The organism is Microbacterium sp. F01 (assembly GCF_056156365.1).
This window is the reverse complement of sequence record NZ_CM149592.1, coordinates 2,910,255-3,023,005: the sequence shown is the minus strand read 5'-3', so window position 1 is coordinate 3,023,005 and position 112,751 is coordinate 2,910,255. Positions and strand designations below refer to the sequence as shown.

Sequence of the window (112,751 nt, the reverse complement as noted above, 5' to 3'; positions counted from 1 at the left end):
CAGGAAGTCGCTGTAGTAGACGTTGAGGTCGTTGACTTCGATGCTCTTGGACATGATTCCTGTCAGTTCTTTCGGGTGAGGATGCTCAGCGGCCGAGCTTCGGCGAGAAGACCTTCGCGACGATGCGCGCGATCAGGTTGAGGAGCATCACGAGGACGATGAGGACGAACGCGGCGGCCCACGCGCGGTCGATGTAGGCCTGCGCGGGGATGCCCTGGTTCATGTACTGCGAGTACGCGAACACCGGGAGCGTCATCATGCGGCCCTCGAAGAGGTTGTAGTTCATCGAGGTCGCCACGCCCGCGGTGAGCAGCAGCGGCGCGGTCTCGCCGATGACGCGCGAGATCGAGAGCATGACGCCCGTGGTGATGCCGGCGACGGAGGTCGGCAGCACCACCTTCGAGATCGTGCGCCATTTCGGGACGCCGAGCGCATACGACGCCTCGCGCAGCTCGTTCGGGACGAGACGCAGCATCTCCTCGGTCGAGCGGACGACGACGGGGATCATCAGCACCGAAAGGGCGATGGAGCCCATGATGCCCATACGGATGCCCGGTCCGAAGATCAAGGCGAAGACCGCGTACGCGAACAGACCGGCGACGATCGACGGGATGCCGGTCATGACGTCGACCAGGAACGTGATGCCGCGGCTGAGCCGGCCGCCACGCCCGTACTCGACGAGATAGATGGCGGTGAAGATGCCGATCGGGATCGAGATGACGGCCGCCGCGAGCGTGATCAGCACCGTGCCGACGATCGCGTGCAGCGCGCCGCCGCCCTCGCCGACCACGTTGCGCATCGACGAGGTGAAGAACTCGGCCGACAAGCCGGCGATGCCGTTGACGACGACGGTGATCGCCACCGACACGAGCGGGACCATCGCGACGAGGAACGCGATCGTCACGACACCGGTCACGAGGCGGTCGACGCCCTTGCGGCGACCCTCGACGAGCGACGAGGTGACCGTGATGAGCACCAGGTACAGCAAGCCGGCCACGACGGCCCAGCCGGCCAGGTTGAAGCCGTCGCCGGATCCCATCGCGACGATCGCGAACAGCATGCCGCTGGCCACGAGGCTGCCGATGAGGATGCCCCAGGGCGCCCACACGGGCAGGCGGCCGCTGGTCAGGCGGGGGGTGTCGCGCTCCGGCGCGGTCGCCAGGGGAGGCTGAGGAGGAGCGGTCGTCACGGTCATGTCAGTTCGCTCCCGAGAATTCCTTGCGCCGGCTGACGATCCATCGGGCGATGGCGTTGACGACGAAGGTGACGATGAAGAGGATGAGGCCCGTCGCGATGAGGACGTTGACATTGAGGCCGTAGGCCTCGGGGAAGGTGAGGGCGATGTTGGCGGGGATCGTGCCCGGGTTCTCCGAAGTGAAGAGCTGGAAGGTGACGACGTTGGCCACCGAGAGCACCATGGCGACCGCCATCGTCTCGCCGAGCGCGCGGCCGAGGCCCAGCATGGAGGCCGACACGATGCCGCTGCGGCCGAAGGGGAAGACCGCCATGCGGACCATCTCCCAGCGCGTCGCGCCGAGGGCGAGAGCCGCCTCCTCGTGGAGGACGGGCGTCTGCAGGAAGATCTCGCGGCAGATCGCCGTGATGATCGGAACCACCATGACGGCGAGGACGATCGCCGCGGTGAAGATCGTGCGGCCGGTGCTCGAGACCGTGCCGCTGAAGAGCGGGAACCAGCCCATATTGGCGTTGAGCCAGGCGTACACCGGCTGTACGGCGGGGGCGAGCACGAGGATGCCCCAGAGGCCGAACACGACCGAAGGCACCGCGGCCAGCAGGTCGACGACGTAGCCGAGGCTCTGCGCGAGGCGGCGCGGTGCGTAGTGCGAGATGAAGAGGGCGACCGACACCGCGAGCGGCACGGCCATCAGGAGCGCCAGGAACGACGCCCACACGGTGCCGAACGCGAGCGGCCAGACGTACTCCCAGAAGCTCCCCGAGAGGATGCTGGCGGTCTCGCTGGTCGCGGTGAGGCCGGGGATCGACTGGATGATGAGGAAGATCGCGACGGCGGCGAGCGTGACGAGGATCATCACGCCGGCGCCGAGCGCGGTTCCCGAGAACCAGCGGTCGCCTGGCCGCTGCTTGACCTTGCCCGTCGCGGGGGCGGTCGTCGTGGTCATGGTGTCCTTCTGGATTCGGGTCTCTCAGGGTGATACCCGGCCCGGTCGCGAACGACCGGGCCGGGCACCGGGGTCTTACTCGACGACGATCAGGTCGATCGCGGCGTTGACCTGCTCGCGCAGCGTGTCAGAGATCGGCGCGTTGCCGGCGGCCGCAGCAGCCGTGTCCTGGCCCTCGGCGCTGGCCACGTACTGGAGGTAGCCCTTGACGATCGGCGCGACGGCCGCGTCGGCGTACTCCTGGCACGCGATCATGTAGCTGACGAGGACGATCGGGTACACGCCCTCGGCCTCCGAGGTGCGGTGCAGTTCGATCGCGAGGTCGCCCTCGCCGCGGCCCTCCTCGAACGGCGACTCGTCGACGATCGCGGCAGCGGCCTCCGGCGAGTACTCCACGAACTCCTCGCCCACCTGGATGGCGGCGGTCGACAGGCCCTCCTCGGCGGCGCGCGACGCGTCGGCGTAGCCGACGGTGCCGTTGCCACCCGCGACGGCCGAGACGACACCCGAGGTGCCCTGCGCGGCCTCACCGCTGGAGAGCGGCCACACGCCGTCGGGCTCGTACGACCAGACGTCACCGGCGGCCTGGAAGAGGTAGTCGGTGAAGTTCTCGGTGGTGCCCGAGTCGTCGGCGCGGTGCACCGGCGTCACGGCCAGGTCGGGGAGCGTCGCGTCGGGGTTGAGCGCGGCGATCGCCGGGTCGTTCCAGTTCGTGATGGTGCCGGCGAACAGGCCCGCGGCGGTGGCGGCGTCGAGGTTGAGCGAGTCCACGCCCTCGACGTTGAAGATGATCGCGATCGGCGAGATGTAGGTCGGGAGCTCGATGATGCCCGAGCCGTCGACGCACGCGTCGAACGGGCCGGCCTCGATCTCCTCGATCTTGAACGCACGGTCGGAGCCCGCGAACGGGAAGGCGCCCGCCTGGAAGGACTCGCGGCCCGCGCCCGAGCCGGACGGGTCGTAGTTGATCGTGACGTCGGGGTTGGCCGTCTGGAAGCCGGCGGTCCAGGCCTGAACCGCGACCTCCTGCGACGACGCGCCGCCGCCCGAGATCTCGCCGGAGAGGTCCGACGCGGCCGTGGTCTCGTCGGTCGTGCCGCCGGGGGTCTCGTTCGAGGCGCAGCCGGCGAGAGCGAGAGCCGCGACTGCGGCGACAGCGCCCACCTGGGCGATGCGAGAGATCTTCACTGTGTGAATCCTTCACGTGTCAGGGAAACAGGCCGAAACGGCCTTCGGGTCGAACCCGGTGCGGGGTTCGCTCTGAAACGTAGGCTCGGACTCTTAAGAGACTGCGCTGTGCGGGTGAACGGAAGGTGAACGGGATGCCGACATCCATGCATCGGCATTGACACGCGGACCCGCGCCACCCCCGGAAATCCGCGTCACGCACCGCCGGCCGTTCACTTCGGCCCGCTAAAGTGCCTGCCATGAGCAAGACCACCAAAGCACAGCGCAAGGCGCTCGGCGCGATCGAAGACGCGGAGTCGGCGGCGAAGAAGGCCCGCCGCGTTGCGAAGACCCTTCCCGGCAAGAGCGCGAAGAAGCTGCGCGAGGTCGCGGCCGAGACCGTCGACGACGTGGACGTGTCGAAGAAGGCCATCCGCAAGAACCCGGGCAAGGTCACGAAGAAGGCGCACCGAGCCGAAGAGCGCGTGCGAAAGGCCACCCGCGCCGCCGTCGCGAAGGCAGAGAAGAAGGCACGTCTGCGCGCACAGGCCGAGCGCGCCGCCGCCGAGGCCGCGAAGGCCGCGGCGGAGGCCCAGGCGCGTGCCGCCGAGGCCAAGGCGCTGAAGAAGGCGGCCGCCAAGGCCGAGCGCGCCGCCGCCAAGGCTGAGCAGGAGGCACTCGAGGCCGATCGCGTGCTCGAGGCCGAGCTCACCTCTGGGAAGGCGGAGAAGGATGCTGCCGCCACCGTCGTCGACGAGGCTCCGGCAGCTGAGGCACCCGTCGCAGAAGAGACTGCGGCCGTGGAGGAGGCGCCGGCCGGAGAAGAGGCGCCGGCCGCAGAAGAAGCCCCCGCCCCGGCGGCGCCGAAGACCCGCCCACCGCGGACCACGACGCCCACCCGCGCGCCGCGTGCGAAGAAGCCCGCGAGCAAGCCGACGGCTGCTGCCGCAGCATCCGTCTCCTCCGATCTGAACACGCTGACCGTGACGCAGCTGCGCGAGCGCGCACGCGCCGGTGGCCGAACCGGCTACTCGCGGCTCACCAAGGCCGAGCTGATCACCCTGCTGTCCTGACGTGATCTCGATCGATTCGCCGCCGGCCGTGCCGGCACCGCTGGATCGCATCGACGCGGCACCGGAGCCGCGCACGCTGCTCGACATCCTCCGCGCCACCGTGCAGCGGACGCCCGAGGCATCGGCGCTCGACGACGGTTCGGGAGCGCTCAGCTACCGCGAGCTCATGGCTCGTGTGTCACGCACCGCCGCCCTGCTGCACGAGGCGGGAGTTCGCCGCGGCGACCGCGTCGGGGTGCGGATGCCCTCGGGCTCGAAGGAGCTCTACATCTCGATCCTCGGGATCATCGCCGCAGGTGCGGCGTACGTCCCGGTCGACGCCGACGACTCCGACGAGCGGGCGCGGCTCGTGTTCGGGGAGGCGCACGTCCACGGCGTGATCGGCGAGGGCGGCGCGTACGTCCCCGCGGCGGCCGCGGACGGGCAGGAGCCCGCCGCGCTGTTCGGCGGCGCGGCGCCGCATCCGAGCACGCACGCGATCGTCACGGTGCCGCCGCCCACGGTCGACGACGACGCCTGGATCATCTTCACGTCGGGCTCGACGGGCGTGCCCAAGGGAGTGGCTGTCTCGCATCGCTCCGCCGCCGCGTTCGTCGACGCCGAAGCGCGCCTCTTCCTGCAGGGCGCACCGCTCGGCCCGGGCGACCGCGTCCTGGCAGGTCTCTCCGTCGCGTTCGACGCCTCCTGCGAGGAGATGTGGCTCGCGTGGCGGCACGGGGCGTGCCTCGTGCCGGCGCCGCGCTCGCTGGTGCGCTCGGGTGAGGACCTGGCGCCGTGGCTCATCCGCCAGGCCATCACCGTCGTCTCGACCGTGCCGACGCTCGCCGCCATGTGGCCGGCCGACGCGATCGAGAACGTGCGCCTGCTCATCTTCGGCGGCGAAGCCTGCCCGCCCGAGCTCGTCGCGCGACTCGTCGCCGACGGTCGCGAGGTCTGGAACACGTACGGCCCGACCGAGGCCACCGTCGTCGCCTGCGCGGCGCTCCTCGACGGCGAAGGGCCGGTGCGCATCGGCCTCCCGCTCGACGGCTGGGTGCTGGCCGTCGTCGACGGCGACGACCGGCAGGTCGAGCCCGGCGGTCTGGGCGAACTCATCATCGGCGGTGTGGGCCTCGCCCGCTATCTCGATCCGGTCAAGGACCTGGAGAAGTACGCCCCGATGCCGACCCTCGGCTGGGAGCGCGCCTACCGCTCCGGCGACCTCGTGCGCTACGAGCCGGAGGGACTCCTCTTCCAGGGGCGCGCCGACGACCAGGTGAAGGTCGGCGGCCGCCGCATCGAGCTCGGCGAGGTCGAGAACGCGCTGCAGGAGCTTCCCGGGGTGACCGCCGCGAGCGCCGCCGTGCGCACGAGCGACGCCGGCGTACCCGTCCTCGTGGGGTATCTCGTGGTCGACGGCGAACTCGACCGCGCCGCCGCCCGCGCGCACCTGGCCGAGCGCCTCGCCGCCGGCGTGATGCCGCTGCTCGCGGTCGTGCCCGACCTCCCGGTGCGCACCTCCGGCAAGGTCGACCGCGCCGCGCTGCCGTGGCCGCTGCCCGACCTCGACATCCCGCGGGCGGATCTGAGCCCCGACGAGGCATGGCTCGCCGACCAGTGGCAGGCGGTGCTCGGACTTGCGGTGCCGGACCGCAAGGCCGACTTCTTCGACCTCGGCGGCGGCTCGCTCGCCGCGGCGCAGCTCGTCTCGCGCATCCGCGCGCGCGTCCCCGACTTCTCGGTCGCCGACATCTACGACGTGCCACGCCTCGGGGCGATGGCGAAGGCGCTGCAGCCGTTCCTCTCTCGCGAAGAGGTGGGGGACTTCCGGATGCCGGAGCCCACGCCCCGCACCACGCAGTGGGTGCAGTCGCTTCTGGGCGCACCGCTGTTCATCCTCTCGGGCGTCCGGTGGCTTCTCTATCTCCTGACCGCAGGGGCGATCCTGCAGCTGTTCCCCGGCTTCGAGGCGCTGCCCTCGGCGCCGTGGTGGCTGCTCATCGTCGGCCTGGTGCTCTTCGCGACGCCGTTCGGCCGCATGGCGATCGCCGCGGCATCCGCTCGACTGCTCCTCGCGGGACTGCGTCCCGGCGACTACCCGCGCGGCGGGTCGGTGCACCTCAGGCTCTGGCTCGCCGAGCAGATCTCCGACCAGGTCGACGCGGTGGGTCTCGCCGGCGCACCGTGGGTGTCGTACTACGCGCGCGCCCTCGGCGCCCGCATCGGCACGGATGTCGACATGCACACGCTCCCGCCGATCACCGGGATGCTGAAGGTCGGCGATCGCGCGTCGATCGAGCCGGAGGTCGACCTGAGTGGCTACTGGATCGACGGCGACCTCGTGCGCATCGGCGAGGTGCGCATCGGCGCCGACGCCACCGTCGGCACGCGCAGCACCCTCGCGCCCGGCACGCGGATCGGCCAGCGCGCCGAGATCGCGCCGGGATCCGCCGTCTTCGGCCGTGTGCGGGCGAACCAGTCGTGGGCGGGCTCGCCCGCCGTGCGCGTGGGCGGCACGACCGAGGGGTGGCCCACCGAGCGCCCGCACGCCGCGCGCCGGTGGCTGTGGGCGTACGCCGCCTCGGCCGTGGCCCTGGGACTCCTCCCGATCGTGAGCTTCGCGGCAGGAGGAGTGCTGCTCGCGATCGGCATGCGCGGCGCCCCCGACCTCGCGAGCGCCCTCGGCGCGGCGCTCGTCTGGCTCGTGCCCGCGGTGCTCGTGACCGGCCTCGTCTACGCCGGCGCCGTCGTGCTGGGCGTCCGCCTCGCCGCCATCGGGCTCCACGAGGGCACCCACGCCGTGCGCAGTCGCATCGGGTGGCAGGCGTGGTCCACCGAGCGCCTGCTCGACTCGGCCCGCACCGTCCTGTTCCCGCTCTACTCGAGCCTGTTCACCCCGGTCTGGCTGCGACTGCTCGGAGCGAGAGTCGGACACGATGTCGAGGCATCCACCGTCCTTCTCATCCCCGCGATGACGCGCATCGAAGACGGCGCGTTCCTCGCGGACGACACGATGGTCGCGTCCTACGAAATGCGGGGCGGATGGCTGCGGCTCGGCGAGGTGCGCATCGGCAAGCGCGCATTCCTCGGCAACTCCGGCATGGCGTCGCCCGGGCACACCGTGCCGAAGGACGGCCTCGTGGCGGTGCTCTCGGCCGCGCCCGTCAAGGCGAAGGCGGGCTCGTCGTGGCTCGGCTCGCCGGCCACGCGCCTGCGGCGGCAGCCGAACGAGAGCGATGCGAGCCGCACTTACAACCCGCCGACGTCGCTGCGCGTCGCACGGTCGTTGTGGGAGATCTGCCGGTTCATCCCCGTCGTCGTCACATGCGGCGTCGGCCTGCTCGTCCTGTTCGCGCTCGCCGCGCTCGTCGACACGGTGGGGCCGTGGTTCACGCTCCTGCTGTCGGGCTTCGTGCTGCTCGCCGCCGGCGCGCTCGCCGCCGGCATCTCGACAGTCGCGAAGTGGCTGTTCGTCGGCGCGATCCGCGCGGGGGAGCAGCCGCTGTGGTCGAGCTTCGTGTGGCGCACCGAGGTGTCCGACACCTTCACCGAGATGCTGGCGGCGCCCTGGTTCGCGCGGGCGGCCGCCGGTACGCCGGCGCTCGCGGTGTGGCTCAGGAGCCTGGGTGCCCGCATCGGCCGTGGCGTGTGGTGCGAGAGCTATTGGCTGCCCGAGCCGGATCTTGTGACGCTCGGTGAGGCATCCACGGTGAACCGGGGGTGCGTCGTGCAGACGCACCTGTTCCATGATCGAATCATGAGCATGGACACCGTCGAACTCGAACCCGGTGCGACGCTCGGACCGCACAGCGTGATCCTTCCGGCCGCGTCGATCGGCGCCCACGCGACCGTCGGCCCCGCCTCTCTGGTGATGCGCGGTGAGAGCGTGCCTGTGGGCTCCCGCTGGAGCGGCAACCCGATCGGACCGTGGCGCGCAGTCAAGGTGCGCGCGTACCAGTCGACGTCGTGATCGGGCCCGATCCGTACACGCCGCGCAGCGGCGACGCCTCTTTCGACGTCGTCTCGTACGACCTCGATCTGCGCTACCGCGTCCACACGAACCGGCTCGAGGGCACCGCACTCGTCAACGCGGTCGCGACCCAGCGGACCCGCTCGGTGCGGCTCGATCTGGTCGGCCTGCGTGCGTCGCGGGTGCGGGTGGACGGCGACGCACGGACGAAGTTCGCACAGGATGCTGCGGGCCTGCGCGTCACGCCGCCGCAGGCGCTGGAGGTGGGCGAGGAGTTCTCCATCGAGGTGCGCTACGCGGGGGCGCCCCGGCCACGGCGCTCCCGGTGGGGAACGATCGGGTGGGAGGAGCTGGAGGACGGCGTGCTGGTGGCCTCGCAGCCGGTCGGCGCGCCGACGTGGTTCCCCTGCAACGACCGCCCCGACGACCGGGCCAGGTTCCGCATCGCGATCACGACCGATCCCGAGTACACGGTCGCCGCGACCGGCGTGCCCCATCCGCCCGTCCGCATCGGCGGGCTCACGCGCTGGGAGTTCGTGTCGGAGGTGCCGACGGCGACGTATCTCGCCGCCGTCCACATCGGCCCCTACCGCGAGAGCGCCATCGGACCGGTGCGGCTGATGGCTCCCGCGCCACTCGTGACCGCGGCCCGGCGGTGGTTCGCCGACGTGCCGCGCATCCTTGACTGCTTCGAGGAGGCGTTCGGGCCATACCCGCAGGAGGGGTGCACGGTCGTCGTCACCCCGGATCCCCTCGAGATCCCCCTCGAGGCGCAGGGGCTCGTGGTGTTCGGCGCGAACCATTTCGACCCAGAGGTCGCGCGCCTGGTGCCGCACGAGATCGCTCACCAGTGGTTCGGCAACAGCGTCGGTGTCGAGCGGTGGCGCGATATCTGGCTGAACGAGGGCTTCGCCTGCTACGCCGAATGGCTGTGGTCGGAGGCCTCCGGCGGGGCCGACATCGCGACACTCGCCGACGAGCACCACGCGCGCCTCCGGGCGCTGCCGCAGGACCTCGTCATCTCGGACCCGGGCCCCGCGCTCATGTTCGACGACCGGGTCTACAAGCGCGGTGCTCTCACGCTCGAGGCGCTGCGCCGCACGGTCGGCGCGGACGTGTTCGCTGACCTGCTCCACACGTGGGTGCGTGAGCATCGGCACGCGCTGGCGACCACGGAGGCCTTCCGCGACTGCGTCGCGCGGGTCGCGGGCGCGGCGGCGGCGGACCTGCTCGGCGACTGGCTCGACACCGCGGCGCTCCCGCCGCTGCCGGACCGGCTCCCGGCGCCCGCGATCAGGCGCTGGCTCAGGCTCCCGGGCTCTCGCGACTGAGCGCCGCGACGCTCACGAGGACGCCGGGCGGGCCGGGCACGTCCCACCCGGTGTAGACGTCGCCGTCGGGAACGGCCGCCGTCCATCCATCCGCCGCCGGCACGACGTTAACCGTCGAGGGCTCGACGCGCAGGCCCCGGCCGTCGGCCTTGAGCGCCGCCTCGACGCGCACCCAGTCCCTGACGGTGGCTTCGCCGTCGCCGAGCAGCCCCGTCATGCCGGCCGCGTCGCGGCGCGCGTCGCGTTCGGGCTCGGCGTCGATGCCGAGGGCGGCAGCGTCCCGGGTCGCCGCCACGGCCGCGATCGCGTACCCTCCCGCGTAAGTGACGCTCGCGACGAACGGGGCGCGGGAGACCGACACCGGGCCGTGCGGTCCGCCGCAGCGGGGACACGGATTGCTCAGCTCGGCGCCGGCGGGCAGCATCCCCGACAGCAGTCTCCAGGCATGCTCTCGCCGGGGTGAGCCGGGCGGCACCTCGGCCCACGCGATGTCGACGATCGACGCGGCAGGCGCCATCACACCTTCGGCTCGTGGGTCTCGATCGTGACGATGCCCGATCCCGGGTTCTCGACCGACAGGTGCACCACCGAGAACGCGGCGGGCTCCAACGCCGAGGCGCTGCCGAGATATGAGCCCCGCAGCGTGCCGGTCGCCAGGGCGAGCTCGCTCAGGATGTCGGGGAGAACGGGCCCGTGGCTGCACAGTACGGCGGGCTTGCGTGAACGCACCCGCTCGCCGATCACCGTGCGCGCATCGGACTTGCCGTCCTCCCACGCATCCTGGCTGATGAGCTTGGTCGTGTCGATCTCGCGGTCGATCGCGGCCGACAGCGGCGCGACGGTCTTGACGCACCGGGCGGCCGGACTCGACACGATCCGCCGGACGCCGAAGGCGAGGAGGGGTCCGACGATGGAGGCAGCCTGCCGGCGGCCACGCGCGGCGAGCGGGCGCGCAGCATCCTTCCCCTCCCATTCCTCACGGGCGACAGCCTTGGCGTGCCGCAGCGCGACGATGGGGAACGTCCGCAGCACGCCCTCGTCGACCAGCCGCAGGAAGTTCTCCATGATCTCGGTGTCGACGGGGTAGCTGAGCCGCTTCAGCGCCTTCTTGGGCGACACCCATTCGATCGCCGCGATCTCTTTGTTCGGCACGAACGCAGAACCGCGGATGGCAGCATCCGTCGCCTCGGCAGCCCAGTAATGGACGATCTTGATGCGCTTGCTCGGAAGGTGGTAGCGCGACACCCCGACGGGCACGCCGAGCGCGACGCGGATGCCGGTCTCTTCGTGGATCTCGCGCACCGCCGTCTCGGCGAGCATCTCGCCAGGGTCGACCTTGCCCTTGGGAAGCGTGACGTCGCGGTACTTCGTGCGGTGGATCAGGAGCACGCGCAGCTTGTCGTCGACGACACGCCAGACGACGCCCCCGGCCGCGTAGACGGCCGTCTCGGTCATCGCACCGCCCGCGCCCGTCGGCGGCGCTGCACATTGACCATCGTGCGGTCCTGCAGATCGAGGAGCGGCTTGCTTCCCTCGTCCGCGTTGTGCCTCACCCATTCCCCGTCGGGGCCGAGGTGCCACGAGCTCGTCGAGTCGCTCATCGACAGCGTGAAGAGGTCGTTGATCTCCTTGACGTGCGCCGGCGTGGACACACGGACGAGCGCCTCGACGCGGCGGTCGAGGTTGCGGTGCATCATGTCGGCGCTGCCGATGTACACGATGGGATCGCCGTCGTTGTGGAAGACGAAGATGCGCGAGTGCTCGAGGTAGCGGCCCAGGATCGAGCGCACCGTGATGTTCTCGCTCATTCCCTCGACGCCCGGCTTCAGCGAGCAGATGCCGCGGACGCAGACCTCCACCTTCACGCCGGCCTGGCTGGCCCGGTAGAGCGAGTCGATGATCTGCTCGTCGACCATCGAGTTGACCTTGATGCGGATGCTGGCGGGCTTACCGGCCAGCGCATTGCGGCGCTCCTTGTCGATGAGCCGGAGGAGGCCCTTGCGCAGGTGCAGCGGCGCGACGAGGAGGCGCTTGAACTTCTTCTCGATCGCGTAGCCGCTCAACTCGTTGAACAGACGGGTGAGGTCGCGGCCCACCTGATCGTCGGCGGTGAAGAGGCCGAAGTCCTCGTAGATGCGACTCGTCTTGGGGTTGTAGTTGCCCGTGCCGACGTGGCTGTAGCTGCGCAGCACCCCGTTCTCCTCGCGGATGACGAGGGCGAGCTTGCAGTGTGTCTTGAGGCCCACCAGGCCGTAGACGACATGGACGCCGGCCTTCTCGAGCTTGCGCGCCCACACGATGTTGTTCGCCTCGTCGAAGCGCGCCTTGATCTCGACCAGGGCGAGCACCTGCTTGCCGGCCTCGGCGGCGTCGATCAGCGCCTCGACGATGGGGCTGTCGCCCGACGTGCGGTACAGCGTCTGCTTGATGGCGAGCACGTGCGGATCCTTCGCCGCCTGCTCGAGGAACGCCTGCACGCTCGTCGCGAACGACTCGTAGGGGTGGTGCACGAGCACGTCGCCCTTGCGGATCGAGGCGAAGACGTCGGGCCGCTCGTTGTTGTCGCCCGGTTGGAAGGCCAGCGCGGTCGTGGGCAGGTGCGGCTTGTAGCGCAGGTCGGGCCGGTCGACGCGCAGGTCGAAGAGGCCGCGCAGGTCGAGCGGGCCGGGGAGGCGGTAGACCTCCTGCTGGGTGATGTCGAGCTCCTTGATGAGGAGGTCGAGCGTCACGTCGTCCATGTCGTCGGTGATCTCGAGGCGGATCGGCGGGCCGAAGCGGCGCCGCAGCAGCTCGGCCTCGAGCGCCTGGATGAGGTTCTCGGTCTCGTCCTCCTCGATCACGACGTCCTCGTTGCGGGTGAGGCGGAAGGCGTGGTGGTCGAGCACCTCCATGCCCGGGAAGAGGTCGTCGAGGTGGTTGGAGATGAGGTCTTCGAGCGGCAGGTAGCGCACCGCACCGTCGACGGGCGACAGCTCGACGAAGCGCGGGAGCATCGGCGGAACCTTGAGACGCGCGAACTCCTGGCGCCCGGTGCGTGCACTGCGAATGCGGATCGCCAGGTTGAGCGAGAGGCCCGAGATGTACGGGAACGGGTGGGCCGGGTCGACCGCGAGCGGCATGAGCACCGGGAAGACCTGCGCCTGGAAGTAGTCGTACAGCGCCTCGCGCTCGGCCCCGTCGAGCGAATCGTACGAGACGACCTGGATGCCGGCGTCGGCCATCGCGGGCTTCACGAGCGAGGTCCACGCCTCGGCGTGACGCAGCTGCAGCTTGTGCGCCTCGGCCGAGATGTCGGCGAGCACGTCGGCGGGGGAGCGGCCCACGTTCGTCGGAAGGGCGAGGCCCGTGACGATGCGCCGCTTGAGGCCGGCGACGCGCACCATGAAGAACTCGTCGAGGTTGCTCGCGAAGATCGCGAGGAAGTTGGCCCGTTCGAGGGTGGGGAGGTTCGGATCCTCGGCGAGCTCCAGCACGCGCTGATTGAAGGCGAGCCAGCTCAGCTCGCGATCCAGGTAGCGGTGGTCGGGAAGCTGCGAGTCGAAGACCTCCGAAAGGTCGAAGTCGTCGTCGTCCGCATCGCCCAGGCCGGCGTCGAGCACCTCGGGTTCGATCATCCCTTCATCATTGCAGGGTGACGTGACGAGAGTGTGAACGAAGTGTCGCGCAGATGAACGGGCGGAGTGCGCCCGACGGACCGCGCCGATCAGGCGTCGGTGCGCTCGCGGGAGGCGGGCTCGGGCTCGTCCTCGTAGACGTTGAAGCGGTAGCCGACGTTGCGCACCGTGCCGATGAGCTGCTCCATGTCGCCGAGCTTCGCGCGCAAGCGCCGCACGTGCACGTCGACCGTTCGGGTGCCGCCGAAGTAGTCGTACCCCCACACCTCGCTCAGCAGCTGCTCGCGGGTGAAGACGCGCGACGGGTGCGTCGCGAAGAAGTGGAGGAGCTGGAACTCCTTGTAGGTGAGGTCGAGCGGACGCCCATGCACCTTGGCCGAGTACGACGACTCGTCGATCGTGATGCCCGAGGTCTGGATGCGCGTCGAGACCTGCTCGGCCGACTGGCGGCCGACGGCGAGGCGGATGCGGGCGTCCACCTCGGCGGGACCGGCGGTGAAGAGGATGACGTCGTCGACGCCCCAGTCCGGTGACACGGCGGTCAGACCGCCCTCGGTCACGATGAGCAGCAGGGGGGCGTCGAGGCCTGTGGTGTTGAGGATCTTGCACAGCGACTTCGCGCCGACGAGGTCGACGCGGGCGTCGACGAAGATGATGTCGGCGCTGGGGGCGTTGACGAGCTGAGCGGGCTCGGCGGGGATCAGGCGCACGCGGTGGCTCAGCAGTTCGAGCGAGGGCAGCACGGGGCCGCCTCCGTGTGTGGAACTGAGAACCAGGAGCTGTGCCAATGGATCGCCTTCCCGGCGCAGGGGGGTGCGCCGCGAACCCCAGTGTAGGGCGTGGGGAGGGGGCGATCGGCGCGCATGTCCTCCGCCGACACGCGGACCGCTTGCATCGCGCCGGGTGCGGCGCGCGGGTCCATGCGCGATGATGGGACGCGTGGCCGTGCCTGAACTCGCCCCTCGCCGCACCATCGGCGGCATCGTCGCCGTCTGGGTGCTCGCGGCGCTGATCGCGATCGTCGTCGGAGTGTTCGCGACGCCGGAGTGGCGCGCCGCATGGCTGGGCGTCGGATTGGGCGGATGCCTCATCGCGGGGTTCGCGATCCAGCTCTGGTCGGGTCGGTCCCAGGGATTCACCGAGCGCGTGGCGGCGAGTGTCCTGGGCGCTGCGGTCGTGATGGGCGTCATCAGCCTGGGGTTCGGTCTGGCCGCTCTCGTTCCCGGCTAGACTCCCTCGTATGGATACCGTCGCGCTCGAACTGTTCTTCGTGGGCCTGCTCGGTCTGGCGTCTCTGGCGATCGTCTTCGTCTCCGCCGTCGTCGTCAAGAACCTCTACCGCGGCCAGCGCTGACGGGCCCGGTCGTGCTCGACATCCCGACCGGCCTTCCCGCGGAGCTCGTCCCGCTGTCGTGGCTCATCGGAGTGTGGGAGGGCACCGGAGTCATCGACTACGGCGACCACACCTACACGGGCGAATTCACGCACCGCGTCAGCTTCAGTCATGACGGCGGTGACTACCTGAACTACTCGGCCGACGCCTGGCTGCACGACACCGAGGATCCCGAGAAGCGCACCCGTCTGGTGGCCGAGCTCGGCTACTGGCGCCTCGCGCTCACGGCCACCGACGCCGATGCGGGCCCGGGCCTGCTTCCCGCGCTCGCCGCTCCGGTCGCCCGCACGGCCGACGACATCGAACAGCTGCGCAACGCCGACGGCGGCTTCGACCTCGAGGCGGCCCTCGTGCACGCCGACGGCGTCAGCGAGCTGTACCTCGGCCAGATCAAGGGCCCCCGCATCGACATCGCGACGGACGCCGTCGTGCGCCCTGCCGGTGCGAAGTCGTACGCGGCGGCGACGCGCATGTACGGGCTCGTCGACAACCACCTGCTGTGGGCATGGGACATCGCCGCCCTCGGCTTCGAGCTCGGCGCGCACGCGTCCGCCCGCCTCGCCCGAGCGGAATGAACGGAAGTGCAGTGATGGCAATCCCGTTCGCCGCAGTCCCTGGTGCCGTCGTCGACGACACCGGACTGCTGCACGTCGGCAACCCCCTCGTCGAGCAGCGGCGGCTCGCCGCGGGCGCAGCTCTCGCGCCTCGCGCCGACCGCGCCGTCATCGCGGTCCCGGGCGAGGACCGCCTGACCTGGCTCGACTCGCTCTCGTCGCAGGCGCTGACGCGTCTTGCCGCCGGCGTCGGCACCGAGTTCCTGATCCTCGACCCGCAAGGACACGTCGAGCACGCGGCATCCGTCCTCGATGACGGTGAGACCACCTGGCTCATCGCCGACCGCGCCGACGTCGAGGGGCTGTACGACTGGCTGCGCAAGATGCGGTTCCGCCTGCGTGTCGACCCGCGCATCGCCGACGACGAGTACGCGGTGATCGGCGGAACCGCCGCGGCGCTCGAGCGCATCTCGCCCGCGACGCCCGCCGGGGTGCCCCTGGTGTGGCGTGACCCGTGGCCGTCGGTCACGCCCGGCGGTCACGCCTACGCGCCGGTCTACCCGCACCCGGGTGCGGATCGCGACTGGGCCGAGGCGATCGTCACGCGCGACGAGGAACAGCGGATCGCGGATGCTGCGGCCCGGGGCGAGCTCGAACTCGCCGGTCTCGTGGCGGCCGACGCGCTGCGCGTCGCCGCCTGGCGTCCGCGATGGACCACGGACGTCGACGAGCGCGCGCTGCCGCACGAGCTGGACTGGCTGCGCACCGCGGTGCACCTCGACAAGGGCTGCTACCGCGGGCAGGAGACGATCGCCAAGGTCCACAACCTCGGGCACCCGCCGCGGCGCCTCGTCGCGCTCCAGCTGGACGGTTCCGGCAGCGTGCTCCCCGAACACGGTGCGGCCGTGCGCCTCGGCGACACCGAGGTCGGCATCGTGACCTCGGCGGCGCTGCATCACGAAGAAGGCCCGATCGCCCTGGCGGTCGTCCGTCGCACGACGCCGGTCGAGGCGGCGCTCACGGTCGACACCGCCGACGGCCCCGTTGCGGCGGCGCAGGAGGTCGTCGTGCCGCCGGATGCCGGCGCCACGGCGAACGTGCCGCGCATCACGCGCCTGTCGCGCCGCACGGCGGCCCAGTAGAGGACCCGGCGGTGAGCGGCGACGGCGACTCCGCCGCGATCACCCAAGTGGTGCCCACGGGCTGGCGCGCCCGGCTGGATCTGCGCCCGCAGTTCTCGCGCGTGCGCGGTTCGGCGCTCGCGATCGTGCAGATCACGGTCGCGGCGGCCGCCGCGTGGGCGTTCGCGCACTACGTCATCGGACACCAGGCGCCACTGCTGGCGGCCACCGTGACGATCACGAGCCTCGGTCTCGTGCGCGACGCGCGCCCGCGGCGCGTGCTCGAGACGGTCGTCGGGATGCTGGTCGGCATCCTCGTCGCCGAGGGCTTCGTGGTGGTCGTCGGCCCGGGATGGTGGCAGTTGGCGCTCGCCCTCGGCGTGACGCTGCTGGTCGCCCGCTTCCTCTCCCCGTACCCGCCGTTCGCGATCATGGCGGGCGTCCAGGCGTGCATCGTGATGTCGCTGCCGGCGACCGAGCCGTTCTCCCGGCTGATCGACGGCGCAGTGGGCGGCGTCGCAGCCCTGGCGGTGACCGCACTGATCCCGCGCAATCCCCGCCGGGAGGAGGCACGCGACGGCCACGCCGTGTTCGCGGCGGCGGACGCCGCGGCGCGCACGATCGTGCAGGCGCTGCGCCGGGGCGATGCGCTGCGGGCCGCCCGGGGCCTTGAGAAGGCGCGCGCGATCGCGCCGCGTATCGACGAGTGGCGCGCCTCTCTGGACTCCGGCCTCGCCGTCGCCGGGTTCTCGCCGTGGCTACGACCCCAGCGCGCCGAGCTGCGCCGCCACCACGCGGTGCTGCAGGCGATGGATTTCGCCACCCGGAATCTCCGCGTGGTCGCTCGTCGCGCGGTCTACCTGTGCGACGACGGCCAGCGCCGTCCGGTTCCGGCCGAGGTGCTGGCCGAGCTCATGCGCGCAGCCGAACTGGTGGGCGAGAGCCTCGACGACATCTCGCTGCAGCCCGCCGCCCGCGAAGCGGTGCGCGCGGTCGCCGTTCGCCTGGATCCGGCGCAGATCCTTCCCGACGGTTCGCAGAGCGAGCAGAACCTCATCATCGCGATGCGGCCGTTCGCGGTCGACCTCCTGACCGCAACCGGCATGCCTTCGGCCGAAGCGCGTGCCGTGCTTCCTCGCGTGTGACGAACCCAGCGGGCCGACTCAGCTCGGAGCCACAGCATCCCACGGGACGGTGACCTCGCCGAGGCGCCACCGCGACCGTTCGAGGATCGGCCAGCCCGCGTCGGCCAGCGCCGACAGCGCCGTGCGCCACCGGTGCACCGGACCGAACGGCGACACGCTCGCCGCCCGCTCCCACTCCGCATCGAGGGCCGCCAGGAACGCATGCACGCGCTCCCCGGGGACGTTGCGATGGATGAGGGCCTTCGGGAGCCGCTCCGCGGCGATGGACGGATGCTGCAGTCCCGCCAGCCGCAGCGACACCGTGAGGGTGCGCGGCGCGGCGTCGGGGCCGATCGCCGCCCACGTCGCGATGCGGCCGATCTCGTCGCACGTGCCCTCGACGAGAAGTCCGTCCGGTGCGAGGCGCGCGCACATCGTCGTCCACGCCGCCGTCACCTCCGACTCGTCGTACTGCCGCAGCACGTTGAACGCCCGGACGACCGCGGGCCGGCGCGCGCCCGGGACGGGCACTTCGAACCCGCCGCGCGCGAACGACACGCGGGCGTCGGATGCGAACGACGTGCCGCCGGCGCGCACCTGCTCGAGCTGAGCGCGCGCCCGCGCGACGCGGGCGGGATCGATCTCGAGGCCCAGCACCTCGACGTCCGGCCGCGCGCGGACCAGGCGCGCGTACAGCTCCAGCGCCGTCACGCCGCTCGCGCCGTAGCCGAGGTCGACCACGAGCGGGTCCGCCGCGCGGCGGAGCGCGGGATGCCGCGTGATCCAGCGATCCACGCGCCGCAGCCGGTTGGTGCCGGTGGTGCCGCGCGTGATCTGCCCGACCGGTCCCCGCGCCATGCCTCCATGATGCCAGCCGCGCCTGTCACAGCATCCGGGCGCGACACCCGGCGCGGATATCATGGGGCGCATGACCGCGCCCTACACGCTGATCCTCCTCCGACACGGCCAGAGCGAGTGGAACAAGACCAACCAGTTCACGGGCTGGGTCGACGTCCGCCTCACCGACCAGGGCAAGGCCGAAGCCCAGCGCGGCGGCGAGCTGCTCGCCGAGTCCGGCATCCTCCCCGACGTGCTGCACACCTCGGTGCTCAGCCGCGCCATCCAGACCGCCGACATCGCGCTCGACGCGGCGGACCGCCTCTGGATCCCCGTCAAGCGCTCGTGGCGCCTGAACGAGCGCCACTACGGCGCCCTGCAGGGCAAGGACAAGGCGCAGACGCTCGCAGAATTCGGCGACGAGCAGTTCATGCTGTGGCGCCGTTCGTTCGACGTGCCGCCGCCCCCGCTTCCCGCCGACGACCAGTACAGCCAGGTCGGCGACCCGCGCTACGCGGGCATCGACGGCGAGGTTCCCGACACCGAGTCGCTCAAGATCGTCATCGACCGCATGCTGCCGTACTGGCACAGCGACATCGTCCCCGACCTGAAGGCCGGCAAGACGGTGCTCGTGACGGCGCACGGCAACTCGCTGCGCGGTCTCGTGAAGCACCTCGACGGCATCAGCGACGCCGACATCTCCGAGCTCAACATCCCCACGGGCATCCCGCTGGTGTACCGCCTCGACGAGAACCTCGAGCCCCTCGGCCCCGGCGAATACCTCGACCCCGAGGCCGCCGCTGCCGGCGCCGCCGCGGTCGCGAACCAGGGCAAGGCCTGATCCCACAGACGACGGAAGAGCGGATGCCTCCCCACGAGGCATCCGCTCTTCCTTTTCTTCGCCTTCGCAGCGGCAGCTCCCCAGCTGCGGGCCGCGTGACGGGCTTACAGAGCCGGGGCTACGACGTCGATCGTGTCGGTGCTGGACGTCCAGTCTCCGGTGGAGAGGTAGGCGACCTTCTTGGCGACCGACACCGCGTGGTCGCCGAAGCGCTCGTGGTAGCGGCTGGCGAGCGTGGCATCGACGGTGGCGGACGGATCGCCCTGCCAGCTGTCGCTGAGCACCTTCTCGAACACCGAGACGTGCAGCTCGTCGAGCTTGTCGTCGGCGTTGCGGATCTCGTCGATGAGGTCGCCGTCCTGCGTGCGCAGCAGCTCGGTGAGCTGGCGGGAAGCCTCGACGTCGAGCTCGCCCATCTTGAGGAAGGTGGACTTGAGCCCCTTGGGGATGGCCCGCTCGGGGAAGCGCATGCGGGTGAGCTGGGCGATGTGCTCTGCGATGTCGCCCATGCGCTCGAGGGACGCGCTCATGCGCAGCGCGCTGACGACGATGCGCAGGTCGCGCGCGACCGGCTGCTGACGGGCGAGGATCTCGATGGCGAGCTCGTCGAGCTCGACGGCCTTCTCGTCGATGACAGCGTCGGCCTCGATGACCTCCTCCGCCAGCGCCACGTCGCTCGTGCCGAACGCGCGCGTCGCCTTGTCGATGGCGATCGTGACGAGCTCGGAGATCTCGACGAGACGCCCCTGCACGTCCTCGAGGGACTGGTGGAAGACTTCGCGCATTCCGACGCACCTTTCATGGTTTGCGGGAGCTTGCGCCCGCGCCCCGCCGATTGTCGCCAGCGAAGGTTAACAGATGGTGCTCCCGTGGTGAACAGTACCCGGCATGGGTGCCCCCGTCGCCGTCGTCGTCCGTTTTCACGATGGGGGTGCCCCTACGCTTGAGGCATGGACACGACGCAGCTCGCGCTGCTCGCCCTCCTCGCGGGGATCATCATCGGCGGTTCGATCTCCGCCGTCGTCGTCGCGTCGATGCGGGCGCGCGACCGTGCGCACGCGGAGATGTCCGTCGAGATCCCCGACGGCGTGCGCGGCGTTCTCCACGGTATGGACGACCCCGCGGTCGTGGTCGACGCATCGTTCACGGTGCTGGCGGCATCCTCGGCGGCGGGCGCCTTCGAGCTGGTCGAGGGCGGCACCCTGCCCACCGACGAGCTGCGCACGCTCGCGCGCCGCGTGCGCACCAGCGACGCGGAGGTCACGGAGTCGAGCGCGACCGAGACGATGCGGCTGCGCCGCGGAGCGCCGCCGGCCGAGCCCCGCCTCGTGGCCGTGCGCGCTTCGCGCATCTCGCCCCGGCTCACCCTGCTCGTGCTGCGCGACGTCTCCGAGCGCGAGCGCGTCGAGGAGATGCGGCGCGACTTCGTGGCGAACACGAGCCACGAGCTCAAGACGCCCGTCGGCGCGGTGAGCCTGCTCGCAGAGGCGATCGAGTCGGCGGCCGACGATCCACCGCAGGTGCGGATCTTCGCGACGCGGCTGCAGGCCGAGGCCAACCGGCTCGCGCTGCTGACCTCGCGCATCATGAACCTGTCGCGGCTGCAGGCCGCCGACGAGCTCCCGCAGCAGGACGTCTCCATCGACGAGGTGGTGGCGTCGGCCCTCGATGCCCACGCGATCCAGGCGGACTCCGCCGGCGTCGAGGTGATGCGCGGCGGCGCACGCGGTCTCTACGTGCACGGCGACGCGCAGGTGCTGAGTGAAGCGGTCGGCAACCTCATCGCGAACGCCATCGCGTACTCGCCGCGAGGCTCGAGCGTCGGCGTCGGCATCAAGGCGGTCGACCGCATCGTCGAGATCGCCGTGACCGACCGCGGAATCGGCATCGCCGAGGGGGAGCAGGACCGGGTCTTCGAGCGCTTCTACCGGTCCGACCCGGCACGAGCCCGCCGCACCGGCGGCAGCGGCCTGGGCCTGTCGATCGTGAAGCACGCGGTGCAGCGGCACGGTGGCGAGGTTCGCCTGTGGTCGCGGCCCGGCCGCGGATCGACCTTCACGATCCGCCTGCCGCAGATCGACGCACCCGCCCTCGAACCGGCCCCCAAGCGCGGGCGCAAGAAGAAGCGGCCCGCAGCGGTCGATGGCGCAGCTGTCGAGGCGGCTGCCGTCCCGCTGGAGTCGCCCGCCGGGCCGGTGAAGGCACCCGTCGCCCCGGTCAAGGCGCGCGCCGCCTCCGTCACGGCGCCTGCGGGCCCGGCGAAGGCGTCCGCAGCTCCGGCCAAGCCGCCGGCCGCTCCGGCGAAGCGTCCCACCGCTCCGGCCCCTCCTGCCGCGCCCGACGCCGCCCCCGCGCCGAAGCGTGCTCCCGCGGCATCCGCTCGCCCGGCGAAGGCCGCCGCAGCAGCCAAGACTTCCGCCGGCCCCGCCGGTGGCACGAACCCCGCATCCGTCGCGAATGGAGACCCCGCATGACCCGCGTCCTGATCGTCGAGGACGAGCCAGACCTCGCCGACCCGCTCGCCTATCTCCTTCGCCGCGAGGGCTACGAAGTCGAGATCGCCGAGGACGGCCCGACCGCCCTGACCGCCTTCCGCGAGCGCGGCGCTGACATCGTGCTGCTCGACCTGATGCTGCCCGGGATGCCGGGCACCGAGGTGTGCCGCCAGATCCGGATCAACTCCGCAGTGCCGATCATCATGCTCACCGCGAAGGACTCCGAGGTCGACATCGTGGTGGGCCTCGAGCTCGGCGCTGACGACTACGTCACCAAGCCGTACTCCGCCCGCGAGCTGCTCGCGCGCATGCGGGCGGTGCTGCGCCGGTTCTCGCAGATCGACGCCGACCTCGAGGATCGCGTGCTGGAGGGGGGACGGGTCGTACTCGACATCGACCGTCACACTGTCGCGGTCGAGGGCGGCGAGATCAACATGCCGCTCAAGGAATTCGAGCTGCTCGAGGTGCTCATGCGCAACGCCGGCCGCGTGCTGACGCGCGGTCAGCTCATCGACCGGGTGTGGGGGAGCGACTACTTCGGCGATACGAAGACGCTCGACGTCCACATCAAGCGCATCCGCTCCCGCATCGAGAAGAACCCGGGCTCGCCCGAGATGCTGGTGACCGTGCGCGGACTCGGGTATCGCTTCGAAGGCTGACGCATCGCAGACACCAAAGAGGGCGCCCCTTCGCGGAGCGCCCTCTTTCGCGGCTGTGCGAGCCTGCTCAGGGAGCGAGCGGCGCGAGGTAGTCCAGAGTGCCGTCCAGCACGGGCACGGAGGCCAGTGCGCCCTCGGAGTCACCGGATTGGAAGAACGTGGTGACGTCGGTGCCGGGGAGGGCGTCGAGGTCCTCGACGAGCAGAGGCTCGTCCTCGTCGGAGCCGAGGCTCACGGTCGTGTTCGCGGGCACCCGTACGGTCAGCGTGGGGCCGCTCTCGCCGAACTCGATGCTCAGGGTGTGCGAGTCCTCGGTCTGGTTGATGAGGGCGGCGACGAAGTTGCCCTCGGAGCCGTCTTCGTTCGCAACGATCTGGGCGTTGCGCACCTCGATGGGGCCGGCCTCGTGGACGTTGGTCCCCTCGGCGGCCGAATAAGGGATCGTGGTCGCCTGCGGCGAGATCATGCTGCACCCGGTCGTCGTGAGGACGAGTGCGCCCCCGATGGCCAGCGACGCGATGAGGCGGCGATTCACGGATCCTCCATAAGACGGATGACGGTTCTCCAGCATTCTAGGGGCTCGCGATGGACCGCGCGGAGCACCGCCTCGGCCGGAGGGCGGAGAACCTTAGCGTATTTCGCCTGTGGTATCCTGGAGGTTGCCGAAAGGACATAACTCCATGCTTTTTGAGGTTGGCGAGACGGTCGTCTACCCCCACCACGGGGCGGCTACGATCATCGAGGTCAAAGACCGGATCATCAAGGGCGAGACGAAGAAGTACCTGAAGCTCAACGTCACGCAGGGTGATCTCATCATCGAAGTCCCCGCAGAGAACGTCGACCTGGTCGGCGTCCGAGACGTCATCGGCAAGGAGGGCCTCGACAAGGTCTTCGAGGTGCTGCGTGCTCCCTTCACGGAGGAGCCGACCAACTGGTCGCGCCGCTACAAGGCGAACCTCGAGAAGCTCGCCTCCGGTGACGTCATCAAGGTCAGCGAGGTCGTGCGCGACCTCTGGCGCCGCGATCAGGACCGCGGCCTGTCGGCCGGAGAGAAGCGCATGCTCGCCAAGGCGAAGCAGATTCTGATCTCCGAGCTCGCCCTGGCTGAGAAGACAGACGAGGAGAAGGCGAGCGTCCTTCTCGACGAGGTCCTCGCGAGCTGAGACTCCTGGAACGGCGCCCTGCGGGGCGCCGTTCTGCTGCCTGCGCCCGGTCCCGCACGGGCGGCCGTGCGCGGCGCCGCCCGGCGATCGCGATAGCGTGAACGGGTGAGCATCACTCCCGTGCCGCGCGTCGGCGTCATCGTCGTGGCCGCCGGATCCGGCACCCGCCTGGGGGCCGGAGAACCGAAGGCGTTCGTCGGCATCGACGGGAGCAGCATCCTGCGTCACGCCCTCGAGGGCGTGTTCGCCGCCCCCCTCGCGCAGGTCGTGATCGTCGCCCCCGCCGGGCGCGAGGGCGACGCTCTGAGCGAGGCGCTGGCCACCGCGGGGGAGCGTCGCGACCTGGTGTCGGTGGTCGCGGGCGGTGACACCCGGCAGGCCTCTGTGGCCGCCGGTCTCGCGGCCCTGTGGGCTGATGTCGAGGTCGTGCTGGTCCACGACGCGGCACGCGCCCTCACCCCCGCCGAGGTCTTCGAGCGCGTCATCGCGGCGATCGACGGCGGCGCGGCAGGGGCGATCCCCGTGCTCCCGGTCATCGACACCATCAAGCGCGTGGCGGGCGACGAGATCGTCGCCGCGGTCGACCGCGCCGAGCTCGCCGCCGCGCAGACGCCGCAGGGCTTCCGGCGGGACGTGCTCGATGCGGCATATGCCGCCGCCGCCGAAGACTTCACCGACGACGCCGCCCTGGTCGCGGAGGCCGGGCATGCGGTCGCGGCCGTGCCGGGGCATCCGCTCGCCTTCAAGATCACCACCGCCGCAGACCTCGACCGGGCCCGCCACCTGATCGCCGAGCCCGCGCCGCACACCGCCGCTCACCTCGGCCGCGGGCCGGTGCTCCCGCGCGTCGGCGTCGGCACCGACGTCCACGCATTCGGCCGCGAGGGCACGCTGTGGCTCGCGGGACTCGAGTGGCCCGGCGAGGCGCCGCTGTCGGGACACTCCGACGGGGACGCCGTCGCCCACGCGATCGTCGACGCGCTGCTCGCCGCTGCCGGTCTCGGCGACATCGGCACGCACTTCGGCACCGATCACCCCGAGTACGCCGGCGCGCACGCCGACGTATTCCTCACACGCACGGTCGCGCTCCTCGGAGAAGCGGGCTGGCGCGTCGGCAACGTGTCCGTGCAGGTGCAGGCGAACCGCCCGCGGTTCTCCTCACGCCGCGCCGAGGCCGAGCGTGCGCTGTCGACAGCACTCGGCGGTGCGCCGGTATCGGTGTCGGCGACGACGACGGACGGCCTCGGGTTCACCGGGCAGGGCGAAGGGGTCTCAGCCTTCGCGGTCGCGCTCGTCGTGCCTGCCTGACGTCGGACGGCCCGCGCAACCTCAGAGCGTGCGCGTCATGAAGACGGAGAACGGGTCGAGCGCGTAATCCCCGAAGGGGCCGCAGTACACGAAACCCTCGCTCTCGTAGAGGCGCTGGGCGGGGACGAAGTCCGCCGTGGTTCCGGTCTCGAGCCACAGACTCGACATGCCCCGTCGCCGGGCGTGCTCGACGATGTGGCGCAGCAGCGCGCGGCCGACGCCGGCGCCGCGGAACCGGTCGTCCGCGCGCATCGACTTGATCTCGCCCCGGTCGGCGTCGAGTGCCTTCAGTGCGCCCACGCCCGCCAGTTCGCCGTCGATCCACGCCGTCCAGACCGAGAGGGACGGATGCCGCAGCGCATCGATGTCGAGGGCATGCACGCTCTCCGGGGGAGACGTGTCGTGCATCCCCGCGAGATGGAGGGCGATGAGGCGCCGGGTGGCGTCGCCGGTCAGGTCGTCGGTGCGGATCTCGATGGTGCGCTGCATGTCGCGCCCAGTGTGCCACGCGCCGGTTTCGACCGTGTTTCCCGCCGCCGGCGGGTGCTTCACGCCTCGACGGCGTAGGGAACGGGGTCGCGCGGGGCGCGAGACCCCCACGCGAGGAGGGCGAGCCCCGCGGCGAGCACGACGAGTCCGACGATCGCCAGCGTCGACAGCCGCTCACCGAGCACGACGATGCCGAGCACGCTCGCCGTCAGCGGTTCGCCGAGGGTGAGGGTCGCGGCGGTGGCCGCGGTGAGCCCGCTGAGTCCCCAGGTGAACAGCACGTACGCGATCGAGATGGTCGCAAGTCCCAGCCAGAGCGCCATCACCACTCCCGAGGTCGTGCCGAGCCAGGCCACGTCGACGAAGGGGAGCGCGAAGGCGCAGATGACCGCGGAGCTCGCACCCATGGCGCCGACGACGGTGAAGGGATCCCAGCCGTCGTCGAGCAGGCGCCGCTGCGCGTTGGCGATCACCGCGAACGAGGCTCCCGCGCCGATGGAGCCGAGCAGCCCCACGGGATCCGTTCCGCCGCTCGCGCCCGCCTCGCCACCGAAGCCGAGCAGCACGACGCCGATCGTCGCGAGGGCGGTCGCACCCATCCACGTGAGTGTCGGCATTCGTCTCGTCAACGCCCATTCCAGAAGACCCGCGAGGATCGGCGCGGAGCCGAGGGCGACGACAGTCCCGACCGCGACGCCATTGCGTTCCGTGCCGAGGAAGAACAGGGGCTGGTACAGCGCGAGGCACGCGCCCGTGAGGACCATGAGCAGGACAGGACGCAGGCCCCACCGCGGGTGGGCCGTGCCTGTCGGGCGGCGCCGGGCATGGCGGGCGGCGAGCGAGAAAGCGATGATCGCAAGTCCCGTGCCGCCGATCACCATGCGCATCACGCCGATCGACAGGGGAGTGGTGCCGTCGGGGCCGAGCGCCTGCGAGGTGCCTGTCGTGCCGAACAGCAGCGCGGCGGCGAGGACGGCGAGCACATGCACCACCTGTTTATATCCGATTCGGCGCCCTCCGCCGGCATGCTCCACAGGCTCACACACTCAGGGTCGGTGCGGTGCCCGCCGGTAGGCTGGTGCGGTGACGGTTCAGCTGTACGACACCAAGGCGCAGACCCTGCGCGATTTCGTGCCCCTCGACCCCGGAAACGTCACCATCTACGTGTGCGGTCCGACGGTGCAGTCGGGTCCTCACATCGGTCACCTGCGCGGTGCGCTGAGCTTCGACATCCTGCGCCGCTGGCTCACCCATCGGTACGGCCGCGTCACGTTCGTGCGCAACGTCACCGACATCGACGACAAGGTGCTCGTGAACGCCACCGACGGCGAGCCCTGGTGGGCGCTCGCGTACCGCATGGAGCTCGAGTTCACCCGCGCGTACACCGCGATCGGCATCCTCCCTCCGACGTACGAGCCGCGCGCGACGGCGTCGATCCCGCAGATGCAGGAGCTCATCCAGCGGCTCGTCGAGGCGGGCCACGCCTACGCCGCGGGCCAGGACACGGATGCTGCGGGCGACGTGTACTTCGACGTCCGGTCGTGGTCCGACTACGGGTCGCTCACGAACCAGTCGATCGACGCGATGGAGCCGGCAGCCGACGCCGATCCGCGCGGCAAGCGCGACCCCCGCGACTTCGCGCTCTGGAAGGGCGCGAAGGCCGACGAGCCGGCTTCGGCGAGCTGGGCTTCGCCGTGGGGCGCCGGGCGCCCGGGCTGGCACATCGAGTGCTCGGCGATGGCGCGCCGCTACCTCGGTGCCGAGTTCGACATCCACGGCGGGGGGCTCGACCTGCGCTTCCCCCACCACGAGAACGAGCTGGCGCAGTCCACGGCGGCCGGCGACGGCTTCGCGCGGTACTGGGTGCACAACGGCCTCGTGACCGTCGGCGCGCAGAAGATGTCGAAGTCGCTCTTCAACTTCGTCCTCGCAGACGACCTGCTGCGCGAGCGCGACCCCCTCGTCGTGCGCTACGCGCTCGCCGCTGCTCACTACAGGTCGAGCCTCGACATCACCGCGTCGACGTTCGACGAGGCCGAGGCGGCGCTCGAACGCATCCGCACCTTCCTCGAGCGCGCGATCCGTACGCTCCGCACGACGGAGGACGTGCGAGTGGATGCTGCGGTCCCGGCCGCGTTCGCCGCAGCACTGGACGACGACCTCGGCGTGCCCCAGGCGCTCGCCGTGCTGCACGAGACCGTGCGTGACGGCAACTCCGCACTCGACGCCGGCGACCGCGACGCGGCGCTCCGGGCGTTCGCCGACGTCGCCGTGATGGCGGGCGTGCTCGGCATCGACCCCCTCGACCCGCACTGGCGGTCGACGGACGCCTCGGCCGAGGCATCCGCTCTCGATGCACTGGTCAAGACGATGATCGCCCAGCGCGCCGATGCGCGCGCGGCGAAGGACTGGGCGGCCGCCGACCGCATCCGCGACGCGATCGCGGCGGCCGGCATCGCCCTCGAAGACGGTCCCGACGGGACGCACTGGAGTGTCGCCGACACTCCTCGCCCGGCGGAGAGCAACGGACGGGCTGCGGCCCGCATGAAGGAGAACTGATGGCAAAGCCAGGGCGCCCCGGCGCCAGCAAGGGCGGCAAGGGTCCCACCAAGGGCTCGGGCGGCAAGAACAAGCGGTCCCTCGAGGGTCGCGGGCCGACGCCGAAGGCCGAGGACCGCGCGTGGCACCCGGCCGGCAAGCGCAAGGCCGCGGCTGAGCGGTACGCCGCCGCCGGCGGCAAGGGCAAACCGGGGCAGCCGGCTCCGCGCGCGTCGCGCCCCGCGAAGAAGGACGACGACACCGAGACGGTCACCGGCCGCAACTCGGTTCTCGAGGCGCTGCGCGCCAAGATCCCCGCGACCGCGTTCTACATCGCGCAGCGCGTCGAGATGGACGACCGCGTCAAGGAGATGCTGGCCATCGCCACGCACCGCGACATCCCCGTGCTCGAGGTGACGCGTCCCGAGCTCGACCGCATGGCCGGCTTCGACGGCGTGCACCAGGGCGTCGCACTCAAGGTGCCGCCGTACGAGTACGGCCACCCGCAGGACCTGCTCGAGCAGGTCATCGATTCGGGGCAGACCCCGCTGTTCGTCGCGCTCGACGGCATCACCGATCCGCGCAACCTGGGCGCGATCCTCCGGTCCACCGCCGCCTTCGGCGGACAGGCGGTCATCGTGCCGCAGCGCCGCTCCGCCAGCGTCAACTCGGCCGCGTGGAAGACGAGTGCGGGCGCGGCCGCGCGCGTGCCGGTGGCCCTCGCCTCGAACCTCACCGCGATGCTCAAGGACTTCAAGAAGCAGGGCGTGTTCGTGCTCGGCCTCGACGGCGGCGGAGACGTCTCGCTTCCGGAGCTGGAGCTCGCCGACCGTCCCGTCGTGATCGTGGTGGGCTCCGAAGGCAAGGGCCTCTCGCGCCTGGTGACCGAGACCTGCGACCAGATCGTGTCGATCCCGATCTCGTCGGCCACCGAGTCGCTCAACGCCGGGATCGCGGCATCCGTCGCCCTGTACCAGGTCTCGACGATCCGGGGCGCCCGTCCCGCCTGAGTCCGTTCCCTTCTGCAGAGCCGGCGCACGCCGGCGACACCCTACGTCGAAAGGCAGCACATGGCACGCATCGCCGTCATCGGAGGCTCGGGATACGCCGGCCGTCACGTCGTCGCCGAGGCGGTGAGCCGGGGGCACAGCGTCCTGTCGATCGCGCGCCGCATCCCCGCCGAGCGCCACACCGGGGCGATGTACATCGAGGGGTCGCTCACCGATGTCCCCGATCTGCTCGCGCAGATCGAGGGCGTCGACGTCGTCGTCTCGGCGGTCGCTCCGCGCGGCGAGATGCAGGGCCTCGTGCGTCCGAACATCGCCGCGCTCGCGAACCTTCTTCCCGACGGTGTTCGCCTCGGCGTGATCGGCGGAGCCGGCGGCAGTCTCGTGACGGAGGGCGGCGAGCGGGTCGTCGACCTGCCCTCCTTCTCCGAGGACTACAAGGCGGAGGCGCTCGAGGCGATCGGCATCCTGGCTGACCTCAAGGCGGGGCCGGAGTCGGTGGACTGGTTCTACGTGCACCCCGCGGGCGGCTTCGGCGCCTACAACCCGGGGGAACGCACCGGCGAGTACCGGACCGGTGGCGATGTCATCGTCACCGACGCCGAGGGGGAGTCGTACATCTCGGGCGAGGACCTCGCCGTGGCGATCGTCGACGAGATCGAGAACCCGCAGCACCCCCGCAAGCGGTTCACCGTCGGGTACTGACACCGGCCGGGTCAGACCAGGTCGCGCCAGTCGATGTCGTCCTCGTCGTCGTCGATCACGGGGTTCGGTGACGTGATGACGGACAGCGACACGGTCTCGGTGGGCGGGCCCATCAGCGTCGCTTCGTCGCGGCGGTGTCGGAGCACGTTGTCGATGTAGCTCGTCAGCGACTCGGCGAGGGGCACCGATTTGCCCTTGGCCTGCGACAGGTACCAGCGGTGCTCGAGCAGCTGGTGGAACACCTCGGCGGGCTCGAGCTTCGAGCGCAGGTCCCAGGGGATCGCCTTGACGACCGGCTCGAAGACACGGGTCAGCCACTCGTGCGCGACCATCTCCTCGTCGTCGCCGAGGCGGGAGATGCGCGCGCGGAACTCGTCGAGGTCGTTGAGCAGGCGCCGCGCCTGGTTCTCCTCCACGTCGAGTCCCGTGAGCCGCAGCAGGCGCCGCTGGTGGTGGCCGGAGTCGACGACCTTCGGCTGGATCGACACCCGGGTGCCGTCGGCCGTCGTCTGGATCGACATCTCGCCGATGTCGAATCCGAGGCTGTTGAGCCGCTGCACGCGTTCGGTGAGGCGGTACGCCTCATCGGCGCGGAAGGTCTCCTCGTCGGTGAGCGCCGCCCACAGCGAGTGATACGCCGACACGATGCCGTCCGCGATCGCGATCGCGTCGACGCCGCCCTCGAGGCGCCCGCCGGCTTCGAGATCCATGATCTCGCCGGCGATGTTGGTGCGGGCGACGTCGAGGTCGTGGGCACGCTGACCCGGCGTCAGGCCGCTCTCGTGCAGCTCTCCAGTCTCGGCGTCGACGAGGTAGGCGGCGAAGGCGCCCGCATCGCGGCGGAACAGCGTATTCGACAGCGAGACGTCGCCCCAGAAGAAGCCCACGTTGTGCAGGCGCACCAGCAGCAGCGCGAGCGCATCCACGAGCCGGGTGGCCGTGTCCGGGCGCAGCACCTGCGTGAACAGGGCGCGGTAGGGGAGTGAGAACTTCAGGTGCGCGGTCACCAGAGCCGCGGGAAGCGCCTCGCCCGCAGCATCCGTCCTCCCGGCGATCACGGCGACGCGCTCGACGCACGGCACATCCAGGCGGGCGAGGTTGCCGAGCATGTCGTACTCGCGCTGCGCCATGGCCTGCGTGGTCTCCTTGATGGCGACCACGCGGCCCGAGAGGTTGGCGAACCGTACCAGGTGGCGCGAGATGCCCTTCGGCAGGAAGACGATGTGGCTCGACGGCCACTCGCCCAGCGGCGTCGACCACGGGAGCGTCAGCAGTCCCGGATCGACGCTCGAGGCGGTGATGCTCAGGGCGTCAGGCACATACCCTCCTGGAAAACGAGCGACGGCGCGGGGGGAGAGTCTCCCACCCGCGCCGTCGCGAACGAATCAGCGGTTACGCCGCGGCGATCGCCTTGTCGGTGAGGCGCTCGCCCGACTCGACGTCGAAGACGTGCACGTGACCGGGGACCGGCGCGAGGGTGACGGTGTCGCCGGCCATCGGGTGGCGGCGGCCATCGACGCGGGCGACGATGTCGGTGCGCTTTCCGGCGACCTCGGTGTGACCGTAGAGGTAGCCGTCGGCGCCGAGCTCCTCGACGAGGTCGACCTTGACCGAGAGGCCCTTGCCGTCCTCGGGGGCGACCACGATGTCCTCGGGGCGGACGCCGACCGTGACCTCGCTGCCGTGCGCCTTGCCGAGCGTCTCGGCCTCGATGCCGACGACCTTGTCGCCGAACTGGATGCCTCCCTCGGCCAGGTGGGCCGGGAACAGGTTCATGGCGGGCGAGCCGATGAAGCCGGCGACGAACACGTTGTTCGGCTTCTCGTACAGGTCGCGCGGGGTGCCGACCTGCTGGAGGAGGCCGTCCTTGAGGACCGCGATGCGGTCGCCCATGGTGAGGGCCTCGGTCTGGTCGTGCGTGACGTAGACCGTGGTGACGCCGAGGCGGCGCTGCAGCGACGCGATCTGCGTACGGGTCTGGACGCGGAGCTTCGCGTCGAGGTTCGACAGCGGCTCGTCCATGAGGAAGACCTGAGGCTGGCGGACGATCGCGCGGCCCATCGCGACGCGCTGACGCTGACCACCCGAGAGGGCCTTCGGCTTGCGGGTGAGGTACTGCTCGAGGTCGAGGAGCTTGGCGGCCTCGAGGACGCGCGCGGCGCGCTCCTCCTTGCCGACGCCGGCGATCTTGAGCGCGAAGCCCATGTTCTCGGCGACCGTCATGTGCGGGTACAGCGCGTAGTTCTGGAAGACCATCGCGATGTCGCGGTCCTTCGGGGGGACGTCGGTGACGTCGCGGTCGCCGATCAGGATGCGGCCCGAGTTGACCTCTTCGAGGCCGGCCAGCATGCGCAGCGACGTGGACTTTCCGCAACCCGACGGGCCGACGAGAACGAGGAACTCCCCGTCACCGACCTCGAGGTTGAGCTTGTCCACAGCGGGGCGAGTGCCCCCGGGGTACAGACGAGTTGCGTTGTCAAACGTGACGGACGCCATGTTCTCTTCTCCTTCACCGGCAGGTACGTGCCGGACGATCCGTAGTGATGGAATGAGCGGGGGCTTTACCCGCACGCCCGCCATCGGGCGCAAGGAACAGTATGACACGGCGCGCGCGGAGCTTGCGTCTGGGCATTTCCCAGGGTGGCTGACTAGCATCGTGGACGGCCGCTTTCCCGCCTGGCCCCGCCGGATGACCGGCCCACTTTCCGCCCCGAGAGGTTCCATGTCGAGCGACGAGTCACAGAACGCCGCGCCCAGCGAGCGCCGCGATGCGGTGCGTGAGAAGGCGCAGCAGGTGAAGGCGCGCCAGTCCCGCGCGCGCCTGATCCGACGGACGTCGCTCGTCGCCGTCGCGGTCGCGTTCGTGGCGGTCATCGCCGTCGTGGTCACCTGGACCGTCTCGTCGAGCGCGTCGAAGCCGACGATGAGCCCCGCAAAGGGCGTCGACGGCGGATTCGTCGTCACCGACGTGACCGGTGCCGGCGTTCCCGACGACTCCGCTGCCGGCGGCCTCGTCGAGGGCGAGGCGAGCACGACTCCCGAGACCGAGCCGACACCCACCGCCACGCCGACGGAGGCGCCGGCGGTCGACATCCGCGTGTACGTGGACTACCTCTCCACGGGCTCGCGCGAGTTCCAGCTCGCGAACATGAAGCAGCTGTCGGAGTGGGTCGACAACGGCGCCGCGACGCTCACCTACTACCCGGTCGCCATGCTGACCGCGAAGTCGAACGGCACGAAGTACTCGCTGCGCGCCGCAGGCGCCGCCGCCTGCGTGGCCCAGAACGCGCCGGACTACTTCTTCGCGTTCAACGATGCCCTGCTGCGCCAGCAGCCGGAGGTCGACTCCGACGGCCTGAGCGACGCCGAGCTCGCGACGCTCGCGCAGGCGACCGGTCTCGATGGCCCCAAGGTCGTGCGCGCGTGCATCGAGGACCAGTCCTACGCATCGTGGGCGAAGACGGCGACCGAGCAGGCGCTGAAGGAGCTTCCCGGCACGGACGGCGTGGCCCTCACCGGCACCCCGATGGTGCTGGTCAACGGCACGCAGTACGTCGGCAAGCTCGACGATCCCAAGGAATTCGCGCAGTTCGTGCTGACCGTGGCGAGCGACGCGTATTTCAAGGGGACGCCGACGCCGACCCCGACGCCCACGGCGACCCCCTGACAGGTGCCTCGCCCGAGCGCCGCTAGACTGGGCGCTCTGCCGACTTGGCGCAATTGGTAGCGCACCGTACTTGTAATACGGGGGTTACGGGTTCAAGTCCCGTAGTCGGCTCCAGCTTCCCGGGACTCTCTGCGGGGACCGCACCGGTGGGGCCCCTCTCCAGCCCCATGGGCAGGAGAGGATGGATCGGGTGACCGCACGCCGCCTGCCCGTCTGGATCGGCCTCGGCGGCGCCGCGCTCATCGGCGTCCTCACCGCCGTGCAGGCGCGGATCAACGGCCAGCTCGGCGTCCGGATCGGCGACGGGTTCGCCGCCGCGGTGATCTCGTTCGGCTCGGGACTCATCGTGCTCGTCCTGCTGTCGGCGGCGATCCCGCAGGGCCGGCGGGGATTCGGCGCGCTGGTCACGGGGCTCAAGACGCGCAGCATCCCCCTCTGGATGCTGTGCGGCGGAGTCGCCGGTGCGCTCTCGGTCGCCACGCAGTCGCTCGCTGTCGGCATCATCGGCGTGGCGCTGTTCACGGTGGGCGTCGTCGCCGGCCAGACGGTGAGCGGCCTGCTGCTGGACCGCGCCGGGATCGGCCCGGCAGGCGTCGTCGCGGTGACTCCCGCGCGCCTCGTCGGCGGAGCGCTCGCGGTGCTGGCCGCGGGCGTGTCGCTCGCGGGCGGCGTGCACGCCCCGCCGGTGCTGCTCGTGCTCCCGTTCCTCGTCGGCGCCGGGATCGCGTGGCAGTCCGCGGTCAACGGCCGGCTGCGCCAGCGCGTCGGCACGCCGTTGACGGCGACGCTCGTGAACTTCATCGGCGGCACGGCGGTGCTCGGCGTCGCCGAGCTCATCCACACCGCGGTGACGGGCCCGCCGACCTCCTTCCCGTCCGACCCGTGGCTGTACCTCGGCGGCGTGATCGGTGTGACGTACATCTTCCTCGCGGCGGCGCTCGTGCCCTACACGGGAGTGCTGCTGCTCGGTCTCGGCACCGTCGTCGGCCAGGTCGTCACCTCGGTGCTGATCGACGCCATCTGGCCGACCGAGGCGGCGCCGACGCTCGGCGCCTCCCTCCTCATGTCGACGCTCGCGATCCTGTCGGTGGTCGTGGCGGCCGTGCCGTGGAGAAGGATGCCGCGCCGCGGCCACTGACGACAGACCCGCCGCCTGCGCACCCCGCGTCGCACCGCGGGGTGGCATGCTGAGACCGTGCCGAAGGGGTCGCCGCCGCACCGCCACGTTCCGTCGCGCGCCGAAGAGGGCGCGCGACGCCCCGATCGCGCCGGGACGACGGGGCCGGCGCTGCGCCCTGCCGACCTCGCCGGCATCGACCGCCTGCTCGCGCCCACCGACCGGCTCCTCGCCGACGGCTACCCGGGCGATGACGGCACCCGGCAGCCCGTGCACACGGTCTACGTGCCCGCGGACCGGTACGCCCCGGCGCTCCCGCGCGAATGGGGCGCCGCCGCGCTCGCCGCGGTCGCCGCCCACGGTGGCATGGACGCCGTCGCGCGAGACCTCGGCGTGCCCGAGGAGTTCGCCGACGACGTCGCGGCCGTCGTCACGGCGAAGCTCGCGTCGGAGCCGATCGAAGACCTCCGCCTCGACCTCGAGGACGGCTACGGCGATCGCGGCGATCAGGCCGAGGACGCGGACGTCCGCCGCGCAGCGGAGCAGTTGGTCGAGGCCGTCGCCGGCGGCGAGGCGCCTCCCTTCTTCGGGATCCGCATCAAGGGATTGGAGCGGGTGACGCGGGGGCGCAGCATCCGTTCTCTCGATCTCTTCCTCGCGACGCTGCTCGGGGCAGGCGACCTGCCCGACGGCCTCGTGCTCACGCTGCCGAAGGTGACCACGGCCCTGCAGGTCGAGGCGATGGCGCGGCTGTGCGATCGCCTCGAGCAGCACCACGGGCTCGCCGCGGGCCGGCTGCGGTTCGAGGTGCAGGTCGAGACGCCGCAGATCGTGCTCGGCGCCGACGGGACCTCCCCGCTGCCCCGGGCGATCCACGCCGCGGAGGGTCGGGTGAGCGGCCTGCACTACGGCACGTACGACTACAGCGCCGCGCTCGGCATCGCCCCGGGGCACCAGTCGCTGGACCACCCGGCGGCCGACCATGCCAAGAACGTGATGCAGGTCGCGGCGGCGCACACCGGCGTGCGGCTGTCGGACGGCTCGACGAACATCCTGCCGGTGGGCGACGCGGACGCCGTGCGCGCGGCCTGGCGCCTCAGCGCGAGGCTCACGCGTCGCTCGCTGGAGCGCGGCTTCTTCCAGGGGTGGGATCTGCACCCCGCGCAGCTCGTCCCGCGCTTCGTCGCCAACGTCCGGTTCTACCGCGAGGGGTTCGCGCCGGCTGCCGCGCGGCTGCGCGCCTATGTCGGTCGCGTCCCGGGCGGGGTCCTCGACGAGCCCGCGACCGCCCGCGCGCTCGCGGCGTTCCTGACCCGCGGGGTCGCCTGCGGGGCGATCACCGAGCACGAGCTGACGGAGGCCGCGGGCCTCGACCTCCCGGGGCTCGCCGCGCTCGCGCATCCGACGCCCACCACCACCGAGGAACACGCATGAGCTACGACACGCCGCGGGGTGGACTGCCGCCGCAGACCGCTCTCCTCACCGACCGGGCCGTCGTGAAGCAGGCGTACACGTTCATCCCGAAGGGCGTGCTGCGCGACATCGTCACGAGCAGCCTGCCCGGCTTCACGAACACGCGGTCCTGGATCCTCGCGCGTCCGATCGCGGGGTCGGCGACGACGTTCGCGCAGCTGATCGTCGAGATGGCGCCCGGCGGCGGAGCCGTGACCCCCGAGCCCGAGAGCGGCGTCGAGGGAGTGGTCTTCGTCACGGCCGGCGCGCTCACGCTCACGCTCGACGCGCAGCGGCACGTGCTCGAGCCGGGCGGGTACGCGTTCCTCGCGCCGGGTGCGGACTGGTCGCTCGGCAACGAGGGGGGCGAGCCGACGAGCTTCCACTGGATCCGCAAGGCCTACGAGCGGGTCGACGGCGTGCCTGTGCCGGCGTCGTTCGTCACGCGGGATCAGGACGTCGAACCGCGCGCCATGCCCGACACCGACGGCGCGTGGGCGACGACCCGCTTCGTCGATCCCGACGACCTCTCGCACGACATGCACGTCAACATCGTGACGTTCCAGCCCGGCGGGTCGATCCCGTTCGCCGAGACCCACGTCATGGAGCACGGCCTCTACGTGCTGCAGGGCAAGGCGGTGTACCGGCTCAACGACGACTGGGTCGAATGCGAGGCCGGCGATTACATGCTGCTCAGAGCGTTCTGCCCGCAGGCCTGCTACGCCGGCGGCCCCGAGCCGTTCCGCTACCTGCTGTACAAGGACGTCAACCGCCAGATCCGGCTCACCTGACACCGCGAGGGGGAGGGGCTTCATGAGCGAACGGATGCTGCGGCACGACCTCGTGCTGCGCGGCCGGCGCGTGCTCACCGAGCGCGGCTTCCGGCCGTGCGAGGTCGGGGTCGCGGGCGGGGTCGTCGCCGCGATCGAACCGCTCGGCGCGGAGCTCCCGGGCCGCGAAGTCGTCATGCTCGAGGACGACGAGACGCTCCTGCCCGGCCTCGTCGACACGCACGTGCACGTCGACGAGCCGGGGCGCACCGAGTGGGAGGGGTTCGCCTCGGCCACGAAGGCGGCGGCGGCGGGAGGCGTCACGACGATCATCGACATGCCGCTCAACAGCATCCCCCCGACGGTGTCGGTGAAGGCGCTCGAGGTCAAGCGGCGGGCGGCACGAGACCAGGTGTTCGTCGACGTCGGGTTCTGGGGCGGCGCGGTCCCCGGCAACACGCGGGATCTCCGGCCGCTGCACGACGCCGGCGTGTTCGGCTTCAAGTGCTTCCTGCTGCCTTCGGGCGTCGACGAGTTCCCTCCGCTCGACGGGGGCGAGATGGAGCGCGACATGGCCGAGCTCGCCGGATTCGGCGGGCTGCTCATCGTGCACGCGGAGGACGCCGCGACGATCGAGCACGCGCCGCCTGCCGTCGGCGTCCGCTACGACAGGTTCCTCGCCTCCCGTCCGCACGCGGCCGAGGACGCCGCGATCGCCGAGGTCGTCGACTGCGCCCGTCGCACCGGAGCCCGCGCGCACATCCTGCACCTGTCGTCGTCCGACGCGCTGCCGCTGATCGCGGCCGCGAAGGCCGAGGGGGTGCGCCTCAGCGTCGAGACGTGCCCGCACTATCTGACGCTGACCGCGGAAGACGTCCCCGACGGCGGGACCGCGTTCAAGTGCTGTCCGCCGATCCGCGAGGCGGCGAACCGGGATCGGCTGTGGGAAGGGCTCCTCGACGGCACGATCGACTGCGTCGTCAGCGACCATTCGCCCGCCACCCTCGACCTGAAAGACCTCGACCACGGTGACTTCGGTGTCGCGTGGGGCGGCGTCGCCTCATTGCAGCTCGGGCTGCCGGTGGTGTGGTCCGAGGCGCGACGAAGAGGCATCTCCCTGGAGAAGGTGGTGGAATGGATGTCGGCGCGTCCGGCGGCCCTGGCGGGCCTCGCCCGCAAGGGCAGGATCGCGCTCGGCTTCGACGCCGACCTGTCGGTGTTCGCACCCGACGACGGGTTCGTCGTCGACGTCGCCCGTCTGCACCACAAGAACCCCGTCTCGCCGTACGACGGCCGCGCCCTGTCGGGCGTCGTGCGCGAGACCTTCCTGCGGGGCGAACGGGTCGACTTCGCCGAGCCCCGCGGTCGCCTGCTGCGCCACGACGCGGCCTGAGCGCCGACACCGGCCCCCTCCGGCCGGGTGAGACGTGACGATACGGAAGAAGAGTGAGATGTCGGCAGATCCCTATGGCAGCGGTGCGGAAGTCCTCGAGGCGGAGGACGACCTGCGGTCGCTGATCACCACGCGTCCCGCGCGTCACCGCGCGGTGGACCCGTCGATCGCGCGCTCGTGGCTGCTCGTGCCGGGGACACGCCCCGAGTCGTTCGACGACATGGCGTCGTCGCGCGCCGACGCGGTCGTGCTCGACATCGAGGACGCCGTCGACCCGAGCAACAAGCCTCAGGCCCGGCAGGACGTCGTCGACTGGCTCCGCGGCGGCGGCCGCGCCTGGGTGCGCGTCAACGACGCGCTCAGCCCGTTCTGGGCCGACGACCTCGCGGCGCTCGCGGGCATCCCGTCGCTGCTCGGCATCATGCTCGCCAAGACCGAGTCGGCCGACCAGGTGACGAGCTCGTTCGACCGCCTCGGCGGCAACGTCCCCGTGGTCGCGCTCGTGGAGTCGGCGCTGGGCATGGAGGACGCCGCCCACATCGCACGCGCGCGTGGCGCCTTCCGCCTCGCGTTCGGCAGCGGCGACTTCCGCCGCGACACCGGCATGAGCGCGGACGCCGAGGCGATGGCCTACCCGCGTGCGCGCCTGGTGGTCGCGAGCCGCGTGGGCAACCTGCCCGGCCCGATCGACGGCCCGACCGTGGGCAACAGCATGCCGACGCTGCGCGAGCACTCCGCGATCACGGTGTCGATGGGCATGACCGGCAAGCTGTGCCTGGCCGCCGAGCAGGCGCCCGTCATCAACGAGGTCATCTGCCCCACTCCGAGCGAGGTGCTGTGGGCCCTGGACTTCCTCGCCGACTTCGAGGGCCGCGGCCGCGTGGTCCGTGACGGCAGCGACTTGCCCCGGCTCGGCCGGGCGCAGAAGATCGAGAAGCTGGCTCTCGCGTTCGGGGTGCACCCCACCTCGTGACCGGCGCCGCAGAGCGACGAACCATCGAAGGGACGCACGACATGGCCGACCACACCCCGCAGACGAGCACGCAGCTTCAGACCGGAGACGCGAACCCCGGGTTCGCCCTGCCCGACTCCACCGGCACGGTGGTGCGGCCCGAGGACTTCGCGGGACGCCGCCTCGTCGTCTACTTCTACCCGGCCGCCTTCACTCCCGGTTGCACGACCGAGGCCTGCGACTTCCGCGACAACCTCGCGTCGCTGCAGGCGGCGGGGGTCGCGGTCGTCGGCGTCTCGCCCGACTCGGTCGAGCGGCTCGCCGAATGGGCCGAGGCCGAGCAGCTGCAGTTCCCGCTCCTCTCGGACGAGGACCACGCCGTCGCCGAGGCGTGGGGTGCGTGGGGGACGAAGATCGTCAATGGTGAGGAGCGGGTGGGCCTCATCCGCTCGACGTTCGTGCTGGATGCCGACGGCACGGTGCAGTCCGCCGAGTACCGGGTCGACCCCAACGGTCACGTCGGCCGCCTCCGCGCCCAGCTCGCCGCCTGAGTCCGCCGGCACCACAGAAACGCCGCAGCGATGAAGCTGGACGCGTTCAACCAGCTCGGTGCCGAGGCCGCTCGCGCGGTCATCCGCCCCTGCGTCGACATCGACCGCTGGGTCGACGCCGTCGTCGCGCATCGTCCGTATGCGACGACGGCAGAGCTCCTCGAGACAGCGCGCACGAGCGCCGTGCCGTGGACGACCGCCGAGATCGGCGCAGCGCTCGTGCATCACCCCCGCATCGGCGAGCGACCGAGCGGAGGCGGTGCCGAGGCATCCCATTCCCGTTCCGAGCAGGCGGGACTCGGGATGCCGTCCGCCGACGTCGCTGCCGCGCTCGTCGCCGGCAACCGCGCCTACGAGGAGAAGTTCTCGCGCGTCTTCCTCATTCGGGCGGCCGGGCGCAGCGCCGACGAGATCCTCGATGCGCTGAGCGCACGACTGGCCCACACTGAGGAGCAGGAGATCCCGGTCGTGGCAGAGCAGCTGCGGCAGATCGCCCTCCTCCGGCTGGAAGGAATCATCGGTTCATGAGCCAGATCACGACGCACGTGTTGGATGCTGCGCTCGGAGGCCCCGCCCAGGGCGTCGGCGTGGTGCTCACCGGGGCAGACGGTGCCGAGATCGCGTCCGGCGTCACCGATGAGGCGGGCCGGATCTCGGATCTCGGACCGGAGCGCCTCGAGGCCGGGACCTACGGGCTCACTTTCGCGACCGGGGAGTACTTCGCCGCGGCGGGGCGCGCCACGTTCTACCCCGTCGTCTCGATCGACTTCGCCGTGAGCGGCGACGGCGAGCACTACCACGTGCCACTGCTGCTCAGCCCGTTCGCGTACTCCACCTACCGGGGGAACTGACATGACCGAGCCCGGCATCGTGCTCGGCGCGAACCAGTACGGCAAGGCCGAGGTGCGGCTCGTCCGGGTCGACCGCGACGGCCCGCGGCACTCGATCACCGACCTCGACGTGACCTCGCAGCTGCGCGGTGACTTCACGGCGGCCCACACCGAAGGCGACAACGCCCGCATCGTCGCCACCGACACGCAGAAGAACACGGTGTTCGCCTTCGCCCGCGACGGCGTCGGCGCGCCTGAAGAGTTCCTGCTGCGGCTGGGCCGCCACTTCACCGGCGAGTTCGCGTGGGTCACCGGCGGCCGCTGGGAGGCCGAGCAGTACACCTGGAACCGCATCCCGGTCGACGGCGAGGGGCACGATCACTCGTTCGTGCGCGGCGGCACCGAGATCCGCACGGCCGTCGTCACGTTCGTCGGAGCCGAGGCGACCGTCATCTCGGGGCTGCGCGACCTCGCGGTGCTGAAGTCCACGGGCTCGGAGTTCCGCGGATTCGTGCGCGACCGGTACACGACGCTGGCTGAGACGGATGACCGCCTCCTGGCGACCTCGGTGACGGCGAGGTGGCGCTACCGCAACCTCGATGTCGGCTTCGATGAGGCATTCGCCGACGTGCGGCGACTGCTCCTCGAAGCGTTCGCCGAGACCCACTCGCTCGCCCTGCAGCAGACCCTCTACGAGATGGGCCGGCGTGTGCTCGAGGCGCGCGCCGAGATCGAGGAGATCCGGTTCTCGATGCCGAACCTGCACCACTTCGCGGTGGACCTCGCACCGTTCGGACTCGACAACGCCGACGAGGTGTTCTACGCCGCCGATCGCCCCTACGGACTGATCGAGGCGGCGGTGCTGCGCGACGGCGTCACCGGGAACCACCCGGCGTGGAACGGGATCGCCGGCTTCTGCTGACGCCGGCGCGCCGCCGGCGTCAGCCCTTGGGCATGCGGCTCACGAAGCGAGTGGCGTCGACGCCCTTCCGGCGCGTCGGCCGCGACCGCTTCGGCTTGCCGCCGACGTACAGCCAGCCGAGGAGCTCTTCGTTCTTCTTGAGGCCGTGGGCCTTCGCGACGACCTTCGACCGGGTGTTCTCGCCGGCGGTGCGCCAGAAGACGCCCCAGCCGGCCTCGTCGAGCACCAGGCTCAACAGGTGCGCGACGCCGGAGGCGACGGCCTCCTGCTCCCACCGCGGCACCTTGTGCGTCTTGCTGTAGCTCGCCACCACCGCGATGATCAGTGGCGCGCGCATCGGCTTGGACGACGAGCCCTTGTGGCCCTCGGCCTTGTTGAGCGCCTTGCCCAGACGCTGGCGGTCGCCGCCGCGCAGTTCGATGAGGCGCCACGGGTGCAGCGACTTGTGGTCGGCGACGCGACCGGCGGCGGCGACGAAGTCGAGGAGCTCGTCGTGCGTCGGCGCCTCATCGGTGACCTTCGACCACGACCGCCGTGCCAGCGCGGCGTCGAGTGCGCCGGACATCACTCCGCTCCCGCCTGGTCGCCGGGCGTGAACTGCAGCGAGACCGAGTTCATGCAGTAGCGGTCGCCGGTCGGCGTGCCGAAGCCGTCGGGGAACACGTGGCCCAGGTGCGAGCCGCAGTTCGCGCAGCGCACCTCGGTGCGCACCATGCCGTGGCTGTTGTCCTCGATGAGCTCGACCGCCTCCGGGCGGATCGACTCGTAGAAGCTCGGCCAGCCGCAGTGGGAGTCGAACTTCGTGCCGCTCTGGAACAGCTCGGCACCGCACGCCGCGCACGTGTAGAGGCCGGCGCGGCTCTCGTCGAGCAGCTCGCCGGTCCACGGGCGCTCGGTGCCCGCCTGGCGCAGGACGGCGTACTGGTCGGCGGTCAGGTCTTCGCGCCACTGGGCGTCGCTCTTGTCGACGGCGTAGGTCATGGTTCCTCCTCGGCCGCTGACGACGGCCACCCTCCATTCAACCCCAGCAGCGGGCGCGGTGGGCGGTGCGGACTCGTCTCACGGGACTGGGCAGCGGGTCGGGTGGGGGAGGATGAGGGGCGTGGCGGACCAGACCGGGGGCGATGAGACCGACGCGGTCGTCGAACGGTACGCGCGCTTCGCACGCGACGAGGCGCCCGGCCGCTCCGCGCTCTACGCCGCGTGGGCAGAGGGGGTCGCCGCCGATGGCGAACTCGCCGAGATCCTTGCGCGCATCCCGGCCACGCGCCGGCAGCCGCCGCTCGTGTTCGCGGTCACCCGCATGCTCGGCGCGCCCGAGGGTGCGTTCGCGGCCTGGGCCGCATGGCTCCTCGCGCATGCCGACGAGGTCGTGGCCGAGGCATCCGCCCGCCGTCTGCAGACCAACGAGCCGCAGCGATGCGCGGCCCTCCTCCCGGCACTCAGCACGATCGACGGGCCGATCGCGCTGCTCGAACTCGGGGCCAGCGGCGGGCTGTGCCTGTACCCCGACCGCTATTCGTACCGCTACCGGGGGAGTGACGGCGTCGTGACACTGGACCCCGAAGGCGGCACCTCGACCGTCGTGCTGGAGTGCGACGTCACCGGCGAACCGCCACTGCGGCTGCCGGAGGTCGTGTGGCGGGCCGGGATCGACCTCGAGCCGCTGGATGCCGCGGACCCGGGTGACCGGCGGTTCCTCACGAGCCTCGTGTGGCCGGGGGAGAGCGGGCGCGCCGACCGCATCTCGGCCGCTCTCGACATCGTCGCGGCCGACCCGCCGGCGCTGTTCGCCGGCGATGCCTCCGACCCGGAGGTGCTGCGCACCGCCGCAGCGCTCGCGCCCTCCGCCGCGACGCTCGTCGTCACGACGCCGGGCGTGCTGCCGCACATCCCGTGGGCGGGTCGCGAGCGCCTTCTCGACGCCGTGCGCACACTCGATGCGGTGTGGGTCACCATCGACCCGCCGGCCCTGCACGACCGGTGGCGTCCTCCCGTCGACGCCGCGTCGTGGGACGGCTTCGTGCTGGGCCGCGACGGCGAGGCGCTCGCCGCGGTGGACCCGCTCGGCTCGTTCGTGCACTGGCGCGCGTGGCGCAGTCCAGGAACGGATGCCGCGGGCTAGCGTGGACGCGTGCCCCTGACCGACCGCGACCGCGCCATCCTCGACTTCGAGGGCGAGTGGCGCCGGCACGCGGGGGCCAAGGAGGAGGCGATCCGCTCGGATCTGGGGCTGTCGCCGGCGCGGTACTACCAGTTGCTCGGCCGCCTCATCGACACGACCGACGCGCAGGAGCACGACCCCATGCTCGTGAAGCGGCTGCGCCGGCTGCGCGAGGCGCGGCTGCACGAGCGCGCGGGCCGCGCGGCCGACGCGCGCTGAGCACTCGCTCCGCGCCACGCGGGCGGTCGCAGACGGGTCGCCCAGTCACCGGCGGGTAACATCGACGGGTGCCGACCACCAGCTACCCCCGGGATCGTTTCGACGATGTGCCGGAGACGGACCGCGTCGGCGCCCACCGTGCCGAGAACCCGCGCATGCGCGGCTGGGTCGTGCTGCTGTGGGCGGCGCTCGCCACTGTCGTGCTCATCGTCGTCGGCATCTTCGGCACCCTGCTGGCGTCGGGCCGCATCGAGCTGGTCCCCACGCCCACCCCGACCGTCGAGCCGGTCCCCGAAGTGACGCCCGTGGTCGACGTGAACTACGACGTAATGATCCTCAACGCCACCCCCGAGCAGGGCCTCGCGACGCAGATGAAGGACGTCGTCGTCGGCGCGGGCTGGGCCGACGACAAGGTGACCGCGGGCGAGGCGGGCTCGCAGGACTTCCCGACGACCACCGTGTACTACGTCGATCCCGCCGACGAGGCGGCTGCCGCGGGTCTCGCCGGAGTCATCGGCGGTGCCGAGATCGAGCAGAGCGAGGCGTACCCCGCGACCACCGAGGGCGTGCCGCAGCTCACGGTGGTGATCGGCCTCGACCGCACCGCCGCGGGGCAGACGCCGGCCCCTACGCCCTGACCCGCAGATCGCGTGTTTCGTGCGGGTAAACACTTGAGTGCCTGCGTGTCAACAAGTGACGAAACGGCCGGGACCGGCGTTTTCGCCTGCATACGATGAAGCCCTGCACCGCCGGCTACAGGAGATACGCATGACCCAGGGCACCGTGAAATGGTTCAACGCCGAGAAGGGATTCGGCTTCATCACCGTCGCCGACGGCCAGGACGTCTTCGTCCACTACTCGAACATCGACATGTCGGGCTTCCGCGTGCTGGAGGAGGGGCAGACCGTGGAGTTCACGGTCGGCTCCGGCCAGAAGGGGCCGCAGGCCGAGTCCGTGCGCGTCGTCTGAACACCCGGCTCAGCGCCCGACGCTGAACCGACATCGGAGACGGGATGCCGAAAGGCGTCCCGTCTCCTTGCGTTTCAGCATCCGTCTCTGCGGCTTGCACTCGATAGGGTCGAGTGCCAGAATGATTTAGCACTCGTCTTCATTGAGTGCTAATACCCAAAGCCAACGTTCCGGAGGGACGACACACACATGGCAAAGATCATCGCTTTCGACGAGGAGGCCCGTCGCGGCCTCGAGCGCGGCCTGAACATCCTCGCCGACGCCGTCAAGGTGACGCTCGGCCCGCGCGGTCGCAACGTCGTGCTCGAGAAGAAGTGGGGCGCCCCCACGATCACGAACGACGGTGTCTCCATCGCCAAGGAGATCGAGCTGGACGACCCGTACGAGAAGATCGGTGCGGAGCTCGTCAAGGAGGTCGCCAAGAAGACCGACGACGTCGCCGGTGACGGCACCACCACCGCCACGGTTCTCGCCCAGGCGCTCGTGCGCGAGGGCCTGCGCAACGTCGCCGCCGGCGCCGACCCCATCTCGCTCAAGAAGGGCATCGAGAAGGCTGTCGCGGCCATCACCGCCGAGCTGCTCGAGTCGGCCAAGGAGGTCGAGTCCAAGGACCAGATCGCCGCGACCGCGTCGATCTCGGCCGCCGACCCCGAGATCGGCCAGCTCATCGCCGAGGCCATCGACAAGGTGGGCAAGGAGGGCGTCGTCACCGTCGAGGAGTCGCAGACCTTCGGCACCGAGCTCGAGCTCACCGAGGGCATGCGCTTCGACAAGGGTTACATCAACCCCTACTTCGTCACGGACCCGGAGCGCCAGGAGGCCGTCTTCGAGGACCCGTACATCCTCATCGCGAACCAGAAGATCTCGAACATCAAGGACCTTCTGCCCGTCGTCGACAAGGTGATCCAGGACGGCAAGGAGCTCGTCATCATCGCCGAGGACGTCGAGGGCGAGGCTCTCGCGACGCTCGTGCTGAACAAGATCCGCGGCATCTTCAAGTCGGTCGCCGTCAAGGCTCCCGGCTTCGGCGACCGTCGCAAGGCGCAGCTGCAGGACATCGCGATCCTCACCGGCGGCCAGGTCATCACCGAGGAGGTCGGTCTCAAGCTGGAGAACGCCACCCTCGACCTGCTCGGCCGTGCGCGCAAGGTCATCGTCACCAAGGACGAGACCACGATCGTCGAGGGCGCCGGCGAGGCGGGCCAGATCGAGGGTCGCGTGACCCAGATCCGCCGCGAGATCGACAACACCGACAGCGACTACGACCGCGAGAAGCTCCAGGAGCGCCTCGCGAAGCTCGCCGGCGGCGTCGCCGTCATCAAGGCGGGCGCGGCCACCGAGGTCGAGCTCAAGGAGCGCAAGCACCGCATCGAGGACGCCGTCCGCAACGCGAAGGCTGCCGTCGAGGAGGGCATCGTCGCCGGTGGTGGCGTCGCGCTCATCCAGTCGGGCCGCAAGGCTCTCGACTCCCTTGAGCTCTCGGGTGACGAGGCGACCGGTGCCAACATCGTGCGCGTCGCGATCGAGGCTCCGCTGAAGCAGATCGCCCTCAACGCCGGTCTCGAGCCGGGCGTCGTGGCCAACAAGGTCTCGGAGCTCCCGCTGGGCCACGGCCTCAACGCGGCCACGGGCGAGTACGGTGACCTGTTCCAGCAGGGCATCATCGACCCCGCCAAGGTGACCCGTTCGGCGCTGCAGAACGCCGCGTCGATCGCCGGCCTGTTCCTCACGACCGAGGCCGTCGTCGCCGACAAGCCCGAGAAGGCCGCCGCTCCCGTCGGCGACCCGACCGGTGGCATGGACTTCTGATCCAGAACTCCACGACCGCGTAACGCGTTCGCAGAACGGCCCCTCCTCGCGGAGGGGCCGTTCTGCGTTCCAGGGGTCAGCGGAACAGGCTCGTCGTCGCCAGCTCGGTGTCGGCGTACTGGCGGCCGGCCGCCGCGAGCGAGGCGTTGATGCTCGCCAGGGAATCCTCGACCTGACGCTGCGTCGCGCGCCACTGCTCGACGACGCCCGCGAACGCGGCCGAGGCCGAGCCGGTCCACGAGGACTGCAGCTGGGTGAGCTGCGCGAGCATCGCGTTCGACTCGGCCTGCAGCCGGTCGATCGTGCCGCGCACCGTGGCGGTCGAGGTGAGGATGGTGTCGCTGTCGACGGTGAAGACGGCCATTCGGGGCTCCTGATCAACGTGCGGCGGCCGGATGCCGAACCCGCGGTGAAGCCACGCTAAGCGTCCGACGACGTGGCGTCGCAGCATCCGTCATCAGTTGTGCACGATGCGGCGGGAGCGGCGGCTGGGGAGGAGGCGCTCACTCGGGAGCGTCGGTGAGCCTCGCCATCGGCTGCGTCGCGAGGTCGAGGTGCTCGGCGGCGTCGCGGGCGTCGGCGAGTGGGAACGCCACGCGGAAGGTCGCACCGCCGCCGGGCGTGTCGACGACGTCGACGGATCCGTGCAGCGCCTCCACGATCGAGGCGACGATCGAGAGGCCGAGTCCGGATCCGCCGGTCTCGCGCGTGCGCGAGGTGTCGGCCCGCCAGAAGCGCTGGAAGATCTTGTCCTTGATCTGGTCGGGCACGCCCTCGCCGTGGTCGATCACCTCGATCCACCCCATGCGGTCGCGCACATCGACGCCGACGCGCAGTTCGACGGGGGAGTCCTCCGACGAATATCGCCGCGCGTTGCCGAGCAGGTTCGTGACGACCTGGCGGATGCGGTTCTCGTCGCCGAGCACCACCGGCGGGAGGCCGTCGGCGGGCGGCTGCGGCTCCGCGTCGGGAAGGATCGTCGGGAGCGCTGTGCTGGCGGCGGCCCCCGCCGCGGGCACGGGCTTCGGCCGGCGGCGCAGCAGCGACAGCGTCGCGCCGGCACGCGCCCTCGCCGACGGCCCGCCGGCGCGGCGCTTGGTCTCAGGCGGGACCGATGCCTCGTCCTCGGGCGGCAGCGCAGGCTCGTCGACCGTGGTGTCGATGACGGTGACCGGGCGCATCGGCGAGGCGGCGCGCACGTCGAGGGCGGCGTCGCGCGCGATGGGCCGCAGGTCGACGGGACCGATCACGACGTCGCGACGCTCGTCGAGGCGGGCGAGCGCGAGGAGGTCCTCCACGAGGACACCCATGCGGATCGCCTCCTTCTCGATGCGCTCCATGGACTGCGCCACGTCCTCGTCGCCGCGGATCGCGCCCATGCGGTACAGCTCGGCGTACCCGCGGACAGTGACGAGCGGCGTCCGCAGTTCGTGACTCGCGTCGCCGACGAACCGGCGCATCTGGCGGACCGTCGAGTCGCGCTGCGAGAGCGCCGCGTCGACGCGGTCGAGCATCGCGTTGATCGCCGTCTTGAGGCGGCCGACCTCGGTCGTCGTCGGCTCGATGTCGGTCATGCGGAGGCTGAAGTCGCCGCCCGCGATGGCGTCGGCGGTGGACTCCACCTGGCCGAGGCTGCGGAACGTCAGGGTGACGAGGAAACGAGTGGCCACGGCGCCCGCGATCAGGACCACCAGGGCGAGGATCGAGTAGATGCCGATGTACTGCGCGATGGTGCGATTGACGCTCGCCAGGGGGAGGGCCACCAGCTGCGGGTAGAGGATGCCGGTGTCTTCGGAGGGCTGGGTCGAGACGGTGGCGAGGAACTCCGCCTCCCCGTCCTCCGACATGAGCTGCTGGATCTGCAGCTCCTCCGTGACCGCGCGCTCGGGGGTCAGCGTGGTGGGCACATCGGGGGAGGGGCCGCCGCGTCCGCCGACCAGCGCGAGGAGGTTCTCCTCCGTCGTCGTCGGCTCGTAGACCGCCACGAAGTAGTCGACGTCGGCGGTGCCCTCCTTCTCCTCCACTTCGAGGCGTCCGTCGACGGAGGAGAACTCGAGCAGCGGAGCGCCCGCCTCGGTGCGGGCGAGGGCGATGAGCTGCGTCTCGACCCCGTCGATCAGAGAGTTGCGCAGGAACAGCGCCGTGCCGACGCCGGCGGCGATGAGCCCGATTCCGAGGAGCGCGACGGTGACCCCGGTGACCTTCGCGCGCAGACTCGTGCCGCGCCACCACCGGGTGATCGCGTCGGGCTTGTGCGCCAGATCGTCCCCCTCGCTCGCTCCCGCGCTATGCGGTCTTGCCGGCCTTCAGCATGTAGCCGAAGCCGCGCTTGGTCTGGATGAGCGGCTCGGACGAGTGCGGGTCGATCTTGCGGCGCAGGTAGGAGATGTAGCTCTCGACGATGCCGGCGTCGCCGTTGAAGTCGTACTCCCACACGTGGTCGAGGATCTGCGCCTTCGACAGCACGCGGTTGGGGTTGAGCATCAGGTAGCGCAGGAGCTTGAACTCGGTGGGGCTGAGATCGATCGAGGCGTCGCCCACCTGCACATCGTGGGTGTCCTGGTCCATCGTGATCTCGCCGGCGCGGATCATCGACTCCTCGTCGGCCTGCATGGTGCGGCGCAGGATCGCCTGGATGCGGGCGACGATCTCGTCGAGGCTGAAGGGCTTGGTGACGTAGTCGTCGCCGCCGGCATTGAGGCCGGTGATCTTGTCTTCGGTCTCGTCCTTCGCGGTGAGGAAGAGGATCGGCGCGGTGTAGCCGGCGCCGCGGAGGCGCTTGGTGACGCTGAACCCGTTCATGTCGGGCAGCATCACGTCGAGGATGATGAGGTCCGGCTCCTCCTCGAGCACCGCCGAGATCGTCTGGGCGCCATTGGACACGGCCCGTACCTGGAATCCGGCGAATCGCAGGCTCGTGATCAGCAGGTCGCGAATGTTCGGTTCGTCGTCCACGACGAGGATGCGCGGTGCGGTCATGCCCTCATTATGTCGGCGGAACTGATGCGGCGTCTGGATATCGGGCGACGCGGCCGAGAATCCGTCAGTCGACGTCTTGGCGGATCTCGACGCAGCAGCGGCCGGCCGCAGGCGCCAGGACGGGCGTCCGCGCGTCGTCCGTCGCGGTCGCGAGCCCCTTCACGAGCTCGAGGTTCGCCCCGCAGATGAGGGCCGTGTGCCGGATGGCGAGGGCGTGGAAGGGGCAGTTCTCGAGCACGAGATCAGTGGATGCTGCGTGCTCGGCCTCGTCCGCAGCATCCGTGTCCTTCGCGCGCGGCGCGTAGCCGCACAGCACGAGCGCCTCCTCCAGGTCGGCGCACCCGGCGCCGATCGCGGCCCCGGCGGCGAAGGCTTCCGCGTCGAGCGCGTCGCGCACCGGCACCCCGCGCTGATCGGCCGCGTCGGCGGCGGCGGCGAGCAGCGAGCCCGCGAGCTCGTAGTGCCGCTCCGGGATGGTGGCGGCGAGCTCGGCGTCGGCTGCCCGGTAGAGCTTCGCCGGGCGCCCGGCGCCGGGCCCGGTGCGACCCGAACGCCGCTCGTACGAGACCGTCAGGAGTCCGGCATCCGCCAATCGATCGAGGTTCACAGCTGCCGTGCTCCGCGGCATTCCGAGCGCGGCTGCGGCCTCGTCGCGGCCGATCGGCCGCTCGGTCGCGAGGCGGTACAGCTCGCGGCGCTGCGGGTCGGCGAGCGCCGCGACCGCGTCGGCGCGGTTGGGGGTGAGAGTGCTCACGGCGCGAGTCTACCTCTAAAAGCAGAAACCTTGACAAAAGAATCCGAGCGATCTAGCGTCGGGGCCAGGCGAGCCGATCGCGCTCAACGGAAGGAGCGGCGATGATGTCGACCCCGGCGCACGCGACGGCGTTGCACGCCCTGCCCGACGAAGCCCCGATCGATCGCGACGCGGCGATGGTCGCGGTCGCCGACCTGCTTGCGGCGCTCGGGTTCGATCCCGACGGGGGTGATCTCATCGAGACGCCGCGGCGCGTCGCGGACGCCTTCATCGAGATGATCACGCCCGAGCCGTTCGAGATGACGACGTTCGCGAACGAGGACGCCTACGACGAGCCGGTCGTGGTGCGCGGCATCCCGTTCGTGTCGCTCTGCCGCCATCACCTCCTGACCTTCCGCGGCACCGCCACCGTCGGGTACGTGCCGGGCGGGCGGCTCGTGGGCCTCTCGAAGCTCGCCCGCGTCGTGGCGCACCACGCGCGCGGGCTCCAGGTGCAGGAGGCGCTGACCGTGCAGATCGCACGCACGCTCGAGACGGCACTGGAACCGCGCGGCGTCGGCGTCGTGGTCGAGGCCGAGCACCTGTGCATGTCGGCGCGAGGCGTGCGCACCGAGAACGCCCTCACCACGACCACGGCGTTCCGCGGAGCGCTCGCCACCGACCTCGCGCTGCAAGCACGATTCATCGGAGCGCGCCCCGTGTGACGCCCTGACAGAGACGAGAGGAGTCGTCATGAGCCACATGCTGATCATCGGGGGAGGCCTCGCTGGCGGAACAGCCGCCGAGGCACTGCGGGACGAGGGGTTCGAGGGCGACATCACCATCGTCGCCGCCGAGGCGCATCCGCCCTATCAGCGGCCCCCGCTGTCGAAGGGGTATCTCGCGGGCGATGAGGGGCTGGACGCTGTCATCCTGCATCCCGCCGAGTGGTACGACGAGCACGGTATCCGCCTCGTCACCGGAGTCGCGGTCACCTCGCTCGAGCCCGCCGCGCACGCGGTGGAGCTGGACGACGGCGAGCGGCTGGCGTACGACGCGGTGCTGCTCGCAACGGGCGCCACGCCGCGCATGATCCCGCTGGCCGGACACGAATTGGCCGGGGTCATGACGCTGCGGCGTCTCGACGACTCCGACGAGCTCGCGGCGCAGCTGCGCGAAGTCGGCAAGAAGCTCGTGGTGATCGGCGCGGGCTGGATCGGCATGGAGGTCGCCGCCACGGCACGAGGCTTCGGCAACGACGTCACGATCGTCGAGCGCGATGCGGTGCCGCTCGCGATGGCGCTCGGCACCGAGATGGGGGAGGTGTTCCGGGGGCTCCACCTCGAGCACGGCGTCGACCTCCGCACGTCCGTCGGCGTGGACCGGATCGTGGGCGACGACCGCGCCGAGGGCGTCGTGGTCGACGGCGAGACGATTCCCGCCGATCTCGTGCTCGTCGGCGTCGGGGCGTCGCCGAACACCGCACTCGCCGAAGAGGCGGGGCTCGACCTCTTGAACGGCGTGCTCACCGACGAGGGGCTGCGCACGAGCGCGGCCGACGTGTACGCGGCAGGTGACGTCGCGAACGCCTACCACCCGGTGCTGCAGCAGCATCTGCGCAGTGAGCACTGGGCGAACGCCCTGAACGCCGGGAAGGTCGTGGCGCGGTCGATGCTCGGGAAGCCGGCATCCTTCGACGACATCCCGTACTTCTACACCGACCAGTACGACCTCGGCATGGAGCTGTCGGGATACGCGCCGCTGATGGCGGATGCCGAGATCGTGGTGCGCGGCGATCTCGACGCGCGCGAGTTCATCGCCTTCTGGACCGACGACAGCCGTATCGTCGCGGGCATGAACGTCAACGTGTGGGACGTGAACGACAAGGTGCAGGACCTCATCCGCGCAGGAGCCCGGATCGCCCCGGACCGGCTCCGTGACTCCGACATACCCCTGGAGGACTTGCTGCCGTGACGCTCGCTCCCGACACCGCCTCGGCCCTCGCCGCCCCGGTGCTCGACCTGCCGGGCGGTGCGCTCGACCTGTCGCGGCACATCGCGGTCATGGCGATCGTGAACCGCACGCCCGACTCGTTCTACGACCGGGGTGCGACGTTCGCGCTCGACGCGGCGGTCGCCGCGGGGTTCGCCGCCGTCGAGGCCGGCGCCGAGATCGTGGACGTCGGTGGCGTGAAGTTCGCGCCGGGGCCGGCGGTGCCGGTCGCCGACGAGATCGCGCGCGTCGTGCCCGTCGTGCGCGAGCTGGCGCCGATCGCACGTGTGAGCGTCGACACGTTCCACCCCGAGGTCGCCCGGGCGGCGATCGAGGCGGGCGCCGCGATCATCAACGACACGACGGGCCTGCACGATCCGGCGATGGCCGACATGGTGGCGCAGGGTGGCGCCGGGGTGGTCATCGCCCACAGTCTCGCGGCGCCGCGGACGCAGCATCCACTCCCGTCTTACGACGACGTGATCGGCGACATCGCCGAGTTCCTGGTCGCGCGGCGCGAGCGGGCGCGGGAGCACGGCGTCCCCGACTCGCGCATCGTGCTCGACCCCGGGCACGACCTGAACAAGAACACGCGGCAGACCCTCGAGCTCACCAGGCGGCTCGGCGAGCTCGCCGGGCTCGGTGCGCCGCTGCTGGTGGCTCTGTCGAACAAGGACTTCGTGGGCGAGACGCTCGACAGGGAGAAGGGCGACCGCCTGCCCGGCTCGCTCGCCGCGGCGGTGTTCTGCGCTCTGAACGGCGCGCGCATCGTGCGTGCGCACAACGTGCGCGAGACCGTCGACGCGATGCGCATGGTGGAGGCGATCCTGGGCTGGCGTGATCCCGCCTACGAACTGCACAACACCCGACCGGAGGGGAACGGCTGATGCCCACGCGTTCCGAGCTCTTCGACGCCTACGCGCTTCACGGCCGCGACGGCACGCGCGTGCGCATGAACTTCGTCTCGAGCGCCGACGGCGCGGTCACGCTCGGGGGCCGCAGCGGCGCGCTCGGCGGCGACACCGATCGCGAGCTCATGCAGGTGCTGCGTGCGATGGCCGACGTCGTGCTCGTCGGGGCCGGAACCGTGCGTGCCGAGGGCTACGGCGGGCTGAAGGTCGATCCGGGCGACATCGAGTGGCGCCGCGCGCGCGGCCTGGACGACCAGCCCGCGCTCGCCGTGGTCAGCGGCGGCCTGCACCTCGATCCGGCCGACGCGGTCTTCGCCGAGGCCGTGCGCAGGCCCGTGATCGTGACGACGGATGCTGCGGCCGCCGCCGACGGCGGGCGCTTCGAATCGGTGGCCACGGTGATGGCGTGCGGCCAGGACGAGGTCGATCTCGCCGCGATGCTGGACGCGTTCGCGAGGCGGGGCTGGACGCAGGTGCTGTGCGAGGGCGGTCCGCACCTCTTCGGCGCGCTGCTGGAGGCGGACCTGGTCGACGAGGTCTGCGTCACGCTGGCGCCCCGGTTCGTCGGGGGAGACGCCGGTCGGATCGTGCAAGGGGCCGCCGAGGTGGACCGCCGGTTCGAACTCGCGGGTGTCGTGACCGACGACGAAGGCTTCGCGTTCCTCCGCTACGTCGCGCCGTGACGCCGGCCGGTGCATTCGGTCAGTCGAGGCATGCGCGGACGGCGCGCTCGATGACGGGTCGGATCTCGGCATTAGGGTCCACGGTGACACGGTGCAGCAAGAGCCCCTCGCCGGCCGCCATCAGCGTGCGGGCAGCGTCTTCGGGAGCCCGTGCGCCGATGCGAGCGAGGATCGCGGTCGTCCACTCGACGAAGATCCGGCGCTGCGCCAGCAGCGGAGCAAGCAGTTCGGGGTCGCCTGCGCCTTCAAGGAACAGTGCGTAGCGTGCGCGTGTGCGCGAGGCGAGGGGTCCGGTCTGAAACGCGATCACCGCGCTGAGCGCCTCGATGAGCTGTTCGGGGGTCTCGATCGGTGGTGCCTCGGATCCGGACAGCTCAGCGCGCTCAGCCTCCGCGAGCCAGGCGGCGACGCCGGCGACGAGCGCGTCGCGGGTGCGGAACCAGTTCGATGTCGATCCCTTCGGCAGGCCCGCGCGCTCGTCGACCCGGGCGTGCGTCAACGCCCTGATGCCTTGTTCACCCACGAGCGCGAGCGCGGCGTCCAGTGCTCGATCGCGAGTGGATGCCATGCGACGACAGTAGGCGAACATTCCGCACTACGAAAGTAGTGACAGGGTACTACGAAAGTAGTATTCTCAGGGCCATGACCGATGTCACCGAGCTCCGCTCGCGGGCGGTCACTGCGAACGGATTGCGGATGCACGTGATCGAGGCCGGCGTGGGCGAGCCGGTGCTCTTCCTGCACGGCTTCCCGGAGAGCTCCCGCGAATGGGCGAGGGTGATGGCGGGCTTGGCGGACAGAGCGCATGTCATCGCGCCGGACCTTCGCGGCGCGGGCACCTCAGAGGCACCGCCTTCGGGATATGACACGCCCACGGTCATGCGGGACGTGATCGCCCTCCTCGACGAATTGGGGATCGAGCGGGTGAACCTCGTGGCGCATGACTGGGGTGCGCTCGTCGGATTCGACCTGTGCCTCGCCCACCCCGATCGGGTGCGCCGATACGTCGCCATCGCCGTACCGGCCCCGTACTTCGACATGACTCCCGCGCTCGTCGCGGGGATGGCCAAGGCGATGCCCCACCTGTGGTTCCAGTGGGTGATCGCCACCCCGGGACTCGGACCACGGCTTCTCTCGGGCGGACGCCAGCGGCTCGCCCGCTGGCTGCTCCGCGGGTTCGAGCGACGACCGATGGACGCCGCGGATGTCGAGGCATACGTCACGACGCTGCGGGACCCTGCCCGGGCGCGCGCGGCCTCGAAGCTCTATCGCGGACTGATCCTTCCCGCCTTCGTGAAGATCATGCGGGGCGGCTATCGCGGGCGGATCCTGCATACCCCGACGCTGGTGCTGTTCGGCGCTGACGACGCGCTGCTGCCCAAGGGCGCCATGGCGGTGAGGCCCGAAGACGCACCGCACACGCGCGTCGAGTTCGTACCCGGCGGTGCGCACTACCTCGTCGACGACAACCCCGAGGAGGTCGCACGGCGGGTGGCCGAATTCGTGCTGACCTGAGCGGCGCACCCGGTTCTGCAGCATCCCTCTGCGGCCGTGCCTTCGGATCGTTCCGGTTTCGTGAAGTTCGCCGACCGCCCCTGTCGCTTCCGCAGGGCCTGTATTAGGTTTCTCGTGATCGCGCCCACGAGGACGCGTGCATCTCGGTGGGCAGAGCCGCCCGCCAGAAGAATCGGGAGGGTTCTGTGCACACGCGCAAGACATCGACGGCCCGGCTGGCGGGAGGAGCGGTCATCGCCGCCACCGCGGTCGCACTCGCCCTGGTCGGACCGGGATCAGCGGCCACCGCCGCACCCGGCGAGAAGAAGACCCCGCCAGGTCAGACGTTCGACATCCAGCTGCTGTCGTTCAACGACTTCCACGGCAACCTCGAGCCGCCCGCGGGTTCGAGTGGCCGGCTCGTGCTCGACCACACGCTTCCGGCCGGGGCGACCAGGCCGACGGACATCACCACCGACACTCTCACGCCGGCCGGAGTCGGCGGCGTCGAGTATCTCGCCACCCATTTGGCGCAGGCTCGCACGAAGAACCACTGGTCGCTCACGGTCGCGGCCGGCGACCTCATCGGCGCATCGCCGCTGCTGTCGGGCGCGTTCCACGACGAGCCGTCCATCGAGGCGCTCAACGCCCTGAAGCTCGACGTGTCCGCTGTCGGCAACCACGAGTTCGACGAGGGCTATGTGGAGCTGCAGCGCATGGCCGATGGAGGGTGCCTCGACGACGGCGACGGCGAGAACAATCAGAACTCGTGTCCCGACCGCAAGTTCCGCGGCGCGGACTTCGATTATCTGGCCGCCAACGTCGTCAAGGAGGGTACGAACGAGACGATCCTCCCCGCCTACTCGATCGAGAAGATGAAGAGCGCCAAGATCGCGTTCATCGGCATGACGCTCAAGGACACTCCCGACATCGTCACTGCGGCCGGCGTCGCGGGGCTCGAGTTCAAGGATGAGGTCGCCACGGCGAACGCACTGGTGCCGGAACTCAAGGCGAAGGGCGTCAACGCCATCGTCGTGCTGATCCACCAGGGCGGTGTCCCCGGGCAGGAGACCTGGTACGACCAGAACAACAACCCCTACCAGGTGAACCCGTCCTACGACGCGGCGTGCGGCAACGGCGCGCAACTGGACCCCACGAGCCCGATCATCCCGATCGCGCAGGGTCTCGATCCGGCGATCGACATGATCATCTCGGGTCACACGCACCAGCCGTACGTGTGCAGCATCAAGGACCCGGCGGGCAACGACCGCATGGTGACCTCGGCGTCATCGTTCGGGCGGCTCTACACCGACACGACTCTGACGTACGACAAGAAGGCCGATGACATTGTGCGCACGTCCGTGCAGAGCGCGAACGTCCTCGTGACCCGTGACGTGCCGAAGGACAAGGCCGAGTCCCAGCTCATCGCCAAGTACAAGACGCTGGTGGCCCCGATCGCGAGCAAGGTGATCGGCCAGATCTCGACCGACATCAACCGGACGGCGAATCCGGGTGGCGAGACACCGCTCGGTGATCTGATCGCGGACGCCCAGCTCGCCGATCCGAGCGTCGTCGGGCCGTACGCGCCCCCGGTCATCGCCCTGATGAACCCCGGCGGCATCCGGGCGGATCTGACGTACAACGCGTCATCCTGGGGTGAGGCGCCCGGAGCGGTCACGTTCGAGGAGGCGTTCACCGTCCAGCCGTTCAACAACTACCTGGTCTCTCTCGATCTCACGGGCGCCCAGATCAAGCAGCTGCTGAACGAACAGTGGAGCGGACCGAACGCCAGCGCGAGAAAGATCTTGCAGGTCAGCGCGGGCTTCGCGTACAGCTACACGGGAACGACGCTCGGGGCGGTCACGCTCAACGGGCAGCCGCTGGTCGACACGACGGTGTATCGCATCGTGACGAACAACTTCCTCGCCGGCGGCGGGGATGGCTTCCCGACGTTCCTGCAGGCGCAGAACGTGTACTACGGCGGGCTCGACATCGACGCCTTCGCGGCGTACCTGTCGGCGAACAGCCCGTACACGCCGGGTCCGCTCGAGCGCATCATCGGGGCGCCGTAACTCCGACAGCCACGAGGCCCGGCGCTGGGATCAGCGCCGGGCCTCGTCCGTGCCTGCTTCAGGCCGCGAGCGAGTGCGCGTCGAGGATCGTGTACGCGTAGCCCTGCTCGGCGAGGAAGCGCTGGCGGTTCTGCGCGAAGTCCTGATCGACGGTGTCGCGCGCTATCAGGGTGTAGAAACTGGCCGTGTGGTTCGACTGCTTCGGGCGCAGCAGGCGTCCGAGGCGCTGCGCCTCCTCCTGACGCGAGCCGAACGACCCCGACACCTGGATCGCGACGGATGCCTCGGGCAGATCGATCGAGAAGTTCGCGACCTTCGACACCACGAGCACCGAGATCTCGCCCACGCGGAACGCCTGGTACAGCTCCTCGCGCTCGTCGACCGGGGTCTGGCCGGTGATCTTGGGCGCGTCGAGCGCTTCGGCGAGCACGTCGATCTGGTCGAGGTACTGGCCGATGATCAGGATGCGTTCGCCCTCGTGCCGCGCCACCAGGTCGCGCACCACGCCGATCTTCGCGGGCGCCGTCGCGGCGAGGCGATAGCGCTCGTCGTCGGCCGCGGCGGCGTACTCGAGGCGGTCGCCGGCGGGCAGGTCGACGCGCACCTCGTAGCAGACGGCGGGGGAGATGAAGCCCTGGGCCTCGATCTCCTTCCACGGGGCGTCGAACCGCTTGGGGCCGATGAGGCTGAACACGTCGCCCTCGCGGCCGTCCTCGCGCACCAGGGTGGCGGTGAGGCCGAGACGGCGCCGGGCCTGCAGGTCGGCCGTCAGCTTGAAGACGGGCGCCGGGAGCAGGTGGACCTCGTCGTACACGATGAGACCCCAATCGAGCGCGTCCAGCAGCGCCAGGTGCGCGTACTCCCCCTTTCGCTTCGCGGTGAGGATCTGGTACGTCGCGATCGTGACCGGCTTGATCTCCTTGGTCTGGCCCGAGTACTCGCCGATCTCCTCGGGCGTGAGCGACGTGCGCTTGAGGAGCTCGTCGCGCCACTGGCGGGCGCTGACGGTGTTGGTCACGAGGATCAGCGTCGTGGTCTTGGTGTCGGCCATCGCGGCCGCGCCCACGAGCGTCTTGCCCGCGCCGCAGGGCAGCACGACGACGCCGGAACCGCCCTGCGTGAAGATGTCGACGGCCTGACGCTGGTACGGCCGCAGGTGCCAGCCGTCCTCCGCGAGGTCGATGGGGTGCGGGGTGCCCGGCGTGTAGCCTGCGAGGTCCTCGGCGGGCCAGCCGATCTTCAGCAGCTCCTGCTTGATCTGACCCCGAGCCCACGCGTCGATCACGTACGCGTCGGGGGCGGGGTGCCCGATCAGCAGCGGCTGGATGCGCTTGTTCTTCGACACCTCGGCGAGGACCGCAGCATCCGTCGATCGCAGGACCAACTCGCCGTCACCGCCCTTCTCGACGCTGTTGCGCTCGATGACGAGGCGGCCGTAGCGGCCCACCGTCTCGGCGATGTCGATCGACACCGACGGCGGCACGGGGAAGCGCGACCAGCGGTCGAGGGTCGCGAGCATGTCTTCGGCGTCGTGCCCCGCGGCGCGCGCGTTCCACAGTCCGAGCCGCGTGATGCGGTACGTGTGGATGTGCTCGGGCGCGCGCTCGAGCTCGGCGAAGATCGCGAGTTCGTGCCGCGCGCTCTCGGCATCGGGGTGCGCGACTTCGAGCAGCACGGTGCGGTCGCTCTGGACGATGAGGGGGCCGTCAGCCATAACGGACCAGTCTACCGGCGTGGAGAGCGAGGGTGGATGCTGCGGCCTCAGGCTGCGCGGACGCTCACGATGCTCGACACGGGCAGCGTGCGCTCGATGTCGGCGGCGCGGTCGCGGCCGCGCAGGCGGCCGCCGCCGAGGCCGGCGGCCTCGAGGGTGAACGAGCGCTCGGAGCCGTCCGGCATGCGCACGACCACCACGATCTCGGCGCGGGCGCGCACCGCCTGCTCCAACTCGCGCTCGAGCCAGCCGGACTCGCCATCGGTGCCGTGCCCGCCGCGCAGGGTGCCGATGAGGCGCGCGTACGCCTGCTGTGGGGTGCCCGTCGGCTCGGACGCCGTCGCCGTCGTCCGGCGGTGGATCGACTCGGGCACCCCCCGCGCGTCGAGGGCGATGACCGGGTAGCGCGCGTCGGCGAGGGTCCAGTAGACCGCGTCACGAGCCACGCGCGACGAGAGCGCGTCGTCGCCTTCGAGTACGAGCAGCCCCAGAGGCCGCAGCGCCTGGTCGACGGTGATCGCGTCGAGAAGGCCCGCGTCGGGACTCTCGACGCGGGTGCGACCCGTGGCGTCGTCGGCCCGCACGCGCACCAGGCCGTGCCGGGAGGCCGTGCTCTCGATGAGGTACGCCAGTGGCTGCGGGATGCCGGTGAGCGACAGACCCGCGAGGAAGTCGCGCATCGACTCGGCAGTCTCACCCTCGGTCATGCCGGCACCGATCGATTCCGCCGTGAAGCGGTACGTCGACGCCTGAGCGCGCGACTCCCGCAGGGCTATGGAGCGCAGACGCAGGTCGAGGGCGGGCGCGAGCGGGCCCGGCGCGATCGCGGTGAGATCGGCCTGCAGGTAGACGCGGTCGATCTCGTGCGGGAGGTACGGCGCCATGCTCGTGGCATCCGCCGGGCCTCCCGCCCGAAGGGCCGCCGTCCAGGGGAACTCGGCGGGGGAGCGGTCGGAGGCGAACAGCCCCCAGTGCACGCCGATGCGGTGGAGCCGCTCCGCTCGAGCGGGCCACTCGGGGTCGAGCGGGTACATGCCGGGCCAGGAGTCCGGTGTCAGGAAGCCGTGCGACGACGTGCGCAGCCCGCGGGGAAGGCTCGCCCGGAAGCCCTCGGCGATCGCCTCCCACCGAGCCGCGGTCGGAGCCTTCAGCCACTGCTCGCCGGCGTCGGTGACGGTCCACTCGCGTTCATGCGCGGTCGCAAGGCCGGCCCCTGCCGCCGAGGCGAGCAGATCCTCGAGGTCATCGGCGAACTCGAGGGCGCCGGCATCCATCAGCCGCCGACGGTCCACGGCGCTCACCGGGCCTGCGCCGGTGCGCGCGAGCGGCGTGTGCGAACAGGCGAGCAGCACGTCGGCGAGCGAGCCGGCCGTGGTGAACGCGCGCTCCGCGGCCGCGGCGGCGGCGCGGGCGTCGGCGGGAGCCGGCTCGACGGGCGTGGGTGCGGCGGCGAAGGCCTCCGGCGCGGCGGCGGCCGCAGCGGTCACTCGCTCAGCGACCGCGGTGTACGCCGTGCCCTCGGCGTCGGTGAGGGCGAGGCGTGCGGGTTCGCCGTCGACGCCGGCGTCGCGGGAGGCGAGGGCGAGGAGGTCGTCCCGGTCGAGGCGCGTCAACGCCCGGTCGACGGACGCGGTCTCGAGCAGCCCCTCGGCGGCGTCGAAGAAGTCGTGCCAGCCGGCCTGGGGTGAGACGCCGCGAGCGGCGAGCGTCGAGGCGAGCGCGGCGTCACCGAGTTCGGCGAGCCGCGTCGCCAGGGCGCGCGCGTCGGAGACCAACCGGGTCAGCCCCCTCGGTTCGCCCGGGCCCTCCGCACGAAGCTCATGATGAGGACCGCGAGAAGCAGCGCGAACGCGACGATGGGGGCGATGTACACCAGCACGCCGACGATCGGCCAGATGCCGGTGCTCATGTCGGCGCCGGAGGCCGAGGCGATCATGATCGCGAAGAAGCTCACGATCGAGAGCACGAGCAGGCCCAGCGACATGAAGGCCAGGATGCGGTCGATGCGGCGGACGGGAACGTCGCCGGAGGGGTTCGTGCTCATCCGCACCAGCCTACTCGCTGGCGTCCTCGCCGCGGTCCCCCGGCGCGCGTTCGGGATCGCGGATGACGGATGCTGCGCCGTGGGGTCCCGGCGGACACCGAACCGTTAGGCTGGGAGGCGGGGTTGGAAGACCCCGCTTTTGTCATGCATTGTTTCGCCCGCGACACCTCGCGGGCGCCGATCCAGCGAGGTTTCGATGCCCACCGGCAAGGTCAGGTTCTACGACGAGGAGAAGGGGTTCGGCTTCATCTCCTCCGAAGACGGTCAGGACGTCTTCCTGCACGCCACTGCCCTTCCGCCCGGCACGCCCGCGCCCAAGGCGGGGACGCGCCTGGAGTACGGCATCGCCGATGGCAAGCGCGGTCCGCAGGCCCTCTCGGTGCGCGTGCTCGAGGCTCCGGTGAGCCTCGCCAAGCGCTCACGCAAGCCCGCCGACGACATGGCGATCATCATCGAGGACCTCGTGAAGCTCCTGGACGGCATCGGCGGAGACCTCCGTCACGGCCGCTACCCGAGCGGCGCGCACGCCAAGAAGGTCGCCGCGGTCCTGCGCAAGGTCGCCGATGAGCTCGACGCCTGAGCCGACCGACCCTGTCGTCGACGTCGTGATCGACGCCGGCGCTCCTTCGGACGAATCCGTGACGGATGCCTCCACCCTCGCTTCGGACGAGGCGCAGGCCGTCGAGGTCGAGGTCGAAGCCGTTGACGGGACCGACGGCGCGCCCGTCGAGGGCGTCGACGAGGCTTCGGAGAGCGCGGAGACGGCCGAGGCCGTCGAGGTCGAGGAAGTCGTGGAGGTGGTCGTGCCCGTCGACCCCGATCCGCAGCTGCTGGCAGCACACGACCTGGCGCTCGCCGCACTCCGTGAGATCACGCCCGAGGCCACGATCGGCGACCCCGCGGGCTATCGCGTCGAGGCCGACGGCGTCGTCTCGCTGCGCTTCGCGAATCGCCTCGCGGGCTACCCCGGCTGGTTCTGGACCGTCAGCCTCGCGCGCGTCGAGGATGCCGAGCCGACCGTGCTCGAGGTCGAGCTCCTTCCCGGCGACGGCGCGCTGCTCGCGCCCGACTGGGTGCCGTGGGCGGTGCGCCTCGCCGATTATCACGCCGCGCAGGCCGCCCTGGCGGAGGCGGCGCACGCCGACGAAGACGACGACCACGAGGAGCTCGAGGACGTCGACGACCTGGACGCGTCCGACTTCGACGAGGACGGCTCGCCCATCCTCCACGCGGGGGACGTCGACGGCGTCGACATCGACGAGCTCGCCGACGCCGCTGTCGAGGACGACTCCGACGACGAGGACGACCTCGACGAGGATGAGGACGAGCACGACGACTCGGACGAGGACGATGACGAGTCGGATGAGCACGATGACTCCGACGAGGACGACTTCGACGACGAGGACGAGCTCGACGAGGAGGACGACTCCGACGAGGACGACTTCGAGGACTCCGAGGAAGACGACTTCGACGACGAGGACGAGGACGACTCCGACGACGACGAGGACGACTCCGACGACGAGGACGACGACTTCGACACCGAAGGGGCCTGACCTCCTCCGGACATGACGAAAGGGTGGATCCCGCCGCCCGCAGCGCGGTGGGATCCACCCTTTCGGGTTCTCAACGGCGCTCGACCGCGTGCTCGGCGGGTGCCGCCGGTCGCGCCGCCGCGTCGGCGACGTGGAACCGAGCACTCCGCAGCACGTCGTCGCGGGACGACGGCCCCACGAGCAGCTCGAACTCGCCTGCTTCGACGAGGCGGCGGCCCGCAGCATCCACGATCGTGCACTCCGCGACGGGAAGCGACAGCTCGACCGTCGCCGTCTCGCCCGGCTGCAGATCGACGTGGCGGTATGCCTTGAGCTCCTTGTCGGCCCAGCTGACCGAGGTCACGCTGTCGCGGACGTACACCTGGACGATCTCGTGCGCGGGCCGACCGCCCGTGTTGCGCAGCTCGACGAGAGCGCGCACGGTGTCGCTCCGGCCCACCTCGGGTTCGACGATGCGCAGGTGGGAGTACTCGACCGTCGTGTACGACAGGCCCTCGCCGAACGCGAAGGCGGGGCTCTGCGTGAGGTCGGCGTAGCGGTCGCCGTGCTGGCCGCGGATCTGGTTGTAGTAGATCGGCAGCTGGCCGGCGTGACGGGCGAACGAGAGCGGCAGGCGGCCGCTCGGCTCGATCAGGCCGAGGAGCAGCTCGGCGACGGCCTGGCCCCCGCGCATGCCGGGGTTCGCCGCCCACACCAGGGCCGCGGCATCCGTCACGCTCTTCGGGAGCACGTGCGGCTTCGACGCGAGCAGCACCACCACGAGGGGAGTGCCGGTCGCCGCCAGCGCCTCGAGGAGTGCGAGCTGCCCGCCCACGAGTTCGAGCGTCGCCGTCGAGCGGCCCTCACCGACGAGCTCGATGCGGTCGCCCACCACGGCGACGACGTAGTCCGCGCCCTCGGCGGCGGCCACAGCCTCGGCGATGAGGTCCGCGTCGGGTGCGCTCGGCACGACCACCTGCGGGCGGGGCTGCCCGTCGGGGAAGAACGCGCCCTCCGGGTCCTCTTCGAGGGTGAGGATGTCGGCGCCGCGCGCGTGCGTGATCTCCCAGTCCGCGGGGGCGTGGGCGCGCAGACCGTCCAGCACTGTCGTGATCATCCCGCGCGGGTGGCCGTCGGGGATCCAGTCGACCTGGCCGGACGAGCCGGCCCAGTCGCCCAGCTGCGTCTGCGCGTCGTCGGCGAGCGGGCCGACAACGGCGATACGACGGGACATGGATGCTGCCGCCACCGCCCGTCCGGTTTCATCCGCGGTGAGCCCGCCCGCGAGCGGCAGCGTGCCGTCGTTGGCCAGCAGCACCAGCGAGCGGCGCGCGACCTCGAGGTTGAGCGCCGTGTGCTCGGCGGAGCCGACCGCCGTGGCGATGCGCTCGCGGTCGGGGAGGCGCGGATCCTCGAAGAGGCCGAACTCGAACTTCAGCAGCAGGATGCGCGTGACGGCGCGATCGAGCGCATCCTCGGTCATGAGGCCCTTGGCGAGCGCGTCCTGGGCGCCCTGGAAGAACCCGGGCGTCGTCATGATCATGTCGTTGCCCGCGAGCACCGCGGCCGCGGCGGCGTGGGCGTAGTCGGGCTGCACCTTCTGCTCCCACACCATGCGTCCGACGTTGTCCCAGTCGGTGATGAGGGTGCCGGTGTAGCCCCATTCGCCGCGCAGCACGTCGTTCAGCAGCCAGTCGTTGACCGTGATGGGCACGCCATCGGTGGTCTGGTAGCCGAGCATGAAGGTGCGGCATCCCTCCTTCGCCACCCGCTCGAACGGGGGCAGGAACCACGAACGGAGCTTGCGGCGCGAGATGTCGGCCTCGCTCGCATCGCGTCCGCCCTGCGTTTCGGAGTACCCGGCGAAGTGCTTGGCCGTCGCGAGGATCGCGGTGGGGTCGTCGAGGCCGCCGCCCTGGTAGCCGCGCACCATCGCCGAGGCCAGCTCGCCGATGAGGAAGGGGTCCTCGCCGAACGTCTCGTCGACGCGGCCCCAGCGGAGGTCTCGCGTGATGCAGAGCACGGGCGAGAAGGTCCAGTGGATGCCGGTCGCCGAGACTTCGACGGCGGTCGCACGGGCGACGCGCTCGGCGAGCCCGGCATCCCAGGTCGCGGCCATCCCGAGCTGGGTCGGGTAGATCGTGGCGCCCTCCCAGAAGGAGTGGCCGTGGATGCAGTCCTCGCCGACGAGCAGCGGGATCTGCAGTCGCGTGCCCAGCGTCAGCTCCCGGGCGCGCAGCACCTTGTCGGGCGACGCATGCAGGATCGAGCCGGCGTGCATGCGCACCACCTGGTCCTCGAGGTCGTCGCGCGCGTCGAGCTGCAGCATCTGGCCGATCTTCTCCTCGACCGTCATGCGGCCGAGAAGGTCGGCGATGCGGTCGGCGACCGGAAGCGAGACGTCGAGGTAGGCCGGGCGCCCTACGTCGTGATGTGGGGCGTCGGTCACGGGGTCTCCTGGGTGTTCGTGTTCGTGCGCACGACCGTGACGGTGTCGTTCACGTTCATGCCCTTCTTCTTCATGGCGCGGGCGCGCTCGCCGGCGGACCGCAGGCGCGGGTTGACGTACTCGTCGATGCCGAAGTTGATGAGCGACAGGGCCACCCCGATCGCGGCGATGCACAGACCCGGAGGCAGGAACCACCACCACTGGCCCTGGCGGAACGCACCCTGCGCGCTCGCCCAGTTGAGGATCGTGCCCCAGTTGTACGTCGTCACCGGGATGATCCCGATGTACGACAGGGTCGTGAGGCCGATGATCGCCGCCGTCACGGTGCCCACGAAGCTCGCGGCGATGAGCGCCATGAGGTTCGGGAGCATCTCGACCGTGATGATCCGCCGCAGGGGTTCGCCGTTGGCCTTGGCGGCCAGCACGAAGTCGCGGCTGCGCAGCGACATCGTCTGCGCGCGCAGCACGCGCGCGCCCCATGCCCAGCCGATGAGGCCCAGCACTCCCGCGACGAGGATGAGGGGCGGGTCCTCGAACATCGACGCCACGATGATGATCAGCGGGATGCCGGGGATCACGAGGAAGACGTTCGTGAGAGCCGAAAGGCCCTCGCTGCGCCACCCGCGCAGGTAGCCCGACAGCACGCCGACGACGATCGCGATGACCGTGGCGATGATCGCCGCGAGGAACCCCACCACGATGACGCCGCGCGTGCCGTGGATGACCTGGCTCAGCACATCCTCGCCGATGTGCGTCGTGCCCAGCCAGTGCTCCGCCGACGGCGGCTGGAAGCGCGCGGTGTTGTCGACCTTCGTGGGGGAGTAGGGGGCCAGCACGTCGGCGAAGATCGCGACGAGCACGAAGAACCCGAGGATCGACAGGCCGGTGATCGACTTCTTGTTGCGGAACATCGCGAATGCGGCGCCCAGCTTCGACCAGAAGCCTGGCTTCTTGGGAGCCTTGGCGGTGGCGGCGGGTGTGTGGACGGGGGCGGTCGCCGGCGTGCTCGCCGGACGCTGCGCCGTCGTGTCGTTTGCGATCGTGTTCATGCTCAGGCCTCCGTCTGGCGCGTGCGCGGGTCGAGGAACGCGTAGGCGACGTCCGCGAGGAGGTTCGCCAGGAGCACCGAGATCGTGATCACGAGGAACACCCCCTGCATGAGGGCGTAGTCCTTCGCGTTGGTGGCGTCGAGCAGGAGCTTGCCGACGCCGGGGTAGCTGAACACCACCTCCATCACGATCGTGCCGCCGACGATGAAGCCGAGCGCGAGCGCGAAGCTCTGGATCTGGGGGAGCACCGCGTTGCGCGCGGCATAGCGCCAGAGCACGCGGTCGTTCGGCATGCCCTTGGCCTGCGCGACGGTGACGTAGTCCTCGTCGAGCACCGTGAGCATCATGTTGCGCATGCCCAGCATCCAGCCGCCGAGCGAGGCGATGACGATCGTCGCGGCGGGGAGGAAGCCGTGATGGATCACGTCGCCGACGAACTCCCACGACCACTCGGGCGAGACTCCGACGCCGTAGGCCTTGCCGATCGGGAACCACCCCAGCGCGACCGAGAACACCGAGATCGCCAAGAGGCCCAGCCAGAAGTAGGGGATGGTGCTGAAGAACGTGGTGATCGGGATGAGGACGTCGAGCCGGCTGCCGCGGCGCCATCCGACGATCGCGCCCCCGATGGTGCCGATCGCGAACGCGATGAGCGTCGCGAAGCCGACGAGGCCGACGGTCCAGATCAGGGATTGGCCGACGACCTCGGTCACCGGCCGCATGCCGTGCAGCAGCGAGATGCCGAGGTCGCCGCGGAGGAGAAGACCCCAGTAGTCGATGTACTGCTGCCAGAGCGAGGTGTCGGTGTCCATTCCGAGCAGGGCGCGCAGCGCCTCGGCCGCCTCGGGGCTGACGTTCCGGTTGCGCGCGAGGTACGCGTCAACCGCGTCGCCCTTCATCAGCCGCGGGAGGAAGAAGTTGATCGTGATGGCCGCCCACAGCGTGAACAGATAGAACAGGGCGCGGTTGCCGAGGAACCGCCACGGGATGCGCGCGCGGCCCTTGACGGCGCCCGTCGCGGTCGTGCCCGCCTCGATCGCGTCGAAGTCCGGGGCCGGAAGCTGGGGTGCGACGGCGCTCACTTCTCACCTCCGAGGATGCCGGCTGCGTGCGCGAAGTAGGAGTCCGGATCGGGGGACGCCGCGCGCAGCTCTTGGGTGTACGGGTTCTGGGGGCGCAGGATCACGTCGTCCGCGGGACCGCGCTCGACGACGCGCCCCTGGTTGAGCACGAGGACCTCATCGCTGAAGTGGCGCGCCGTGGCGAGGTCGTGCGTGATGTAGAGCACGCCCAGACCGTGTTCGCGCTGCAGGTCGGCCAGCAGGTTCAGCACCCCGAGACGGATCGACACGTCGAGCATCGAGACGGGCTCGTCGGCCACGAGCAGCTTCGGGCGGGATGCCAGGGCGCGGGCGATCGCCACGCGCTGGCGCTGGCCTCCCGACAGCTCGTGCGGCCGGCGGTCGATCACGGCGTCGGCATCGAGGCGGACGCGGCCGAGCAGGCGGCGCACTTCCTCGTCCAGCTGGTTCTTGGGCACGACCTTGTCGAGCTCGAGCGGCCGCTGGATGGCGTAGCGGATGGTGTGGTACGGGTTCAGCGACGCGAACGGGTCCTGGAAGACCATGCGCAATTGCTGGCGGTAGGCGCGCAGTCCCTTGCCGCGACGGGGGATCGGCTGACCGTCGAGGCGGACCTCGCCGCTCGTCGGCGACTCGAGCTGCGTCAGGATCTTGGCGATGGTCGACTTGCCACTGCCGGACTGGCCGACGAGCCCGATCGTCTGGCCCGAGCGGAGCGTGAAGCTCACGTCGTCGAGCGCCTTCATCTGGCCGGCGCCGCGCACGGAGTACACCTTGGTGACGGCGTCGAATTCGAGGACGGTCATCGGTGGACCACCCCCCTCTCTCCCGTGAGTCTGGGGAAGGATGCCAAGAGCGTCCGCGTGTACTCGTCCTGCGGATCGGTCCAGACCCGCTCGGCGGTGTCGAGCTCGACGATCTCGCCTTCGCGCATGATCGCGATGCGGTCGCTGATCTCGAGGAGAAGCGGCAGGTCGTGGGTGATGAAGATGACCGAGAAGCCGAACTCGTGGCGCAGGTGGGAGATCTGACGCAGGATCTCGCGCTGCACGAGCACGTCGAGGGCTGTCGTCGGCTCGTCCATCACCATGAGCTGTGGCCGCAGCGCGAGCGCCATGGCGATCATGACGCGCTGGCGCATGCCGCCCGACAGTTCGTGCGGGTACGAGCGGTAGCGCTGCGCGCCGACTTTGACGATCTCGAGGAGCTCGACGACGGCTGCGCGACGCTCGCGGCTGGACATGTCGGGGCGGTGGACCTCGAAGACGTCCTCCAGTTGGGACCCGATGGTCGCGACCGGGTTCAGCGAGTTCATCGCGCCCTGGAAGACCATCGAGATCTTGTCCCAGCGGAACCGGCGCATCTCCTCGGCCTCGAGGACGTTGATGTCGACGTCCTCGCCGTTCGCGTCGTGGAAGACGACCGAGCCGCTCGTGATCACGGCCGGGGGCTTGAGAAGGCGCTGAACGCCGTAGGCGAGGGTGGTCTTGCCGCACCCGCTCTCGCCGGCGAGTCCGAGGATCTCACCGCGCCGGAGTTCGAGGGTGACGTTCTTGACCGCCTTCACGGGGGGATCGACGTCGTAGACGATCGAGAAGTCGTGGACGGAGAGCAGCGATTCTCTCATCGGTGCTGGTTCGCTTTCGTGAGGGGTGACGTGCGGGCGGGGCGGATGCGTGCGCATCCGCCCCGCCCGCGGTGTGTCATTCGGCGGGCTGCAGCTTGGTCAGGATCTGCACGATCGCCGGCTGCGTCGGGTCCGCCGAAGCGTACTGGTCGTCCTCCGACGGCCAGCCGACGTAGTTGCGGGTGTTGAACTCGCCCAGGAGCGGGTGCGCACCCAGCGGGATGACGGGGACGTTCTCGACGAACGCCTTCTCGATCACCGCGATGGCGGCGTCACGGTCGGCGTCGGACGACGCGTTCGCGTAGGTGTTCAGCGCGTCGGTGACGGCGGGGTCGTCGAAGCGTCCGAAGTTGAAGGCCGCCTTGCCGTCGACGATCCACTTCGGGTCCATCGCCGACGTGTACAGGCCGTACGCGTTGCCCGTGTCCTCGAGCCAGTGGATGATCGCCTGGAACGTGCCCTCCTGGCGTGCGGCATCCCAGCCGCCCCAGTCCGGCTGGTCGACCTTGACCTCGATGCCGAGGCCCTCCTTGAGCTCCTCGGCGATGAGCGCCTGCTCGGTGTTCCAATCGCTCCAGCCCGCGGGGACCGAGATCGAGAACGTGACGGCCTCGCCGTCGGGGTCGACGAGGTTCTCGCGCTCCCAGGTGTAGCCGGCGTCCGTCAGGATCTGACGCGCCTTGTCGATGTCGACCTCGTAGTTCTGGCCGGCGTACTCGGGGATGATCTCGTCCTCGAGGAGCGAACCGAGACCGGTCACGCTCCAGATCGCCTCGCTCGCACCTTCACGCGCGATGTCGACGTAGGCCTGACGGTCGATCGTCCAGGCCAGCGCCTGACGGAGTGCGGGGTCGTTGAACGGCTTGGTCTGCAGGTTCATGAACAGCGTGCCCGCGCCGGCCGTGGGCGACGCGAGGAAGGTGTTGTCGGGATCGGCCGACAGGTAGCTGTCCTCGATCTGCGGGATGAACGCCTGCGCCCAGTCGGCCTCGCCGGTTGCGAGGGCGGTGGTCAGAGCCGCGTTGTCGCCATACGAGACGTAGTGCAGCTCGGGCACCGACAGTTCGCCGCCCCAGTAGTCGAGGTTCGCGGCGAGGGTGACCGACTCGGTCGTCCACGAGTCGAGCGTGTACGGACCGGTGCCGACGGCCTGTCCCTCACCGGTGACCGGGTCGGTGTTCGGGTCCTCGATGTCCTTCCAGATGTGCTCGGGCACGATCTGGAAATGGAGCACACGCGCCTGCTGGGTGTACTTCGAGCTGTTGAAGTCGATCGTGACGGTGTCGCCGTCGACGCCGACGCTCTTCAGATCGAGCGCGTTGGTGTCGTTGAGCTTGCCGTCGAGGACCTGGTTGTACGAGAAGGCGATGTCGTCGGCCGTGAAGTCCTCGCCGTCGCTCCACTTCACGCCGCTGCGTGCGACGGCGGTGAGCTGCGTGTAGTCGTCGTTCCATTCGACGGACTCGGCGAGCCAGGGGGTGGTGCCGAGGTCGCCGGTCGGGTTGACGAGGGCGAGGGACTCGAAGATGACCTTGCCGTAGCCGTACTTCGAAGCCGACGAGTCGCCGAGGTACGGGTTGTTCGACTCGGTGGTGATCGCGCCGTCGGGCTTGGCGATGGTGAGCGCCGCTCCGCCGGCGTCTTCGCCGCTGCCGCCGGCGCAGCCGGTGAGCACCAGCGCCGCGGCGACTCCGACGGCGGCGAGGGATGTTCTGAGCCTCATTGCTTCTCCTTGATGTGAGCACGACATCGTGTCTCCCGGGGGGATGACGACGGCGTCAGGGTGATTGCCGCATCAACTTACAATCAAGTAAGTAACTTCTGCAAGTATGGTGTTCCGGAACGTACGGGCAGGCCGTGCGTAGACTCACACGCGCCGGCGACGACGCATCCGAGACGCCGACGAAGAAGGGGGCGCGTATCGATGACCGCACAACGCCGGCAGCCGCGTTCGCGGCCCGAGACGCTCGCCCGTAGGCGCGACATCCTCGACGCCGCGGTCGAGATCTTCGGCAGCAAAGGGTTCGCGGGGGGCACGCTGCAGGAGATCGCCGACCAGGTGGGCATGACCCACGCCGGGATCCTGCATCATTTCGGCTCGAAGGACCAGCTGCTCATCGAAGTCCTCCAGCACCGCGACGAGACCGACGTCGCCGATTTGGAGGAACAGCACATCCCCGACGGCATGCCGCTCTTCCGACACCTCGTTCGCACGGCCTTCGTCAACGAGCGTCGGGCGGGGATCGTGCAGGCGTACGCGGTGCTCTCGGCCGAGTCGGTCACCGACGACCACCCGGGCCGCGACTTCTTCGAGAAGCGCTACCGGACGCTGCGGTCGGAGGTCGCCCACGCCTTCGAGGTGGTGTGCGCCGAGCGCGGCATCACGGCACCCGAGACGATCGCCAACGCGTCGACGAGCATCCTCGCGGTGATGGACGGACTGCAGGTGCAGTGGCTGCTCGATCCCACCGCCGTCCACCTCGCACGCGCGTCGGAGTTCGCCATCGAGGCGCTCGTGTCGGCGGTGCTGTCGCCGACGCCGTCACCGCTTGCGGACGGGGCCGACGAAGGGGCTCAGCCCAGTCCCTCGACCGTGTAGTCGATGCAGCGGATGAGCTGACGCACGTCGTCCGGGTCGATCGATACGAACGTCGCGATGCGCAGCTGGTTGCGGCCGAGCTTGCGGTACGGCTCGGTGTCGACGATGCCGTTGGCGCGGAGGCTCTTCGCCACGGCCGCAGCATCCACCGTCTCGTCGAAGTCGATCGTGACGACGACGGGGGACCGGTCGGCGGGGTCGGCGACGAACGGAGTCGCGAAGGTGGATGCCTCGGCCCAGTCGTACAGCGCCTGCGACGACTCGCGCGTGCGGGCGTCGGCCCACTGCAGACCCCCCGAGGACAGGATCCAGTCGAGCTGCTTGTCGAGGAGGAACAGCGTCGCCAGCGCCGGGGTGTTGAGGGTCTGGTTGAGGCGTGAGTTGTCGAGCGCGTTCTTGAGACTCAGGAACTCGGGGATGTAGCGACCCGACGCTGCGACGCGCTCGATGCGCTCGATCGCGGCCGGCGACACGAGGGCGAACCACAGTCCGCCGTCAGAGCCGAGGTTCTTCTGCGGTGCGAAGTAGTAGACGTCGGCCTCATGCACCGAGAAGTCGATGCCGCCCGCCGCGCTCGTCGCGTCGATGACGGTCAGGGCGCCGTCGTCGCCGTGCACACGTGCGATGGGGGTCGCGACACCGGTCGAGGTCTCGTTGTGGGTCCAGGCGTACACGTCGACGCCCTCGACCGCCTCGGCGACGGTGCGGGTGCCCGGCTCGGCCTTGCGGACGTCGGGCGCCTCGAGCCACGGCGTCTTCGCCGCGGCGGCGAACTTGCCGCCGAACTCGCCGAACACGAGGTTCTGGCTGCGCTTCTCGATCAGGCCGAAGGCAGCCGCATCCCAGAACGCCGTCGACCCGCCGTTGCCGAGGATGACCTCGTACCCGTGCGGCAGGCGGAACAGCTGGCCGAGCTCTGCGCGCACCTGGCCGACGAGGTCCTTGACCGGCGCCTGGCGGTGCGAGGTCCCGAGCAGCGCCGATCCGGGGCCCGCGAGCGCTTCGATGTGCGCGGGCGCGATCTTCGACGGGCCGCAGCCGAAGCGTCCGTCGGTGGGCAGGATCTCACGGGGCAGGAGGACGTGTGCCATGCGTCGATTCTAGAGACGCGCGCGCCGCCGCCCCGCCCGCGTGACACGTCGTGACACCCGGGCTTGTGAGTGGCGCAGTTTCCGCCCTCTTCGACAGGTCAACCGGGCTTGCGCAGGATGCGATCCGGGGGTCGGCTCATGCAGAACCCCGGTTGACCTGTCGAGCACGGTGAGCAGCGGGTAGTCAGGAGGCAAGGGTGTGCCGCTGCTGCCGCTGCCACCGTTGCTGAGGAGGAGCGTCGGGTGCGCGGCATCCGTCCTCTTCCACAGGTCAACCGGGCTTGCGCAGGATGCGATCGGAGATCGGCTCGTGTTGAACCCCGGTTGACCTGTCGAGTCTCCTCCACAGGGGGACGGACGGATGCTGCGCACGCGAGTTGTCGTGATCGTGCCGAGTATCGCGGTGTCTCGCGCGACGGAGCCGAGACCATTCGGGGATGGCGGATCTCATGACGGAGCTGGAGGCACATGGCGGCGTCGCGCTCAGGACGGCGCTCATGAAGGCGGGGATCAGCGGCTACGCGATCGAGTGCGCGATGGCCGCGGGCCTTGTCATCAGGCCGCGGCGGGGATGGGTGGCGATTCCGGACGCCGATCCCTACCTCATGGCGGCCGCGAGGGCAGGCGTGGTGCTCACCTGCATCACGCGGGCGAAGCGCTTGGGGCTGTGGGTACTCGCCGAGGACGGTCCGCATGTCGGCGCGCCGCAGAGCGCGTCGCGGCTGAAGCTGACGAACAAGAAAGCGACCGTGCACTGGGCTCGGCCGGTCGAGCCGCGAGCTCCGGGAACGCTGGAGGACAGCATCCTGAACACGCTCCTCATCATCGCGCGATGCCAGCCGTATGAAAGCGCGCTCGCGGTGTGGGAGTCCGCCCTCAACCTTCGACTCGTCGAGAAGGCAGAGCTTGCGCGCCTGCCCCTGGTCCAGTCCGTCCGCGGGTTGCTGGAGGAGGCGACTCCGTTCGCGGACTCGGGGCTCGAGTCGATCTTCCGCACGCGTCTGCGGTGGCTTTCGCTCCCGATCTACTATCAGATCTGGATTCAGGGGCATCGAGCCGACTTCCTCATCGGGGACCGTCTGGTCGTGCAGATCGACGGAGGCCATCACGTCGGCGCGCAGCGCGCCGAGGACGTGGCCCATGACGCGGCGCTGATGCTTCTCGGCTACCACGTTATCCGAGTGACCTACGCGCAGGTGATCGAGCGCTGGCACGAAGTGCAGGACCTGGTGATGCGCGCTGTGGCGCAGGGCCTGGATCGGGCCTCCTGAGCCTGCGTGGATGCCGGGTGTGGCAGCATCCGTCCCCTCATCGACAGGTCAACCGGGCTTGCGCAGGATGCGATCCGGAGATCGGCTCAGGCAGCGCCCCGGTTGACCTGTTGAGCTGCGCCGTTCAGGGAGTGGGGGAGTGGGAAGTGGGAGCGGACGGATGCTGCGGCCCTGCGCAGCCAGATGCTGCCGCGATCGCGAATCGGCGAGATGCCGCGGCTGAGACCCATGGGTCGCAGGCCCGGCCTCGGCGTCGGGAGCAGAGGATAGGCTGTCCTCAGCCCCTTGAGACCGCTGAGGACACCGCGATGACCGATCTGATCGACACCACTGAGATGTACCTGCGCACGATCCTCGAGCTCGAGGAGGAGAACATCGTGCCGCTGCGGGCGCGCATCTCGGAGCGTCTGGGTCACTCGGGCCCGACGGTGTCGCAGACGATCGGTCGTATGGAGCGCGACGGGCTCGTCGTCGTCTCGGAGGACCGCACCCTCGAGCTCACCGACGCCGGCCGGCAGAAGGCCGTCGACGTCATGCGCAAGCACCGGCTCGCCGAGCGACTGCTGTCCGACGTCATCGGCCTGGACTGGGCCTACGTCCACGAAGAGGCGTGCCGCTGGGAGCACGTGATGAGCGAGCAGGTCGAGCGCCGCCTCGTCGAGCTGCTCGGCCACCCCACCGAGTCGCCCTACGGCAACCCGATCCCCGGTCTCGACCAGCTCGGCGACCTGCCGACCACGGGCTTCGAGCAGGGCGTGGTGGGTCTGGTGCGGCGGCTCAACGACGCGGGCGAGCCCATCACCGGTACCGTGCGCCGCCTCGCCGAGCCCGCGCAGGTCGACCCCGAGCTGCTGCAGCAGCTGAAGGGCGCGGGCGTCGTCCCGGGTGCCGTCGGCGACTACCGCTACAACGAGGGCTACGTACTCGTGCAGATGCAGGGCAGCGACGAGGGCCTGGAGCTCCCGGTCGAGATCGCGTCGCACATCTTCCTCGTCGACGAGGTCCGCTGAGTTCGGCGCGTTCCGCCGAATGGGACGGGCTCGACGCTGTTTCCGGGCGTCGAGAGCCTTTCGGCGACGCCGGATGCCGCATTCCGCGAGCGTCGATGACGCACTGTGCGGAGATTGCCAGGCGCGGAGCGTGACATAACCGTGACCTTCGGGTAGCCTCGAAAAGTCCAACAGGCGAGAAGCCCGCCGTCCGGACCCCGCGTGGATTGCCTCACCGGCTCGTCGTCCACATGTGGTGAAGCCCGCACGTCGTGCCCCGACATCGAGTGCTGACGAGCCAGGCGCCCCGGCGCAGAGGCGCCGGAGGACAAGTTTGGCTGAAGAGATCGAGTCGCACGCGAACGTGCCCGAGCACGCCGCGGCGGACCAGAACCGTCGTGCGCGCATCCGGAAGAACCCCGTGCGACGATCCCGCGCCGTCGCGCCCTCGAAGCCGACCGCGGCCCGGGCGGAAACCCGTCCCGCCGCATCGCCGAGCTCGTCGAAGAAGGGCCGCGTGCTGAAGCCGCTGCGCAGCCTCGTGGTGCTGACGATGGTGGGCGGTCTGGTCGCCACGGTCGCGATCCCGGCGTTCGCTGCCGGTGCCACCGCCGTGGCGGAGGATTCCAAGACGATCCAGCAGATGGCCGTCGACGATGCGCAGACGTTCGTCGCGGCATCCGACGCGAACGCCAGCGAGCTGTCGCGCGAGAGCTACGCGGCCACCACCGCGGAAGAGATCGAGAAGAAGAAGGCCGAGGAGGCCGCTGCCGAGCGCGCACGCCAGATCGCGGCGGCTGCCGCATCGGCCGCGAAGTCGCGGTCCACGGTCCCCACGAACATCGCCCTCACGTCGCCCGGAACCGGCGAGGTGCGCTGGCCTCTCCTCAACTTCACCAAGGGCCGCGGGCTCTGGGACTCGGGCTACCACCAGGGCGTCGACCTCCTGACGTCGTGCGGCACGCCCATCTACGCGGCGGCGGCCGGCGTGGTCAAGGTCTCGCAGGAGAGCTACGGCGGCTACGGCGTCGGCATCTCGATCGACCATGTGATCGGCGGCCAGCAGGTCAACACGCTGTACGGCCACATGACGTATGGCAGCCGCCAGGTGTCGGTCGGTCAGTCGGTCTCGGCGGGCCAGTTGATCGGCCTCGTCGGCAGCACCGGCAGCTCGACCGCGTGCCACCTGCACTTCGAAGTCCACATCAACGGCTCGGTGGTCGACCCGTGGGCATGGCTGCAGGCCAACGCGGGCTGATACGCCCCCCTCTGCAATCACAGAAGCGAACGGATGCCTCGGGTCGAGGCATCCGTTCGCTTTTTCGTTACCCGACACGCCATCGATCGTTCAATCGTCGCGCGCCCCGGGCGTGTCGCAGTGGGTTACCCTGGGACTCGACGCTGAGAGAGCGGAGGGAGCCGATGGGCTGCACACCACGCATCCGAACCATGGATGCGCTTGGACGCCTCGTCCTTCGGCATTGCACGAGCGGATGCCGCGGCACTGCCGTGGCGCCAAGGCGCTGTCTGTAGACAGCGCCTTTTTCATGCCCCTGCGCCCTTGATCGTCGCGCAAGTCGAATAACCGAGAAGCCGTCCCGGCCATTCGAGAGGATGATCAATGCGCACTCTGGTGCTGAACGCGGGCTACGAGCCCCTCGCGATCGTGTCGTTCAAGCGGGCGCTCGTGCTCGTGATGAACGAGAAGGCCACCGTGGTGGAACACACCGAAACCGATCCGGTGTGGGGGACCCGACGATCGTACGAACGGCCGGCCGTGATCATCCTGACCCGCTACGTGCGGGTACCGGGCGGTCGCCATGTGCCGGTGACCCGGCGGGGCGTGCTGCGTCGCGACAACCACCACTGCGCCTACTGCGGCAAGGCTGCGTCGACGATCGACCACGTGCTTCCCCGTTCGCGCGGCGGCGCCGACTCGTGGGAGAACCTCGTCGCGTGCTGCCTGCGCTGCAACAACATCAAAAGCGATCGCACGCCGCAGGAGATGCACTGGGAGCTGCGGTTCACGCCGCACCCGCCGCGCGGCGCGCAGTGGACGGTCCGCGGCACCGAGCGCACCGACCCGCGGTGGGAGCCGTATCTCGCCCTGGCGGCGTGACACCGCGATCGTGTGCTGAGTGAGCGTCAGCGCTCGTCGAGCACGCGGAGCCAGCGCGTGAGGATCGGCTCGAGGGCCGCAGCATCCATCGTCCCGAGCTCGTCCAGAATGCGGCGCTCGTTCGTGAGATGCGCGGCGATGGCGCGGTCGATGAGGTTACGACCCTCCGGGGTTAGTCGCACCAGGCGCTTTCGGGCGTCGGATGCCTCGACCCGCCGCTCGACGAGTCCTCGGGCTGCGAGGCGGTCGACGCGCTTGGTGAGTCCGCCGGTGGTGACGAGGGTGTGGTCGGCGAGTTCGCCGGCGGCGCGCTCGAAGGGCGATCCCGCGCGGCGGAGAGTGGCGAGCACGTCGAACTCTCCCTCGCTGAGGTCGAACTCGCCGTAGACCGCGACGAGTCGCTCGGTGAGTTCGAGCGCGACGAGGTGCAGGCGCCCGATCACTCCCTGCGGTGAGGGGTCGAGGTCGGGGCGCTCGCGGCGCCACTCCTCTTGGATCTCGGCGACGCGGTCGAGCGGTTCGTCGTGCGGGGAGCGGTCGTCGGCGGCCATGCGACCCATCTTATCTTCCCGGTAAGATAAAGTATCTTCCATGGAAGATAAGCGATGGATGTGGATCGTGGTGACGGCGATCGCCCCGATTGCCTGGGGGAGCGGCTATGTCGTCACGCGCAGCCTGCTGCCTGCGGAGTCCCCGCTGTGGGGCGGTGTGCTGCGGGCGCTGCCGGCCGGGCTCATCGTGCTGCTCCTCGCCCGCTGTCTTCCGCGCGGGTCGTGGTGGTGGCGCTCTCTCGTGCTCGGCACACTGAATGTCGGCGGCTTCTTCGTGCTGGTGTATGTCGCCGGGCAGCGGCTGCCGTCGAGCCTCGCTGCGACGCTGATGTCGGCCTCCGCCGCGTGCATGCTGCTGTTCGCGTGGCTGCTGCTGCATCGCCGGCCGCGACTGGCCGCCGTCGTGGGGGCGACGGTGGGTCTCGTCGGTGTGGCGGTGATGCTGGGCTTCGATGCGGAGGGTGCCGATCCGTGGGGCATCGCCGCATCGCTCGGCGCGATGGTGGCGTCGTCGATCGGGTTCGTGCTCACGGCGAGGTGGGGCTCGGGCGTCCCCGCGGTGTCGATGACGGCGTGGCAGCTCGTCGCCGGATCGATCGTGCTGCTGCCGGCGGCGCTGCTCGTCGAAGGGGCGCCGCCGGTGCTCACCGCGCCGTCGGCGCTCGGCTTCGCGTACCTCACGCTCATCGCCACCGCGCTCGCGTATGTCGCGTGGTTCGCGGGGCTCAGGCGCCTGTCGCCCGGGGTGGTCGGGGTGGTCGGACTGCTCAATCCGGTCACCGGCGTCGTGCTCGGCGTGGCCGTCGCGGGGGAGGCGTTCGGGGTGCCGCAGGTCGTCGGGGTCGGCCTCGTGCTCGTCGGAATCATGCTGGGTGCGGCTCCGGCGCGACGGGCTCCGGGCCTGGGTGCGACGCCGTTGGTCTTGCAGTCTCGAACATAATTGTCGGAACCCGGTACTACGCTCGTTCCCAGCGGTTGAAGGACTAGAACATTAGTTCTAGAATGTGGGAATGAGGGCGATCGTGCAGCTCACGGCACACCACGTGCACGAGGCCGTCGGCCAGGCGCCGACGGGCACGTCTTCTCTGGGTGCGTCGTCGATGGGCACGTCGTCACAAGGCACCGTTGCGCAGCTGCGGGCTCAGGTCGAGCGGGTGCAGGGCCGGCGTCTCGATGCGCCGGTGCTTCCGGTGCATCCCGCACTCGCCTCACTGCTTCCCGGGGGCGGTCTGCGTCCGGGTTCCGCCTACTCCCTGCCGCGGTCGACGTCGGTGCTGCTGGCGCTCTTGGCCCAGCCGTCGCAGGCGGGGGCGTGGTGCGGTGTGATCGGCATGCCGCGGCTCGGCGCCGAGGCGGCCGAGGGCCTGGGGGTCGATCTGTCGCGGCTCGTGCTCATCCCCGATCCGGGCGCACGCTGGCTCGCAGTGACCTCGACCGTCGCCGAGGTGCTGCCGGTGGTCGCGGTGCGCCCGTCGGGGCGAGCGGCCGACGGCGAGATCTCCCGCCTGGCGGCACGGCTGCGCGATCGCGGCGCGGTGCTGCTCGTGCAAGGGCCCTGGCCGCAGGCCGAGGCTGTGATCGAGGTGGGCGATCCGACGTGGGAGGGCGTCGGTCGCGGACACGGCTACCTCTCCGGGCGGGAGGTGACGCTCACGTCGTCCAGTCGGCGCTGGCCGCGGTCGCGCCGCGCTCGCGTGATGCTTCCGGATGCTGCGGGGCACGTCTCCGCCGCGCCCGAGCGCATGCGCCCCGTCGAGGCGCTGCCTGCGGAATCTGCGGAGTCCTTCCCGCAGCTGATCAGGGCGGTGGGGTGACATGCCGACGGACACGCCGGTGCGGAGCCTCGTGCTGTGGTTCCCCGACTGGCCGGTCACGGCCCTCGAGCGGGAGGCGGGCGCGGCCGCGGCGGAGTCGGAAGAAGCGGTCGGGGAGCGGCCGGGCGCCCGGACGCCTGCGGCGCAAGGGAAGAACGAGGCCAAGCCCCCGATCGCCGTCGTGGAGCGCAACCTCGTGGTCGCGTGCTCATCGTCCGCGCGCGCGGAGGGGGTTCGCCGCGGGCAGCGCCGGCGCGATGCCCAGGCGCGGTGCCCCGGGCTGACGCTGGTGAACGCCGACGCCGCCCGCGATCATCGTGCGTTCGCTCCGATCGTGTCGCTGATCGAAGAGAAGGCGCCCGGCGTGCAGCTGGTGCGGCCGGGGCTGTGCGCGCTGCGCGCCCGCGGTCCGGCGCGGTACTACGGCGGCGAGATCGAGGCCGCCCGCATGCTGATCGGCACCCTGCGCGACGCCGGGCTCGACGCAGTGCGGATCGGCATCGCCGACGGCCCGTTCACCGCGGAGCAGGCGGCGCGGGGCGGCACGAGCGCCGCCGATCCGGTCTTCGCCGTGCCCGCCGGCGGTGCGGCAGGCTTCCTCGCACCGCTGCCGGTCTCGGTGCTCGACGCGTCCGCGATGCTCGGCACCGGCGCGGCGGGTGCGAAAGAGGCGACGGACCTCGTGGGCCTGCTCGCCCGGCTGGGCGTGCAGACCCTCGGCGGCTTCGCCGAGATGCCGACCGATCGCGTGCGCGAGCGGTTCGGCGAGCGGGGCGTCCGGCTCCACGCGCTGGCGGCGGGGCGCGACTCGCGACCGGTGCAGCCGCGTACGCCTCCACCCGAGCTGCAGCGCGAGGTCGCGTTCGAGCCGCCCCTCGAGATCGCCGACCAGGTGGCGTTCGCCATGCGCGTCACCGCCGACGACTTCGTCGCGGGGCTCGGCGCGGTCGACCTCGTCTGCACCGAGCTGCGGGTCGAGCTCGTCGGCGACCGCGGGGAGCGCAGCGAGAGGGTGTGGCTGCACCCCGGCTCGTTCGACCCCGCGGCCGTCGTCGACCGGGTGCGGTGGCAGCTCGCAGAAGACGTCGGCGCCGCCGATGCGGCCGGGGGCGGGCTGCGTAGCGGGGTGACGCTCGTGCGGATCTCGCCGGAGGCGGTGGACGCGGCATCCCATCACGCTCCGGCGCTGTTCGGCGGCGGACCCGAAGAGCGGGTGCACCACGCGCTGTCGCGCGTGCAGGCGATGCTCGGGCACCGCGGCGTGCTGACGCCCGCCATCGGCGGCGGCAGGTGGCTGGCGGAGCGACAGGTGCTCGTGCCCTGGGGCGACAAGGACGAACGCGATCGAAAGGCGACCGGCACCGGCGGCCTCGCGGCGCAGCGCGGGCGCCCGTGGCCGGGGAGCCTCCCCGACCCGTTGCCCACGACGGTGTTCGCCGATCCGGTGCCGGTCGACGTGCGGGCGCTCGGCGGCGAGCTGGTCGACGTCGATGAGCGGGGCAACGTGTCGGCCGTGCCTGCGCTCTTCATCGAGAGCGGCCGTCGGCGCGCGATCGAGGCGTGGGCGGGGCCGTGGCCGGTGGTGGAACGCGGATGGGATGCTGCGCGCTCGCGCCGTGCGCACCGGTTCCAGGTCGTCGACGCTGACGGGTCCGCGTGGCTGCTGGTGTGCGACGGCGACGCCTGGACGGCGGAGGCGACCTATGACTGAGAAGTCGGGCTGATGGGCTTCAACAACCCGGGTGTGCCGTGGTCCGAGATGGAGCGCGTGCTGAGTGGCCGTCGCAGGCCCGACGCACCGCCGGTCGGCGCGGACGGCGGCGACAGCCCTGCGTGGTCGCACAAGCGGGGGCCGTACGTCGCGCCCGAGATCGAGCGCCCGGCCGATGCGATTCCGTACGCCGAGCTGCACGCGCACTCGTCGTACTCGTTCCTCGACGGAGCCTCCTCGCCGGAAGAGCTCGCCGAAGAGGCGGAGCGGCTGGGGCTGCACGCCCTCGCTGTCACAGACCACGACGGGTTCTACGGAATCGTCCGGTTCGCCGAGGCCGCCGAGTCGCTTCAGCTCAAGACCGTGTTCGGCGCCGAGCTGTCGCTCGAGCTGCCGAAGCCGCAGAACGGCGAGGCCGATCCGGTCGGGGCGCACCTGCTGGTGCTCGCCCGCGGCGAGGAGGGGTATCACCGGCTGGCGGGCGCGATCACCCACGCCCAGCTGCAGGGCGCCGAGAAGGGCCGGCCGGTCTACGACCTCGAGGAGCTCGCCGCGCAGGCGGCAGGGGAGTGGGCGGTGCTCACCGGATGCCGCAAGGGCGCCGTGCGCCGCGCGCTCGCCGAGAGCCCCGACGCGGCGGCCGGCGAACTCGACAGCCTTGTGACGCTGTTCGGGAAAGACAACGTGCACGTCGAGCTCATCGACCACGGCAATCCGCTCGACACCCGCGATAACGACGTGCTCGTCGGGCTCGCGCGGGAGCGGGGCCTGCCGCTGCTCGCGACCAACAACGTCCACTACGCCGTGCCGAAGCGGCAGCTGCTGGCCGCGGCGGTCGCCGCCGTGCGCGCGAACCGCGGTCTCGACGAGCTCGACGGCTGGCTGCCCGCGCACGCCGGTGCGCACCTGCGGTCGGGGGCCGAGATGGCGGAGCGGTTCGTGCGGTTCCCGGATGCCGTCGCCCGCACCGTGACGCTCGCCGACGAGCTCGCCTTCCCGCTGCGCAAGGCGAAGCCGGCGCTCCCGAAGCAGAAGGTTCCCGACGGGCATACGCCGATGTCGTGGCTGCGGCACCTGGTGTGGGAGGCGGTGCCGCGCAAGTACCCCGACCTCACGGAGGACGACCGGGCGCGCATCGAGAAGGAGCTGGGGGTCATCGAGATGAAGGACTTCCCGGGGTACTTCCTGATCGTCCACGGCATCGTGCAGTTCGCACGGAGTCAGGGCATCCTCTGTCAGGGGCGCGGGTCCGCCGCCAACAGCGCCATCTGCTACCTGCTCGACATCACCGCCGTCGACGCGATCGCGTACGACCTGCCGTTCGAGCGGTTCCTGTCGAGCCTGCGCGAGGAGGAGCCCGACATCGACGTCGACTTCGACTCCGACCGCCGTGAAGAGGTCATCCAATGGGTGTACCGGGAGTACGGGCGCGACCGCGCGGCACAGGTCGCGAACGTCATCCAGTACCGGCCCAAGAACGCCGTGCGCGATATGGCGAAGGCACTGGGGCATTCGCCCGGCCAGCAGGACGCCTGGTCGAAGCAGATCGAGGGCTGGGGAGCCCTCCTCGAGACCGGCGCCGGCCACGACATCCCCGATCAGGTGCTGGAGTTCGCCTCCGAACTGCTCAAGGCGCCGCGGCATCTCGGCATCCACTCCGGGGGCATGGTGCTCACCGACCGCCCGGTGGGCGAGGTCGTGCCGATCGAGCACGCACGTATGGAGAACCGCACGGTGATCCAATGGGACAAGGACGACTCAGCCTGGATGGGCCTCGTGAAGTTCGACCTGCTGGGCCTCGGAATGCTCGCCGCCCTGCAGTACTGCTTCGACATGATCCGCGCTTCGACCGGGGAGGACTGGGAGCTGTCGACCCTCCCAAAGGAGGAGAAGGCGGTCTACGACATGCTGTGCCGGGCCGATTCGATCGGGGTGTTCCAGGTCGAGTCGCGCGCGCAGATGGGCCTGCTCCCGCGCCTGCAGCCGCGTCGGTTCTACGACCTCGTGATCGAGATCGCGCTCATCCGCCCTGGTCCCATCCAGGGCGGCGCGGTGCACCCGTTCGTCAAGCGCAAGCTCGGCAAGGAGAAGGTGACCTACCCGCACCCCAAGCTGGTTTCGGTGCTGGAGCGCACGCTCGGCATCCCGGTATTCCAGGAGCAGCTTATGCAGATGGGCATGGCCGTCGGCGGGCTCACCGGTGAGGACGCCGACCTGTTGCGACGGGCCATGGGGTCCAAGCGGGGGATCGAGCGCATCGACTCGTTGAAGAAGAAGCTGTACGCCGGCATGGCCGAGAACGACCTGGTGGGCGAAGAGGCCGACGCGATCTACGCCAAGATCCAGGCCTTCGCGAACTTCGGCTTCGCCGAGTCGCACTCGCTGTCGTTCGCGCTGCTCGTGTACGCCAGCTCGTGGATCAAGCTGCACTATCCGGCGGCGTTCCTCGCGGGGCTGCTGCGGGCGCAGCCGATGGGCTTCTACTCGCCCGCGACGCTCGTGGGCGATGCGCGCCACCACGGCGTGGAGGTGCGCCGCCCCGACCTGCACCTCTCGGGTGTCGAGGCCGTGCTCGAGGCCGTCGTCGGCGCTTCGACCTCTTCCCCGCCGACCGGTCTGGATACCTGCCTCGAGCGGCGTCAGCCGCCCGTCGGGCTCTTCGACATCGATGCGCCCGACGAATCCGCCGCGCACCGCCGCGACGGAAGGTTCGCTGTGCGGCTGGGGCTCGCCGGGGTGAAGGGAATCGGCGCGACGGTCGCGCAGCGCATCGTCGCCGCACGCGAGGCTGGCGGGCTGTTCCGCGACCTCCGCGATCTCGTGCGGCGAACCAGCATCACCGCGGTCCAGGTCGAGGCGCTCGCCACCGCGGGGGCGTTCGAGTGTCTCGGGCTCAGCAGGCGCGAGGCGATCTGGCTCGCCGGGTCGGCGGCGCAGGACCGCCCCGAGTTCCTGCCGGACTCCCTCATCGCGGTGCAGCCGCCGCTGTTCACCGACCCCACCAGCTACGAGCGCCTCGCCGCCGACCTGTGGGCGACGGGCATCTCGACCGACGACCACCCGATCAGCCACTACCGCTCCGGGCTCGACGCGCGCGGCGTCCTGACGTCCCGCGAGCTGCGCAGCCACGAGGTCGGCCGCCGCGTCGAGGTCGCGGGCCTCGTGACCCACCGGCAGCGCCCGGCGACAGCATCCGGAATCACGTTCCTCAACCTCGAAGACGAACATGGTCTCGTCAACATCGTGTGCTCGCTCGGCGTCTGGAACCGCTACCGCCGCATCGTGCGCGACTCCCCGGCGCTCATCGCGCGCGGCATGCTCGAGCGCTCGGCCGAGGGGGTGACGAACCTCATCGCCGACGCGTTCGAAGATCTCCGCGTCGGCGTGCAGCACCGTGCGAGGGACTTCCGCTGACGATGCCGTCAGATCTCGTCTTCCCAGTCGACCTCGGTCGATGGGGCGGGGTCGACGGTGGCGATCGGGTGCAGACGTCGCTGGATCGCACTCATCCGCTCGATCGCAGCCTCATCCACGATCTCCCCATTGTCGTCGTGGGCGTCACGCGCGACCATCTGGCTGGCAGGACCGATGAGCACCGTCACCTCACTCACGGAGCCGTCCGGCTCCCTCGTCGGGACCGTCACCGCCTCGGCCTCACCCGCCTCGGCGAGCGCCTGGCCGCAGCCGAGCAGCGCGGCGGCGATGTCGTCCCCCGTCACGAACTCGCTTCCCGCGTAGATCACCCGCTTCACGACTCCTTTCTACTGGAGGACTCGCCGTCGGTCTCGGGGGTTGCAGCCCGGCGACGAAGGGGCTACAACCCGACACCGATGTGGTCTGGGCTTTTGGAGGTGTGTCACGCTACTCGACCAGTTTCCCGACGACCGACACCTCGCGCATGAGCGCGGCGATGTCGGCGGGGATCGGTGGAATCTGCTCCCGGACGACACCGGTCGAGGGCGACCACACCAGGTTCACCTGCAGGTCGGCGTCGGTGTCGGGGTAGTCGCTGCGGTTGTGGCAGCCGCGGGTCTCTCGCCGCTCGAGCGCCGCTTCGAGGGTCGCGCGCGCAGCGAGTGCCGCCGACTTCAGATCGAACGCGTGCGCGAGATCGTGGAAGCCCGCGATGTCGGGGTGCACGCCGATATCGGCCATCCGCGCCTCGATCACGTCGAGCTCGGCGAGGCCGGCGAGAAGCCCCTGCTCGTCGCGCACGACGCCGGCGTGTTCGGTCATCGTGTCACGGATGGCCCGCTGCAGCGCCCGGACGTTCTCGGTGCCGGATGCTGCGAGCAGGTCGTCGATCTCCGCGCGCGCGGTCGCGACGGCCGACGCCGAGCGCGTCTGCGCGGGCAGAGCCGCAGAGTACGCGGCAGCGGCCTGTCCGACGATGCGACCGAACACCAGCAGCTCGATGAGCGAGTTGCCGCCGAGGCGGTTGGCGCCGTGCAGCCCGGAAGATGCCTCACCGATGGCGTAGAGCCCTGGCACGTCGGTGGAGTGGTCCGACGAACGCACCCAGACGCCGCCCATCGAGTAGTGCGCGGTCGGAGCGATCTCGATCGGCTCCTTCGTGATGTCGAGCATCTGCAACTCGAGCATCGTCTGGTAGACGCGGGGGAGGCGCGTCATGATCGTCTCGCGCGGGAGATGCGAGACGTCCAGCCAGACGCCGCCGTTCGGGGTGCCGCGGCCTTCCTTGATCTCGGTGTAGCACGCCAGGGCGACGCGGTCACGGGTCGACAGCTCGAGGCGCTCGGGATCGTACTTGTGCATGAAGCGCTCGCCGAGGCCATTGCGCAGGATGCCGCCCTCGCCGCGTGCCGCCTCGGAGATGAGCGTGCCGGCCGCGTTCTCGGGCTCGATGATGCCGCTCGGGTGGAACTGCACGAGTTCCGGATCGCGCAACCGGCCGCCCGCCTCCACCGCGAGGCGGAACGAGTCGCCGGTGTTCTCGTCGCGCCGCGACGATGTGCGCCGCCAGATGCGGTTGTGTCCGCCGGCGGCGAGGATCACCGCGTCGGCGTGGATGAGGTAGCGCGTGCCGTCCTCGAGGTCGAAGCCGTAGGCGCCGAACACTGCGCCATCGTCGTTCACGAGGATGCGCGTCACGTAGACGGTGTCGAGGATGGGCACCTGCAGCTGTGCGGCGCGGTTGATCAGCGTGCGCTGGATCTCGAGTCCCGTGTAGTCGCCCGCGAAGGCGGTACGGCGGTACGTGTGAGCGCCGAAGAAGCGCTGCGAGATGCGGCCGTCGTCCTCCCGCGCGAAGGGCATGCCGTATCGCTCGAGGTCTTCGATCCCGCGCGCGGCGCCCGACGTGACGATCTGGACGGTGTGCGGGTTGGCGAGCAGGTAGCTCTCCTTCAGCGTGTCGGCGGCGTGCTGCTGCCAGCTGTCGTCGGCATCCATGGTGCCGAGGGCGGCGTTGATGCCGCCGGCGGCGAGCGAGGTGTGGGCGTCCGACTTCGGGCGCTTGCCCAGGGCGACGACGTCGACGCCGGCTTCGGCGAGTTCGATGGCCGCGCGAAGACCGGAACCGCCGGTGCCGATCACGAGGACGGTGGTGGAGAGCTGGCGTTCTGAGGGGATCACGTCAGACACGCTAGGCACTTCACGTCGATTACTCCAATGCATAATCATTGTTAAATCGATAGCAATAGGCTATTCGAATGAATCTCGAACAGCTGCGCGCGTTCGTCACCGTGGCTCAGTTGGGCAATTTCACCCGCGCCGCCGAGCACCTCCACCTCGCCCAGCCGTCGCTGAGCCGCCAGATCTCGACCCTCGAGCACAGCCTCGGCGCAGAGCTGTTCCACCGCGCTCGCGCAGGCAGCACGCTGACCGTCGCCGGCGAGTCGCTGCTGCCCCTTGCCCGGCGGATGCTCGCCGACGCAGCATCCGTTCGCCGCGAACTGGACGAGCTGGCCGGTCTCCGGCGCGGGCGCGTCCGGCTCGGTGCCACGCCCACGCTCTGCATCAGCCTCGTCGCCGAAGTGCTGAGCGTGTTCCACGCCGCGCATCCCGGAATCGAGCTGCACATCACCGAGAGCGGGTCGCGTGGCCTGCTCGACGATCTGGGCGGAGGCGAGCTCGACCTCGCGCTGATCACGACGTCGGACGCGGCATCCGCCGAGAGATTCACCGTCACTCCGCTGCTCGTCGAGGAGCTCGTCGTCATCTCCTCGAGCAGCGCACCGCCGCTCACCACACGACGCAGCATCGGCCTCGATGATGTGGCCGCGCTGCCGCAGGTCGTCTTCAGCTCGACCTACGACCTGCGCGCCACGACCGATGCCGCGTTCGCGGCGGCGGGCCTGACGCCGCACACGGTCATCGAAGGGGCGGAGATGGATGCGGTGCTCCGCTTCGTGGAGCGGGGGATCGGAGTCGCGATCGTGCCCGCGATGGTGCTCATCGAGCGCTCGGGGCTGCGGTCCGTGCGCCTCTCGCACCCGACCCTGACGCGCACCATCAGCATCGCGCGCGTCACCGACATGGCTCCGACGTCCGCGGTCGAGGTGATGCAGCAGACGATCGTGCGCACCGCCGCCGCGCTCGCCACAGGGCTGCAGGCGACCATGCGGCTCGCCTGATCGCGAGACCTGGATCGTGACGGATGCTGCGGGCCGCGGCATCCGTGATCGAATGGCCCGACCGCAGACGCGTCAGGGGTTCGGGGAGTCGTCGACGTGGACGCAGCCCGGCGGCTCGGAATTGCCGCTGAGCGTGAAGTCCTCGCACGTGAGGAACCGGTTCTGGTTGAGCCCCAGCACGAACGACGCGGCGGCGATCGCGGCGACGATCGCGAAGATGCCGAGTCTGGCGACGGGGGAGTAGTCGGCGATCACGTCGGGCCACACGGTGCGCACGACCACCCACAGAGTGAAGGGGATGCCCGCGACGCCGACGATGACCGCGAGCACATCGAACAGGTTGCCCCAGAGGTCGTCCGCGGCGGGAGCGCTCGTGAACGACAGCGCCAGCCACAGCGAGGGGATGACGAGCGCGAGGGAGCGACCGACCTTGACCCGTGGCCGCGCGGGCTGGATCAGGACCACGACGAACCCCGCCGTCGCGATCACCCACACCGTCAGGAGTTGGTCGAAGAATAAGGTGTGCCACGCGCCGAGCGTGAACGCCGGCCACCAGATCGCGCCGCTCATGCCGATGAGCACGATGCCGATGCCGCGATATCGCGAACGCGCCTTCCTGGCGGCGTCGGGCGCGGGTGTCGCTGTCATCCCGGTCCTCTCCGGCGTCGATCCGTGTGACGTGCAGAGTAGTGCATCCGTGCCAAACGGCGGCAGACCGTGGGCTGAACGCGCCTTGCGATCGGGTGTCGCGGGATACTGTCCCTCGCGCAGGAAGCCGGGCGATCGGTGGTGAGCGTCAGCGGTATTCGCCCTCGGCAGACTCGATGATCTGCCTCATGACCTCGATCGAGATCTGCTCGCGCTCGCCGTCGACCCACTCGTGGACGATGAATGGGACGCCGAGACGCTCGAGGAGTTCGACGGTCTTCTCGAGCCGGGGCACGACCTGGATGTGGTCGTTGCCGAACAGCGCCGCGGTGTAGACGGGCTCGCCGGCGCGGATCGCGCGGCGCAGCTCGACGGTGGAGCGCCCCGTGATGCGGTACAGGGCTTTCAGCACCTCGCTGCTGAAGTCAGGGGTGCCGATGATGGTGAGCGAGAGCGCGTTCTCCGGCGTGGTCACCTCTCCATCACAGCACGTGGCGCCGCCATGGGGTCGCTCCGCGTCCGCCGGGTGTCGACTACTGGCCGGCGAACCAGCCGAAGCTCGCCGCGTGGTGCCCGTTGGGCGGCGCGGACGACGAGGCGTCCGGCGCGGAGCCGAGCATCGACCGGGTCAGCTGCTCGCGCGAATCCATCAGACGGTCGAGCTCGGCCGCGAGGTCGGCGTCCTCGGGCTCGCGCTCGTCACGGGCCGCTCGAAGGACCGTCCGCCGCATGAGTTCCTTCGCGAAGGATCCCGTGGTGCCCTCGGCTTGTGCGGCGGCGCCCTCCAGCGCAGCGTCGCTGTACCGCAGGTTGTGGGCGTAGCGGCGGAACAGCCGCCGCCGCTCCGTGAGTGCGGGAAGCGGCACCTCGACGGCGAGATCGACGCGACCCGGACGCTCGGCGAGCGCCCGCTCGAGCACTTCGACACGGTTGGTGGTCATGACGAACGCCACGTCGGCATCGCCGTCGAGGCCATCGAGCGCGTCGAGCACCTCGAACAGCAGGGGTTGGGGCGAGGCGTGCCTTTCCATCGCGACCAGATCGATGTCTTCGAGGATGACGATCGCCGGCTGGAAGGTGCGGGCGATCTCGGCGGCCGCGCTCACGAATCGGATGCTCGACCCGGTGAGGACGACGGCCGTCGTCTCAGGCGTCGCGCTGAGCAGATGCCGGACCGTGAGCGTCTTGCCTGTTCCCGGTGGTCCGTACAGGAGGACGCCGCGCTTCAGATGCTGGCCTGCACCCCGCAGCGCCTCGCGGTGGGTGCCGATGATCACGACGTGCTGAACGATCTCGTCGAGCACGCCGTCAGGAAGCACGATGTCGTCGGCCGTGACGGCGGGGCGCGGCACGAAGGTGGCACCCGCCTCGCGCCCGAACTCGGTGTGCTGGAACGAGAGCACCTGACCTCGGAGCACGCTGCGCTCCACCATCGTGCGCCGCAGCACCTCGAGGAACCGCGTCACCAGGGCGGGGTCGGCGGCCATGACCTCGACGAGGGCGGTCTGACGGCCGTACTGCGGCGCCGCCGCGCGCTGAGCCAGCGCGAGAGGAGAGCCTTCGAAGTGCAGGAGGCGGATTCCCAGGGACACAACCCGTGTGCTCGAGTCCGGACCGGTGGCTCGCTCGGTGTAGTCGACAGGGCCGACGTCATACCGGGCATGACCGTTGCTGATGAACTCCGACAAGCCTTGATGGTGCCTCTGGTCGCCGCCGGTCACACCGATGAGCCGACCGTCGCCTTCAGCCGACAAGGCGTCCAACGCGATGTCGGCGTCGACCAGGCGGTGATCGGCGATCTGCTCCTGCACGACGGAGACGCGTTCGGCATCCGTCTCGAGATGCTCGGTGATGAGGTCGCCGAGCGGGGTGCGCGCCACCACCGTCTCGCGGGCGGCCAGCTCATTGACACGGTGAAGGTAGTCGGAAACGGCCCGCATCAGGTCGCGGTCATCGTCGTGCAGCATGCCACCGAACCTCTCATGAACCAGCGACAGCACACCACCTCGCGATCGCACTTTCGCGGGCGATCGCGGAGTGGGACTCTTCTCGCATGGACAGCATCGAATGGTGGGAGTCTCTCGACGAGGGTGCGAAGGAATGGCTCATCGCGCACAACGGAGAATCCGTGCGAGCCGACGTGCTCGCCCAGATCATCGCGGCCGGCGGCGACGTCACGAGCGGCGTCTGGTGGGTCGGCGAGTCAGGGCCCGACGGGTTCTATCTGTCCGACGACGCCGTCGATTGGATCGAAGAGAAGGGGAACTCGGAGTAACAGGAGTCCACCGGCTGATCCTGTCGCATTGGCATGCGATCTCGGGCGATGTCAAGGCCCGCGACGCGATGTCGGCGTCGATCTACGCTCGCCCGTGGCGGAGTCATCGAGGGCGAGGAGGATGAGACGATCGTGAGTCGGATGAAGGAGCGGTCCTCGGCGTCCCGCGTAACAGAGCCGGCGATGACCACCACCACCCGCCACGTGCCCCGCTCACTCCTCTCTCCTACGAGGTCACGCGAGGTCGCGTGTGCGGCGCCGCTGGCCGATGCCGAGGCCCTCGATGGATTCGGCTACGACATCCCTGCCACCATCGAGTGGTGTGTCGCCGCAGGAGGATCGGCGCCCCGCGTCGGCACGGGAGACACCTTGGCGCTGTGGGACCTTCTCGCTGCGACCGCCCGGCATGATGTCGCCGCCGCCCGTGTGCTCGAGCCGCATCTCGACGCACTCGGCATCCTCGAGCAGTCCGGCACCCAGCTCGCCTCGGGGGTCGACCCCTGGGATCTGTCGGTTCTCGGGGCGGACGAGGCCTCGTCGTGGGGCGTCTACGCCGCGGAAGGCGCCGGGCTGAGGGTGGCGGCCGAAGTGACCTCCGCCGGCTGGACCCTGACCGGAACCAAACCCTGGTGCTCCCTCGCATCCCAGCTCTCTCATGCCCTGGTGACGGCGTTCGTCGGCGACGAGCGGCGGCTGTTCGCCGTCGCCTTGCGGGGTTCCGGGGTTCGTCCGCACGACGGTCCGTGGGTGGCGCGAGGTCTGCCCGACGTCGTCAGCGCGCCTGTCGATTTCGACGGCGCGCCGGCCGTGCCGGTCGGTGAGACAGGGTGGTACCTTTCGCGCCCCGGATTCGCGTGGGGCGGCATGTCGGTCGCCGCGTGCTGGTGGGGTGGTGCGCTCGGCGTCCGGGACGCACTCGCGAGCTCAGCGTCTTCGGAGCGCGCCGACCAGGTCGCGCTGGTGCACCTCGGCCGCGCAGACGCCGCGCTCTGGTCGGCACGCGCTGTGCTGCGCGAGGCGGCCGAGCTCGTCGACGCCGATGCGGAGCTGGAGCCGAGGCTCTTGGCGGAGCGTGTTCGCGGCGCCGCCGTCTTCGCCGCCACCACGACCCTGACCGAGGCGGACGCGGCGCTCGGCCCCGGCCCGCTGGTCACCGACCTCGCATATGCACGCCGGGTCGCCGACCTGCACCTGTACCTGCGGCAACACCACGGGTTGCGAGACGCGGCGAGGCTGGGCCGGCTCGCGATCGACAGCGAGGCGTCGCGATGAGCACCCCGTTCAGCCATCTGGACGCGGGGACACCCGAAACGGTGTGGCGCGACGAGTTCGCCCGGCGCTCACTGAGGCCGCTGGAGGCGACTTTCGAGGTGCTCGTCGTCGTCGCGGCGCACCCAGATGACGAGACTCTGGGCGCCGGCGGACTGCTGCAGCGGGCGGCGCGCGTCGGCGCCCGTGTGGTGGTCGTGATCGCGACCGACGGTGAAGCATCCCATCCCGACTCACCGTCGCACGACCGGGCGACGCTCGCTCGGCTGCGCCGAGACGAAGTCAGCGCAGCGATCGCCATCCTCGCGCCGGATGCGGACGTCCGCTTTCTCGGTCTCCTCGACGGAAGGCTCGATGACTTCATGGGTCAGCTCCGCGAGCGGCTCGGAGCGATCTTCGACATCCTGCGCGCGGCCGACCCGCGACGCGTGCTCGTCGCGGCGCCGTGGTCACGGGACCGGCATCGCGACCACCGCATCGTCGCTGAGGTCACGGGCGCGATCGCCTCCCATCGCCGGTTCACGTTCCTGGAGTACCCGGTGTGGGCGTGGCACTGGGGGGCGCCCGAGGACCTGCCGTGGGATCGCGTGGTGGCGCTCCCGCTGACTGACGACGAGCTGCAGACCAAACGGGACGCCCTCGCGTGCCACGTCACCCAGATCGCGCCGTTGTCCGACCAGCCCGGCGACGAAGTGCTGCTGCATCCTGGAATGCAGGACCACTTCCACCGCGACATCGAGGTTTTCTTCGCCGCGCAACCGGAGGAGGCAGAAGCGGAGAGCCTCGACGCTCATTGGTTCGACGAGTTCTACCGCCGCAACGGCGTCGACCCGTGGGGATTCGAGTCCCGGTGGTACGAGCAGCGCAAACGGGCGCTGCTGCTGGCGACACTGCCGACGCACGCTCTGGGAACCGTGTTCGAGATCGGCTGCGCGACAGGACTGCTCACCGCGCAACTCGCGCCCCGCGCAGACGAAGTGATCGCGATGGATGCCGCAACCGCCGCTGTCGAGACCGCCCGGGATCGCCTGGGCACAGACGAGCGGGTGTCGGTGCGCCATGGCCGCATTCCCGGAGACTGGCCTCAGGGCCGCTTCGACACCATCATCTTCTCGGAGGTCGGCTACTACCTCTCGCCGCCCGACCTTCAGCGCACGCTCCTTCTCATCGAAGCCTCGCTCGCCGAGCAGGGCCGTGTCGTCGCCTGCCACTGGCGTCACGCGGTTGCCGAGTACCCGCAGACGGGCGACGCGGTCCACGAGACTCTCCGTTCCGTCCCCGGCTGGGAGACCGTCAGCCTGCACGTCGAGAAGGACTTCGTGCTCGAGGTGTTCGCCCGGCGTCCTGCACGGTCCGTCGCCGAGAGCGAAGGGCTCGCATGAGGCGCGCGCAGACGGACATCATGGTGGTCGTCATCCCCGTCCGTGACGAGGAAGTCCTTCTCGCCGCCTCGCTGTCAGCGTTGGTCGATGCCGTGGACACGGCGACCCGCGCGGGCATCCGGTCGGAGGTGCGCATCGTGCTCGACGCGTGCACCGACGCATCCGCTGAGGTCGCCGCGGCCTTCGACTTCCCGACGCTCACCTCGACGGCAGGACGCGTCGGAGCGGCCCGTGCGCTCGGCGTCTCCGACGCCCTCGACGCCCTCACTCGTGCCTCGGTGGATCGCATCTGGATCGCGAACACCGATGCGGACTCCCGGGTCCCGGCATGGTGGCTGACCGATTTCCGAGCGATCTCCCGCATCGCCGACGTCTGCCTCGGTACAGTCCGGCCTGACTTCTTCGATCTGTCGCCGGCGCAGCAGGCGCTGTGGTTACGCACGCACACCCGCGGAAAGCCGAACGGCAACACGCATGGCGCCAACCTCGGCATCAGAGCGAGCACGTACCTCGCCGGGGGCGGATTCGCGCCGATCGGTGAGCACGAGGACGTCGACCTGGTCGCCCGTTGCCGCAGCATGGGCGCTGTCGTCGTGGCCAGCGACGACGGCGAGGTCATCACGTCTGGCCGCCTCACTGGTCGCACGCCGGGCGGGTATGCGGGATTCCTGCGACGACAAGTGGCGGAGCTCGCCGCCGACGCGACCGAGTGATCGGAAGCCTCGACTATGCGTCGACGTCGCCTCGCCAGGCACCGGTCTCGTTCCCTTGGGCTTCGATGAACTCCTTGAAGTTCTTCAGATCCTTCTTCACCGCGTGGCCGCCCGCGCCCAGCAGGGAGCAGAGCTCTGGTGACGGATAGCACAGTTCGAAGTGAACCGCTTCCCCCTGCACACAGCCTCGGTCGGATGCGATCGTGAGGCATGGTCACACGGGAATCCGAACCACGGCGGCTCGACGCGTCGCTTCCTGCGGAGCCGCGGCGCACTCGGCGGCCGCGCCGGCGGCGGCCGGTCGAGGACTCGATCGGGCTTCTGACCCGCGGTTACGGCTTCGGCGCCCACATCTGGCGTCGCGTCGCGCCCGGAGGTCGCGCAGCACCGATGCGACTGCTCGGAGACGAGGCGATGCTGGTTCGCGGGGTGGAGGGTGTGGCGCTGTTCTACGACCAGACCCGGATCGCACGGCATGGGGCGATGCCGGCGATCGTGCAGGAGACGCTGTTCGGCCACCACTCTGTGCACAGCCTCGACGGCGACGAGCACCGACACCGCAAGGCCACATTCGTCGATGTGGCATACGACGACGCGCAGGTGGAACGTCTGGTGCCGTTGCTCGAACGGGAATGGCAACGCGAGCTGGACTACTGGGTGCGGGGCGGGCGCCACAGTGCGTACGACGCAGCGGTGGGTGCATTCGGCCGAGCGATCATGCGGTGGGCGGGCGTGCCCGGTACGAGTGACGCGCAGACGCGGTGGGCGCGGCGACTCGCTCAGATCGTTGACGGATTCGGTGCGCCCTACTCGCCTGCCTTCCCGCTGGCGATGGTGAACCGCGGGTGGTCGGATCGGCACGCCGTGCGACTCATCGACGCCACCCGTTCAGGCAGGCTGTCGCCCTCGGAGGAGACGGCGCTGTTCGCGTGGGCGTGGCATCGCGATGCGAACGGGGATCTCCTGCCGTCGCGAGTGGCCGGGGTGGAGCTGCAGAACAGTATGCGACCGATGATCGCGGTCGCGCGGTTCGTCGCGTTCGCGGCGAAGGAACTCCACGATCGCCCCGTGTGGCGGGCGCTCATCGCGGCCGAGGTCTCCGAACGCGGTTCACTGGCCGGCGGATCGATCGCGACGATGTTCGCGCAGGAGATCCGCCGCACAGCCCCGTTCGTGCCGATGCTGCCCGGGTGGGCACTGCGAGATGTCGAGATGGAGGGCAGGACGCTGCCGAAAGGCGGGCGGGTCGTCCTCGACATCCTCGGTACGAACCTCGACGAGCAGTCCTGGGACCACGCGGCGCAATTCGATCCGGAGCGGTTCCGGGCTGTGGACGACTACGAAGCGCTCACCGCGTTCATCCCGCACGGTGGTGCCGACGTCCGTACCGGGCACCGCTGCCCGGGAGAAAAGCTCGCGATCGTCGGACTCGCCACCGCGGTAGCCGTGCTCAGCGACCCCCGGATCTCGATCTCGAGCAGCGGACTGGGGGTGAATCCCCGACGATTGCCCACCAAGCCGCGCTCCGGCGGGCGCATCCAGCCTGCAGAATCACCGATGGGGTGTCCCCTCCACTTTGGACGGACTGCCACGAGCACGCGGCAACGCAGCGACTCCACGACCGAGCGCGGTGCGCTGTGAGACCAGGTGACGTCGAGGTTTCCATCCGGCCCATCCGCGTCGCGGACGCGGGGGAGGTGCTCACGATTCAACGCGCCGCGTTCGTGCAGGAGGCGCTGATCTACGGGGATCCCCGGATGCCCGCCCTCACACAGACGCTCGCGGAGCTCGAAGCGGAGTTGGTCGACAACCTCGGTCTCGTTGCGGTCCTCGGGCAGCGCGTCGTCGGCGCGGTGCGAGCGGCGGCCGATGGAGACCTGCTGTTGGTCGGGCGCATTGCGATCGCCCCGGACCTGCAGGGCGAGGGTATCGGCCGGGCGCTGCTGGCTGCAGTTGAAGACCGCGCGAGATCTCGGGGATGCCGTGATGCCGAACTGTTCACCGACTCATGGAGCGACGCGAACCGCCGCCTCTACGAGGACGTGGGATACCGGCAAAGCGACCGGGTGGACCAAGGGGACGGCACGGCGCAAGTCTTCCTGCGCAAGCGGCTCTAACGGCCCGTGGTGCAGTCGGGCGATTGTGTCAAGCCCCTGCGGACTCTCGATGCCAGGAAGGATGCTGTCTGAATCGAGAGGAGCACGGCATGGCGAGTCACAAACCGTCCGTCTCGGATGAGAGTGGCGACGACGACGGTTACGAAGGCCCGGATATCGAAATGCCGCTGGGTGCCGACGCCGAGACCGGGCACGACACGCCGGACGACGGCACCGGGCCGCCCGCGAACAGCACGCACGCTGACGACGTCGACGGAGAACCCAAGCCCGGCGGGCTCGGTCAGGACGGCACGATCCCGAACGATCCGAACGGCGTCGCCGCCGGACACACCGGCGTGCACTCGACGTTCGAGCCGGAGGAAGACGAGAAAGTCGACAACTGACGCAAAGCAACCGGCGACAGGCGGATCGGCCCAGGAAGTTGCGCGGAGACGAACAGGCAGTCGACACGATGCGGCCCGTCGGCTACTCGTCGTTGATACGGAGCTTGCCCAGCAGCCGTGCCAGCGCCGAGAGATCGGCATCATCCAGCTCGGAGAACCAGGGGCAACCCTCGCGATGATCGCGGACTCGTACACATCAACGTGTAGGCACGCTATTCCTCCTGGTGCTCTCCGTCTGTGACGTGGCGAGGGGCCACCGGCCCCTCGCCGCGTGGCTCAGTCCTCGGGGATGTCGCGTCCGAAGGCTTCGAGGGTGATCGCTTCGGGCTCGGGGCCACCGCGCACGCCGGTGTCGAGGGCATCGATGCGGGCGATCTCGTCGGCGGTGAGTTCGAAGTCGAAGACGTCGAAGTTCTCGGCGATTCGTGCCGGCTTGACGGACTTCGGGATGGCCTGGACGCCGTTCTGGATGTGCCAGCGCAGCATCACCTGAGCCGCGGTCTTACCGTGTGCTCCCGCGATGTCGAGGATGACCGGGTCGTTGAAGGTGCTCGTGGCGTCGTCGCCGCGATAGGAGGTGATGCCGCCGATGGGGGACCAGGCCTGCGTGAGGATGCCATGCTCGGCGCCGAAGGCCTGCACGTCATTCTGCTGGAAGTACGGGTGGACCTCGATCTGGTTCACCGCCGGAACGACGGTCGTCTCTGTGAGCAGCCGTTCGAGGTGGTCGACCATGAAGTTGCTGACGCCGATGGCGCGCACCGTGCCGTCGGCGAGCAGCTGCTCCAGCGCCTTGTACGCGGCGATCGTCTTGTCGAACTCGCCGGGAAGCGCCTGGTGCAGGATGAACAGGTCGATGACGTCGACCCGCAGCTTGCGCGCGCTCTTCTCGTACGCGTGGAGGGTCTCGTCGTACCCGTAGTCCGAGATCCACACCTTCGACTCGAGGAAGACGTCGTCGCGGTCGATTCCGGAGGCGCGGAGGGCGTCGCCGACGCCGCGCTCGTTCGCGTAGGCAGCGGCGGTGTCGATGAGCCGGTACCCGGTCTCGAGCGCAGAGGCCACAGCCGCGGCGGTCTCGGCGGGCGGAGTCTGGAAGACGCCGAAGCCCAGCGCGGGCATCTCGACACCGTTGTTCAGGGTCAGGTGGTTCGTCATGACATCGACGCTAGAACGGCACGCCGACCTGAGGGAGTGACTGCCGTTACACGGATAAGCCGTAACTGGCTCGCACGAACGGCGAGGCATCAGATGGAGGACATGACTTCCACCACCCACGACGTCACCGCCATAGCCGCGCGCTCCGCGGCCTTCGCCATCAGCGGCGCACGCGCAATCCGCCAGGAGAGCTGCGACTGACCAGCTCACGGGATCGGGCATACGGATGCATGCACCCCATCTAACTCGCAGGGATGCACACCGACTCCCTCACGCGTCAAACGCCCGGATGAGGATCGCCCGATGGTCCAGTTAGACCGGGGGACGCGGATTCTGTGAGCCAAGCGTCAGCCGCGCTGCCTCCGGAGCGCGCGACCGAGTCGTGCGGCGGCTTCGGCGAGGCGGTCCTCGTGGGTGTCGCCGAAGGCGAGCCGCAGGTGGCGTGCGGCGTCCGTTCCTGGTCCGGAGGGGAAGAACGAGCCGCGCTGGTACTCCACGCCCTCGGCGCTCGCGTCGTCGGCCAGCCGATCGGGGTCGACGTCGGCATCGCGCAGACGCGGCCAGAGGAACAGGCCGCCTTCCGGAACCGCGACCTCGAACGCACCGGGCGCTTCGCGCTCGATCGCCTCGGCCAGCGTCCGCGCGCGCGACGCGTAGAGCGCTCGCGCCCGGTCGAGGGTCGCGTCGAACAAGCCGGGGTCCTGGGTCAGCAGGTCGGCGACGACGGCTTGCACGAAGGTCGACGAATGGGAGTCCTGGCGGCTGCGCAGCGCGATGACGTCGGGCGCCAGCCGCTCGGGCAGCACGAGCCAGCCCAGGCGCAGTCCGGGTCCGAGCGTCTTCGTGAAGGTGTTGACGTGGATGACGTGCTCGGAGTGGTTGAACGGCTCCTCCTCGGCCGCGGGACCGGCGAATCGCAGCTCGCGGTAGGGGTTGTCGGCGAACACGACGAACCCGTAGTGCTCGGCGAGCCGCACCAGCTCGCGCCGGCCTTCGAGCGGCAGGGATCCCTGCGTCGGGTTGTGGAAGTCCGGGACGGTGTAGAGCGCCGCCGGACGCGCTCCGTCCCGCAGGAGCGCGCCGAGCTCGTCGACGTCGAGACCGTGCGCGCCCACCCGCACGGGCAGGGTGTGTGCCGCCGAGAGCTCGAGGCCCCGCAGGAAGAGCGGGAAGATCGGGTTGTCGACGGCGACGAGATCGCCTCGTTCGACGGTCGTGTGAATGGCGAGCGCGAGCCCGTGGAAGCCGCCGTTGGTCACCACGATGCGCGAGACCGGTACACCCTCGCGCGCCGCGATCCACTCCCGCAGCGCGGGAATGCCTTCGGTGCGCGAATACTGCAACGCCGGCAGGCCCGGCTGCGCGAGTACCCGGGCTGCAGCCTCGGCCAGTTCGCGCGCGGGAAGCACGGAGGGATCGGGGATGCCGCCGAGCAGCTCGATCGCGTCGGCCCGGCGTTCGCGCAGCGTCTGGTCGCCGAAGCCCTTCGGAACGGTGAACGCCGATACCAGGGCGGTGCGTCGGGCGAGGGCGGGGAGGGTGTCGAGGGTCATCGGGGGACTCCAGTTCTCAGGCGGTGCGGGCGAGTTCGGTGGGGATGCGTGATCCGGGGCACGGGATCGCCGACAGGAGCGACGTCGTGTAGTCGTGCTGCGGGTCGGAGAACACGCGCACGACCGGCCCGCTCTCGACGACCCTGCCGTTCTGCAGCACCGAGACCGTATCGGCGACCTGGCGGACGAGCGCGAGATCGTGCGAGACGAACAGGTAAGTGAGACCACGCTCGGCCTGGAGCTTCAGGAGCACCTCGATGATGTCGGCCTGCACGCTGACGTCGAGGGCGCTGGTGGGTTCATCGAGCACGATGACATCGGGCTCGAGCACGAGGGCCCGAGCGATCGCGACGCGCTGCCGCTGACCTCCCGACAGCTCCGCGGGCCGGCGGCGGGCATGGGCGGGCGTGAGGCCGACAGCCGCCAGGGTCTCGGCCACGCGGGCCGCACGCTCGCGGCGCGCGCCGACGCCGTACCGTTCGAGCGGCTCGCGCACGATGGCGCCGACGCGCCACGACGGGTCGAGCGAGGTGAACGGGTTCTGGTACACGAGCTGGAGATGACGACGGATGCCGCGTACCGCGTCCGCGCTACGGCCGACGACCGACTCGCCGTCGACGAGGAGTGTGCCGGCATCCGGATGCTCGAGGCCGAGAAGCGTCCGCAGCGCCGTCGTCTTGCCCGAGCCCGACTCGCCGACGAGGGCATGGGTCGTGCCGGCCGGCACCGAGAACGAGACGTCGTCGAGCGCCTTCACCGCGCTCCCGTCGGCGGAGAACGTCTTTGTCAGGCCTGACACCTCGATCCGCAGCGGTGCGCCGACGACGGGGAGCCGGTCCGCGCGCAGCGCGGCGTATCGCTCGGGGTTGAGGGCCGGCGCGTCCGCCTGCAGTCGAACCGTGTAGTCCGATCCCGGTTGAGCGAACACGTCACCGGTGGTCCCGGCATCCTGCACCCGTCCGTCCTTCAGGACCACGATGCGGTCGGTGCGCTCCCCGGCGATCGCGAGGTCGTGCGTGATGAGCAGCAGGCCGATCCCGCGCTCGGTCTGCAGCTGGGTCAGCAGATCGAGGATGCGCTTCTGGATCGTGACGTCGAGCGCGCTCGTCGGCTCGTCGGCCACGATGAGCGCGGGCGCCGGAATCAGCGCCAGCCCGATGAGCACCCGCTGGAGCATGCCACCCGACAGTTGATGGGGGTACGAGTCGTAGACCCGCTGCGGATCGGGAAGCCCGACCTTCTCGAACGTGTCGAGGATGAGCAGCCGGCGGGCTTTCGCGTCGCGTGGCTCGACGAGCGCTGCGGCTTCGTGGGCCTGCGTGCCGATGCGACGGACGGGGTTGAGCGCGTTCGCGGGGTCCTGCGGGACGAAGCCGATCTGCCGGCCGCGCAGCGGGCGGAACCGTCGCTCCGGCAGCGACAGTGTCTCGGTGCCCTGGAACTCCACGGTGCCCTGCGCGCGAGCGCCATCGGGCAGCAGGCGCAGGATCGAGCGGGCGATCGTGGACTTGCCCGATCCAGACTCGCCGATGAGCGCGAGGCTTTCGCCGCGGGCGAGGCTGAACTCCGCGTCGAAGACGACAGGGGTCGGTCCGTACGAGACCGACAGGCGGTCGACGCGGAGGAGGTCGGGGGAGGTCATGAGCGATCCTTCTGTCTGCCGGTCAGGAGGTCTTGCGCAGCCAGCGGCTGATGCGGTTGATGGAGAGGACGGTCGCGACGGTGACGAGCGCGGGATAGAGCACGAGCCACGGAGCGCGTGGGTAGTCCTTGCCCGACGAGATGAGCAGTCCCCAGTCCGACGCCGGGGGCGGGTCGCCGTAGCCGAGGAAGGCGAGCCCCGCGATGACGAGGATCGACATCCCGAACTGCAGCACAGCGAGGGTCAGCACCGAGCGGGACGCGTTCGGCAGCACGTGCCGGAACAGGATGTGGCCGCGCGAGCCGCCTTGGAGGGCGGATGCCTCGACGAAGACCGCGCGTCTGGTCTTGATGACTTCCGACCTCATCACGCGGGCGAACACGGCGACGGCCGAGACGCCGGTCGCGATCGCGGCGTTGATCGTCTGGAAGCCGAGCGAGCTCACGATGACGACGGCGAGGAGGAAGCTCGGGATGGCGAGCAGCACGTCCACGACGCGCGCGAGCGCGACGTCCGTCCACCCCGCGAAGAAGCCGGCGACCAGGCCGATCGCGCCGCCGACGACCACCCCGATCCCGACGGCGACGAGGGCGCTCAGCACGGAGGACTGGGTGCCGAACACCACGCGTGCGAACTGGTCGCGGCCCAGCTGGTCGGTGCCGAACAGGTGCTCGAGGCTCGGGGGCAGGAACTTGTCGGCGGGGACACCGACGGCCGGGTCGTACGAAGTGAACAGGGTGGGGATGCTCGCCCAGGCGAGCACGACGGCCAATGCGATGAACGATGCGACGACGGTCGGCGGCACGACCGCCGCGAGGGCACGGCCGGCGGTGACGGGACGGCGGATCGCGAGGGTGGCGCCGGTCATATGACGCTCACCTCCTCCTGGAGCGGGGTCCGGATCGGCTGCTCGGCGACGGGGGAGGCGTCACGCGAGCGGAGTGTCCGCTCGAGGCTCACGCGCGGGTCGAGCAGGGGGTAGGCGAGGTCGGCGATGAGGTTCACGACCACGAAGACGACGGCAGCGAGCGAGACGACGGCCTGCAGCACCGGCAGATCCTGGCTGGCGACGGCGCGCTGCACGAGGGTGCCGATGCCGGTGCGGCCGAAGATGGTCTCGGTGATGAGCGAGCCGCCGAGCAGCTCGCCGACGATGAGCGCCAGCACGGTGATCGTCGGCAGCGCCGACGGCTTCACCAGGTGCCGCGTGAACAGGCGCGTGCGGCGCAGCCCCTGCGAACGGGCGACGGCGACATACTCCTGGCGCGACTCGTGGTCGAGGTTGGCGATGAGCACCTCGGCCAGCTGGGCCGACACGGGAATGCCGAGGGCGATCGCCGCGAAGAAGGTGGACCAGGGACTCTCGGCGTCGATGATGCGGAACAGGCCGAGGCCGAACGCGAACACCTGGATCAGCAGGAGGCCGATGACGAAGTTCGGCACCGACAGGAACAGCGACGGGAGCGCCCGGAGCAGGCCCTGTCCGTACTTCGCGGGCAGCACCTGGGTGCCCCACGCAATGAGCGCCGCCAGGATGATCGCGACGACCAGTGCCGTCGACGCGAGGATGAGAGTGGACGGCAGCGCCTCGGCGATGAGCTGGCCCACCGGGAGATTGGAGCGCAGCGAGATGCCGAAGTCGCCGGTGAGGAACCGCGTGAGCGAGGTCCACAGCTGTGTCAGCAGCGGCTCGTCGAGCCCGTAGTAGGCGATGATGCGGTCGATGTCCTCTTGCGTGAACCCGTTGTCGGGATTCTTCAGCGTGCTCGACACGGGGTCGCCGGGCAGCACGCTGATCACGAAGAACGTGAAGACATAGGCGAGCAGCACCACGACGATCGCCTGCGCTGTGCGCGAAAGCGCGAACCGCGCGTAGGGGGATTTCATCTCTGCATCCTCGGGATCGGAACGGATGCCGGGGCGCCGCGCCCGCGGAGGAGGCGGCGCCCCGACGGGTCAGCGGTCGAGCCAGGCGGTGAAGTAGTTCGCGTAGGCGAGGCCGTTGTAGGTGACGTCCTTCACCTCGGGCGACTGCACGTAGACGCGCTGCACGATCTGGGTGATCGGCGCGAAGTAGCCCTTCTCGAGGACGTACTGCTGCAGCTCGTCGAACACCGGCTCACGGGACTCGCGATCGGTCGCGGAGGCGAGCTGCGCGGCGAGGTCGTTCAGGGTCTCGTCGCTCGTGCCGACCTTGAACCAGTCCTCGTCGCCCGGGTTGCTCGCCGTCAGCACACCGGGGATGGTGCCGATGTCGACGAAGCTGCGGGTGATCTCGGTGGCCTGCAGCGTCTTGTTGCCGATGACCTTCTCGCCATAGGTGACGACGTCATACGCCTCGATGTCGACCGCGAAGCCGATCTCGGCGAGCTGCTGCGCGACGAGCTCGTCGATCGCCTTCGAGGTGGCGAGGTACGGGTTCGGGTAGAGCGTCAGTGCGAGCTGCTGCCCGTCCTTCTCACGGACGCCGTCGGTGCCTTCCACCCAGCCGGCGTCCTCCAGCAGCTGCTCGGCGGCGTCGGGGTCGTACGCGAACGCGTCGGTGTGGTCGGTGGCCTCGGGCACGTTGCTCTGCACGAAGGACTCGGCGGCGAACCAGTCCTCGGTGTAGACGGTGGAGAGGATCTCGTCGCGGTCGATGCCGTGCGTGAACGCCTGGCGCACCGCCTCCTCGCCGAACGGCGCCGCGGTGGTGTTGAGGGCGTAGCCGTTGACGAAGCCGAGGTAGCGCGGCACAGCGACCTCGAAGCCCTCGTCCTTCAGTGCGTCGAGCTCCTGCGGCGACGCGTTGTACGCGACATCCGCCTGTCCGGACTGGACCGACCCCGTGCGCAGCGTCGGCTCGGCCACGATCTTGTACGTGATCGTGTCGAGGTAGGCCGGGCCGTCGTGCCCGAGCGCCTCGGGACCCCAGTCGTAGTCCTCGCGCTTCTTCAGGACGACGCTGTCGCCCTCCTTCCACGACTCGACGACGAATGGGCCGCTGCCGATGTCATTCGACAGGTCCGCCTGCTCTTCCGCCGGGAGCGCCAGTGTCGCCGGCGAGATGAGGATCGAGCCGTGGTACGCGAGCGTCGGGATGAAGCTCAGCGTCGCCTTCGAGAACGTCACCTTCACCGTCGCGTCGTCGACCGCCTCGGCGCCCACGTAGTTCGCGGACGGGAACAGCCCGACGCGGGCGATCCCCTTATCGGGGGCGCCCTTCGCCCAGATGTCGATGTTCGCGACGACCGCCTCGGCGTCGACGGGCGCCCCGTCGGAGAAGGTGACACCGTCCTTCAGGTGGATCGTGAACTCCGTCGCCGCGTCGTTCTGCTCCCAGCTCTCGGCGACCCAGGGGCTGAGTTCGCCGTCGCCGTCGACGTAGATGAGCTTGTCGGTCAGGTGTCCCCAGACGTGACCCTGGTAGCTCGAGATCGAGCTGGAGTTGGGGATCCACGTGGCGCCGAGCGAGTCGATGAGGAAGGTGAGGTCGCCGCCCTCCTTCGGCTCGTCCGAGCCGGCGCTCGCCTGCGGGGCGGTGCCGCCGGCGCAGCCGGCGAGGAGGGCGACGGTGGCGAGCGCCGTGGTGGCGACGAGGGCGATTCGTCGCAATGGGTGTCGGGTGCGGGTGGTCATGGTGTTTCCTTGCTGTGAGGGGTGCGGGTCGGCGGGAGTGCGGTTGCCGACGTATCCGGGGCCGGTGGCCCCGAGGTTCAGAGGGCCTTGCCGGGGTTGAGCAGCTCGAACGGGTCGAAGGCGGCCTTGACGGCGAGCTGGGCTTCGCGGCTGCGAGGCGAGAGCTCGAGCGCCGCGAGGTCCCGCTTGACGGTCCCGATGCCGTGCTCGCCGCTGACCGTGCCGCCGAGCGACAGCGCGAGGCGGGCGAGCTCGTCGGACGCGTCGTGGAGCTCGGCCGGCGGGACGAGCGGGTCGGCACCTTCGGGAATGGGCTTGGTGATGACGGGATGGAGGTTGCCGTCGCCCGCGTGCGCGACCGCCCCGATCTCGACCCCGAAGCGCTCCTCGAGCTCCGGCAGCGCTGCGTAGACGTCGGGGATCCGCGACTTCGGCACCGCGATGTCGCCGCCGGCGAACCACGAGCGCTCGTCGAAGCCGCGCCCACCCCGGCGGAGTGCCCACAGCGCCTGGCCCGCAGCATCCGTCTCCTGCGTGACACGACCACCGACGGCCTCGAGGGCGTCACGGAGGTCGGCAAACTGCTCTTCGATCCCATACCCGTCGAGTTCGATGAGCAGGAGCGATCCGCCACGGGTGCTGAGGTCTGTGCCCCGGTGTGTATCGATGTTCGCCAGCGTGCGGCCGTCGAGGAACTCGACGACTGCGGGACGCACCGGACTGCGCGTGATGGCGGACAGGGCGGATGCCCCGGCCGCGGTCGTGTCGAAGAACGCCGACACCGTTCGGCGGGCGACCGGGAGGGGGCGCAGCCGGACTGTCGCGCGCACGACGATTCCGAGCACCCCCTCCGAGCCGACGAACAGCGAGACCAGGTCGAGTCCGGTGACGCCCTTGATCGACCGGTGGCCGACCGTGATGAGCTCGCCGTCGGCGAGCACCACGTCGAGGGCGAGCACCGACTCGCGCGTCACGCCGTACTTCGCGCAGCGCAGCCCTCCGGCGTTGGTGGCGATGTTGCCGCCGATCGTCGAGATCTCGTAGCTCGCGGGGTCCGGCGCATAGAACAGGCCCCACGCAGCGAGATGCTCGTTGAGTGCGGCGTTGAGCACGCCCGGTTCGACGACCGCGACCTCGTCGAGCGGGGCGACCTCCAGGATGCGATCGAGCCGCTCCGTCGAGACCACCAGCTGTGCGGCGGTGGCCGAGGCGCCCCCGGAAAGACCCGTTCCCGCGCCGCGCGGCACGATCGTCACGCCATGGCGGGTAGCGGCGCGGACCACCTCCTGCACCTCCTCGGCGGTGGCCGGCAGAGCGACGGCGGGACCGGATGCTGCCTCCCCGCGTGCCCGCCGAGTCGCAGCGTCGTCCAGGTAGGCGATCGTCTCGGCAGAAGGGGCGAGCACCTGGATGTGCGGGAACCTCGTCCCGAGATCGTCGAGCACGTCGGCGAGCGCGCTGATGCGCGTGGTGGGTTCGCTGACGGGAGCAGGAGCAGCCATGGGGCGCCTTTCGCAGGGTCTTGGAGCGGAGCAGGTACCCCTCCGCGGCTTCCCCAGACGGTAGGGAAAGTGCCCGCCCTCACGCGCTGCCCCGTGTCACCCGGCGTCCGAGTGGGTCACGGCTCGTCGCACAGCGTCACGCGACGACATGTTCTTGGACCCGGTTCAGCTGAACCCCGGGCCGTCTTCTGCCAGATCATCGTGGGCGAGAGCGGCACCGCCTGCGCGAACGCGACCATGCGATAGGTCGCTCGATACATGGTTTTGTTAATTCAGCACTACCTGTAGTGTCATCTGCGTGACCGCGACCTTGACTCACTCCACCGCGCTGGCCAGGTTCGGGCATGCGGTGTCGGATCCGACCAGGGTCGGCATCCTTCTCGCCCTTCGTGACGGGTCGGCGTACCCGTCCGACCTTGCCGACAACCTTGGGGTCTCCCGCCAGGTGATGTCGAACCAGCTCGCATGCTTACGCGGCTGCGGGCTCGTCGAGGCCATCCCCGAGGGGCGACGGTCGTCATATCAGCTCACCGACCCCCACCTGGTGGCCGCGCTCAACGAGCTCCTGCAGGTCGTCCTGCTCGTCGACCCGACCTGCTGCGACAGTGACACCTGCAGGTGCGCGTGAGCGCCGGGACACTCGGCAGCGAGCGGGCCGAGACGCTGCGGCGCCGCATCCGATGGATCGTCACCGCGACGATCGCCTACAACATCGTCGAAGCGATCGTTGCGATCACCGCCGGAACGATCGCGTCCTCCGGAGCGCTCATCGCGTTCGGTCTGGATTCGACCATCGAGGTGCTGTCGGCAGCGGCGGTCGCGTGGCAGTTCACCCGCCGCGACCCCGACCGCTGGGAGCAGCCCACTCTCCGGGTCATCGCCGTCGCGTTCTTCGCCCTCGCTGCATACGTCACCGTCACGTCGATCATGACCCTGCTGACATCGTCCGACGTGGAGCACAGCCCGCTCGGGATCGCCATCACGGCGCTGAGTGTTCTGATCATGCCGTTCCTGTCGTACGCGGAACGACGCGCAGGCCGTGAACTCGGCTCCGCAACCGCGGTCGCCGACTCCAAGCAGACTTTGATCTGCACCTACCTCTCGGCCGCGGTCCTCGTCGGGCTCGTCCTCAACAGCCTTCTCGGCTGGTGGTGGGCAGACCCCATCGCCGGGCTCGTGATAGCTGTCTTCGCCATCCGAGAGGGCATAGAAGCTTGGCGCGGCGATGCCTGCGCCACCTCAATCGGAATGCTCATCGAAGACGACGCCAACCACACTGGCGGGCACCAGCACCAATAGTCAGGTCAGCAGCCAACGCTCGTGAAGGGACCCGCGCGAGCCGGGCGGGTTCAATCGTCCGAGTTGCCGGCTGCGGAAGTTGGCCAACCGCTCTTCGAGCTCCTCGAGGCCGACGGGGCAAATACGTCATGCCGGACGCGGCAGGCCACTACCCCTCAGGCCGCTCGCACGAAAAGGCATCAACAACCTAAACAGGCAAACATTAGATAAATGGCCCGTTCGGGGACTCAGGGTACCGAGCTAAACACCAGGTCAGAAGCTAAAAAAGAGCAGGGTTCCCCTGGAGGGACTCGAACACGACTGAGCATAATGCTCAATCAGACCCAAACCGGCAAGAACCGCGGAATCACGCGGATCTTCGTGATCGTCAGCGACATCGCGCGACCGCCCAAGACACGTTGTGGGAAACGGTTTGCGGGCAAAACACGGGCAGAAAACCCCGGAAAATCACGACTGCTCAACGCCCCGTGACGCAAGGTGTCCCGGCCCCGGAACTCGCTCAACGGCAAGAAGAGTCGAAAGAGCACATTGCTAAACGCATGAGCGCCAGGGACTGCAATACTGAGCAATCTGCTCAAACCGCGCCATAAACCCGGATCGGGTCTCCCTGCGGTAACGCCGACCGGCTGCTCATCGTCCGATCGAGGGTCCGCCGGGCTGAGCTGACCCTCGGTGTGGCGCCGCAGGGTCGAATGCCTGGCCCGGGTTGTATGGGTCGACCGCCGGCGCCCGCCGTGGCTCCTGGATCCGGACCTCCGGCGCCAGGCCCGAGTCGCGCGCGCGACTCATGAGGCGCGTCGCGGTGCTTTGGCTGATTTGGAGAGTGTCGGCGACGAGTTTGAGGGGCGGATAGCTGATTGCTGTCGCGACGCGATAGACGGAGATCGCGGCGTGGAGGGACTCCAAGGGCTCGCGCTCCTCCTGCGCCCGCAGGCGACTGAGAAACTCGCGCACCGGTATGTGGTCGCGTTCGCCGCCATCATCAGTGCCGACGTCGACGGTGACGACATCGAGAGCGGACCTCGTCATGATCCAGTGTGTTCGCACCTCGCGGAGCACCTGGCTGGTGATGTCGACGCCCTCCGCTTCGCGCTCGAGTGCAGCGAAGGTGACGGCGGTGCGTCTGAGCACGTCATCCCACTCCACGCGGACGGTGATCGTGCCGGGCACGTCCTGCTCACCCGACACGCGTGCGCGCCAGGACTTCGGAAGCGTCACCCCGCTGCCGAGATCTATTCGTTCGTCGCTGAAGTCGTACGTCTCGACGTCTGCCATAGAGCCCACTATTCCAGGTCACCGAAGAATCGCGAAGAAGACTGTCGATCTTGGCTCACGCCTGTGGTACTTTGCCACGAAGGGAGATTGACACTGCTGGCTCACAGGAAGGAAGGGCGATGAACCGGTCACAGGATTGCCTGGCTCTGACGATGAAAGATGCCGCGAAGCTCGTCGGCGTCGACTACCGCACGATCAAGCTCGGCATCGAAGCCGGGACCATCCCCACGGTCCAGCTCGGCCCGCGTCGGATGATCCCCCGCGTGCCACTGCTACGCGCCTTCGGCGTCGACACGTAATCATTGCGCTGGCAGCAGTCTCCGTGATGCGCCGACGGCGCCGGGTAGTGCGAGCGTGCATCACGGCCCACTGACGGCTTGCAGGGGATAGCGATGAGCGGCCCCTGCCCGACCTGCAACTACTCACGCGTAGGATTACTTCGATGACTTCAGTGGACGACAGCGCGTCAGTGCGCCGCGTCGGCGAGCCGATCCACGAGACGAGGCTGACTCGTTCGCTCGATGCCTCGATCAGGGGTCTTCTTCGTCCTGGCGTGGGCCGCTCGCTTTATGTGATTGCGGAGGTGGACGCTCCGATTGGGCGCCCCGACCTTGCTGCAGTGGTCGTGGCGCCGAGCGTGGTCACTGGCTACTTGAAGTCGGGGATCAGGTTGCCCCACGTGACCGCTGCCAAGCTGCTCCTGAGCCCATTGGTTGGACACCAAAGCTCGACTCCGGTGTCATCGAACGGGAGTCGTGTGCTGAGAGAGCTTGAACGCTCCGGGTGGACGACAGCCCGAGCTAGAGATCTTGCATCGGCGATTCACACGACGCTAGCGGTCGAAGCAAAAGTGAGGGACTGGAGAGGTGGTCTTCGCCAGATCTCACGGTTCCGTCGGATGTTCGCTCAGTCTGCCCTGCTACTTCCGACGCGACCTCAGAACCCGCAATTCGACGACGCACTTGGTGCCTATGGTTGCGGACTGCTTCTCGAGGACCACGGCCGTGTTCGGTGGGACCGCGAAGCTCAAGAAGTCTTGCCGCCTGCTTGGGCAAACCTCTGGACGCTGGAGCTTGTTGCGCGCGGCCTGGAGGGCGGATCCGCCTATCGCGTCACTTCGCGATCGAATAGTGCGAGCGCCTCTGCGTAGCTGCGAAGCCTCCCGACGTAACGGCCTTCCACAGACACGTTGAACCCGGCAACTGCAACGAACCGTTCCAGCGCACTCTGCACGAGGGACTGCACGTGATCGAATCGCTCCGTAAGGGGTAGGTCGGCGACTTCTGCTGCGACGAGCGAGAGCTCGACCATGTGATGGACCTGAGCCTCCGGGTTGCTGAGGCCGAGTACATCCTGCGCATCCGAACTGGCAAGGCTCGTTAATGGCGTGGCGGAGGCGATCTCCAAGATGTCCGCGACCTCGGTAGTTCTCAGATCCGAGAGGAACTCCCTAACGAATACCCTCGGGATTGGTTGTGCTCCACCTCCTCGTTCAGTGTTGTAGCGATCAATTGAGAACTGTCGCAGTGAGTATGACCAACCCGCCGCCAGCCCTTTCGCGCCGACCGCCAAGCCGAGCAATCCATCAACGTCGGAATAGCCCCAGATCACCTCGAAGCCGTTGACGACGCTGAGCGTGTAAATCACACGTAGCAGGTTCGCCAATAGGCGTGGGTTCCATGGAACCGGTGGGTAAGTTGTATCGGATCTACCGACGACAAGGTAGAAACCGCGAACGTCGAGTGTTGTTGCAGCATCAAGCCACTCTTCTACGACCGCCCAGTCCGCGAGCGCCTCCTGGGAGATCGCGATTGTCGCGAGCACATCTCGAGAGTTCCACTGCGAAGCGGCGGTCCGCGCGTACTGGAGCGCGGTCGGCATCCAGTAATCCCCGAGCGACGCATTGAAAGGAGCCGGCGCGATCATGCGGTCGCCCAGCTGAAGTCGGAGTCCGAGCTCCTCTATCTTTGAGATGTCAGCCAGAACTGAGGTTGCAGATCCCGCCCAGCTCATCGATGACAGATCCACGTTATTCCGTGCGTGAAATCGCAGCGACCCTTGCGGGCGGGTCGAGTAGATGTACGACTGAGGATCTACGAGAACGTCCATCCCCGCGGCAGCGCTATTGCTGGCCGTCGCAGCGAGCGTGGGAGCATCTTCATGGCCGGGGCTGAGGATGACGCCATGTACTGCGCCCCTCGTCAAGACCTCGTCGATCTTGTTCGACTTGCCATATCCGTGTTGGATGTAGAACATCAGGCACCTTCCTCGAACATCGCGAGCGCGCTCTCTGGCGTCCTAAACCGTCCTGCCGGGCGCCCCTGGAGCAGCCTTCCGATAAGTGCCTTCATCGCGTCTGAACAAGACAGAGAGTCCACGCGGGTCGGATCGAATGACTTCAGCGCGTCGAGATAACTCCCAGCGGCGCCGCGGAACGGATGTCTCCCGGAGATCGCCTCAAATAGAACAATCCCGATCTGGAACAGATCAGAGCGGAAGTCGGGCGTCGAGAATCTTCTCGCCTCGAATTGCTCCGGGGACGCATAGTACTGGCTGCCGGGGCCGGCTAGGGATGGCGCGGTGAGCGGATTCAATTCTGTGAACAGGACAGTGCCGAGATCCATTAGAACGACGCGACCGTCGATGTAGCCAATGTTCTGCGGCTTGATGTCACGGTGGACGATTCGTTCAGCGTTCCACATCGCAATAACGGCAGTGAGCAGTGCCCGAGCCAGTTCGTCGGCCGCATCCGAGGTGAGACGGCCTTGGCGAAGAACTTCGTGCAGGGTTCCTTGATTCAGAAATGGCTCTCCGAACCACAGGTGGTCTGAATCGGCGATTCGACGTGTAGATGGCCCGTGTGTGACTGTCGCCACGTGGGGACAATCGACAGTTTGCATGGCACGCATCTCTCGTTCGAAGCGCTCTATCACTGCCTCAGCCTGTTCGCGGTCTTCATCGTCGTCCAGCTGTAGATGATTGCTCATCACCTTGAGTGCGAACTCGCTCGCACCGTCATGGGCGCGAAACGCCACCTTGTCACGGCCGGTGCCAACGTGCGGGATGGTGACCGAGAACTCTGGGAACGCCGCGACAACGTCGACGTCACTCACCACTTTGGCTCTCCCAGACCTCGGCCCACGGTCCCTGCTCGCGATGCTCAGTCGCTCGAAGGGCACGCATACCCCCACGTGCATATCCGGGCTCAATACTGGCATAGCGCCACCGCAGCTCCGTGGAGACACCCGGTGTCACTTCGACTGAGGGAAGCCGCTTCCCACTCGCGGTCGTGGCGAACGTATGTCCAGGCGAGCAGGCGCGGAGGGGTCGGTTACTCTGCGGATCACGCCAGCCGACGCCCTGCCGCGCAGCACGCTCCGAGGCACATCAGTCTCGACAGCCCCAGCCCCGCCGACTGCGAAGTACTTCGCACCGCCGCGGACGCGCAGCATGATCAACACGCAAGACCCGTCCGGGGGAGCCGGCTCAGCCTCCGCCCGAATCGAACGGTGTTTGGGAGCCAAGCACCAAATCCCCGTAAGGGGGCCGGCCAACAGCTACTCACCGTTCTGTAAACATATGCTGGCGGTCATGGACAACGACATCGCCGTTGCTCTGATCGCCGGGCTATCGGCTGTGGCGGCAGCTATCGTCGGCCTGGTCGGCGTCCTCGCGGCGCGAAACGAACCTCGCCCAGCGAGGGAACTCGCTGCCCTCAACGCAATCATCGAGAAGCTTCCCGCGGGCGAGGCTCGTGATGCGCTCGACGGAAGGCGGACATGGGTGGCGGTGGCGTACGGATCTCAACGGGAGCCCGTAGGCGTCTTTACAGTCGCCTACATGTACGTCTTGGGCGGCTACCTCATCGTCGTCGTCGCCTTGCTCGTACTGGGAGGGAACGCTGCCGCCTGGCAATCATTTCTCCAGAACATCCTTGTCGGGCTAGTTTGGGGTGGCATCGTCTTCGGTCTGATCGGAGTCGCGCTCTTCGTTGTCGGACTAGTGTTCAAGGTCCGAGACTGGTCACGACGACGCAAAGCCACGCCGTCGTCTGAGGGCAACTGACTGCCGCGCGCCCGATTGGCTCCGCGAACGCATCGGTGGTGTTGCCTTGCACGAGTTGACCTCACCGCAGCGACGCACGCGCTCATCGCAACCCGGGTTAGGAGCCATGTGGCCAAGGGGCGAACGGGGCGAGTGAAATCGGGCTGGCGACCGTCGACTCCGGTCCAACCACTGAATCGGTGTGGCGCCGGAACGACGCGGGAAGATTACGAATGTCCACCAGGAACAAGGAAAGGGCCAGGCGCCCGAGGCTTGGAATCCCCGAGCGCCTGACCGCCGTTCCCACTCGGTGAGCCCGAGGATGCGCATCAAATGAGTTGCAACGGGCTTGGTCACCAGGCCTTTCGTCCACCCGGGGGTGGAGGCCGAGCTGAAAGACCCGGGAACGACACGGACATGCCGCCTGCTGAGAGCGTAGCAGATGGG

106 protein-coding genes, 1 tRNA gene and 2 pseudogenes (1 of these 109 only partly in view) are annotated in these 112,751 nt (G+C 69.9%); 60 read left to right on the top strand and 49 right to left on the bottom strand.

What is annotated here, in order from left to right; genetic code table 11:
- The 4 genes from pstB to pstS all read right to left on the bottom strand — a co-directional run.
- Window positions 1-54 carry the start of a phosphate ABC transporter ATP-binding protein PstB gene (gene pstB / locus ACVN90_RS13900; RefSeq protein ID WP_374975137.1) on the bottom strand. It extends 726 nt beyond the left edge of the window, so 54 of the gene's 780 nt are visible here — the first part of the coding sequence; its start codon is at window positions 52-54; its stop codon lies off the left edge, out of view.
- Between the two features lie 31 nt (window positions 55-85).
- Window positions 86-1,195 carry a phosphate ABC transporter permease PstA gene (pstA, locus tag ACVN90_RS13895; protein ID WP_475098816.1) on the bottom strand — a complete coding sequence of 370 codons (1,110 nt, stop codon included), beginning with the start codon at window positions 1,193-1,195 and terminating at the stop codon, window positions 86-88.
- A 1-nt stretch (window position 1,196) separates the two neighbouring features.
- Window positions 1,197-2,141, bottom strand: a complete 945-nt coding sequence (gene pstC / locus ACVN90_RS13890) for a phosphate ABC transporter permease subunit PstC (protein WP_475098815.1) — start codon at window positions 2,139-2,141, stop codon at window positions 1,197-1,199.
- Between the two features lie 75 nt (window positions 2,142-2,216).
- Window positions 2,217-3,329, bottom strand: coding sequence for a phosphate ABC transporter substrate-binding protein PstS (gene pstS / locus ACVN90_RS13885; protein WP_475098814.1), 1,113 nt, complete (start codon window positions 3,327-3,329; stop codon window positions 2,217-2,219).
- A gap of 239 nt (window positions 3,330-3,568) precedes the next feature.
- On the opposite strand from pstS, the gene ACVN90_RS13880 reads away from it, so the two are divergent.
- Genes ACVN90_RS13880 through ACVN90_RS13870 form a run of 3 tightly spaced genes read left to right on the top strand, consistent with a single transcriptional unit; the run spans window position 3,569 to window position 9,661 of the window.
- The gene (locus tag ACVN90_RS13880) at window positions 3,569-4,381 is read left to right on the top strand and encodes a hypothetical protein (RefSeq protein WP_475098813.1); all 813 of its coding nucleotides are present in this window, start codon (window positions 3,569-3,571) and stop codon (window positions 4,379-4,381) included.
- A 1-nt stretch (window position 4,382) separates the two neighbouring features.
- A complete protein-coding gene (locus ACVN90_RS13875; protein WP_475098812.1) occupies window positions 4,383-8,330 on the top strand; it encodes a Pls/PosA family non-ribosomal peptide synthetase in 3,948 nt (1,315 codons plus the stop codon).
- A complete protein-coding gene (locus ACVN90_RS13870; RefSeq protein WP_475098811.1) occupies window positions 8,288-9,661 on the top strand; it encodes a M1 family metallopeptidase in 1,374 nt (457 codons plus the stop codon). Before ACVN90_RS13875 ends, ACVN90_RS13870 begins: the two co-directional genes overlap by 43 nt.
- On the opposite strand, the gene ACVN90_RS13865 is transcribed toward ACVN90_RS13870, so the two are convergent.
- The 4 genes from ACVN90_RS13865 to ACVN90_RS13850 all read right to left on the bottom strand — a co-directional run bounded on the left by ACVN90_RS13865 (window position 9,636) and on the right by ACVN90_RS13850 (window position 14,063).
- On the bottom strand, window positions 9,636-10,178 hold the full coding sequence (locus ACVN90_RS13865) for a 4'-phosphopantetheinyl transferase family protein (RefSeq protein WP_475098810.1): 543 nt from the start codon (window positions 10,176-10,178) through the stop codon (window positions 9,636-9,638). The two genes, ACVN90_RS13870 and ACVN90_RS13865, sit on opposite strands and share 26 nt — an antisense overlap.
- A complete protein-coding gene (locus ACVN90_RS13860; protein ID WP_475098809.1) occupies window positions 10,178-11,116 on the bottom strand; it encodes an NUDIX hydrolase in 939 nt (312 codons plus the stop codon). Before ACVN90_RS13860 ends, ACVN90_RS13865 begins: the two co-directional genes overlap by 1 nt.
- A complete protein-coding gene (locus ACVN90_RS13855; protein WP_475098808.1) occupies window positions 11,113-13,275 on the bottom strand; it encodes an RNA degradosome polyphosphate kinase in 2,163 nt (720 codons plus the stop codon). The genes ACVN90_RS13860 and ACVN90_RS13855 overlap by 4 nt, the downstream gene beginning before the upstream one ends.
- 89 nt (window positions 13,276-13,364) lie before the next feature.
- Window positions 13,365-14,063: a response regulator transcription factor gene (locus ACVN90_RS13850; protein WP_341997767.1), complete on the bottom strand. Its 699-nt coding sequence runs from the start codon at window positions 14,061-14,063 to the stop codon at window positions 13,365-13,367.
- Window positions 14,064-14,205: 142 nt separating this feature from the next.
- Between ACVN90_RS13850 and ACVN90_RS13845 the strand changes: the two genes are divergently transcribed.
- From ACVN90_RS13845 to ACVN90_RS13830, 4 genes are all read left to right on the top strand, one after another.
- On the top strand, window positions 14,206-14,505 hold the full coding sequence (locus tag ACVN90_RS13845; protein WP_475098807.1) for a hypothetical protein: 300 nt from the start codon (window positions 14,206-14,208) through the stop codon (window positions 14,503-14,505).
- A gap of 135 nt (window positions 14,506-14,640) precedes the next feature.
- The gene (locus ACVN90_RS13840; protein WP_475098806.1) at window positions 14,641-15,243 is read left to right on the top strand and encodes a nitrobindin family protein; all 603 of its coding nucleotides are present in this window, start codon (window positions 14,641-14,643) and stop codon (window positions 15,241-15,243) included.
- A 14-nt stretch (window positions 15,244-15,257) separates the two neighbouring features.
- The gene (gene ygfZ, locus ACVN90_RS13835) at window positions 15,258-16,364 is read left to right on the top strand and encodes a CAF17-like 4Fe-4S cluster assembly/insertion protein YgfZ (protein WP_475098805.1); all 1,107 of its coding nucleotides are present in this window, start codon (window positions 15,258-15,260) and stop codon (window positions 16,362-16,364) included.
- An 11-nt stretch (window positions 16,365-16,375) separates the two neighbouring features.
- The gene (locus ACVN90_RS13830) at window positions 16,376-17,488 is read left to right on the top strand and encodes an FUSC family protein (protein WP_475098804.1); all 1,113 of its coding nucleotides are present in this window, start codon (window positions 16,376-16,378) and stop codon (window positions 17,486-17,488) included.
- An 18-nt stretch (window positions 17,489-17,506) separates the two neighbouring features.
- Here ACVN90_RS13830 and ACVN90_RS13825 read toward each other — a convergent pair whose 3' ends face one another.
- The gene (locus tag ACVN90_RS13825) at window positions 17,507-18,325 is read right to left on the bottom strand and encodes a class I SAM-dependent methyltransferase (protein WP_475098803.1); all 819 of its coding nucleotides are present in this window, start codon (window positions 18,323-18,325) and stop codon (window positions 17,507-17,509) included.
- Between the two features lie 70 nt (window positions 18,326-18,395).
- Here ACVN90_RS13825 and ACVN90_RS13820 point away from each other — a divergent pair, with 70 nt between their 5' ends.
- Window positions 18,396-19,145, top strand: a complete 750-nt coding sequence (locus tag ACVN90_RS13820) for a phosphoglyceromutase (RefSeq protein WP_475098802.1) — start codon at window positions 18,396-18,398, stop codon at window positions 19,143-19,145.
- 104 nt (window positions 19,146-19,249) lie between these two features.
- On the opposite strand, the gene phoU is transcribed toward ACVN90_RS13820, so the two are convergent.
- A complete protein-coding gene (phoU, locus tag ACVN90_RS13815; RefSeq protein WP_475098801.1) occupies window positions 19,250-19,930 on the bottom strand; it encodes a phosphate signaling complex protein PhoU in 681 nt (226 codons plus the stop codon).
- Between the two features lie 165 nt (window positions 19,931-20,095).
- Here phoU and ACVN90_RS13810 point away from each other — a divergent pair.
- Both ACVN90_RS13810 and ACVN90_RS13805 read left to right on the top strand, forming a co-directional pair.
- Window positions 20,096-21,295: pseudogene (locus ACVN90_RS13810) on the top strand (sensor histidine kinase); the annotation flags it as partial.
- A 320-nt stretch (window positions 21,296-21,615) separates the two neighbouring features.
- A complete protein-coding gene (locus ACVN90_RS13805; RefSeq protein WP_116196145.1) occupies window positions 21,616-22,299 on the top strand; it encodes a response regulator in 684 nt (227 codons plus the stop codon).
- A gap of 67 nt (window positions 22,300-22,366) precedes the next feature.
- Here ACVN90_RS13805 and ACVN90_RS13800 read toward each other — a convergent pair whose 3' ends face one another.
- On the bottom strand, window positions 22,367-22,834 hold the full coding sequence (locus ACVN90_RS13800; protein ID WP_475098800.1) for a DNA modification methylase: 468 nt from the start codon (window positions 22,832-22,834) through the stop codon (window positions 22,367-22,369).
- 145 nt (window positions 22,835-22,979) lie between these two features.
- Between ACVN90_RS13800 and ACVN90_RS13795 the strand changes: the two genes are divergently transcribed.
- Complete coding sequence (locus ACVN90_RS13795) at window positions 22,980-23,462, top strand: CarD family transcriptional regulator (protein ID WP_045298114.1); 483 nt, start codon at window positions 22,980-22,982, stop codon at window positions 23,460-23,462.
- 105 nt (window positions 23,463-23,567) lie between these two features.
- Window positions 23,568-24,770: a 2-C-methyl-D-erythritol 4-phosphate cytidylyltransferase gene (gene ispD / locus ACVN90_RS13790; RefSeq protein ID WP_475098799.1), complete on the top strand. Its 1,203-nt coding sequence runs from the start codon at window positions 23,568-23,570 to the stop codon at window positions 24,768-24,770.
- A 21-nt stretch (window positions 24,771-24,791) separates the two neighbouring features.
- On the opposite strand, the gene ACVN90_RS13785 is transcribed toward ispD, so the two are convergent.
- Both ACVN90_RS13785 and ACVN90_RS13780 read right to left on the bottom strand, forming a co-directional pair.
- Window positions 24,792-25,259 (bottom strand): GNAT family N-acetyltransferase, encoded by a 468-nt coding sequence (locus ACVN90_RS13785; RefSeq protein ID WP_475098798.1) that lies wholly within the window; start codon window positions 25,257-25,259, stop codon window positions 24,792-24,794.
- A 59-nt stretch (window positions 25,260-25,318) separates the two neighbouring features.
- On the bottom strand, window positions 25,319-26,251 hold the full coding sequence (locus ACVN90_RS13780; protein WP_475098797.1) for a DMT family transporter: 933 nt from the start codon (window positions 26,249-26,251) through the stop codon (window positions 25,319-25,321).
- Window positions 26,252-26,342: 91 nt separating this feature from the next.
- On the opposite strand from ACVN90_RS13780, the gene cysS reads away from it, so the two are divergent.
- The 3 genes from cysS to ACVN90_RS13765 are packed head-to-tail and all read left to right on the top strand — an operon-like array spanning window position 26,343 to window position 29,509.
- A complete protein-coding gene (cysS, locus tag ACVN90_RS13775) occupies window positions 26,343-27,818 on the top strand; it encodes a cysteine--tRNA ligase (RefSeq protein ID WP_475098796.1) in 1,476 nt (491 codons plus the stop codon).
- Complete coding sequence (gene rlmB / locus ACVN90_RS13770; RefSeq protein ID WP_475098795.1) at window positions 27,818-28,807, top strand: 23S rRNA (guanosine(2251)-2'-O)-methyltransferase RlmB; 990 nt, start codon at window positions 27,818-27,820, stop codon at window positions 28,805-28,807. Before cysS ends, rlmB begins: the two co-directional genes overlap by 1 nt.
- Before the next feature lie 60 nt (window positions 28,808-28,867).
- On the top strand, window positions 28,868-29,509 hold the full coding sequence (locus ACVN90_RS13765; RefSeq protein WP_475098794.1) for an NAD(P)-dependent oxidoreductase: 642 nt from the start codon (window positions 28,868-28,870) through the stop codon (window positions 29,507-29,509).
- Between the two features lie 11 nt (window positions 29,510-29,520).
- On the opposite strand, the gene ACVN90_RS13760 is transcribed toward ACVN90_RS13765, so the two are convergent.
- Together ACVN90_RS13760 and ACVN90_RS13755 are read right to left on the bottom strand one after the other, a co-directional pair.
- Window positions 29,521-30,828 carry a DUF4032 domain-containing protein gene (locus tag ACVN90_RS13760; RefSeq protein ID WP_475098793.1) on the bottom strand — a complete coding sequence of 436 codons (1,308 nt, stop codon included), beginning with the start codon at window positions 30,826-30,828 and terminating at the stop codon, window positions 29,521-29,523.
- A gap of 73 nt (window positions 30,829-30,901) precedes the next feature.
- A complete protein-coding gene (locus ACVN90_RS13755) occupies window positions 30,902-32,005 on the bottom strand; it encodes an ABC transporter ATP-binding protein (RefSeq protein WP_109210177.1) in 1,104 nt (367 codons plus the stop codon).
- 226 nt (window positions 32,006-32,231) lie between these two features.
- Between ACVN90_RS13755 and ACVN90_RS13750 the strand changes: the two genes are divergently transcribed.
- From ACVN90_RS13750 to pucL, 11 genes are all read left to right on the top strand, one after another.
- Window positions 32,232-33,176, top strand: coding sequence for a DsbA family protein (locus tag ACVN90_RS13750; RefSeq protein WP_475098792.1), 945 nt, complete (start codon window positions 32,232-32,234; stop codon window positions 33,174-33,176).
- Between the two features lie 38 nt (window positions 33,177-33,214).
- A tRNA-Thr gene (locus ACVN90_RS13745) sits at window positions 33,215-33,290 on the top strand.
- 67 nt (window positions 33,291-33,357) lie between these two features.
- A complete protein-coding gene (locus ACVN90_RS13740; RefSeq protein ID WP_475098791.1) occupies window positions 33,358-34,314 on the top strand; it encodes a DMT family transporter in 957 nt (318 codons plus the stop codon).
- Window positions 34,315-34,464: 150 nt separating this feature from the next.
- Complete coding sequence (locus ACVN90_RS13735) at window positions 34,465-35,727, top strand: DUF6986 family protein (protein ID WP_475102129.1); 1,263 nt, start codon at window positions 34,465-34,467, stop codon at window positions 35,725-35,727.
- A complete protein-coding gene (locus tag ACVN90_RS13730) occupies window positions 35,724-36,536 on the top strand; it encodes a bifunctional allantoicase/(S)-ureidoglycine aminohydrolase (protein ID WP_475098790.1) in 813 nt (270 codons plus the stop codon). The genes ACVN90_RS13735 and ACVN90_RS13730 overlap by 4 nt, the downstream gene beginning before the upstream one ends.
- 22 nt (window positions 36,537-36,558) lie before the next feature.
- A complete protein-coding gene (gene allB / locus ACVN90_RS13725; RefSeq protein ID WP_475098789.1) occupies window positions 36,559-37,908 on the top strand; it encodes an allantoinase AllB in 1,350 nt (449 codons plus the stop codon).
- 58 nt (window positions 37,909-37,966) lie between these two features.
- Window positions 37,967-38,881 carry an HpcH/HpaI aldolase/citrate lyase family protein gene (locus ACVN90_RS13720; RefSeq protein ID WP_475098788.1) on the top strand — a complete coding sequence of 305 codons (915 nt, stop codon included), beginning with the start codon at window positions 37,967-37,969 and terminating at the stop codon, window positions 38,879-38,881.
- Window positions 38,882-38,922: 41 nt separating this feature from the next.
- Complete coding sequence (gene bcp, locus ACVN90_RS13715) at window positions 38,923-39,411, top strand: thioredoxin-dependent thiol peroxidase (protein WP_475098787.1); 489 nt, start codon at window positions 38,923-38,925, stop codon at window positions 39,409-39,411.
- A gap of 30 nt (window positions 39,412-39,441) precedes the next feature.
- Complete coding sequence (gene uraD, locus ACVN90_RS13710; protein WP_475098786.1) at window positions 39,442-39,939, top strand: 2-oxo-4-hydroxy-4-carboxy-5-ureidoimidazoline decarboxylase; 498 nt, start codon at window positions 39,442-39,444, stop codon at window positions 39,937-39,939.
- Window positions 39,936-40,262: a hydroxyisourate hydrolase gene (uraH, locus tag ACVN90_RS13705; RefSeq protein ID WP_475098785.1), complete on the top strand. Its 327-nt coding sequence runs from the start codon at window positions 39,936-39,938 to the stop codon at window positions 40,260-40,262. Before uraD ends, uraH begins: the two co-directional genes overlap by 4 nt.
- A 1-nt stretch (window position 40,263) precedes the next feature.
- Window positions 40,264-41,163, top strand: coding sequence for a factor-independent urate hydroxylase (pucL, locus tag ACVN90_RS13700; RefSeq protein WP_475098784.1), 900 nt, complete (start codon window positions 40,264-40,266; stop codon window positions 41,161-41,163).
- Window positions 41,164-41,182: 19 nt separating this feature from the next.
- Here the strand turns inward: pucL and ACVN90_RS13695 are convergent, their stop codons facing one another.
- Window positions 41,183-41,728 carry a nitroreductase family protein gene (locus ACVN90_RS13695; RefSeq protein ID WP_475098783.1) on the bottom strand — a complete coding sequence of 182 codons (546 nt, stop codon included), beginning with the start codon at window positions 41,726-41,728 and terminating at the stop codon, window positions 41,183-41,185.
- Window positions 41,728-42,144: a peptide-methionine (R)-S-oxide reductase MsrB gene (msrB, locus tag ACVN90_RS13690; protein ID WP_475098782.1), complete on the bottom strand. Its 417-nt coding sequence runs from the start codon at window positions 42,142-42,144 to the stop codon at window positions 41,728-41,730. The genes ACVN90_RS13695 and msrB overlap by 1 nt, the downstream gene beginning before the upstream one ends.
- A gap of 121 nt (window positions 42,145-42,265) precedes the next feature.
- On the opposite strand from msrB, the gene ACVN90_RS13685 reads away from it, so the two are divergent.
- The 5 genes from ACVN90_RS13685 (at window position 42,266) to groL (ending at window position 46,324) form a co-directional block, all read left to right on the top strand.
- Complete coding sequence (locus ACVN90_RS13685; RefSeq protein WP_475098781.1) at window positions 42,266-43,288, top strand: DUF2332 family protein; 1,023 nt, start codon at window positions 42,266-42,268, stop codon at window positions 43,286-43,288.
- 9 nt (window positions 43,289-43,297) lie between these two features.
- Window positions 43,298-43,546: a DUF3263 domain-containing protein gene (locus ACVN90_RS13680; protein ID WP_475098780.1), complete on the top strand. Its 249-nt coding sequence runs from the start codon at window positions 43,298-43,300 to the stop codon at window positions 43,544-43,546.
- 68 nt (window positions 43,547-43,614) lie between these two features.
- Window positions 43,615-44,184, top strand: coding sequence for a LytR C-terminal domain-containing protein (locus ACVN90_RS13675; RefSeq protein WP_475098779.1), 570 nt, complete (start codon window positions 43,615-43,617; stop codon window positions 44,182-44,184).
- 130 nt (window positions 44,185-44,314) lie between these two features.
- Window positions 44,315-44,515 (top strand): cold-shock protein, encoded by a 201-nt coding sequence (locus tag ACVN90_RS13670; RefSeq protein ID WP_045298154.1) that lies wholly within the window; start codon window positions 44,315-44,317, stop codon window positions 44,513-44,515.
- Between the two features lie 189 nt (window positions 44,516-44,704).
- On the top strand, window positions 44,705-46,324 hold the full coding sequence (gene groL, locus ACVN90_RS13665) for a chaperonin GroEL (RefSeq protein WP_475098778.1): 1,620 nt from the start codon (window positions 44,705-44,707) through the stop codon (window positions 46,322-46,324).
- A 76-nt stretch (window positions 46,325-46,400) separates the two neighbouring features.
- Here the strand turns inward: groL and ACVN90_RS13660 are convergent, their stop codons facing one another.
- The 4 genes from ACVN90_RS13660 to ACVN90_RS13645 all read right to left on the bottom strand — a co-directional run bounded on the left by ACVN90_RS13660 (window position 46,401) and on the right by ACVN90_RS13645 (window position 50,057).
- Window positions 46,401-46,688 carry a WXG100 family type VII secretion target gene (locus ACVN90_RS13660; RefSeq protein WP_475098777.1) on the bottom strand — a complete coding sequence of 96 codons (288 nt, stop codon included), beginning with the start codon at window positions 46,686-46,688 and terminating at the stop codon, window positions 46,401-46,403.
- Between the two features lie 139 nt (window positions 46,689-46,827).
- Window positions 46,828-48,462, bottom strand: coding sequence for a sensor histidine kinase (locus ACVN90_RS13655; RefSeq protein ID WP_475102128.1), 1,635 nt, complete (start codon window positions 48,460-48,462; stop codon window positions 46,828-46,830).
- Between the two features lie 148 nt (window positions 48,463-48,610).
- Window positions 48,611-49,303 carry a response regulator gene (locus tag ACVN90_RS13650; RefSeq protein ID WP_116196168.1) on the bottom strand — a complete coding sequence of 231 codons (693 nt, stop codon included), beginning with the start codon at window positions 49,301-49,303 and terminating at the stop codon, window positions 48,611-48,613.
- 64 nt (window positions 49,304-49,367) lie between these two features.
- Window positions 49,368-50,057 carry a helix-turn-helix transcriptional regulator gene (locus ACVN90_RS13645; protein ID WP_475098776.1) on the bottom strand — a complete coding sequence of 230 codons (690 nt, stop codon included), beginning with the start codon at window positions 50,055-50,057 and terminating at the stop codon, window positions 49,368-49,370.
- Between the two features lie 101 nt (window positions 50,058-50,158).
- Here ACVN90_RS13645 and folE point away from each other — a divergent pair, with 101 nt between their 5' ends.
- The 4 genes from folE to ACVN90_RS13625 are packed head-to-tail and all read left to right on the top strand — an operon-like array spanning window position 50,159 to window position 53,622.
- Window positions 50,159-50,761, top strand: a complete 603-nt coding sequence (folE, locus tag ACVN90_RS13640; protein ID WP_475098775.1) for a GTP cyclohydrolase I — start codon at window positions 50,159-50,161, stop codon at window positions 50,759-50,761.
- A gap of 28 nt (window positions 50,762-50,789) precedes the next feature.
- Window positions 50,790-52,010, top strand: coding sequence for an NAD(P)/FAD-dependent oxidoreductase (locus ACVN90_RS13635; RefSeq protein ID WP_475098774.1), 1,221 nt, complete (start codon window positions 50,790-50,792; stop codon window positions 52,008-52,010).
- The gene (folP, locus tag ACVN90_RS13630) at window positions 52,007-52,915 is read left to right on the top strand and encodes a dihydropteroate synthase (protein WP_475098773.1); all 909 of its coding nucleotides are present in this window, start codon (window positions 52,007-52,009) and stop codon (window positions 52,913-52,915) included. Before ACVN90_RS13635 ends, folP begins: the two co-directional genes overlap by 4 nt.
- Window positions 52,915-53,622, top strand: a complete 708-nt coding sequence (locus ACVN90_RS13625) for a pyrimidine reductase family protein (RefSeq protein ID WP_475098772.1) — start codon at window positions 52,915-52,917, stop codon at window positions 53,620-53,622. The genes folP and ACVN90_RS13625 overlap by 1 nt, the downstream gene beginning before the upstream one ends.
- 19 nt (window positions 53,623-53,641) lie before the next feature.
- On the opposite strand, the gene ACVN90_RS13620 is transcribed toward ACVN90_RS13625, so the two are convergent.
- The gene (locus ACVN90_RS13620) at window positions 53,642-54,190 is read right to left on the bottom strand and encodes a TetR/AcrR family transcriptional regulator (protein WP_475098771.1); all 549 of its coding nucleotides are present in this window, start codon (window positions 54,188-54,190) and stop codon (window positions 53,642-53,644) included.
- Window positions 54,191-54,264: 74 nt separating this feature from the next.
- On the opposite strand from ACVN90_RS13620, the gene ACVN90_RS13615 reads away from it, so the two are divergent.
- Window positions 54,265-55,137, top strand: coding sequence for an alpha/beta fold hydrolase (locus ACVN90_RS13615; RefSeq protein ID WP_475098770.1), 873 nt, complete (start codon window positions 54,265-54,267; stop codon window positions 55,135-55,137).
- Between the two features lie 185 nt (window positions 55,138-55,322).
- Window positions 55,323-57,188, top strand: coding sequence for a bifunctional metallophosphatase/5'-nucleotidase (locus ACVN90_RS13610; RefSeq protein WP_475098769.1), 1,866 nt, complete (start codon window positions 55,323-55,325; stop codon window positions 57,186-57,188).
- Window positions 57,189-57,246: 58 nt separating this feature from the next.
- Here the strand turns inward: ACVN90_RS13610 and ACVN90_RS13605 are convergent, their stop codons facing one another.
- From ACVN90_RS13605 to ACVN90_RS13595, 3 genes are read right to left on the bottom strand one after another with little or no spacing between them, the layout of a single operon-like run.
- A complete protein-coding gene (locus ACVN90_RS13605; RefSeq protein WP_475098768.1) occupies window positions 57,247-58,902 on the bottom strand; it encodes a DNA repair helicase XPB in 1,656 nt (551 codons plus the stop codon).
- A 47-nt stretch (window positions 58,903-58,949) separates the two neighbouring features.
- Window positions 58,950-60,677 (bottom strand): helicase-associated domain-containing protein, encoded by a 1,728-nt coding sequence (locus tag ACVN90_RS13600; protein ID WP_475098767.1) that lies wholly within the window; start codon window positions 60,675-60,677, stop codon window positions 58,950-58,952.
- Window positions 60,678-60,682: 5 nt separating this feature from the next.
- Window positions 60,683-60,946 (bottom strand): multidrug ABC transporter ATPase, encoded by a 264-nt coding sequence (locus ACVN90_RS13595; RefSeq protein ID WP_475098766.1) that lies wholly within the window; start codon window positions 60,944-60,946, stop codon window positions 60,683-60,685.
- Between the two features lie 196 nt (window positions 60,947-61,142).
- Between ACVN90_RS13595 and ACVN90_RS13590 the strand changes: the two genes are divergently transcribed.
- On the top strand, window positions 61,143-61,526 hold the full coding sequence (locus ACVN90_RS13590; RefSeq protein ID WP_056369550.1) for a cold-shock protein: 384 nt from the start codon (window positions 61,143-61,145) through the stop codon (window positions 61,524-61,526).
- On the top strand, window positions 61,510-62,499 hold the full coding sequence (locus tag ACVN90_RS13585; protein ID WP_475098765.1) for a DUF3027 domain-containing protein: 990 nt from the start codon (window positions 61,510-61,512) through the stop codon (window positions 62,497-62,499). The genes ACVN90_RS13590 and ACVN90_RS13585 overlap by 17 nt, the downstream gene beginning before the upstream one ends.
- A 70-nt stretch (window positions 62,500-62,569) precedes the next feature.
- On the opposite strand, the gene ACVN90_RS13580 is transcribed toward ACVN90_RS13585, so the two are convergent.
- The 6 genes from ACVN90_RS13580 to ACVN90_RS13555 form a co-directional block, all read right to left on the bottom strand.
- Entirely contained in the window at window positions 62,570-64,927 is a 2,358-nt protein-coding gene (locus tag ACVN90_RS13580) for an exo-beta-d-1,3/1,6-glucosidase (RefSeq protein WP_475098764.1), read from the bottom strand.
- On the bottom strand, window positions 64,924-65,976 hold the full coding sequence (locus ACVN90_RS13575) for an ABC transporter permease (RefSeq protein WP_475098763.1): 1,053 nt from the start codon (window positions 65,974-65,976) through the stop codon (window positions 64,924-64,926). Before ACVN90_RS13575 ends, ACVN90_RS13580 begins: the two co-directional genes overlap by 4 nt.
- 2 nt (window positions 65,977-65,978) lie before the next feature.
- Window positions 65,979-67,058, bottom strand: a complete 1,080-nt coding sequence (locus ACVN90_RS13570; protein WP_475098762.1) for an ABC transporter permease — start codon at window positions 67,056-67,058, stop codon at window positions 65,979-65,981.
- Window positions 67,055-67,864 carry an ABC transporter ATP-binding protein gene (locus ACVN90_RS13565; RefSeq protein WP_475098761.1) on the bottom strand — a complete coding sequence of 270 codons (810 nt, stop codon included), beginning with the start codon at window positions 67,862-67,864 and terminating at the stop codon, window positions 67,055-67,057. Before ACVN90_RS13565 ends, ACVN90_RS13570 begins: the two co-directional genes overlap by 4 nt.
- Window positions 67,861-68,685 (bottom strand): ABC transporter ATP-binding protein, encoded by an 825-nt coding sequence (locus tag ACVN90_RS13560; RefSeq protein WP_475098760.1) that lies wholly within the window; start codon window positions 68,683-68,685, stop codon window positions 67,861-67,863. Before ACVN90_RS13560 ends, ACVN90_RS13565 begins: the two co-directional genes overlap by 4 nt.
- Window positions 68,686-68,761: 76 nt before the next feature.
- Window positions 68,762-70,408, bottom strand: coding sequence for an ABC transporter substrate-binding protein (locus tag ACVN90_RS13555; RefSeq protein WP_475098759.1), 1,647 nt, complete (start codon window positions 70,406-70,408; stop codon window positions 68,762-68,764).
- Between the two features lie 201 nt (window positions 70,409-70,609).
- Here ACVN90_RS13555 and ACVN90_RS13550 point away from each other — a divergent pair, with 201 nt between their 5' ends.
- The gene (locus tag ACVN90_RS13550; RefSeq protein ID WP_475098758.1) at window positions 70,610-71,284 is read left to right on the top strand and encodes a TetR/AcrR family transcriptional regulator; all 675 of its coding nucleotides are present in this window, start codon (window positions 70,610-70,612) and stop codon (window positions 71,282-71,284) included.
- Here the strand turns inward: ACVN90_RS13550 and serC are convergent.
- Window positions 71,260-72,375 carry a phosphoserine transaminase gene (serC, locus tag ACVN90_RS13545; RefSeq protein WP_475098757.1) on the bottom strand — a complete coding sequence of 372 codons (1,116 nt, stop codon included), beginning with the start codon at window positions 72,373-72,375 and terminating at the stop codon, window positions 71,260-71,262. The genes ACVN90_RS13550 and serC overlap by 25 nt on opposite strands.
- Before the next feature lie 437 nt (window positions 72,376-72,812).
- Here serC and ACVN90_RS13540 point away from each other — a divergent pair, with 437 nt between their 5' ends.
- From ACVN90_RS13540 to ACVN90_RS13525, 4 genes are all read left to right on the top strand, one after another.
- Window positions 72,813-73,646 carry an endonuclease domain-containing protein gene (locus tag ACVN90_RS13540; RefSeq protein WP_475098756.1) on the top strand — a complete coding sequence of 278 codons (834 nt, stop codon included), beginning with the start codon at window positions 72,813-72,815 and terminating at the stop codon, window positions 73,644-73,646.
- 308 nt (window positions 73,647-73,954) lie between these two features.
- Window positions 73,955-74,656, top strand: coding sequence for an iron-dependent transcriptional repressor DtxR (locus tag ACVN90_RS13535; protein ID WP_475098755.1), 702 nt, complete (start codon window positions 73,955-73,957; stop codon window positions 74,654-74,656).
- 313 nt (window positions 74,657-74,969) lie between these two features.
- The gene (locus ACVN90_RS13530; protein ID WP_475098754.1) at window positions 74,970-75,893 is read left to right on the top strand and encodes a M23 family metallopeptidase; all 924 of its coding nucleotides are present in this window, start codon (window positions 74,970-74,972) and stop codon (window positions 75,891-75,893) included.
- Between the two features lie 363 nt (window positions 75,894-76,256).
- Window positions 76,257-76,754, top strand: coding sequence for an HNH endonuclease (locus ACVN90_RS13525; protein WP_475098753.1), 498 nt, complete (start codon window positions 76,257-76,259; stop codon window positions 76,752-76,754).
- Between the two features lie 26 nt (window positions 76,755-76,780).
- On the opposite strand, the gene ACVN90_RS13520 is transcribed toward ACVN90_RS13525, so the two are convergent.
- The gene (locus ACVN90_RS13520; RefSeq protein ID WP_475098752.1) at window positions 76,781-77,305 is read right to left on the bottom strand and encodes a MarR family winged helix-turn-helix transcriptional regulator; all 525 of its coding nucleotides are present in this window, start codon (window positions 77,303-77,305) and stop codon (window positions 76,781-76,783) included.
- Between the two features lie 40 nt (window positions 77,306-77,345).
- Here ACVN90_RS13520 and ACVN90_RS13515 point away from each other — a divergent pair, with 40 nt between their 5' ends.
- The 4 genes from ACVN90_RS13515 to ACVN90_RS13500 all read left to right on the top strand — a co-directional run bounded on the left by ACVN90_RS13515 (window position 77,346) and on the right by ACVN90_RS13500 (window position 84,244).
- Window positions 77,346-78,245: an EamA family transporter gene (locus ACVN90_RS13515; protein ID WP_475098751.1), complete on the top strand. Its 900-nt coding sequence runs from the start codon at window positions 77,346-77,348 to the stop codon at window positions 78,243-78,245.
- A gap of 70 nt (window positions 78,246-78,315) precedes the next feature.
- Entirely contained in the window at window positions 78,316-79,119 is an 804-nt protein-coding gene (locus tag ACVN90_RS13510) for a hypothetical protein (RefSeq protein WP_475098750.1), read from the top strand.
- A gap of 1 nt (window position 79,120) precedes the next feature.
- Entirely contained in the window at window positions 79,121-80,830 is a 1,710-nt protein-coding gene (locus ACVN90_RS13505; RefSeq protein WP_475098749.1) for a DNA polymerase Y family protein, read from the top strand.
- Window positions 80,831-80,842: 12 nt separating this feature from the next.
- On the top strand, window positions 80,843-84,244 hold the full coding sequence (locus ACVN90_RS13500) for an error-prone DNA polymerase (RefSeq protein ID WP_475098748.1): 3,402 nt from the start codon (window positions 80,843-80,845) through the stop codon (window positions 84,242-84,244).
- An 8-nt stretch (window positions 84,245-84,252) separates the two neighbouring features.
- Here ACVN90_RS13500 and ACVN90_RS13495 read toward each other — a convergent pair whose 3' ends face one another.
- Window positions 84,253-84,582, bottom strand: a complete 330-nt coding sequence (locus tag ACVN90_RS13495; protein WP_475098747.1) for a hypothetical protein — start codon at window positions 84,580-84,582, stop codon at window positions 84,253-84,255.
- Between the two features lie 109 nt (window positions 84,583-84,691).
- Complete coding sequence (locus ACVN90_RS13490) at window positions 84,692-86,425, bottom strand: L-aspartate oxidase (protein ID WP_475098746.1); 1,734 nt, start codon at window positions 86,423-86,425, stop codon at window positions 84,692-84,694.
- A 77-nt stretch (window positions 86,426-86,502) separates the two neighbouring features.
- Here ACVN90_RS13490 and ACVN90_RS13485 point away from each other — a divergent pair, with 77 nt between their 5' ends.
- Window positions 86,503-87,426: a LysR family transcriptional regulator gene (locus ACVN90_RS13485; protein WP_475098745.1), complete on the top strand. Its 924-nt coding sequence runs from the start codon at window positions 86,503-86,505 to the stop codon at window positions 87,424-87,426.
- Window positions 87,427-87,498: 72 nt separating this feature from the next.
- Here the strand turns inward: ACVN90_RS13485 and ACVN90_RS13480 are convergent, their stop codons facing one another.
- The 3 genes from ACVN90_RS13480 to ACVN90_RS13470 all read right to left on the bottom strand — a co-directional run bounded on the left by ACVN90_RS13480 (window position 87,499) and on the right by ACVN90_RS13470 (window position 90,041).
- Window positions 87,499-88,074 (bottom strand): hypothetical protein, encoded by a 576-nt coding sequence (locus tag ACVN90_RS13480; RefSeq protein ID WP_475098744.1) that lies wholly within the window; start codon window positions 88,072-88,074, stop codon window positions 87,499-87,501.
- A gap of 148 nt (window positions 88,075-88,222) precedes the next feature.
- A complete protein-coding gene (locus ACVN90_RS13475; RefSeq protein ID WP_475098743.1) occupies window positions 88,223-88,549 on the bottom strand; it encodes a hypothetical protein in 327 nt (108 codons plus the stop codon).
- Window positions 88,550-88,607: 58 nt separating this feature from the next.
- A complete protein-coding gene (locus ACVN90_RS13470; RefSeq protein ID WP_475098742.1) occupies window positions 88,608-90,041 on the bottom strand; it encodes an AAA family ATPase in 1,434 nt (477 codons plus the stop codon).
- An 86-nt stretch (window positions 90,042-90,127) separates the two neighbouring features.
- On the opposite strand from ACVN90_RS13470, the gene ACVN90_RS13465 reads away from it, so the two are divergent.
- The 4 genes from ACVN90_RS13465 to ACVN90_RS13450 all read left to right on the top strand — a co-directional run bounded on the left by ACVN90_RS13465 (window position 90,128) and on the right by ACVN90_RS13450 (window position 93,713).
- The gene (locus ACVN90_RS13465) at window positions 90,128-90,349 is read left to right on the top strand and encodes a hypothetical protein (protein WP_475098741.1); all 222 of its coding nucleotides are present in this window, start codon (window positions 90,128-90,130) and stop codon (window positions 90,347-90,349) included.
- A 183-nt stretch (window positions 90,350-90,532) separates the two neighbouring features.
- Window positions 90,533-91,621, top strand: coding sequence for an acyl-CoA dehydrogenase family protein (locus tag ACVN90_RS13460; protein WP_475098740.1), 1,089 nt, complete (start codon window positions 90,533-90,535; stop codon window positions 91,619-91,621).
- Window positions 91,618-93,000, top strand: a complete 1,383-nt coding sequence (locus tag ACVN90_RS13455) for a PIG-L family deacetylase (RefSeq protein ID WP_475098739.1) — start codon at window positions 91,618-91,620, stop codon at window positions 92,998-93,000. Before ACVN90_RS13460 ends, ACVN90_RS13455 begins: the two co-directional genes overlap by 4 nt.
- Window positions 92,997-93,713 carry a glycosyltransferase family 2 protein gene (locus tag ACVN90_RS13450; protein ID WP_475098738.1) on the top strand — a complete coding sequence of 239 codons (717 nt, stop codon included), beginning with the start codon at window positions 92,997-92,999 and terminating at the stop codon, window positions 93,711-93,713. Before ACVN90_RS13455 ends, ACVN90_RS13450 begins: the two co-directional genes overlap by 4 nt.
- A gap of 13 nt (window positions 93,714-93,726) precedes the next feature.
- Here ACVN90_RS13450 and ACVN90_RS13445 read toward each other — a convergent pair.
- Window positions 93,727-93,831: pseudogene (locus ACVN90_RS13445) on the bottom strand (SRPBCC family protein); the annotation flags it as partial.
- A 92-nt stretch (window positions 93,832-93,923) separates the two neighbouring features.
- On the opposite strand from ACVN90_RS13445, the gene ACVN90_RS13440 reads away from it, so the two are divergent.
- From ACVN90_RS13440 to ACVN90_RS13430, 3 genes are all read left to right on the top strand, one after another.
- Window positions 93,924-95,354, top strand: a complete 1,431-nt coding sequence (locus ACVN90_RS13440; RefSeq protein ID WP_475098737.1) for a cytochrome P450 — start codon at window positions 93,924-93,926, stop codon at window positions 95,352-95,354.
- A 56-nt stretch (window positions 95,355-95,410) separates the two neighbouring features.
- Window positions 95,411-95,830 carry a GNAT family N-acetyltransferase gene (locus ACVN90_RS13435; protein ID WP_475098736.1) on the top strand — a complete coding sequence of 140 codons (420 nt, stop codon included), beginning with the start codon at window positions 95,411-95,413 and terminating at the stop codon, window positions 95,828-95,830.
- A gap of 89 nt (window positions 95,831-95,919) precedes the next feature.
- Window positions 95,920-96,213, top strand: coding sequence for a hypothetical protein (locus ACVN90_RS13430; protein WP_475098735.1), 294 nt, complete (start codon window positions 95,920-95,922; stop codon window positions 96,211-96,213).
- Between the two features lie 276 nt (window positions 96,214-96,489).
- Here the strand turns inward: ACVN90_RS13430 and ACVN90_RS13425 are convergent, their stop codons facing one another.
- From ACVN90_RS13425 to ACVN90_RS13395, 7 genes are all read right to left on the bottom strand, one after another.
- Entirely contained in the window at window positions 96,490-97,371 is an 882-nt protein-coding gene (locus ACVN90_RS13425) for an aldo/keto reductase (protein WP_475098734.1), read from the bottom strand.
- Between the two features lie 347 nt (window positions 97,372-97,718).
- Window positions 97,719-98,924: an aminotransferase-like domain-containing protein gene (locus ACVN90_RS13420; RefSeq protein ID WP_475098733.1), complete on the bottom strand. Its 1,206-nt coding sequence runs from the start codon at window positions 98,922-98,924 to the stop codon at window positions 97,719-97,721.
- A gap of 16 nt (window positions 98,925-98,940) precedes the next feature.
- The gene (locus ACVN90_RS13415; RefSeq protein WP_475098732.1) at window positions 98,941-100,566 is read right to left on the bottom strand and encodes a dipeptide ABC transporter ATP-binding protein; all 1,626 of its coding nucleotides are present in this window, start codon (window positions 100,564-100,566) and stop codon (window positions 98,941-98,943) included.
- 22 nt (window positions 100,567-100,588) lie between these two features.
- Window positions 100,589-101,434, bottom strand: coding sequence for an ABC transporter permease (locus tag ACVN90_RS13410; RefSeq protein ID WP_475098731.1), 846 nt, complete (start codon window positions 101,432-101,434; stop codon window positions 100,589-100,591).
- A complete protein-coding gene (locus ACVN90_RS13405; protein WP_475098730.1) occupies window positions 101,431-102,453 on the bottom strand; it encodes an ABC transporter permease in 1,023 nt (340 codons plus the stop codon). The genes ACVN90_RS13410 and ACVN90_RS13405 overlap by 4 nt, the downstream gene beginning before the upstream one ends.
- 69 nt (window positions 102,454-102,522) lie before the next feature.
- Window positions 102,523-104,184, bottom strand: a complete 1,662-nt coding sequence (locus tag ACVN90_RS13400) for an ABC transporter substrate-binding protein (RefSeq protein WP_475098729.1) — start codon at window positions 104,182-104,184, stop codon at window positions 102,523-102,525.
- A gap of 77 nt (window positions 104,185-104,261) precedes the next feature.
- A complete protein-coding gene (locus tag ACVN90_RS13395) occupies window positions 104,262-105,686 on the bottom strand; it encodes an FAD-binding oxidoreductase (RefSeq protein ID WP_475098728.1) in 1,425 nt (474 codons plus the stop codon).
- A 298-nt stretch (window positions 105,687-105,984) separates the two neighbouring features.
- Between ACVN90_RS13395 and ACVN90_RS13390 the strand changes: the two genes are divergently transcribed.
- Both ACVN90_RS13390 and ACVN90_RS13385 read left to right on the top strand, forming a co-directional pair.
- On the top strand, window positions 105,985-106,314 hold the full coding sequence (locus ACVN90_RS13390; protein ID WP_475098727.1) for an ArsR/SmtB family transcription factor: 330 nt from the start codon (window positions 105,985-105,987) through the stop codon (window positions 106,312-106,314).
- Window positions 106,311-106,985 (top strand): cation diffusion facilitator family transporter, encoded by a 675-nt coding sequence (locus tag ACVN90_RS13385; RefSeq protein ID WP_475098726.1) that lies wholly within the window; start codon window positions 106,311-106,313, stop codon window positions 106,983-106,985. Before ACVN90_RS13390 ends, ACVN90_RS13385 begins: the two co-directional genes overlap by 4 nt.
- Window positions 106,986-107,615: 630 nt before the next feature.
- Here the strand turns inward: ACVN90_RS13385 and ACVN90_RS13380 are convergent.
- On the bottom strand, window positions 107,616-108,260 hold the full coding sequence (locus tag ACVN90_RS13380) for a hypothetical protein (RefSeq protein WP_475098725.1): 645 nt from the start codon (window positions 108,258-108,260) through the stop codon (window positions 107,616-107,618).
- 119 nt (window positions 108,261-108,379) lie between these two features.
- Here ACVN90_RS13380 and ACVN90_RS13375 point away from each other — a divergent pair, with 119 nt between their 5' ends.
- Window positions 108,380-108,559 carry a MerR family transcriptional regulator gene (locus ACVN90_RS13375; RefSeq protein WP_475098724.1) on the top strand — a complete coding sequence of 60 codons (180 nt, stop codon included), beginning with the start codon at window positions 108,380-108,382 and terminating at the stop codon, window positions 108,557-108,559.
- Window positions 108,560-109,364: 805 nt separating this feature from the next.
- Here the strand turns inward: ACVN90_RS13375 and ACVN90_RS13370 are convergent.
- On the bottom strand, window positions 109,365-110,516 hold the full coding sequence (locus ACVN90_RS13370; RefSeq protein ID WP_475098723.1) for a hypothetical protein: 1,152 nt from the start codon (window positions 110,514-110,516) through the stop codon (window positions 109,365-109,367).
- Window positions 110,516-111,373 carry a serine/threonine-protein kinase gene (locus ACVN90_RS13365; protein WP_475098722.1) on the bottom strand — a complete coding sequence of 286 codons (858 nt, stop codon included), beginning with the start codon at window positions 111,371-111,373 and terminating at the stop codon, window positions 110,516-110,518. The genes ACVN90_RS13370 and ACVN90_RS13365 overlap by 1 nt, the downstream gene beginning before the upstream one ends.
- A gap of 478 nt (window positions 111,374-111,851) precedes the next feature.
- Here ACVN90_RS13365 and ACVN90_RS13360 point away from each other — a divergent pair, with 478 nt between their 5' ends.
- Window positions 111,852-112,325, top strand: coding sequence for a hypothetical protein (locus tag ACVN90_RS13360; protein WP_475098721.1), 474 nt, complete (start codon window positions 111,852-111,854; stop codon window positions 112,323-112,325).
- Window positions 112,326-112,751: the final 426 nt, after the last annotated feature.

Bases quoted from the DNA above. Each gene is read 5' to 3' on its own strand.
- ACVN90_RS13865 (WP_475098810.1), bottom strand. From the start codon at position 10,178: ATGGCGCCTGCCGCGTCGATCGTCGACATCGCGTGGGCCGAGGTGCCG.
- phoU (WP_475098801.1), bottom strand. From the start codon at position 19,930: ATGCGCGAAGTCTTCCACCAGTCCCTCGAGGACGTGCAGGGGCGTCTC.
- ACVN90_RS13720 (WP_475098788.1), top strand. From the start codon at position 37,967: ATGTCGGCAGATCCCTATGGCAGCGGTGCGGAAGTCCTCGAGGCGGAG.
- ACVN90_RS13820 (WP_475098802.1), top strand. From the start codon at position 18,396: ATGACCGCGCCCTACACGCTGATCCTCCTCCGACACGGCCAGAGCGAG.
- ACVN90_RS13765 (WP_475098794.1), top strand. From the start codon at position 28,868: ATGGCACGCATCGCCGTCATCGGAGGCTCGGGATACGCCGGCCGTCAC.
- ACVN90_RS13515 (WP_475098751.1), top strand. From the start codon at position 77,346: ATGGAAGATAAGCGATGGATGTGGATCGTGGTGACGGCGATCGCCCCG.
- ACVN90_RS13505 (WP_475098749.1), top strand. From the start codon at position 79,121: ATGCCGACGGACACGCCGGTGCGGAGCCTCGTGCTGTGGTTCCCCGAC.
- ACVN90_RS13575 (WP_475098763.1), bottom strand. From the start codon at position 65,976: ATGAACACGATCGCAAACGACACGACGGCGCAGCGTCCGGCGAGCACG.
- ACVN90_RS13795 (WP_045298114.1), top strand. From the start codon at position 22,980: ATGCTTTTTGAGGTTGGCGAGACGGTCGTCTACCCCCACCACGGGGCG.
- ACVN90_RS13560 (WP_475098760.1), bottom strand. From the start codon at position 68,685: ATGAGAGAATCGCTGCTCTCCGTCCACGACTTCTCGATCGTCTACGAC.
- ACVN90_RS13500 (WP_475098748.1), top strand. From the start codon at position 80,843: ATGGGCTTCAACAACCCGGGTGTGCCGTGGTCCGAGATGGAGCGCGTG.
- serC (WP_475098757.1), bottom strand. From the start codon at position 72,375: ATGGCACACGTCCTCCTGCCCCGTGAGATCCTGCCCACCGACGGACGC.
- ACVN90_RS13740 (WP_475098791.1), top strand. From the start codon at position 33,358: ATGGATCGGGTGACCGCACGCCGCCTGCCCGTCTGGATCGGCCTCGGC.
- ACVN90_RS13540 (WP_475098756.1), top strand. From the start codon at position 72,813: ATGGCGGATCTCATGACGGAGCTGGAGGCACATGGCGGCGTCGCGCTC.
- ACVN90_RS13455 (WP_475098739.1), top strand. From the start codon at position 91,618: ATGAGCACCCCGTTCAGCCATCTGGACGCGGGGACACCCGAAACGGTG.
- ACVN90_RS13650 (WP_116196168.1), bottom strand. From the start codon at position 49,303: ATGACCGCACCGCGCATCCTCGTCGTGGACGACGAACCGAACATTCGC.
- ACVN90_RS13670 (WP_045298154.1), top strand. From the start codon at position 44,315: ATGACCCAGGGCACCGTGAAATGGTTCAACGCCGAGAAGGGATTCGGC.
- ACVN90_RS13755 (WP_109210177.1), bottom strand. From the start codon at position 32,005: ATGGCGTCCGTCACGTTTGACAACGCAACTCGTCTGTACCCCGGGGGC.
- msrB (WP_475098782.1), bottom strand. From the start codon at position 42,144: ATGACCTACGCCGTCGACAAGAGCGACGCCCAGTGGCGCGAAGACCTG.
- ACVN90_RS13415 (WP_475098732.1), bottom strand. From the start codon at position 100,566: ATGACCTCCCCCGACCTCCTCCGCGTCGACCGCCTGTCGGTCTCGTAC.
- rlmB (WP_475098795.1), top strand. From the start codon at position 27,818: ATGGCAAAGCCAGGGCGCCCCGGCGCCAGCAAGGGCGGCAAGGGTCCC.
- allB (WP_475098789.1), top strand. From the start codon at position 36,559: ATGAGCGAACGGATGCTGCGGCACGACCTCGTGCTGCGCGGCCGGCGC.
- folE (WP_475098775.1), top strand. From the start codon at position 50,159: ATGATGTCGACCCCGGCGCACGCGACGGCGTTGCACGCCCTGCCCGAC.
- ACVN90_RS13565 (WP_475098761.1), bottom strand. From the start codon at position 67,864: ATGACCGTCCTCGAATTCGACGCCGTCACCAAGGTGTACTCCGTGCGC.
- ACVN90_RS13555 (WP_475098759.1), bottom strand. From the start codon at position 70,408: ATGAGGCTCAGAACATCCCTCGCCGCCGTCGGAGTCGCCGCGGCGCTG.
- ACVN90_RS13400 (WP_475098729.1), bottom strand. From the start codon at position 104,184: ATGACCACCCGCACCCGACACCCATTGCGACGAATCGCCCTCGTCGCC.
- ACVN90_RS13440 (WP_475098737.1), top strand. From the start codon at position 93,924: ATGGTCACACGGGAATCCGAACCACGGCGGCTCGACGCGTCGCTTCCT.
- ACVN90_RS13485 (WP_475098745.1), top strand. From the start codon at position 86,503: ATGAATCTCGAACAGCTGCGCGCGTTCGTCACCGTGGCTCAGTTGGGC.
- ACVN90_RS13470 (WP_475098742.1), bottom strand. From the start codon at position 90,041: ATGCTGCACGACGATGACCGCGACCTGATGCGGGCCGTTTCCGACTAC.
- ACVN90_RS13860 (WP_475098809.1), bottom strand. From the start codon at position 11,116: ATGACCGAGACGGCCGTCTACGCGGCCGGGGGCGTCGTCTGGCGTGTC.
- ACVN90_RS13450 (WP_475098738.1), top strand. From the start codon at position 92,997: ATGAGGCGCGCGCAGACGGACATCATGGTGGTCGTCATCCCCGTCCGT.
- uraH (WP_475098785.1), top strand. From the start codon at position 39,936: ATGAGCCAGATCACGACGCACGTGTTGGATGCTGCGCTCGGAGGCCCC.
- ACVN90_RS13360 (WP_475098721.1), top strand. From the start codon at position 111,852: ATGGACAACGACATCGCCGTTGCTCTGATCGCCGGGCTATCGGCTGTG.
- ACVN90_RS13615 (WP_475098770.1), top strand. From the start codon at position 54,265: ATGACCGATGTCACCGAGCTCCGCTCGCGGGCGGTCACTGCGAACGGA.
- ACVN90_RS13430 (WP_475098735.1), top strand. From the start codon at position 95,920: ATGGCGAGTCACAAACCGTCCGTCTCGGATGAGAGTGGCGACGACGAC.
- ACVN90_RS13405 (WP_475098730.1), bottom strand. From the start codon at position 102,453: ATGAAATCCCCCTACGCGCGGTTCGCGCTTTCGCGCACAGCGCAGGCG.
- ACVN90_RS13605 (WP_475098768.1), bottom strand. From the start codon at position 58,902: ATGGCTGACGGCCCCCTCATCGTCCAGAGCGACCGCACCGTGCTGCTC.
- ACVN90_RS13635 (WP_475098774.1), top strand. From the start codon at position 50,790: ATGAGCCACATGCTGATCATCGGGGGAGGCCTCGCTGGCGGAACAGCC.
- pucL (WP_475098784.1), top strand. From the start codon at position 40,264: ATGACCGAGCCCGGCATCGTGCTCGGCGCGAACCAGTACGGCAAGGCC.
- ACVN90_RS13380 (WP_475098725.1), bottom strand. From the start codon at position 108,260: ATGGCAGACGTCGAGACGTACGACTTCAGCGACGAACGAATAGATCTC.
- ACVN90_RS13595 (WP_475098766.1), bottom strand. From the start codon at position 60,946: ATGAGCACGAACCCCTCCGGCGACGTTCCCGTCCGCCGCATCGACCGC.
- ACVN90_RS13590 (WP_056369550.1), top strand. From the start codon at position 61,143: ATGCCCACCGGCAAGGTCAGGTTCTACGACGAGGAGAAGGGGTTCGGC.
- ACVN90_RS13525 (WP_475098753.1), top strand. From the start codon at position 76,257: ATGCGCACTCTGGTGCTGAACGCGGGCTACGAGCCCCTCGCGATCGTG.
- groL (WP_475098778.1), top strand. From the start codon at position 44,705: ATGGCAAAGATCATCGCTTTCGACGAGGAGGCCCGTCGCGGCCTCGAG.
- ACVN90_RS13375 (WP_475098724.1), top strand. From the start codon at position 108,380: ATGAACCGGTCACAGGATTGCCTGGCTCTGACGATGAAAGATGCCGCG.
- ACVN90_RS13395 (WP_475098728.1), bottom strand. From the start codon at position 105,686: ATGGCTGCTCCTGCTCCCGTCAGCGAACCCACCACGCGCATCAGCGCG.
- ACVN90_RS13855 (WP_475098808.1), bottom strand. From the start codon at position 13,275: ATGATCGAACCCGAGGTGCTCGACGCCGGCCTGGGCGATGCGGACGAC.
- ACVN90_RS13660 (WP_475098777.1), bottom strand. From the start codon at position 46,688: ATGGCCGTCTTCACCGTCGACAGCGACACCATCCTCACCTCGACCGCC.
- ACVN90_RS13480 (WP_475098744.1), bottom strand. From the start codon at position 88,074: ATGACAGCGACACCCGCGCCCGACGCCGCCAGGAAGGCGCGTTCGCGA.
- ACVN90_RS13825 (WP_475098803.1), bottom strand. From the start codon at position 18,325: ATGGCGCGGGGACCGGTCGGGCAGATCACGCGCGGCACCACCGGCACC.
- ACVN90_RS13370 (WP_475098723.1), bottom strand. From the start codon at position 110,516: ATGTTCTACATCCAACACGGATATGGCAAGTCGAACAAGATCGACGAG.
- ACVN90_RS13730 (WP_475098790.1), top strand. From the start codon at position 35,724: ATGAGCTACGACACGCCGCGGGGTGGACTGCCGCCGCAGACCGCTCTC.
- ACVN90_RS13695 (WP_475098783.1), bottom strand. From the start codon at position 41,728: ATGTCCGGCGCACTCGACGCCGCGCTGGCACGGCGGTCGTGGTCGAAG.
- pstA (WP_475098816.1), bottom strand. From the start codon at position 1,195: ATGACCGTGACGACCGCTCCTCCTCAGCCTCCCCTGGCGACCGCGCCG.
- ACVN90_RS13520 (WP_475098752.1), bottom strand. From the start codon at position 77,305: ATGGCCGCCGACGACCGCTCCCCGCACGACGAACCGCTCGACCGCGTC.
- ACVN90_RS13425 (WP_475098734.1), bottom strand. From the start codon at position 97,371: ATGACGAACCACCTGACCCTGAACAACGGTGTCGAGATGCCCGCGCTG.
- ACVN90_RS13465 (WP_475098741.1), top strand. From the start codon at position 90,128: ATGGACAGCATCGAATGGTGGGAGTCTCTCGACGAGGGTGCGAAGGAA.
- bcp (WP_475098787.1), top strand. From the start codon at position 38,923: ATGGCCGACCACACCCCGCAGACGAGCACGCAGCTTCAGACCGGAGAC.
- ACVN90_RS13625 (WP_475098772.1), top strand. From the start codon at position 52,915: ATGCCCACGCGTTCCGAGCTCTTCGACGCCTACGCGCTTCACGGCCGC.
- ACVN90_RS13550 (WP_475098758.1), top strand. From the start codon at position 70,610: ATGACCGCACAACGCCGGCAGCCGCGTTCGCGGCCCGAGACGCTCGCC.
- ACVN90_RS13785 (WP_475098798.1), bottom strand. From the start codon at position 25,259: ATGCAGCGCACCATCGAGATCCGCACCGACGACCTGACCGGCGACGCC.
- ACVN90_RS13510 (WP_475098750.1), top strand. From the start codon at position 78,316: ATGAGGGCGATCGTGCAGCTCACGGCACACCACGTGCACGAGGCCGTC.
- ACVN90_RS13845 (WP_475098807.1), top strand. From the start codon at position 14,206: ATGGGACGCGTGGCCGTGCCTGAACTCGCCCCTCGCCGCACCATCGGC.
- pstC (WP_475098815.1), bottom strand. From the start codon at position 2,141: ATGACCACGACGACCGCCCCCGCGACGGGCAAGGTCAAGCAGCGGCCA.
- ACVN90_RS13535 (WP_475098755.1), top strand. From the start codon at position 73,955: ATGACCGATCTGATCGACACCACTGAGATGTACCTGCGCACGATCCTC.
- ACVN90_RS13750 (WP_475098792.1), top strand. From the start codon at position 32,232: ATGTCGAGCGACGAGTCACAGAACGCCGCGCCCAGCGAGCGCCGCGAT.
- ACVN90_RS13880 (WP_475098813.1), top strand. From the start codon at position 3,569: ATGAGCAAGACCACCAAAGCACAGCGCAAGGCGCTCGGCGCGATCGAA.
- uraD (WP_475098786.1), top strand. From the start codon at position 39,442: ATGAAGCTGGACGCGTTCAACCAGCTCGGTGCCGAGGCCGCTCGCGCG.
- ACVN90_RS13420 (WP_475098733.1), bottom strand. From the start codon at position 98,924: ATGACCCTCGACACCCTCCCCGCCCTCGCCCGACGCACCGCCCTGGTA.
- ACVN90_RS13585 (WP_475098765.1), top strand. From the start codon at position 61,510: ATGAGCTCGACGCCTGAGCCGACCGACCCTGTCGTCGACGTCGTGATC.
- ACVN90_RS13620 (WP_475098771.1), bottom strand. From the start codon at position 54,190: ATGGCATCCACTCGCGATCGAGCACTGGACGCCGCGCTCGCGCTCGTG.
- ACVN90_RS13805 (WP_116196145.1), top strand. From the start codon at position 21,616: ATGACCCGCGTCCTGATCGTCGAGGACGAGCCAGACCTCGCCGACCCG.
- ygfZ (WP_475098805.1), top strand. From the start codon at position 15,258: ATGGCAATCCCGTTCGCCGCAGTCCCTGGTGCCGTCGTCGACGACACC.
- ACVN90_RS13460 (WP_475098740.1), top strand. From the start codon at position 90,533: ATGACCACCACCACCCGCCACGTGCCCCGCTCACTCCTCTCTCCTACG.
- ACVN90_RS13410 (WP_475098731.1), bottom strand. From the start codon at position 101,434: ATGACCGGCGCCACCCTCGCGATCCGCCGTCCCGTCACCGCCGGCCGT.